The 113882-nt window shown below is 71.9% G+C and carries 101 protein-coding genes, 2 tRNA genes and 1 riboswitch (2 of these 104 running past the window's edge); of the genes, 45 read left to right on the top strand and 58 right to left on the bottom strand.

Annotated elements, in window-relative coordinates:
- Window positions 1-544, top strand: the 3' portion of a protein-coding gene (locus B082_RS0101185; RefSeq protein WP_018549987.1) for a polysaccharide deacetylase family protein. Its footprint begins 137 nt before the window's first position; the window shows 544 of its 681 coding nt (coding positions 138-681); its start codon lies beyond the left edge, outside the window; its stop codon occupies window positions 542-544.
- Window positions 545-664: 120 nt separating this feature from the next.
- Here B082_RS0101185 and lon read toward each other — a convergent pair whose 3' ends face one another.
- Window positions 665-3085, bottom strand: a complete 2421-nt coding sequence (gene lon, locus B082_RS0101180; RefSeq protein WP_026249300.1) for an endopeptidase La — start codon at window positions 3083-3085, stop codon at window positions 665-667.
- A gap of 219 nt (window positions 3086-3304) precedes the next feature.
- Between lon and B082_RS35370 the strand changes: the two genes are divergently transcribed.
- The 5 genes from B082_RS35370 to B082_RS0101155 all read left to right on the top strand — a co-directional run bounded on the left by B082_RS35370 (window position 3305) and on the right by B082_RS0101155 (window position 10812).
- Window positions 3305-3922 carry a cysteine hydrolase family protein gene (locus tag B082_RS35370; protein ID WP_018549985.1) on the top strand — a complete coding sequence of 206 codons (618 nt, stop codon included), beginning with the start codon at window positions 3305-3307 and terminating at the stop codon, window positions 3920-3922.
- A 37-nt stretch (window positions 3923-3959) separates the two neighbouring features.
- Complete coding sequence (locus tag B082_RS0101170; protein ID WP_018549984.1) at window positions 3960-4652, top strand: spermidine synthase; 693 nt, start codon at window positions 3960-3962, stop codon at window positions 4650-4652.
- Between the two features lie 234 nt (window positions 4653-4886).
- Window positions 4887-5624, top strand: coding sequence for a response regulator transcription factor (locus B082_RS0101165; protein WP_014154105.1), 738 nt, complete (start codon window positions 4887-4889; stop codon window positions 5622-5624).
- The gene (locus tag B082_RS0101160; RefSeq protein ID WP_018549983.1) at window positions 5621-6697 is read left to right on the top strand and encodes a HAMP domain-containing sensor histidine kinase; all 1077 of its coding nucleotides are present in this window, start codon (window positions 5621-5623) and stop codon (window positions 6695-6697) included. Before B082_RS0101165 ends, B082_RS0101160 begins: the two co-directional genes overlap by 4 nt.
- A 257-nt stretch (window positions 6698-6954) precedes the next feature.
- Complete coding sequence (locus tag B082_RS0101155) at window positions 6955-10812, top strand: multifunctional oxoglutarate decarboxylase/oxoglutarate dehydrogenase thiamine pyrophosphate-binding subunit/dihydrolipoyllysine-residue succinyltransferase subunit (RefSeq protein ID WP_018549982.1); 3858 nt, start codon at window positions 6955-6957, stop codon at window positions 10810-10812.
- Between the two features lie 68 nt (window positions 10813-10880).
- On the opposite strand, the gene fxsT (B082_RS0101150) is transcribed toward B082_RS0101155, so the two are convergent.
- From fxsT (B082_RS0101150) to B082_RS0101090, 13 genes are all read right to left on the bottom strand, one after another.
- Window positions 10881-14198: an FxSxx-COOH system tetratricopeptide repeat protein gene (gene fxsT / locus B082_RS0101150; protein WP_018549981.1), complete on the bottom strand. Its 3318-nt coding sequence runs from the start codon at window positions 14196-14198 to the stop codon at window positions 10881-10883.
- On the bottom strand, window positions 14195-15496 hold the full coding sequence (locus B082_RS0101145; protein WP_018549980.1) for a CHAT domain-containing protein: 1302 nt from the start codon (window positions 15494-15496) through the stop codon (window positions 14195-14197). The genes fxsT (B082_RS0101150) and B082_RS0101145 overlap by 4 nt, the downstream gene beginning before the upstream one ends.
- Window positions 15489-17429, bottom strand: a complete 1941-nt coding sequence (locus tag B082_RS0101140) for a hypothetical protein (RefSeq protein WP_018549979.1) — start codon at window positions 17427-17429, stop codon at window positions 15489-15491. Before B082_RS0101140 ends, B082_RS0101145 begins: the two co-directional genes overlap by 8 nt.
- 7 nt (window positions 17430-17436) lie before the next feature.
- The gene (locus B082_RS0101135) at window positions 17437-18384 is read right to left on the bottom strand and encodes an AAA family ATPase (RefSeq protein WP_018549978.1); all 948 of its coding nucleotides are present in this window, start codon (window positions 18382-18384) and stop codon (window positions 17437-17439) included.
- A complete protein-coding gene (locus tag B082_RS0101130; protein ID WP_202453318.1) occupies window positions 18381-18794 on the bottom strand; it encodes a CU044_2847 family protein in 414 nt (137 codons plus the stop codon). Before B082_RS0101130 ends, B082_RS0101135 begins: the two co-directional genes overlap by 4 nt.
- Before the next feature lie 72 nt (window positions 18795-18866).
- Window positions 18867-21857 carry an FxSxx-COOH system tetratricopeptide repeat protein gene (gene fxsT / locus B082_RS0101125; RefSeq protein WP_026249299.1) on the bottom strand — a complete coding sequence of 997 codons (2991 nt, stop codon included), beginning with the start codon at window positions 21855-21857 and terminating at the stop codon, window positions 18867-18869.
- A gap of 81 nt (window positions 21858-21938) precedes the next feature.
- Window positions 21939-23330 carry an aKG-HExxH-type peptide beta-hydroxylase gene (locus B082_RS0101120; RefSeq protein ID WP_018549975.1) on the bottom strand — a complete coding sequence of 464 codons (1392 nt, stop codon included), beginning with the start codon at window positions 23328-23330 and terminating at the stop codon, window positions 21939-21941.
- On the bottom strand, window positions 23327-24466 hold the full coding sequence (locus B082_RS0101115; protein ID WP_234018102.1) for an FxsB family cyclophane-forming radical SAM/SPASM peptide maturase: 1140 nt from the start codon (window positions 24464-24466) through the stop codon (window positions 23327-23329). Before B082_RS0101115 ends, B082_RS0101120 begins: the two co-directional genes overlap by 4 nt.
- A 373-nt stretch (window positions 24467-24839) precedes the next feature.
- On the bottom strand, window positions 24840-25031 hold the full coding sequence (gene fxsA / locus B082_RS0101110; protein ID WP_018549973.1) for an FxSxx-COOH cyclophane-containing RiPP peptide: 192 nt from the start codon (window positions 25029-25031) through the stop codon (window positions 24840-24842).
- Window positions 25032-25192: 161 nt separating this feature from the next.
- The gene (locus tag B082_RS0101105; RefSeq protein ID WP_420707653.1) at window positions 25193-28723 is read right to left on the bottom strand and encodes an SAV_2336 N-terminal domain-related protein; all 3531 of its coding nucleotides are present in this window, start codon (window positions 28721-28723) and stop codon (window positions 25193-25195) included.
- 157 nt (window positions 28724-28880) lie between these two features.
- A complete protein-coding gene (locus tag B082_RS0101100) occupies window positions 28881-29909 on the bottom strand; it encodes an AAA family ATPase (protein ID WP_018549972.1) in 1029 nt (342 codons plus the stop codon).
- A 130-nt stretch (window positions 29910-30039) separates the two neighbouring features.
- On the bottom strand, window positions 30040-32046 hold the full coding sequence (locus B082_RS0101095) for a trypsin-like peptidase domain-containing protein (RefSeq protein ID WP_051094560.1): 2007 nt from the start codon (window positions 32044-32046) through the stop codon (window positions 30040-30042).
- A 56-nt stretch (window positions 32047-32102) separates the two neighbouring features.
- A complete protein-coding gene (locus B082_RS0101090; protein WP_018549971.1) occupies window positions 32103-32672 on the bottom strand; it encodes a CU044_2847 family protein in 570 nt (189 codons plus the stop codon).
- 111 nt (window positions 32673-32783) lie between these two features.
- On the opposite strand from B082_RS0101090, the gene B082_RS0101085 reads away from it, so the two are divergent.
- Window positions 32784-32969: a DUF6104 family protein gene (locus B082_RS0101085; protein WP_010061466.1), complete on the top strand. Its 186-nt coding sequence runs from the start codon at window positions 32784-32786 to the stop codon at window positions 32967-32969.
- 9 nt (window positions 32970-32978) lie between these two features.
- Here the strand turns inward: B082_RS0101085 and B082_RS0101080 are convergent, their stop codons facing one another.
- Window positions 32979-33839, bottom strand: a complete 861-nt coding sequence (locus tag B082_RS0101080; RefSeq protein ID WP_026249295.1) for a hypothetical protein — start codon at window positions 33837-33839, stop codon at window positions 32979-32981.
- A 182-nt stretch (window positions 33840-34021) separates the two neighbouring features.
- On the opposite strand from B082_RS0101080, the gene B082_RS0101075 reads away from it, so the two are divergent.
- A complete protein-coding gene (locus B082_RS0101075; protein WP_018549969.1) occupies window positions 34022-34882 on the top strand; it encodes a DUF4097 family beta strand repeat-containing protein in 861 nt (286 codons plus the stop codon).
- A 1-nt stretch (window position 34883) separates the two neighbouring features.
- Complete coding sequence (locus tag B082_RS0101070; RefSeq protein WP_018549968.1) at window positions 34884-35903, top strand: PadR family transcriptional regulator; 1020 nt, start codon at window positions 34884-34886, stop codon at window positions 35901-35903.
- A gap of 520 nt (window positions 35904-36423) precedes the next feature.
- Here the strand turns inward: B082_RS0101070 and B082_RS0101065 are convergent.
- From B082_RS0101065 to B082_RS0101050, 4 genes are all read right to left on the bottom strand, one after another.
- Window positions 36424-36999: a Clp protease N-terminal domain-containing protein gene (locus B082_RS0101065; protein WP_018549967.1), complete on the bottom strand. Its 576-nt coding sequence runs from the start codon at window positions 36997-36999 to the stop codon at window positions 36424-36426.
- Window positions 36999-37208 carry a helix-turn-helix domain-containing protein gene (locus B082_RS0101060; RefSeq protein WP_018549966.1) on the bottom strand — a complete coding sequence of 70 codons (210 nt, stop codon included), beginning with the start codon at window positions 37206-37208 and terminating at the stop codon, window positions 36999-37001. The genes B082_RS0101065 and B082_RS0101060 overlap by 1 nt, the downstream gene beginning before the upstream one ends.
- A 31-nt stretch (window positions 37209-37239) precedes the next feature.
- Complete coding sequence (locus B082_RS0101055) at window positions 37240-38211, bottom strand: zinc-binding dehydrogenase (RefSeq protein ID WP_018549965.1); 972 nt, start codon at window positions 38209-38211, stop codon at window positions 37240-37242.
- Between the two features lie 444 nt (window positions 38212-38655).
- The gene (locus B082_RS0101050) at window positions 38656-39879 is read right to left on the bottom strand and encodes an NAD(P)-dependent malic enzyme (RefSeq protein ID WP_018549964.1); all 1224 of its coding nucleotides are present in this window, start codon (window positions 39877-39879) and stop codon (window positions 38656-38658) included.
- Window positions 39880-40401: 522 nt separating this feature from the next.
- Between B082_RS0101050 and B082_RS0101045 the strand changes: the two genes are divergently transcribed.
- The 3 genes from B082_RS0101045 to B082_RS0101035 are packed head-to-tail and all read left to right on the top strand — an operon-like array spanning window position 40402 to window position 43123.
- Window positions 40402-41379 (top strand): ABC transporter substrate-binding protein, encoded by a 978-nt coding sequence (locus B082_RS0101045; RefSeq protein WP_018549963.1) that lies wholly within the window; start codon window positions 40402-40404, stop codon window positions 41377-41379.
- A 29-nt stretch (window positions 41380-41408) separates the two neighbouring features.
- Entirely contained in the window at window positions 41409-42365 is a 957-nt protein-coding gene (locus B082_RS0101040) for an amino acid ABC transporter permease (protein ID WP_018549962.1), read from the top strand.
- The gene (locus B082_RS0101035; RefSeq protein WP_018549961.1) at window positions 42362-43123 is read left to right on the top strand and encodes an amino acid ABC transporter ATP-binding protein; all 762 of its coding nucleotides are present in this window, start codon (window positions 42362-42364) and stop codon (window positions 43121-43123) included. The genes B082_RS0101040 and B082_RS0101035 overlap by 4 nt, the downstream gene beginning before the upstream one ends.
- A gap of 120 nt (window positions 43124-43243) precedes the next feature.
- On the opposite strand, the gene B082_RS0101030 is transcribed toward B082_RS0101035, so the two are convergent.
- Window positions 43244-44020, bottom strand: a complete 777-nt coding sequence (locus tag B082_RS0101030; RefSeq protein ID WP_018549960.1) for a hypothetical protein — start codon at window positions 44018-44020, stop codon at window positions 43244-43246.
- Complete coding sequence (locus B082_RS0101025; protein WP_018549959.1) at window positions 44017-44505, bottom strand: SigE family RNA polymerase sigma factor; 489 nt, start codon at window positions 44503-44505, stop codon at window positions 44017-44019. The genes B082_RS0101030 and B082_RS0101025 overlap by 4 nt, the downstream gene beginning before the upstream one ends.
- A 211-nt stretch (window positions 44506-44716) precedes the next feature.
- On the opposite strand from B082_RS0101025, the gene B082_RS0101020 reads away from it, so the two are divergent.
- Complete coding sequence (locus B082_RS0101020) at window positions 44717-45346, top strand: CGNR zinc finger domain-containing protein (protein WP_018549958.1); 630 nt, start codon at window positions 44717-44719, stop codon at window positions 45344-45346.
- Here B082_RS0101020 and sodX read toward each other — a convergent pair.
- The gene (gene sodX, locus B082_RS0101015) at window positions 45250-45708 is read right to left on the bottom strand and encodes a nickel-type superoxide dismutase maturation protease (protein WP_199783736.1); all 459 of its coding nucleotides are present in this window, start codon (window positions 45706-45708) and stop codon (window positions 45250-45252) included. The two genes, B082_RS0101020 and sodX, sit on opposite strands and share 97 nt — an antisense overlap.
- A 181-nt stretch (window positions 45709-45889) precedes the next feature.
- On the opposite strand from sodX, the gene sodN reads away from it, so the two are divergent.
- Window positions 45890-46285, top strand: coding sequence for a superoxide dismutase, Ni (gene sodN / locus B082_RS0101010; RefSeq protein WP_018549956.1), 396 nt, complete (start codon window positions 45890-45892; stop codon window positions 46283-46285).
- A gap of 812 nt (window positions 46286-47097) precedes the next feature.
- On the opposite strand, the gene B082_RS0101000 is transcribed toward sodN, so the two are convergent.
- Window positions 47098-47994, bottom strand: coding sequence for a helix-turn-helix transcriptional regulator (locus B082_RS0101000; RefSeq protein WP_018549954.1), 897 nt, complete (start codon window positions 47992-47994; stop codon window positions 47098-47100).
- Window positions 47995-48212: 218 nt separating this feature from the next.
- Here B082_RS0101000 and B082_RS0100995 point away from each other — a divergent pair, with 218 nt between their 5' ends.
- The 5 genes from B082_RS0100995 (at window position 48213) to B082_RS0100975 (ending at window position 52894) form a co-directional block, all read left to right on the top strand.
- Entirely contained in the window at window positions 48213-49190 is a 978-nt protein-coding gene (locus B082_RS0100995) for an aldo/keto reductase (protein WP_018549953.1), read from the top strand.
- A gap of 47 nt (window positions 49191-49237) precedes the next feature.
- Window positions 49238-50266 (top strand): zinc-binding dehydrogenase, encoded by a 1029-nt coding sequence (locus B082_RS0100990; protein ID WP_026249294.1) that lies wholly within the window; start codon window positions 49238-49240, stop codon window positions 50264-50266.
- Window positions 50267-50301: 35 nt separating this feature from the next.
- Window positions 50302-51153 (top strand): aldo/keto reductase, encoded by an 852-nt coding sequence (locus tag B082_RS0100985; protein WP_018549951.1) that lies wholly within the window; start codon window positions 50302-50304, stop codon window positions 51151-51153.
- 303 nt (window positions 51154-51456) lie between these two features.
- Window positions 51457-51951 carry a flavodoxin gene (locus B082_RS35365; protein WP_199783743.1) on the top strand — a complete coding sequence of 165 codons (495 nt, stop codon included), beginning with the start codon at window positions 51457-51459 and terminating at the stop codon, window positions 51949-51951.
- A gap of 400 nt (window positions 51952-52351) precedes the next feature.
- Complete coding sequence (locus B082_RS0100975) at window positions 52352-52894, top strand: GNAT family N-acetyltransferase (RefSeq protein ID WP_018549949.1); 543 nt, start codon at window positions 52352-52354, stop codon at window positions 52892-52894.
- Between the two features lie 72 nt (window positions 52895-52966).
- On the opposite strand, the gene B082_RS0100970 is transcribed toward B082_RS0100975, so the two are convergent.
- Window positions 52967-54427 carry an MFS transporter gene (locus B082_RS0100970; protein ID WP_018549948.1) on the bottom strand — a complete coding sequence of 487 codons (1461 nt, stop codon included), beginning with the start codon at window positions 54425-54427 and terminating at the stop codon, window positions 52967-52969.
- 100 nt (window positions 54428-54527) lie between these two features.
- Between B082_RS0100970 and B082_RS0100965 the strand changes: the two genes are divergently transcribed.
- The gene (locus tag B082_RS0100965; protein ID WP_018549947.1) at window positions 54528-55139 is read left to right on the top strand and encodes a TetR/AcrR family transcriptional regulator; all 612 of its coding nucleotides are present in this window, start codon (window positions 54528-54530) and stop codon (window positions 55137-55139) included.
- Window positions 55140-55205: 66 nt separating this feature from the next.
- Here B082_RS0100965 and B082_RS0100960 read toward each other — a convergent pair whose 3' ends face one another.
- From B082_RS0100960 to B082_RS0100935, 6 genes are all read right to left on the bottom strand, one after another.
- On the bottom strand, window positions 55206-55829 hold the full coding sequence (locus B082_RS0100960) for a nucleotidyltransferase domain-containing protein (protein ID WP_018549946.1): 624 nt from the start codon (window positions 55827-55829) through the stop codon (window positions 55206-55208).
- Between the two features lie 4 nt (window positions 55830-55833).
- Window positions 55834-56772, bottom strand: coding sequence for an SDR family oxidoreductase (locus tag B082_RS0100955; RefSeq protein ID WP_018549945.1), 939 nt, complete (start codon window positions 56770-56772; stop codon window positions 55834-55836).
- Window positions 56769-57125 (bottom strand): DUF952 domain-containing protein, encoded by a 357-nt coding sequence (locus tag B082_RS0100950; protein ID WP_018549944.1) that lies wholly within the window; start codon window positions 57123-57125, stop codon window positions 56769-56771. Before B082_RS0100950 ends, B082_RS0100955 begins: the two co-directional genes overlap by 4 nt.
- A 28-nt stretch (window positions 57126-57153) precedes the next feature.
- Window positions 57154-58569: a choice-of-anchor A family protein gene (locus B082_RS0100945; protein ID WP_051094559.1), complete on the bottom strand. Its 1416-nt coding sequence runs from the start codon at window positions 58567-58569 to the stop codon at window positions 57154-57156.
- 94 nt (window positions 58570-58663) lie between these two features.
- Complete coding sequence (locus tag B082_RS0100940; RefSeq protein ID WP_018549942.1) at window positions 58664-59665, bottom strand: NAD-dependent epimerase/dehydratase family protein; 1002 nt, start codon at window positions 59663-59665, stop codon at window positions 58664-58666.
- 8 nt (window positions 59666-59673) lie between these two features.
- Complete coding sequence (locus B082_RS0100935; RefSeq protein WP_202453317.1) at window positions 59674-60714, bottom strand: LysR family transcriptional regulator; 1041 nt, start codon at window positions 60712-60714, stop codon at window positions 59674-59676.
- A 433-nt stretch (window positions 60715-61147) separates the two neighbouring features.
- Between B082_RS0100935 and snpA the strand changes: the two genes are divergently transcribed.
- Window positions 61148-61807 (top strand): snapalysin, encoded by a 660-nt coding sequence (gene snpA / locus B082_RS0100930; RefSeq protein ID WP_199783735.1) that lies wholly within the window; start codon window positions 61148-61150, stop codon window positions 61805-61807.
- 76 nt (window positions 61808-61883) lie between these two features.
- On the opposite strand, the gene B082_RS0100925 is transcribed toward snpA, so the two are convergent.
- From B082_RS0100925 to B082_RS0100905, 5 genes are all read right to left on the bottom strand, one after another.
- Entirely contained in the window at window positions 61884-62243 is a 360-nt protein-coding gene (locus B082_RS0100925; RefSeq protein ID WP_026249293.1) for a GntR family transcriptional regulator, read from the bottom strand.
- Window positions 62244-62245: 2 nt separating this feature from the next.
- A complete protein-coding gene (locus B082_RS0100920; protein ID WP_018549938.1) occupies window positions 62246-63229 on the bottom strand; it encodes a hypothetical protein in 984 nt (327 codons plus the stop codon).
- 306 nt (window positions 63230-63535) lie between these two features.
- Window positions 63536-64216, bottom strand: coding sequence for a DUF6304 family protein (locus B082_RS0100915; RefSeq protein WP_018549937.1), 681 nt, complete (start codon window positions 64214-64216; stop codon window positions 63536-63538).
- Window positions 64217-64335: 119 nt separating this feature from the next.
- Window positions 64336-65379, bottom strand: a complete 1044-nt coding sequence (locus B082_RS0100910) for a family 2 encapsulin nanocompartment cargo protein polyprenyl transferase (RefSeq protein ID WP_018549936.1) — start codon at window positions 65377-65379, stop codon at window positions 64336-64338.
- A gap of 133 nt (window positions 65380-65512) precedes the next feature.
- On the bottom strand, window positions 65513-66919 hold the full coding sequence (locus B082_RS0100905) for a family 2B encapsulin nanocompartment shell protein (RefSeq protein WP_018549935.1): 1407 nt from the start codon (window positions 66917-66919) through the stop codon (window positions 65513-65515).
- Between the two features lie 180 nt (window positions 66920-67099).
- On the opposite strand from B082_RS0100905, the gene B082_RS0100900 reads away from it, so the two are divergent.
- The 4 genes from B082_RS0100900 to B082_RS0100885 all read left to right on the top strand — a co-directional run bounded on the left by B082_RS0100900 (window position 67100) and on the right by B082_RS0100885 (window position 70584).
- On the top strand, window positions 67100-67546 hold the full coding sequence (locus B082_RS0100900; protein WP_018549934.1) for an RrF2 family transcriptional regulator: 447 nt from the start codon (window positions 67100-67102) through the stop codon (window positions 67544-67546).
- A gap of 108 nt (window positions 67547-67654) precedes the next feature.
- Window positions 67655-68848: a globin domain-containing protein gene (locus B082_RS0100895; protein WP_018549933.1), complete on the top strand. Its 1194-nt coding sequence runs from the start codon at window positions 67655-67657 to the stop codon at window positions 68846-68848.
- Window positions 68849-68997: 149 nt separating this feature from the next.
- Window positions 68998-69591: an N-acetylmuramoyl-L-alanine amidase gene (locus B082_RS0100890; RefSeq protein ID WP_018549932.1), complete on the top strand. Its 594-nt coding sequence runs from the start codon at window positions 68998-69000 to the stop codon at window positions 69589-69591.
- Between the two features lie 45 nt (window positions 69592-69636).
- Window positions 69637-70584 carry a 1-aminocyclopropane-1-carboxylate deaminase/D-cysteine desulfhydrase gene (locus tag B082_RS0100885; protein ID WP_018549931.1) on the top strand — a complete coding sequence of 316 codons (948 nt, stop codon included), beginning with the start codon at window positions 69637-69639 and terminating at the stop codon, window positions 70582-70584.
- Here B082_RS0100885 and B082_RS0100880 read toward each other — a convergent pair.
- A complete protein-coding gene (locus B082_RS0100880) occupies window positions 70563-72161 on the bottom strand; it encodes a Na+/H+ antiporter (RefSeq protein ID WP_018549930.1) in 1599 nt (532 codons plus the stop codon). The genes B082_RS0100885 and B082_RS0100880 overlap by 22 nt on opposite strands.
- Window positions 72162-72196: 35 nt before the next feature.
- Here B082_RS0100880 and B082_RS0100875 point away from each other — a divergent pair, with 35 nt between their 5' ends.
- The 3 genes from B082_RS0100875 (at window position 72197) to B082_RS0100865 (ending at window position 74079) form a co-directional block, all read left to right on the top strand.
- Window positions 72197-72457, top strand: coding sequence for a UBP-type zinc finger domain-containing protein (locus tag B082_RS0100875; protein WP_026249290.1), 261 nt, complete (start codon window positions 72197-72199; stop codon window positions 72455-72457).
- Window positions 72458-72688: 231 nt separating this feature from the next.
- Complete coding sequence (locus B082_RS0100870; protein ID WP_018105584.1) at window positions 72689-73102, top strand: anti-sigma regulatory factor; 414 nt, start codon at window positions 72689-72691, stop codon at window positions 73100-73102.
- On the top strand, window positions 73099-74079 hold the full coding sequence (locus B082_RS0100865; protein ID WP_371933711.1) for an RNA polymerase sigma factor SigF: 981 nt from the start codon (window positions 73099-73101) through the stop codon (window positions 74077-74079). The genes B082_RS0100870 and B082_RS0100865 overlap by 4 nt, the downstream gene beginning before the upstream one ends.
- Before the next feature lie 61 nt (window positions 74080-74140).
- Here the strand turns inward: B082_RS0100865 and B082_RS0100860 are convergent, their stop codons facing one another.
- The gene (locus B082_RS0100860) at window positions 74141-74533 is read right to left on the bottom strand and encodes a hypothetical protein (RefSeq protein WP_018549928.1); all 393 of its coding nucleotides are present in this window, start codon (window positions 74531-74533) and stop codon (window positions 74141-74143) included.
- Between the two features lie 235 nt (window positions 74534-74768).
- Here B082_RS0100860 and B082_RS0100855 point away from each other — a divergent pair, with 235 nt between their 5' ends.
- Both B082_RS0100855 and B082_RS0100850 read left to right on the top strand, forming a co-directional pair.
- Window positions 74769-75737: a diacylglycerol/lipid kinase family protein gene (locus B082_RS0100855; protein WP_026249288.1), complete on the top strand. Its 969-nt coding sequence runs from the start codon at window positions 74769-74771 to the stop codon at window positions 75735-75737.
- 319 nt (window positions 75738-76056) lie between these two features.
- Entirely contained in the window at window positions 76057-76314 is a 258-nt protein-coding gene (locus tag B082_RS0100850; RefSeq protein ID WP_003953983.1) for a WhiB family transcriptional regulator, read from the top strand.
- Between the two features lie 161 nt (window positions 76315-76475).
- Here the strand turns inward: B082_RS0100850 and B082_RS0100845 are convergent, their stop codons facing one another.
- A complete protein-coding gene (locus B082_RS0100845; RefSeq protein WP_026249287.1) occupies window positions 76476-77942 on the bottom strand; it encodes a sensor histidine kinase in 1467 nt (488 codons plus the stop codon).
- Window positions 77943-78307: 365 nt separating this feature from the next.
- The gene (locus B082_RS0100840; protein WP_018549925.1) at window positions 78308-79381 is read right to left on the bottom strand and encodes an SIS domain-containing protein; all 1074 of its coding nucleotides are present in this window, start codon (window positions 79379-79381) and stop codon (window positions 78308-78310) included.
- A 222-nt stretch (window positions 79382-79603) separates the two neighbouring features.
- Between B082_RS0100840 and nagB the strand changes: the two genes are divergently transcribed.
- Window positions 79604-80389 carry a glucosamine-6-phosphate deaminase gene (gene nagB, locus B082_RS0100835; protein WP_018549924.1) on the top strand — a complete coding sequence of 262 codons (786 nt, stop codon included), beginning with the start codon at window positions 79604-79606 and terminating at the stop codon, window positions 80387-80389.
- Window positions 80390-80453: 64 nt separating this feature from the next.
- Here nagB and B082_RS0100830 read toward each other — a convergent pair whose 3' ends face one another.
- The 4 genes from B082_RS0100830 to B082_RS0100815 form a co-directional block, all read right to left on the bottom strand.
- Complete coding sequence (locus tag B082_RS0100830; protein ID WP_018549923.1) at window positions 80454-81989, bottom strand: glycoside hydrolase family 3 protein; 1536 nt, start codon at window positions 81987-81989, stop codon at window positions 80454-80456.
- A gap of 9 nt (window positions 81990-81998) precedes the next feature.
- The gene (locus B082_RS0100825) at window positions 81999-82862 is read right to left on the bottom strand and encodes a carbohydrate ABC transporter permease (RefSeq protein WP_018549922.1); all 864 of its coding nucleotides are present in this window, start codon (window positions 82860-82862) and stop codon (window positions 81999-82001) included.
- The gene (locus B082_RS0100820) at window positions 82859-83872 is read right to left on the bottom strand and encodes a carbohydrate ABC transporter permease (protein ID WP_026249286.1); all 1014 of its coding nucleotides are present in this window, start codon (window positions 83870-83872) and stop codon (window positions 82859-82861) included. Before B082_RS0100820 ends, B082_RS0100825 begins: the two co-directional genes overlap by 4 nt.
- A 111-nt stretch (window positions 83873-83983) precedes the next feature.
- On the bottom strand, window positions 83984-85285 hold the full coding sequence (locus tag B082_RS0100815; protein WP_018549920.1) for a sugar ABC transporter substrate-binding protein: 1302 nt from the start codon (window positions 85283-85285) through the stop codon (window positions 83984-83986).
- Between the two features lie 283 nt (window positions 85286-85568).
- Here B082_RS0100815 and B082_RS0100810 point away from each other — a divergent pair, with 283 nt between their 5' ends.
- From B082_RS0100810 to B082_RS0100790, 5 genes are all read left to right on the top strand, one after another.
- Window positions 85569-86339: a GntR family transcriptional regulator gene (locus B082_RS0100810; protein WP_018549919.1), complete on the top strand. Its 771-nt coding sequence runs from the start codon at window positions 85569-85571 to the stop codon at window positions 86337-86339.
- 285 nt (window positions 86340-86624) lie between these two features.
- Entirely contained in the window at window positions 86625-86837 is a 213-nt protein-coding gene (locus tag B082_RS0100805; RefSeq protein ID WP_018549918.1) for a DUF3311 domain-containing protein, read from the top strand.
- Window positions 86834-88462: a monocarboxylate uptake permease MctP gene (gene mctP / locus B082_RS0100800; protein WP_018549917.1), complete on the top strand. Its 1629-nt coding sequence runs from the start codon at window positions 86834-86836 to the stop codon at window positions 88460-88462. Before B082_RS0100805 ends, mctP begins: the two co-directional genes overlap by 4 nt.
- Before the next feature lie 58 nt (window positions 88463-88520).
- Window positions 88521-88652, top strand: a riboswitch (cobalamin riboswitch).
- A gap of 138 nt (window positions 88653-88790) precedes the next feature.
- Window positions 88791-91187: a ribonucleoside-diphosphate reductase subunit alpha gene (locus B082_RS0100795; RefSeq protein WP_026249284.1), complete on the top strand. Its 2397-nt coding sequence runs from the start codon at window positions 88791-88793 to the stop codon at window positions 91185-91187.
- A complete protein-coding gene (locus tag B082_RS0100790) occupies window positions 91187-92203 on the top strand; it encodes a ribonucleotide-diphosphate reductase subunit beta (protein WP_018549915.1) in 1017 nt (338 codons plus the stop codon). The genes B082_RS0100795 and B082_RS0100790 overlap by 1 nt, the downstream gene beginning before the upstream one ends.
- Here B082_RS0100790 and B082_RS0100785 read toward each other — a convergent pair.
- On the bottom strand, window positions 92200-92412 hold the full coding sequence (locus B082_RS0100785) for a hypothetical protein (RefSeq protein WP_018549914.1): 213 nt from the start codon (window positions 92410-92412) through the stop codon (window positions 92200-92202). The genes B082_RS0100790 and B082_RS0100785 overlap by 4 nt on opposite strands.
- A gap of 81 nt (window positions 92413-92493) precedes the next feature.
- Here B082_RS0100785 and B082_RS0100780 point away from each other — a divergent pair, with 81 nt between their 5' ends.
- Entirely contained in the window at window positions 92494-93468 is a 975-nt protein-coding gene (locus tag B082_RS0100780; RefSeq protein ID WP_018549913.1) for a helix-turn-helix domain-containing protein, read from the top strand.
- 81 nt (window positions 93469-93549) lie between these two features.
- The gene (locus tag B082_RS0100775) at window positions 93550-95463 is read left to right on the top strand and encodes a family 20 glycosylhydrolase (RefSeq protein WP_234018097.1); all 1914 of its coding nucleotides are present in this window, start codon (window positions 93550-93552) and stop codon (window positions 95461-95463) included.
- Between the two features lie 52 nt (window positions 95464-95515).
- Here the strand turns inward: B082_RS0100775 and B082_RS0100770 are convergent, their stop codons facing one another.
- From B082_RS0100770 to B082_RS0100730, 9 genes are all read right to left on the bottom strand, one after another.
- Window positions 95516-96247, bottom strand: a complete 732-nt coding sequence (locus tag B082_RS0100770) for a D-Ala-D-Ala carboxypeptidase family metallohydrolase (protein ID WP_026249283.1) — start codon at window positions 96245-96247, stop codon at window positions 95516-95518.
- 163 nt (window positions 96248-96410) lie between these two features.
- Window positions 96411-97049 carry a peptide deformylase gene (gene def / locus B082_RS0100765; protein WP_018549910.1) on the bottom strand — a complete coding sequence of 213 codons (639 nt, stop codon included), beginning with the start codon at window positions 97047-97049 and terminating at the stop codon, window positions 96411-96413.
- Between the two features lie 97 nt (window positions 97050-97146).
- Window positions 97147-98139, bottom strand: a complete 993-nt coding sequence (locus B082_RS0100760; protein WP_018549909.1) for a tetratricopeptide repeat protein — start codon at window positions 98137-98139, stop codon at window positions 97147-97149.
- A gap of 91 nt (window positions 98140-98230) precedes the next feature.
- Complete coding sequence (locus B082_RS0100755; RefSeq protein ID WP_018549908.1) at window positions 98231-99514, bottom strand: HD-GYP domain-containing protein; 1284 nt, start codon at window positions 99512-99514, stop codon at window positions 98231-98233.
- Window positions 99511-100890 carry an HD-GYP domain-containing protein gene (locus B082_RS0100750; RefSeq protein ID WP_018549907.1) on the bottom strand — a complete coding sequence of 460 codons (1380 nt, stop codon included), beginning with the start codon at window positions 100888-100890 and terminating at the stop codon, window positions 99511-99513. The genes B082_RS0100755 and B082_RS0100750 overlap by 4 nt, the downstream gene beginning before the upstream one ends.
- A 102-nt stretch (window positions 100891-100992) precedes the next feature.
- The gene (gene rsrA, locus B082_RS0100745) at window positions 100993-101313 is read right to left on the bottom strand and encodes a mycothiol system anti-sigma-R factor (RefSeq protein ID WP_018549906.1); all 321 of its coding nucleotides are present in this window, start codon (window positions 101311-101313) and stop codon (window positions 100993-100995) included.
- A complete protein-coding gene (locus B082_RS0100740; protein WP_018549905.1) occupies window positions 101310-101966 on the bottom strand; it encodes a sigma-70 family RNA polymerase sigma factor in 657 nt (218 codons plus the stop codon). The genes rsrA and B082_RS0100740 overlap by 4 nt, the downstream gene beginning before the upstream one ends.
- Window positions 101967-102250: 284 nt before the next feature.
- Window positions 102251-102901: an alpha/beta family hydrolase gene (locus B082_RS0100735; RefSeq protein WP_018549904.1), complete on the bottom strand. Its 651-nt coding sequence runs from the start codon at window positions 102899-102901 to the stop codon at window positions 102251-102253.
- 50 nt (window positions 102902-102951) lie between these two features.
- Complete coding sequence (locus tag B082_RS0100730; RefSeq protein ID WP_026249282.1) at window positions 102952-103767, bottom strand: SOS response-associated peptidase; 816 nt, start codon at window positions 103765-103767, stop codon at window positions 102952-102954.
- Between the two features lie 65 nt (window positions 103768-103832).
- Here B082_RS0100730 and B082_RS0100725 point away from each other — a divergent pair, with 65 nt between their 5' ends.
- The 6 genes from B082_RS0100725 (at window position 103833) to B082_RS0100700 (ending at window position 109063) form a co-directional block, all read left to right on the top strand.
- Window positions 103833-104546, top strand: a complete 714-nt coding sequence (locus tag B082_RS0100725) for a M50 family metallopeptidase (protein ID WP_018549902.1) — start codon at window positions 103833-103835, stop codon at window positions 104544-104546.
- Window positions 104547-104747: 201 nt separating this feature from the next.
- Window positions 104748-106097 carry a 3-phosphoshikimate 1-carboxyvinyltransferase gene (gene aroA, locus B082_RS0100720; RefSeq protein WP_026249281.1) on the top strand — a complete coding sequence of 450 codons (1350 nt, stop codon included), beginning with the start codon at window positions 104748-104750 and terminating at the stop codon, window positions 106095-106097.
- 3 nt (window positions 106098-106100) lie between these two features.
- Entirely contained in the window at window positions 106101-107117 is a 1017-nt protein-coding gene (gene rsgA / locus B082_RS0100715) for a ribosome small subunit-dependent GTPase A (RefSeq protein ID WP_018549900.1), read from the top strand.
- A gap of 180 nt (window positions 107118-107297) precedes the next feature.
- Window positions 107298-107621: a DMT family transporter gene (locus B082_RS0100710; protein WP_018549899.1), complete on the top strand. Its 324-nt coding sequence runs from the start codon at window positions 107298-107300 to the stop codon at window positions 107619-107621.
- 54 nt (window positions 107622-107675) lie between these two features.
- Window positions 107676-108476 carry a histidinol-phosphatase gene (gene hisN, locus B082_RS0100705; protein ID WP_018549898.1) on the top strand — a complete coding sequence of 267 codons (801 nt, stop codon included), beginning with the start codon at window positions 107676-107678 and terminating at the stop codon, window positions 108474-108476.
- A gap of 185 nt (window positions 108477-108661) precedes the next feature.
- Window positions 108662-109063, top strand: coding sequence for a cyclic nucleotide-binding/CBS domain-containing protein (locus B082_RS0100700; RefSeq protein ID WP_018549897.1), 402 nt, complete (start codon window positions 108662-108664; stop codon window positions 109061-109063).
- Between the two features lie 68 nt (window positions 109064-109131).
- On the opposite strand, the gene B082_RS0100695 is transcribed toward B082_RS0100700, so the two are convergent.
- Complete coding sequence (locus tag B082_RS0100695) at window positions 109132-110583, bottom strand: catalase (protein WP_018549896.1); 1452 nt, start codon at window positions 110581-110583, stop codon at window positions 109132-109134.
- 178 nt (window positions 110584-110761) lie between these two features.
- On the opposite strand from B082_RS0100695, the gene B082_RS0100690 reads away from it, so the two are divergent.
- Window positions 110762-111181, top strand: coding sequence for a Fur family transcriptional regulator (locus B082_RS0100690; RefSeq protein WP_026249280.1), 420 nt, complete (start codon window positions 110762-110764; stop codon window positions 111179-111181).
- A 102-nt stretch (window positions 111182-111283) separates the two neighbouring features.
- Here the strand turns inward: B082_RS0100690 and B082_RS0100685 are convergent.
- From B082_RS0100685 to B082_RS0100670, 4 genes are all read right to left on the bottom strand, one after another.
- A tRNA-Met gene (locus B082_RS0100685) sits at window positions 111284-111357 on the bottom strand.
- Window positions 111358-111424: 67 nt separating this feature from the next.
- Complete coding sequence (locus B082_RS0100680; RefSeq protein WP_018549894.1) at window positions 111425-113404, bottom strand: tetratricopeptide repeat protein; 1980 nt, start codon at window positions 113402-113404, stop codon at window positions 111425-111427.
- Between the two features lie 290 nt (window positions 113405-113694).
- A tRNA-Met gene (locus B082_RS0100675) sits at window positions 113695-113768 on the bottom strand.
- 52 nt (window positions 113769-113820) lie between these two features.
- A protein-coding gene (locus B082_RS0100670) for a UPF0182 family protein (RefSeq protein ID WP_026249278.1) crosses the window boundary here: on the bottom strand, window positions 113821-113882 show its 3' portion. The gene runs 2950 nt beyond the window's last position; only the last 62 of its 3012 coding nucleotides appear in the window; its start codon lies beyond the right edge, outside the window; its stop codon occupies window positions 113821-113823.

The raw sequence follows: 113882 nt of genomic DNA, 5'->3' as shown, positions 1-113882 counted from the left end.
TCTGCTGGACATCCTCAAGGAGAAGAAGGTCCACGCGACCTTCTTCCTGCTGGGCAAGAACCACGTCAAGAAGCACCCCGAGACCGTCCGCCGCATCGAGGCCGAGGGCCACGAGGTCGCCAACCACACGTGGTCGCACGAGATCCTCACGGACAAGAAGCCCGCCGAGATACGGGCCGAGCTAGAGAAGACGCAGGACGCGATCGAGGCGATCACCGGCAAGAAGCCGCGGCTGATGCGCCCGCCGCAGGGCCGCACCGACGACACCGTCTCCGGGATCAGCAAGGACCTCGGCCTCTCCCAGATCCTGTGGAGCGCCACCGCCAAGGACTACTCGACGAACGACTCCGCGCTGATCAAGAAGCGGATACTCGACCAGGCGAGCAAGGACGGCATCATCCTGCTGCACGACATCTACAAGGGCACCGTGCCCGCCGTGCCCGGCATCATCGACGCGCTGAAGAAGCAGGGCTACACCTTTGTGACGGTGCCCCAGCTGATGGCGCCCGCCGAGCCCGTCCCGGGCACGATCTACCGCCCCTAGGACCTGGAACGGCCGGGGTTCCGCCTCGCGTACGCGGAACGGCCCGCCTTCCCCGCGAGGGGAGGGCGGGCCGCCCGTACCGGCCGTGTCCGTGCTGCCACGCCCGTCACGCCGTGGCACCTACGCCGCGGCCGGAACCCTCAGCTCCGCCGCGGCCGAGGCCGGGGCGAGGGCGATCTCCAGCACCTGGCGGACGTCGGTGACCGGGTGGACCTCCAGGGTCTCCAGCACCTCGGCCGGGACGTCGTCCAGGTCGGCCTCGTTCCGCTTGGGGATCACCACGGTGGTGATGCCCGCGCGGTGCGCGGCCAGCAGCTTCTGCTTCAGCCCGCCGATCGGCAGCACCCGCCCGGTAAGCGAGACCTCACCGGTCATCGCCACATCCGTGCGGACCAGCCGGCCGGAGAGCAGCGAGGCCAGCGCGGTCGTCATGGTGATGCCCGCGCTCGGGCCGTCCTTGGGGACCGCGCCCGCCGGGAAGTGGATGTGCGCCCCGCGGTCCTTGAGGTCCGCGACCGGCAGCTCCAGTTCCGCGCCGTGCGACCGCAGGAAGCTCAGAGCGATCTGCGCGGACTCCTTCATGACGTCGCCGAGCTGACCGGTCAGGGTCAGTCCGGACGCCCCGGTCTCCGGATCGGCGAGCGACGCCTCCACGAACAGGACGTCACCACCGGCCCCGGTCACCGCGAGCCCGGTGGCCACACCCGGCACCGCGGTGCGGCGCTCGGCCGGGTCCTGGGCGGACTCGGGGACGTGGTGCGGGCGCCCGATCAGACCGCGCAGGTCGTCCTCGGTCACCGTGAACGGCAGCTCGCGGTCGCCCAGTTCGTGCTGGGCCGCGACCTTCCGCAGCAGCCGGGCGACGGACCGCTCCAGGTTCCGCACACCGGCCTCCCGGGTGTACTCGCCGGCCAGCTTGCGCAGCGCCGGCTCGTCGAGGGCGACCTCGTCCTTCTCCAGGCCGGCCCGCTCCAGCTGGCGCGGGAGCAGGTGGTCGCGGGCGATGACGACCTTCTCGTCCTCGGTGTAGCCGTCGAGCCTGACCAGCTCCATCCGGTCGAGCAGCGCCTCCGGGATGGCCTCCAGGACGTTGGCGGTGGCCAGGAAGACGACGTCGCTGAGGTCGAGCTCGACCTCCAGGTAGTGGTCGCGGAAGGTGTGGTTCTGCGCGGGGTCGAGCACTTCGAGGAGGGCCGCGGCCGGGTCGCCCCGGAAGTCGGAGCCGACCTTGTCGATCTCGTCCAGCAGGACGACCGGGTTCATCGAACCGGCCTCCTTGATGGCCCGGACGATGCGTCCGGGCAGCGCGCCCACGTACGTACGCCGGTGGCCGCGGATCTCCGCCTCGTCCCGGACACCGCCGAGCGCGACGCGGACGAACTCGCGGCCCATGGCGTGCGCCACGGACTCCCCGAGCGAGGTCTTGCCGACGCCGGGCGGGCCGACGAGGGCCAGCACGGCGCCGCCGCGCCGCCCGCCGACCACACCCAGCCCCCGGTCGGCACGGCGCTTGCGCACCGCGAGGTACTCGGTGATGCGCTCCTTCACGTCCTGGAGTCCGGCGTGCTCGGCGTCCAGGATCTCCTGGGCGCCCCTGATGTCGTAGGTGTCCTCGGTGCGCTCGGTCCAGGGCAGTTCGAGGACGGTGTCGAGCCAGGTCCTGATCCAGGAGCCCTCGGGGCTCTGGTCGGAGGACCGCTCCAGCTTGTCGACCTCCTTGAGCGCGGCCTCGCGGACGTGCTCGGGCAGGTCGGCGGCCTCGACGCGGGCCCGGTAGTCGTCGGACTCGTCCTCCGGGTCGCCGTTGAGCTGGGAGAGCTCCTTGCGTACGGCGTCGAGCTGGCGCCGCAGCAGGAATTCGCGCTGCTGCTTGTCGACGCCCTCCTGGACGTCCTTGGCGATGGACTCGGCGACATCCTGCTCGGCGAGGTGTTCGCCGAGCCACTGGATGGCGAGCCTCAGCCGGGCGACCGGGTCGGTGGTCTCCAGCAGCCGGACCTTCTGGGCGGTCGTGAGGAAGGGCGAGTACCCGGAGTTGTCGGCGAGCGCGGAGACGTCCTCGATCTGCTGGACCCGGTCCACGACCTGCCAGGCGCCGCGCTTCTTCAGCCAGCTGGTGGCGAGCGCCTTGTACTCCTTGACCAGCTCGGCGGCGGCCCCGGGCAGGGGGTCGGGGACGGACGCGTCGGCCCGGACCCCTTCCACCCACAGCGCGGCGCCCGGCCCGCTGGTGCCCGCGCCGACCCTGATCCGGTCGCGGCCCCGGATGAGGGCGCCCGGATCGCCGTCGGAGAGCCGTCCGACCTGCTCGACGATCCCGAGGACACCGATGCCGGTGTAGGTCCCGTCGATACGCGGGACGAGCAGCACCTCGGGCTTGCCCCCGTCCTCCCGGGCAGCGGCCTGCGCGGCCTCCACGGCGGCGCGCACCTCGGTGTCGGACAGGTCGAGAGGCACCACCATCCCCGGCAGCACGACCTCGTCATCGAGCGGCAGCACGGGCAGGGTGAGCGGTGTGACGGCATTGGACTCAGTAGCCATGATCTCCCCTTCGGCAGTCAAGTTGAGCTATGAAGACTCAATGCTTGTGAGCCCCTCAATGTTCCCCCCGGTGTGTTCGCTCTGAGCGATCAGGGGTGAACGCCGACCGCGCCGCATCCCGTGCAACACCGGGAGGCCGTCGCCGATTTCCGGCGCCACTCACTCGCCCGCCCCCGAAACCCCGTGGAACGCGCGCGCCGCGGCGGACAGGATGGCGCCATGACCTCCCACCCGCTCCCCTCGCAGGCCCTGCTCGTCGTGGACGTACAGAAGGCCGGGGTGAGCGGTGAGCGTGCCGTGCCCGGGGCCGGTGTGCTGCTGGACCGTACGGCCGGGCTGCTGGCGCGGGCGCGGCGTGCGGGCGCGGTCGTCGTCCACCTCCAGAACGACGGCGGTCCCGGCACGGGCGACGAACCGCACACGCCCGGCTGGGCGCTGCACCTGCCCGTCGAGGCGGGCCCCACGGAGTTCGTGATCCGCAAGACCGAGGACGACGGCTTCGCGGGTACGCCCCTGGGCGCCGTGCTGGCCGAGGCGGGCGTCGAGGCGCTGGCCGTCTGCGGGGTCATGTCGGAGATGTGCGTCCAGGCGACGGCCCGCACCGCCCTGGAGCTGGGCTACCGGGTCGTCCTCCCCCACGACGCCCACGCCACGCACGACATCCCGGCGGCCCCCGGAATCAGTGGTGCGGTGCCCGCCGCCGTGGTGTCCCGGGTCGCCGCCTGGGCGATCAGCGCGGACGCCGACGTCACCACGCCCGCCGTGGCCGTGGAGTTCGCGGCGCCGTCCGGCTCCGGCAACCCGCTGGCCCCCGCCCCGCCCGGCGCGACAGGATGACCGTGACACCGCCCCACGCCCACCGGAGACCAGCGCCATGTCCCACACGTTCGGCCCCGACACCGACGCCCCCGTCACCCTGGACCGCCGCGAGGGTCCGTACGGGGAGGTCGTCCTGCGCAGGCGGGGCGAGGACTTCGAGATCATCGCCAACGGGTGCTTCCTCATGGACACCTCCGACGGACGCTCCGAGCGGCTGCTGATCGACGCCGCGCTCGCCGCGCTCCCGGCCGGCCGCACCGGCCCCGCCGTCCTCATCGGCGGGCTGGGTGTCGGTTTCTCGCTCGCCCGCGCGGCCGCCGAGCCGCGCTGGGGCAGGATCGCGGTCGCCGAGCGGGAGCAGGCGATCGTGGACTGGCACCTGGCCGGGCCGCTGGCCGGGATCTCGGGGCCCGCGCTCGCCGATCCCCGTACCGAAGTGCTGACGACCGACCTCGTCGCATACCTGCGCACGACTACGGACCGTTACGACGCCTTGTGTCTGGACATCGACAACGGGCCGGACTGGACCGTCACCGAGGACAACGGGAACCTCTACTCCCCCGCCGGTCTCGCGGACTGCCACGCGCGGCTCACCCCGGGCGGTGTGCTCGCGGTGTGGTCCGCACAACCTTCCGCCGCCTTCGAGCAGGCCCTACGGAATGCCGGGTTCCAAGGGGTAAGGACGGAAGAAGTAGGCGTTGCCCGAGGTGTTCCGGACGTGGTCCATCTCGCCATTCGCGCACGCTGACATCCCCCCGGCGGGTATCGCGGCCCCCGGGCGCCCGGGGGCCAAGCCCGACAAGCGCGACACTCCGCGTTTCACGTACACCCGTTCCGTCCGCACAGACTTGCACCCTGCGTAGCCGGAAGCCCTCCGCTGCCTCTACGCTGCTGACCGGTAGCGGGATCACCCACGAAATTCACGAGCGAAAACCGTTCGTCCGGGGGAATGGCCTCCGTGAGAACGGGCAGGGGCGGGGCGATGGAACAGACACACACCACCCACAACGGTGTCGCGGCCACCCCGGGCGCGCAGCGCCGCGTGCTGGTGGTCGAGGACGACGCCACGATCGTCGATGCCATTTCCGCCCGGCTGCGGGCGGAGGGCTTCCTGGTGCAGACCGCTCTCGACGGCCCGGCGGCCGTGGACGCGGCCGAGGCCTGGCAGCCGGATCTGATGGTGCTCGACATCATGCTTCCCGGCTTCGACGGCCTGGAGGTCTGCCGCCGGGTGCAGGCCCAGCGGCCGGTGCCGGTGCTGATGCTGACCGCCCGGGACGACGAGACCGACATGCTCGTCGGGCTCGGGGTCGGCGCCGACGACTACATGACCAAGCCGTTCTCCATGCGGGAGCTGGCCGCGCGGGTCCACGTCCTGCTGCGCAGGGTGGAGCGGGCGGCGCTGGCGGCCGTGACACCGCGCAGCGGGATACTCCGCCTCGGCGAGCTGGAGATCGACCACGCGCAGCGCCGGGTGCGGGTCCGGGCCGACGACGTCCACCTGACACCGACCGAGTTCGACCTGCTGGTGTGCCTGGCGAACACCCCGCGCGCGGTCCTCTCCCGGGAGCAGCTGCTGGCCGAGGTCTGGGACTGGGCGGACGCCTCGGGCACCCGGACCGTCGACAGCCACATCAAGGCGCTGCGCCGGAAGATCGGCGCGGAGCGCATCCGTACCGTGCACGGCGTCGGCTACGCGCTGGAGACCCCGGCTCCATGACCGCGCCCGGACCGGGACTGCGGCCGTTCTCCATCAAGGCCAAGCTGGGCACCCTGGTCGTGGTGTCGGTCTTCATCACGACGGGGCTGCTCATGGTCGCCCTGCGTACGCGGACCGAGCTGCGGTTCATCACCGTGTTCTCGGTCATCGCGACCCTGCTCATCACCCAGTTCGTGGCGCACGGTCTGACCGCACCGCTGGACGAGATGCGTGCCGTGGCCCGCTCCATCTCGCACGGCGACTACACGCGCAGGGTGAACGGCGCGGGCCGGCGCGACGAGTTGGGCGACCTGGCCCAGACGATCAATCTGATGGCCGACGACCTGGCGGCGGTGGACCGGCACCGCAAGGAGCTGGTGGCGAATGTCTCGCACGAGCTGCGCACCCCCATCGCGGCGCTGAGAGCCGTCCTGGAGAACGTCGTGGACGGGGTCTCGTCCGCCGATCCGGAGACGATGCGCACGGCGCTCAAACAGACGGAGCGCCTCGGCCGGCTGGTGGAAACGCTGCTGGACCTGTCCCGGCTGGACAACGGCGTGGTCACGCTGAGGGCCGGCCGCTTCGAGGTGTGGCCGTATCTGTCGGGGGTGCTGAAGGAGGCGAACCTCGCCGCCGCGCACCGCCGGCTGTCCTCGGGCTCCGGCAACCACTCGCGCACCGACGTCCATCTGCACCTGGACGTCTCGCCGCCCGAGCTGACCGCGCACGCGGACGCGGAGCGGCTGCACCAGGTGGTGGCCAACCTGATCGACAACGCGGTCAAGCACAGTCCGCCGCACGGCCGGGTCACGGTGCTCGCCCGGCGCGGCCCGCAGCCGGAGTCCCTGCTCCTGGAGGTGGTGGACGAGGGCCCCGGCATCCCGGAGCCCGAGCGCCACCGCGTCTTCGAGCGTTTCAACCGGGGCGAGGTGGCCTCCCCGCACGGTCCGGGCAGCGACGGCGGTACGGGGCTGGGGCTCGCGATCGCCCGCTGGGCGGTGGATCTGCACGGCGGCCGTATCGGGGTGGCCGAATCTGCTCGCGGCTGCCGCATCCGCGTCACTCTTCCGGGGATACCTCAACAGCGAGGTTGACGTAGGGTTCGAACCGGAAGGGCACGTTCTGCGTGTTCTGTTCAGGGGGTACGGTCCAAGGGGCCGTAGTTGCGGCCTCGCGTACCCGGAGTGAAGCGGAACCATGCTTGTTTCCCGCCATTTCCTGCGCCGAAACCCGACTTTCGATGTGACTTGCACGACGAAGACCGGCCCGGCCTGCAGGGAACGGCCGGGGAGGCGTAGCCTTGATTCCCGCTGTCCATCACCTTGTGAAGCGGAAGAGGGCGGTTGCCGCCGTGTCGTCTCAGTCCCCCAGTAACTCGAGCATCTCGACCGACCAGGCCGGCCCGGGTACCAACCCGGCCGCGGCTTTCGGCGCCAATGAGTGGCTCGTCGACGAGATCTACCAGCAGTACCTCCAGGACCCCAATTCGGTCGATCGCGCCTGGTGGGACTTCTTCGCCGACTACAAGCCGGGCAAGACCGGCACGGCGGACAAGCCCGTTCCCGGCGCCGCAGCCGCGGGGGCTGCGACGCCCGCGGCCCCGGCCGCCGCCACCAACAACACCGCACCGGCAGCGCCGGCGCAGCCCGCGGCCCAGGCACCGGCGGCTCCCGCCGCGCCGGCCGCTCCCGCCGCGCCCAAGGCTCCGGCCCCGGCCGCACCCGCCCCGGCGAAGGCGGCACCGGCTCCGGCCGCGAAGGCCCCCGCCGCCAAGGCCGCGGCCCCCGCCGCCAAGGCCGCGGCCCCGGCCGCCAAGGCCGACGCGGACACGGAGGCTCCGGCCGGTCCGGAGTACGTGACGCTGCGCGGTCCGTCCGCCGCGGTCGCGAAGAACATGAACGCCTCGCTGGAGCTGCCGACGGCCACGTCCGTGCGCGCCGTCCCGGTGAAGCTGCTCTTCGACAACCGCATCGTCATCAACAACCACCTCAAGCGCGCCCGGGGCGGGAAGATCTCCTTCACGCACCTCATCGGGTACGCGATGGTGCAGGCCCTCAAGGCCATGCCGGCGATGAACCACTCCTTCGCGGTGAAGGACGGCAAGCCGACCCTGGTCAAGCCGGAGCACGTCAACCTCGGCCTGGCCATCGACCTGGTGAAGCCGAACGGCGACCGCCAGCTGGTCGTCGCGGCCATCAAGAAGGCCGAGACGCTCAACTTCTTCGAGTTCTGGCAGGCCTACGAGGACATCGTCCGCCGCGCCCGCAACGGCAAGCTCGGCATGGACGACTTCACCGGCGTCACCGCCTCGCTGACCAACCCCGGCGGCATCGGCACCGTCCACTCGGTGCCCCGCCTGATGCCCGGACAGGGCCTCATCATGGGCGTCGGCGCGATGGACTACCCGGCCGAGTTCCAGGGCACCTCGCAGGACACCCTGAACAAGCTGGGCATCTCCAAGGTCATGACCCTGACCTCCACGTACGACCACCGGGTCATCCAGGGTGCCGCCTCCGGCGAGTTCCTGCGCATCCTGGCCCAGCTGCTGCTCGGCGAGAACGAGTTCTACGACGAGATCTTCAAGGCGCTGCGCATCCCCTACGAGCCGGTCCGCTGGCTCAAGGACATCGACGCCTCGCACGACGACGACGTCACCAAGGCCGCGCGGGTCTTCGAGCTGATCCACTCCTACCGGGTCCGCGGCCACGTCATGGCCGACACCGACCCGCTGGAGTACCACCAGCGCAAGCACCCCGACCTGGACATCACCGAGCACGGCCTCACCCTGTGGGACCTGGAGCGGGACTTCGCGGTCGGCGGGTTCGCCGGCAAGTCGATGATGAAGCTCCGCGACATCCTCGGCGTGCTGCGCGAGTCGTACTGCCGCACCACCGGCATCGAGTTCATGCACATCCAGGACCCGAAGCAGCGCAAGTGGCTCCAGGACCGGGTGGAGCGTCCGCGCCCCAAGCCCGAGCGCGAGGAGCAGCTGCGCATCCTGCGCCGGCTCAACGCCGCCGAGGCGTTCGAGACGTTCCTGCAGACCAAGTACGTCGGCCAGAAGCGGTTCTCGCTGGAGGGCGGCGAGTCCGTCATCCCGCTGCTCGACGCGGTCATCGACTCCGCCGCCGAGGCCCGCCTCGACGAGGTCGTCATCGGCATGGCCCACCGCGGCCGGCTCAACGTGCTCGCCAACATCGTGGGCAAGTCGTACGCCCAGATCTTCCGCGAGTTCGAGGGCAATCTCGACCCGCGCTCGATGCACGGCTCCGGCGACGTGAAGTACCACCTGGGCGCCGAGGGCACCTTCACCGGTCTGGACGGCGAGCAGATCAAGGTCTCGCTGGCCGCCAACCCCTCGCACCTGGAGGCGGTCGACCCGGTCCTGGAGGGCATCGCCCGCGCCAAGCAGGACATCATCAACAAGGGCGGCACGGACTTCACCGTCCTGCCCGTCGCCCTCCACGGCGACGCGGCCTTCGCGGGCCAGGGCGTCGTCGCCGAGACGCTCAACATGTCGCAGCTGCGCGGCTACCGCACCGGCGGCACCGTGCACGTGGTGATCAACAACCAGGTCGGCTTCACCGCCGCCCCGGAGTCCTCGCGCTCCTCGATGTACGCCACCGACGTGGCGCGCATGATCGAGGCGCCGATCATCCACGTCAACGGCGACGACCCCGAGGCCGTCGTCCGGGTCGCCCGTCTCGCCTTCGAGTTCCGCCAGGCGTTCAACAAGGACGTCGTGATCGACCTCATCTGCTACCGCCGCCGCGGTCACAACGAGGGCGACAACCCGGAGTTCACCAACCCGCAGATGTACACCCTGATCGACAAGAAGCGCTCGGTGCGCAAGCTCTACACCGAGTCCCTCATCGGTCGCGGCGACATCACCCTGGAAGAGGCGGAGCAGGCGCTCCAGGACTTCCAGGGCCAGCTGGAGAAGGTCTTCGCCGAGGTCCGCGAGGCCACCTCGCAGCCGGCGCAGCCGCACGTCTCCGACCCGCAGGCCGAGTTCCCGGTGGCCGTGTCGACCGCGGTCTCCGCCGAGGTCGTCAAGCGGATCGCCGAGTCCCAGGTCAACATCCCCGAGTCGATCACCGTGCACCCGCGTCTGATGCCGCAGATGCAGCGCCGCGCCGCCTCGGTGGAGAACGGCACGATCGACTGGGGCATGGGCGAGACCCTGGCCATCGGTTCGCTGCTGATGGAGGGCACCCCGGTCCGGCTCGCCGGCCAGGACACCCGCCGCGGCACGTTCGGCCAGCGCCACGCGGTCCTCGTCGACCAGGTGACCGGCGAGGACTACACCCCGCTGCTCTACCTCACCGACGACCAGGCCCGCTACAACGTCTACGACTCGCTCCTCAGCGAGTACGCGGCGATGGGCTTCGAGTACGGCTACTCGCTGGCCCGCCCGGAGTCGCTGGTCGTCTGGGAGGCCCAGTTCGGCGACTTCGTCAACGGCGCGCAGACCGTCGTGGACGAGTTCATCTCCTCGGCCGAGCAGAAGTGGGGCCAGACCTCCGGCGTCACGCTGCTCCTGCCGCACGGCTACGAGGGCCAGGGCCCGGACCACTCGTCCGCCCGCCCCGAGCGCTTCCTCCAGATGTGCGCGCAGGACAACATGACGGTCGCGATGCCGACCCTGCCGTCGAACTACTTCCACCTCCTGCGGTGGCAGGTGCACAACCCGCACCACAAGCCGCTGATCGTCTTCACCCCGAAGTCGATGCTCCGCCTCAAGGCGGCCGCGTCGAAGGTGGAGGAGTTCACCACCGGCGGCTTCCGCCCGGTCATCGGTGACGAGTCGGTCAAGGCCGAGGCCGTCCGCAAGGTCGTCTTCGTCTCCGGCAAGCTCTACTACGACCTGGACGCCGAGCGCGAGAAGCGCGGTGACACGGAGACGGCGATCATCCGTCTGGAGCGCCTGTACCCGCTGCCGGGTGCGGAGATCCAGGCCGAGATCGCCAAGTACCCGAACGCCGAGAAGTACCTCTGGGCCCAGGAGGAGCCGGCGAACCAGGGTGCGTGGCCGTTCATCGCGCTCAACCTGATCGACCACCTGGACCTGGCGGTCGGCGCCGACGTCCCGCACGGCGAGCGCCTGCGCCGCATCTCGCGTCCGCGCGGCTCGTCCCCGGCGGTCGGCTCGGCCAAGCGCCACCAGGCCGAGCAGGCCCAGCTGGTCGCGGAGGTCTTCGAGGCCTGACCGGCAGCGCACACACCAAGGGGCCTGCCCCGCGATCTTTTCGCGGGGCAGGCCCCTTGGTGTGTGTCTCAGATGACGAGCGGCTCGAAGGACCAGAACCCGGGCCCGGTATCCGCCGACGCCGCCGTGAGCGCCTGCCGGCAGGCCGCTGCCAGCGGGTGGCGGGGCCCCAGCACGGCATCGGCCCGCGCGCTGTTCTCCCGCCCCAGCAGCGGCACGTCCGGCAGCCCTTCGGTCCCGGCCCGGACCAGGACCGTGTTCAGCGCGCACCCGATGGTCCAGGGATGGTCATCCCCGACCGCCTCCGCCATTGCGACGCGGGCCAGTTCGACCTCCTCGGCTCCCCGGCCCCGGTCCCCCGCCGTCCAAAGCATCAGCCCCAGGTTTCCCTCGGCGCCGATGGTGTACGGGTGATCGGCACCCAGCATGCCCCGATAGCCGGCCACGACCTGTTCGTGGAGCCGCAGCGCCGGGCCTGGGGCACCCGCCTCCCGCTGCGCGCCCGCGACCCCTGCGGTGATCAGAAGGGTGAGGGGGGCGTGCTCTCCCAGCATCCGCAGCGCGTCCTCCCTGACCCCGACGAGGTCCATGAGCGCGGTCCCTGCCCCCTCCAGCGCGTACCGGCACAGCGCCAGCTGGTACTGCCCACGCAGCGTCTGCGGGTTGTTGTCGCCCATCACCCGCAGATGGTGCTCGACCGTTTCCCGCAGGGCGTGCCCCGCTTCGCGGTGCCGGCCCAGGAGCCTGAGGTCCGTGGCGAGGTTGATCTCCGAGTACAGGGCCGGTGGCGCGTCCGCGGACAGCACGGCCCGGCGCAGTTCCAGCGTGCGTTCGTCCTGTTCCAGCGCTTGGGCGTACCGGCCGAGCAGTCGCAGCGAGACGGCGAGGTTGTTCTCCGCGTTGAGGGTGCGGGGGTCCTCCGGTCCGAGCAGCCTTCGATCGCGTTCCAGGATGGACGCGGAGAGCTCCAGGGCCTCCTGGTAACGGCCGAGGCCGCGCAGATCGGCGGCCAGCCCGCCGGCGGCCCGCAGGTGGTCCAGGTCCAGTTCGCCGCGCTCGGTGGCCAGGAAGTCGGCGGTGGCGCGCTCGACCCTCTCGCTGCTCCGGTAGTCGCCGAGGGCCCGCAGCAGATTGGCGTAGTGGTGACGCAGGTCCCAGATCCGGGGGTCGGCGGCGCCCAGCAGCCTCTCCCAGGACTCCATCGCGGGCGTGGCGAACCGGATGCCGCTGCCGTACTCCCCGGAGAGGTACATGTAGCGGAGGCAGTTGAGGACCAGTTGGTGCACCTGTTGGTCCGTGCTGTCCAGGACCCCGGCCCATTCGAGGTGGGTGGTGAGGGCGGCGTACGCCGGCCAGTGACGGATGTCCGAGGGATCGCCCGGATCGACGGCGGCCAGCGCGCGGCGGGCTCCGGTGGCGAGAGCCCGCCGGTCGTGCTCCGGCACGTCCTTGCGGATGATCCGGTGGACCAGGCGGTGCAGGTGGACGGACTCACCGCCCTCGGCCCCGTGCGGCTCCACGCGGATCACGGAGTATTCGCGCAACCGGCGGATCGTCGTGCTCCACAGCGCCGGATCGCGGATCACGCCCGCGAGCCGCTCGGGCAGTCCGTCCGGCGAAACCGCCTTGAGCAGCCGTACGGAAACGGAGCCCGGCGCGAAGAAGCCGCACAGGCGCAGCAGGTCGACGGCTTCCGGGGCGGCGTCCTGGAGCCTGTTCAGCAGGATCGCCCATGCGGTCCGGAAGGTGAGCGGGAAGTCGGCCGACACCTTGACGACGTCCTGGTCGGCGCCGTGGCCGAGCAGCCCGATGTACTCCTCGACGGACATGACCGATTCGTTCAGCCAGCCCGCCGTCTGGTCGAGCAGCAGCGGGAGGTCCTCCAGCGCCCCTGCCAGCCGGGCGGCTTCGGTGGGGGTGAGGCGCGGGGCCCGGCGGCGGACGAACGCGACCGACTCCTGGTGCGTGTAGGCAGGTACGTCGAGGGCCCGGACGTCGTACTCCCCCCACTCCGGGTTGCGGGAGGTGATCAGGACGTGCCCGGGTCCGAGGGGTACCAGGTCCCGCAACTGTTCGGGTTCGTCCGCCCCGTCCAGGATCAGCAGCCACTGGGCGTACGGCTCGCCCCTGCCCAGCGCCTCGCGTACGGCCCGCAGCCGCTCGCCGTACTCGACACCGGTGGACAGGCCCAGCACCGGGGCGAGTTCGGCGAGCTTCTGCCGGTAGCCCGAGCGCCGGTCGGCCGGCACCCACCACACGACGTCGTACTCGGAGCCGAAACGGTAGACGTACTCCGCCGCCAGCTGTGTCTTGCCGATGCCGGGCATGCCGTGCAGGACCACTCGGTGCCGCCCCGGCTCGGCCGTGTGGAACATCTCGTGCATGGCCGGCAGCAGTTCTTCGCGGCCGGTGAAGCGCGGGTTGCGGCGAGGCACCCCGCCCCACACGGCGGGCGGGTCCGCGGGGAAGCGCGGGCCGGGCAGTGCGGCCGGTTCCCCGGGCAGTGGCCGCGTGGGCAGACCCAGGAGCACCAGCAGCCGTCGCTCCGCCTCGTCGGCGTGTACGCGGATGAAGTCCACCGCGCTCAGCGCCGAGGCGGCGCCGGGCAGCGCCGACTCCGTGAGGCGCACCGCCGCGAACCGGTCGGGGTCGGGTACGACGACCTCGCGCAGGGCGCGGTTCCACTCCTCGTGGCTGCGGAGTTCCGGCTGGACGTAGTACTCGCTGAGCAGGAGCAGGACCCGGCCGGGGGCGCGAGCGAGGTCCCGAAGGGCCTCTTCGAGTGGCAGATCGGGCGGTGGGGACCAGGTCCGGTGGAACACGCGCACTCCGCGCAGCTCCAGCCGGTGGCCGATCCACCCCGCCCAGGCCCGATTGGATCCGGCGGCGCTGATGGTGATGCTCCGGTCGGGGCGGTCGGCTTCGACCGGCGGTCCGGGGTGCGCGGGGGACGTCTCCGGCCCGCGGACGAGGGTGCCGGGCCGCGCCCCGCCGGAGTGCGCCGACTCCGTGATGACACAGGCCAGTTCTTCCTTGCGCACCGAAGCGCCCCACTGGTTGAAGACGGTCAGCCGCAGCACGCCGGGGCCGCTGGAGGGCCCCGCGGTGACGAGGAACGTCGCCGGGCCGTACGTACCGCCGAAGCGGTGCAGGACGACACCGGGGTCGTCGAGTGCCTCGCAGACGAAGTACGGCGCCCCCTCCAGGGCCACGCTGAACGCCAGTTCCTCCTCGTCGTCGTACGGCCAGGCATCGATGTCCGTCCGGCCCCGGGCGTCGAGCGGACCGCGCAGGTCGACGCTGACGCACTGGACGAGTCCGGGTCGCACCTCGGGCAGCCAGCCCACGACGGGTTCGATCAGCAGGGGACGTTCGTCGCGGGTCACAGCCCGCCCCCTTCCGTCGGAGCCGGGGTGCCCTGGTGGCGTCCGGTGAGGCGCAGCGTGCTGAGCGGGTGTCCGTAGTACTGGAACATCAGGCTGTACAGCAGCCGCAGCACGTTCCGCTGCCGCCTTGTGTCGAAGGTGCCGTCGTCCCTGACCATCATCGGTACGCCGCCGCCGATCAGGAACGTGTCGTGGACCCCGGCGCGAAACGCCCGCAGCGCGCCGGCCACCGGCCGGTCGGGGTCCTCGGTCACGGTGTCGACGATCCGGCGGATCATCACCCGGGCCTCGGAGTCACCGACCTCGCCGGCCGAGACGATGCAGCCGCCGGCGCCGTTGCGCAGGAATATCTGTGTGAAGCCACGCAGATACTGTCTGCCGTCCCCGCCGTAGTCGAGGAACCGCCCGGAGTGGCATGCGTTCAGGCAGACCAGCGTGTCGTCCCGGCTCAGCAGGCGCATGTCGAGGTCGTCGTAGTCCGCCCAGGTCCCGCCGGCCAGGGTGAGTCTGCTGAGCTCGTGGTCGAAGGTGCCGTGGCAGCCCATGTAGACGAGGCCGGTCCGCTGTTCGGTGACGTCGTCGAGGTTGTTCAGGAAGCTCTCGATGCCGAAGTGCGTCCGGTGTTCGTACTGTTCGAAGAACTCCTGGTCACGGCTCATGTCGGGGTGGAAGAAGCCCAGCACCGCGCCGTTGGGCGCGACCGCCCTGTCGGGGAAGTCGTCCAGCCAGCGCGCCACGTCCACGAGCGCGCCCAAGGGGCCTCCGCGCAGCCCGGCCTCCGGTACGGCGGGCAGGTCGAGTGCTTCCCACGGCAGGTCGAAGCCCGTCTGGTCGAGGACGACGATCTGCAGCCCGTCGCCGTGGGCGAGCCGGCACCGGTTGATCCAACTGGTGAGCCCCTGCTGGTACTTCGACCAGCGCCGAATGGACCGGAAGAGTTCGGAGGGCGGCGTGCCACTCCGGCGTGCGTGGCCGAGGCCGATGTCCCGGGGTCGTAGTTGGCCGCTTCCCGTGGTGTACGGGAAGTGGTCCACCCCGTCGCACCACGCCTCGACTCCGAATGCCTCCGCGGCACCCGCACCCGTGTGGTGGCGCGCGACGCGGATGCGGGCGTACGTCGTGTCGGGTGCCCGCGCGGCGTCGACGGGCGCGGCGCCCAGACCGCGCGGCTGCGCCGTCCGTGCCCCTTCCGGTGCCGGAGTCCGTGCCCCTTCCGGTGCCGGAGTCCGCCGGACGGGCGGGGCCTGCGCGGCCGACACGGCCGGGCCGCGGATCGGGCGGGCCCTGCCCTCAGCCATGACGCGCCTCCGGGGCCACGGCCTCGGGCTCCTGCGGGCCGTTGGCGTCCCCGGCCTCCCACCGTCCGACGACACCGCCGCCGAGTGCCTCGGCCAGGGCGGTCGCAAGGCGGCTGTACGGGTGCCGGCCCGGGTCGACGACCACGCTGCGCAGCCGGCTGCGGCCCAGGGCACGGATGTGGCCGGCCACCGCCACCGCGTCGTCGACGCCGGCCCGTTGGACCGGGCCCGGCCCCGGCCGTCCGCTGCGGCTCGCGGTGAGCGGCACATTGCCGCGGCCGTCGGTGACGACGACCAGCAGCGCTTCGATCAGTCCGGCGCTGTGGTGCCGGAACGCGCGCCGCAGGGCCTGTCCCGCCAGGTCGAGTCCGTGCGCGAGCGGGGTGGCTCGTCCTGGCCGCCGGGCCAGCGCGGCGGCGATCCTGGGGTCGCGGGTGGACCGGGCGGTGAACGAGCGGGAGCGGAGTTCGTTCGGCTCCCCCTCGCCCCCGACCTCCACGATCTGGACGGAGGCCCGGGTGACGTAGGCCCAGTGCAGGAACGGTTCGAGCGTCGCGTACCAGTCCCAGTCGCCGCGGCACGTGTGGTCGAGCACCAGGGTCAGGGTCCGCACCGGTTCCGGCGCCCGTATGTAGCCCCGCAGATCGGGCGGGGCGATCACCAGCGAATCGCCGGCACCGCCCCGTACCGCCCGGTACTTGGCGGCTTCCATCGCGGTGCGGACCGGAGCCAGGTCCCACAGGTCGCGGGCGCGCCGCACCCCGACGACCGGTCCGCGGGAGGCGCGCCCACCCGTGGTGCGGCGGGCGGGTGTCCGCAGTGTGGCCTCCCCCGGCCCCGGGCCCGCCCTGTCCTCCGGGTACGGGACATCCGCGTGCGGCACTTCCCCGGCGGCCGGTGCGAGGCCGAGCGGCACTGCGGAGTCCGGGCCGTGCACCGGGGTGCCCGTTTCCGCGTCCCGGTCCGGACTCCGCGGCGGCTCGGGGCTGTGGTGGCGGCTGCCGGGCCGGGGAGGTCCGGGCAGCTCGTGCTCCGGGGGCGGTTGCGGCGGCGTTCCGGGGCGGTGGACGGTGCGGAGGCGGATCAGCCGTGCCGCCCGGTCCACGTGGCCGGCCGTGACCGGGAGCGGTCCGCCGTCGGACGGGCGCCTCTCGGCCGCGGTGGGCCCTGCCTCGTCCAGCCGGGCCAGGCCCCGGGCGATGCGGGCGAGGGCGAGTTCGCGGCGGTGACCACCGCTCTCCCGCTCGTCCAGGTGTTCCAACACGGTCGACGCGGCCTCGTCCGTGAGCGTGAGGCAGGGCCGGGGAGTCTCGGGGTCGAGGGCGCGCGCCCAGTCTGCGGGGAGTGTGCCGAGCGGGTCCGGGCCGGGGTGCGGCCGCAGCCCCGGGACGGCGAGGCGCACGGAGAAGCGGTCCAGCAGGTGGGGTGAGACCAGCTCGGTGTCCTCGGCGCGGCAGCACGCCAGCCATCGTGTGCGGGGCCGGCCGTCGTGCCGGGTGCCCGTGTGCGCGACGGTGTCCGCGCCGAGCAGTCGTACGGCGGCGCGCATGCCCGGGACGCTCAACCGGGCCAGGTCGGGTACGACGACCAGCCGGGGGCCGTTCCCCGTCTCGGCCAGCGGGCCGGGCCCGAGGGTGAACTCGATGCCCGCGGGGCCCCGATGGACCCGGGGCCGTATCCACAGGTCCTCGTCGAGCGTGGCGGAGTCCAGGAAGGTCCGGGGCACGGTACGGCCCGAGGGGTGTCCGCAGGACCGGCCGAGCACGTCCGCGAACACCCCGGCGACGGGGGAGAGGTATTCGGGCGGGAGATCGAACAGGAGCACGCCCGTGAGGGACGGCTCCAGGGCGGAGCAGACGAGCGCGGTCAGCAACCGGCCGGGGAGGTCGTCCGGCTCCCCCGGGCCCTGGTTCGGTGTCGGCCGTTCGGGCATCGGCGCGTCAGCCGAAGAGCTCGTCGATTGCGGCTTCCTCGTCCTGCCCCCAGGCCGGCTCCGGACCGTGCACGGACTCGGGCCTGCGGTGGCGCAGGGCGAGCGGCAGGACGCGGCGCACATGGCGGGCATTCACCCGCTCCGTGTCCTCCCGTGCGGCGAGGGCACGGGCGGCCTTGGCCACCAGCAGATCACCACGCTGCCCGACGGCACCTGTCCGGGCAGCCGCTTCGGCGCAGAGCCGGCTGACGTCCGCCTCCAGCCGTACCGCTGTCAGCCGGGCGCGCGCGGCGAGCAGGCCGTCACGCAGGCGCCGGTTGTCCTCCTCGGCGGCCCGTAGCCAGCCGGAGTTCGCGCGGAGGCGCTCCTCCTCGAAGGCGAGCACGGTGGTGATCATCCGGTGCCGCTCCTCGATGTCCAGCTCCGCGGCCGTCACCATCAGCCCGAACCGGTCCAGGAGCTGGGCCCGCAGACTGCCTTCCTCGGGGTTCATCGTGCCGACGAGCCCGAACGAGACATGGGTCTCGGTGTCGATTCCCTCCCGCTGGACGGAGAGGACGCCGGTGGACACCACGTCGAGGATGATGTTGACGATGTGGTCGTCGAGGAGGTTGACCTCGTCGACGTACAACAGCCCCTTGTCGTGGGCCTCTTCGAGGAGCCCTCGTTGCCGTCTGGCTTCCCCGTGCATCAGCGCGTCCAGCTCCCAGCCGCCGAGCACCCGGTCGTCGGTCGCGTTGATCGGCAGGGTCACGGGCATGCACCCGCCGGTCATCAGCGCGAAGGCCCGCACCACGGTGGACTTGGCCGTGCCGCGCTGCCCCGCGATGAGCACGCCGCCGATGGCCGGGTCGATGAAGTTCAGCTCCAGGGCCAGCTTCAGCTCGCCCTGCCCGACGATACGGCTGTACGGGAGGATCGGCGCCGGCGACGCCTCCCGCGCCGTGTCCCTCACGAGGGCGCCACCACCGCGACCGCCTGCTCCTCGCGCCCCGGCTGCCAGCGGAAGGTGACCTGGATCTGCGCCTCCGCACCGGCCTTGACCACGGCGGCCATCCCCGCCTCGAAGGTGATGCCGACCTGGAGCTCGACCTCGTCGGGCCGCAGCCCGTCCCCGAGGTCGCCCAGCCTGCGCATGGCCTGGGAGGCGCAGCGGCGGGCGAGGTCGAGGCCGTCCCCGTACAGATCACCCGCCGCCCCGAGCGCACGGCGGGCGGCACCCGCACCGTCCCGCGTCTCCTCGCTCCCGTACAGCGAGTCCGCGTCGGTGACGGGTGCCCCGGTGGCGGTGAACGCCTCGACGTCCACCACGACCGGTATGGGACCGTCCTCGCCGGGTGCCGGTGAACCCACAACGACAGCCATCGTTGCCCCCCATGAGCGCTCAAGTAGCCTTTTGCACAAGGTTACTGATGCAATATCAGCTGCACCAGATCATCAAATGGTCAGCGGTTCGAAGTCCCAGTACGGGCGGTTGCGGGAGCGGGCCGAGACCGTGTGGACGTGCTGGGCTCCGAGGGTCGATGCCAGATCGTCCAAGGCCTCGCTCTCGATCTTCTCGGCCTTCTGCCGGTCGCGGAGGCCGCGCAGGTCCGCGGCGTGGGCGATCCGGGCGGACAGCGTCAGCGGGTGGGTGCGGCCGAGCACCTCGACGGCCCGGGTGATGACCGAGTCCGTCAGCGCTGCGGCTGCCTCCGGATCGCCCACGAGGTTGCGCAGCGCCGAGGCGTTGATGGCACAGCCAAGAGTCCACGGATGGTTCTCGCCGACGGCCCGGGTCATGGTGGCGAGCGCTTCCTCCAGGAGCACGTGGGCGTGGTCCCGCTCCCCCACGTTGCGCAGGATCAGGGCGTGGTTGCCCCGGGAGCCGGCCGCGTACGGGTGTTCCTCGCCGAGCATGTCCGCGTACCCGCTCACGACCTTCTCGCTTATGGCGCGGGCCTGGTCGATATTGCCGTGCTCACGGGCGAAGCAGCTCTGGCCGGCAGCGAACATCATCGTCAGCGGGTCGCTGTCGCCGAGGACACGTTCGCAGCGCTCCAGGACCCGGGTGAACAGGTTGGCCGCCTTGGCACGGTCCCCGTTGCGGTAGTGGCACAGTGCGAGGTTGTGCTCGGCGCGCAGGGTCTGCGGATTGTCGGAGCCAAGGACCCGCCGGTGGACCTGGACGCTCTGGTTCTGGAGCGACAGCGCTTCGTTGTAGCGGCCGAGCAGGCGCAGATCCGTGGAGTAGTGGATCTCGGAGAAGAGGGTCCAGGTGTGCCGTTGGCGGAGCAGCTGGCGGCGGGCATCCAGGGTGCGCCCGTTGAGCTCCAGGGACTCCGCGTACCTGCCCAGCAGCCGCAGCGTCATGGCGAGGTTGTTCTGCGCGTTGAGCGTGCGGGAGTCCTGGTCGCCGAGCAGATCGTGGTAGCCGGCCAGGACCCAGCTGGAGATCTCCAGCGCCTCGTCGTAGCGGCCGAGGCCGCGCAGGTCGGCGGCGAGTCCGGTGGCGGCGCGCAGGTGCTCCAGGTCCTCGGTGCCACGTTCGGCGCGCAGGTGCTCCACCGCCGCCCGTTCGATGGCCTCCGTGCCGGCGTAGTCTCCGACGGCCCTGAGGACGTTCGCGTAGTGGTAACTGAGGTCCCAGATCCTGGAGTGGTTCTCGCCGAACATCTCCCGCCAGGCGGCCAGCGCGCGTTCGCCCAGCTTGATGCCGGCCCGGTACTCCCCGGACAGGTACATGTAGCGCAGGCAGTTGAGGACCAGGGTCTGCACGGCCGGGTCGGTGCTCTTGAGTACGTCGGCCCACTTCAGGTGCGGGGTGATCTCGGCGTACGCGGGCCACAGGCGGGTGTCGGTGGGGCGGCCGGGGTCCGCCGCCGCGAGGGCGCGGCGGACGACGTCGATGAACTCCTGGCGGTTCTCCTCCGACATGTCGTGGCCGACGATCTGGTGGACCATGCGGTGCATGTAGATGGATTCCCCGGAGGACGCCGCGTCCTCGACCGATTCGTGCGACTCCAGGCGGACCACCGAGTACTGGCGGAGCTGGCCGATCGCCTTGTTCCACAGCAGGGGGTCGTTCATCAGGCCGGCGACCTGTTCCGGCAGGTCCCCGGGCGGCATGTCCTTCAGGAGCCGTACGGGGATGGAGCCGGGCGCGAAGAAGCTGCACAGGCGCAGCAGGTCGACGGACTCGGGGACGGTGTCCCTGAGCTTGTTCAGCAGTATCGACCAGGCGGTCTGGAAGGCGAGGGGGAAGTCCGCCGAGACCTTGACGACGTCCTGGTCGATCCCGCCTTCGAGGAGTTCGATGTACTCCTCCACCGACAGGTCGGAGTCGTTGAGCCAGCCGGCCGTCTGGTCGAGGAGCAGCGGCAGGTCTTCGAGGGCCTCGGCCAGTTGGTCGGCCTCGGCGGGCGTCAGGCGCGGAGCACGACGGCGGATGAAGGCGACGGACTCGTCGCGCCGGTATACGGGCACCTCGACGAGGTTGCTGTTGTGCTCGCTCCACTCCGGGTTGCGGGAGGTGATCAGCACGTGCCCGGGGCCGGTGGGCACCAGGTCCCAGATCTGGTCGGGCTCGTCGGCGCCGTCCAGGACGAGCAGCCAGTGGGCGTGCGGGTCGCCGCGGCGCAGCGAGTCGCGGACGGCACGCAGCCGTTCGCCGTACTCGGCGCCGGTGGCCAGTCCCAGTTCGGGGGCGAGTTCGGCCAGCTTCTGCCGGTAGAGCGCGCGCCGGTCCGCGGGCACCCACCAGACCACGTCGTACTCGGAGCCGAAGCGGTAGACGTATTCGGCGGCCAGCTGCGTCTTGCCGACGCCGGACATGCCGTGCAGGGTCACGACCCCGGCGCCCGGCCCCGACTCCTGAAGCTCCCGGTAGGCGTCGGTGAGCAGTTGCTCGCGCCCGGTGAAGCGGATGTTGCGGCGCGGCACCCCGCCCCACACCTGCGGGGTGTCGGAGGGGAATCGCGGACCCGGTGAGGTGTCGGCGTCGGGCAGCGGGCCGGTGGGCAGGCCCAGCCGGACGAGGAGCCGCCGCTCGGCCTCCTCGGCGCCGACGTTGGTGAGGTCGGCCGCGCCGAAGGCGGAGGTGGCCCCGGGCAGCGCCGACGTGGTGACGCACACCGCGGCGAACCGGTCCGGGTTGGGGGCGATTTCCGAGCGCAGCGCCCTGTTCCACTCGTCGTGGCTCCGGGGCCCGAGCTGGAAGTACCAGTCACTGAGGACGACCAGGACGCGTCCGCGCGCGAGGGTCAGATCACGCAGCGACTCCTCCAGCGGAATCTCCACCGGGGGGTTCCACCGCTGCTGGACGACCGTCACACCACGTCGCTCCAGGCGGTTCGCGATCCACGCCGCCCAGGCGCGGTTGAAACCGGCGAAACTGATGGTGACGGTTTGCGCCCCGGTTGCTCCAACTTGCTTACGCGATACGGGCATTCAACCGTCTCCCCTGCCTCGATGCGAGCCTTCTCAACATACCCCGGAGCATGCACGCTCCGACCGGGATCCGGGCGATGTTCACTGCCTTCGCGAGCCGTTCCTCTGCTGCCATATCACGCTCGCGGTACTCACGTACGCCTGCGCACGAGCGAGGTACTCCGCAGGAGGCGGGGAATCGTCCAGACGGTGGTAGACCGTGATCATCTCGTTGACCACCGTCCTGCCCTCGGGGGTCAGCGCCGCCGATCCGGCGAGCACGGGCAGTACGGCGCCGACCTGTTCGCGGCAGCGGGCGTGCTCGGACCAGGCCAGGTCGCGGTGGGTGACCCGGCGTGCGCGCAGCGCGAACCGCTGCCAGTAGTCGGCGAGGGCGAGGTGCGAGTAGGCGCCCTGCAGGAGCCCGTCGAAGGGCCGGGGGTCGGGGCGCCAGGGGGCGAAGTAGCGCGGTGTCGCGTCCTCTCGGTGGAGCGGAACCACAGCGGTGAGCGCGGCCAGTTTTGTGTGCTGGAGTTCATGGACGAGCGTGGCGGCGAAGTAGGCCGAACTAGTCGGTTTGCTGCTCAGGACGGCCCCGAACGCCTCGCTCCGCGTTCCGCTGCAATGCGCCGCCCCCTCGCCCGTGGGTCCGTGGCCGGTCGGCGGCCCGAGCGGCACCACGCAGCGCAGCAGCACACCGGCCTCGGTGAGGCGGTGCTCGCCGCCGATCCGGAGCAGGGGCTCCACCCCGGACCAGGAAGCGGCCCACTCCTTGCGCTCGTGGTCACCGATGCGCGTGGCCCCGCTCAGCCCGTACCGCGGAAGACCGCCGCCGTCGTCGATGCCGTACGGGTCGGCGTCGTCGAGGGACACGGGGCTGCCGCCTGGCGGTATCGCCCGGAGCATGAGCACCGGGAGCCAGCGGGGATCGCCCGAGCTCATCGTCCCGTCCGGGTGGCACCTGACCGTGAGCTCGGGCCCTCCCTCCGGCCGCAGTGTCAGCTCATCGTCGCGATAGCCGAGTTCGACGGGTCCGGCGCCGGTTCGGACGGCACCCAGGGTGGGCAGGCAGACCAGCCCGCCGCGTGGGAGGAGCCGGCTCTCGAACGCCACTCCCGCCCGGATCGCCGCCGCGGCCGCGAGTGCGGTCAGGTGGGCCAGGTCCGCGAGGAGGTCCGGGCCCGCGGCCGGGGCGGTGAGGCCGCCCAGCAGGCGCTGCGCCCAGGGGCCGGCCAGGGGGTGGAACAGGACGGTGCGCACCGCGGCCCGGTCGGTGCGTTCGGCGGCTTCGAGCAGGGCCCAGTCCTCGCGGAGCCGGTCCAGCAGTGGGGGTGGGCACACGGTCGCCGGCGCGGCCGACGCCGCGTCGAGCACCGCCCTCAGCAGGAGGAGGCGGCGGGTGTCCTGGTCGCGGACGAGCAGGCCGAGGGACGCGGCGTCGCCCTCGGTGCGGCCGAGTTCGCGCAGGACGTGGTCGGGGATCGCGGTGCTCATGGGGGGTCTCCAGCGGTTGCTTCGGCGAGCCTGGCGGCCACGTGGCGGACCAGCCGTTCGAGGTCGGCGCAGTAGACGGAGGGGTTGGCGAAGCCGTTGTCCGCGCGATAGCGGTGCGCGTAGTGGCCGCCACCGCACACGGTCAGCAGCGGGCAGGCGCGGCAGGCGGCGGCGAGCGCGCCGGCTCCCGCCTGGCGGGCGGCGACGCCGGGGTGGCGCAGGGCGTCGTCGAAGGTGTGGCGGAAGACGTCGAGGCCGGTGGCGGCCGCGCCGTCGTACGCGGACTTGAGGGAGTCGACCTGCTCGATGGAGCCGTCCGTCTCGACCACGACCGCGTTCACCGGGTCGAGACCGAGGGACTCGGTGGCGGCGGGCAGTCCGAGGAGCAGGGCGACGCACTCCTCGAAGAGCCGGATGCGGGTCTCCCGCCCGGGGGCCGGCCACCAGCGGTCGAAGACGGCGCACAGCCAGTCGCCGTACGGGGTGGCGCGGCCCGATCCCGGGCCCATGGCCGTGTCCGTGGGGCCGGGCAGTCCGGGCGGCGGGCTGGACCAGTTGCCGTGCGGCAGGAGGAGGTCCAGGGCCGGGGGGCGCAGGGTGAGCAGCGACTCGTACATCTCCACGGGGTCCGTGCGCGGGTCGACGACGGTGAGGATGCCCGCGTACGCGTCGGGATGGTGGTCGGCCAGGAGCCGGGCGCCGCGTGAGGCGGCGGGCCAGGAGGGGCGGCCGGCGTGGTCGGTGCGCAGGGTGTTGTGGGCGGCCAGGCCGCCGTCGAGGCTGATGCCGACGCGGATGCCGTGCCGGGCGAGGGTGGTGATCCCGGCGTCGGTGAGCAGGGTGGCGTTCGTCTGCACGGTGGTGTGGACGGCGCATCCCGCCGGCACCCGCGCGCGCACCGCGTCGGCGAGGGCCGCCAGCCGGCCGGGTCCGGCGAGGAGGGGTTCACCGCCGTGCAGGACGAGGGCGACGCTACGGAGCCCGTGGGCCGTCGCGTGCTCGGCGATGCGGCCGGCGGTGCGGTCCAGGACGGCGGGGGACGCGGCGGCGGGGCGGTCGCGCCAGGTCCGGTCGGGGCCCTCGTACAGGTAGCAGTAGCGGCAGGCGAGGTTGCACCGGCCGTGCACCTTCACGATGAACTGGCCGAAGGGGACCGGCGTCGCGCCCGGTCCGTCCGCCGGTGCCTGGCCCGCGCGGAGGTGCGCACGGGCATCGCGCCGCGGCGCCCGTTCCGCGGACCGCTCCTCCCGGGGCGTCGTCCGTCCAGCCACTCAAGCACCCCCGTGCTGTACGCCGGCCGGGGTGGCCCCCGATACCGGCCCGGAGGGAGTGTCCCCGGCGTACGGCATGCGCAGCCCCGTCGTGGGCCACGATGTCTTGATCGGGCACACCCAGGGCCGAAACCGTGCGGTGCCCGGGACGCGGGACGGCGCCACCGGACCGCGGCCATCCGCCCGGGACAGCCGTCGGTGGACCCTCCTGTGCGGACCGTGCCGGTGGACGTCCTCCTCAGAAGGCGTTGGTGAACCCCCAGAGCATTTCCCTCGGCTGCTCCACCCGCCCCCGCAGATCCGCCACCACCTCGGTCAGCACCGGGTGGTCCAGGGTCCGCAGGGTCGCCAGGTCCAGGCCCAGCAGGTCGGGCAGTTCCCCCGTGCCCGTCGTGGCCGTTGCGTCGTTCCGTGCCGACTCGCTGCTCATCACGCCTCCCCGTACCGCACTGCCGGGCCGGCCGGCCCACCGCTCGTCGTCGAGCGCGCGCCGCCGGTCCCGTGTCCTGGGTCTGATCTGCCTGTCTCCGCTGCCCGGACCTTCGCGCGGGCGGCGGCCGCGGGGCCGTCGCCGTGCTCGTCGTTGAGCACTCAGCGCTCCAGTTCGGCGAGCCGCCCGGTGGTGGACTCACCCGCCGCGCCGCCGCCGTCGGGCAGTTTGCGCCACTCCTGCCGGGCCGCCCGGTACGCGTCCCGCGCGGCCCGGGGGCGGCCCGCTCTCTCATACGTCATACCCCGCCAGTGGTTGGCTGTAGCAGCCAACTCCACCGCTTCCCGCAGATGTTGTGGACTGTCCGGCTCCGTTTGTGCCTCGGCCGCGGACTCGGCGGCCGATCTGAAGGCCTCCGCCGCCTCGTCGCGCCGGGCCGGGCGGCCGAGGACTCCGGCGGCCTGGAGGAGGGCCCGGCCCAGCTCCAGCCAGCAGTGCGCGGCGGTGAGCGGGGCCGTGGCCTCCTCGGCGGCGAGCTTGAAGAGGTACTCCGCCTCGCGCAGGTCGACCCGGTCCGCGGTGGCGCGGTGCCTCAGCATCAGAGCGCGGCCGAGCATCAGCAGGCGCTCCGACTGGTGCGCTCCCCCGGCCGGCATCTCGGAGCGGCAGTCCCGCAGCACCCGTACCGCGGCCCCGATGTGCCGCGTGCCGTCCGGGAGTTCGGCGCGGCGCAGCAGGGTGGCGCCCCACTCGGCGAGGAGGTCGGTGTAGGCGCGGGAGTCGCGCGGGATGCCGCGGGCCGCGCGGGCGAACCACTCGGTGGCGTTGACGAGTTCGGCGGGGTCGCCGGTGTGCTCGTAGCGGGCGACCCGGACCCTGCCCGCCCTGGTCTGGAGCTGGGCGCGCCGGCGCTGGTCGCGTACGGTCTCCAGCGCGTGGGCGGTGAGGGTGGCGGCCTCCTCGGGCTCGGCGCCCGAGGCGAGCAGTGCGTCGACCAGGTCCAGGACGATGCGCGTCTCGGTGCCCAGGGTCTGCCGGCCGCCCTGTGCGAAGGCGGTGCGCAGGGAACGGGCCGACTGGCGGGCGTACTCCCGGGACTGTTCCTCGTCCTGGGTGGCGCGGGCCAGCTTCAGCAGGGTCCGGCCGTGCTGGAGCGGCAGGACGGCGGGCCGGTTCTCCTGGTCGGGCCAGGCGTCGGCGAAGGCCTCCAGCATGCCGCAGGCGCTCTGGAGCAGGGCGGTGTCGCCGTCGAGCCGCCACTGCGCCTCCAGGGCCCGCACCCGCTCCAGGGTGAGCCGCAGCGCCTCGCCGGGCTCAAGGCCGGGGGCCGCGCAGGCCGCGGTGTACTCGCGGTCGGCGCGCCGCAGGAGTTCCAGGGCGCCCCGGCGGTCACCGCGCCTGCGCCGGTCGTCCGCCGCCGCGTGCAGCACCTTGGCGAGCACCGCCCGCTCCCGTACGGCACCGGGGCGGGCGGCCCGCTCGGCGGCGCGTTCGGCCTCTTCGAGGAGGTCGGCGCCGCCCTGCACCTCCCACAGCCGCAGCACGCAGCGCGCGTACTCCGACCAGAGCTCGGGATCGGCGGCCGGCGTCCGGCTGTTCTCGGCGGCGCCTCTGAGCAGCTGTACGGCGTCGATCAGGCGCTGCACCATCTTGTCGGCCTCGAAGTGCCGCACGAGTTCACGCGCGCGCCGCACGGCGAGGCCGCCCGCGGGGGGCGAAGGGGTCCCGGGGGTCTTCGGCTCCCGGGTCACGAATCTGGGGGGCACAGGCATGAATCGCTCCAGTACGCGGGCTGCGACCTCGGCAAAGGCGTGGGGGACGCGCGGACCGCCGCGCCTCTCGTTCCCCTCGGCCCCCTCGTTCTCCTCACTCTCGTCGGCGTCTTCCCCGTCCCCGTCCGTGTCCGTGTGCCCGTCGTTGGGCTGTACGTCCTCGGCCCCGCGCGGCCGGCCGGTACCCGGCCCGGGGCCGTGTCCGGCGTCGCGTACCGTGCCGTCGCCGAGCTGGGCGTAGGCCAGGGCCGGGAAGTTGGGCCCGCCCTTGCCGAACCGCTGCTCTATGTATTGCGAACAGTGCTTGAGTACGAGTAGAGCCTCGTCCCGGCCGAGCGGCCCGAGCAGCGCCTCCTGCACGTCGGGTTCGAACGCGTACCACTGTCCGCGCCCGGTGCCGCCGTCGACCCTTCTGAGGAGGCCGCTCAGCAGCACCTCGGCCAGCTCGGCGGGGCCCGAGTGGGGCAGCATCGTGCGCTGCACCAGCTGCATGACCGGCAGGTAGAGGGGGGCCGCCGCGAGGTAGACGGCGAGCTGGCCGGCGACCGGGGAGGCCGTCGAACGGAACCGGCTGACCAGTTGGAGCGAGGACAGCGTGCCGCCCCTGCGGCGGGCGGCCGCTTCGGGCTGGTCGGCCCTGACCCAGCCGACCGCACCGGGGACGGACGCGGCGCCGGTACCGGAGAGCAGCTTCGCCCAGGCCGCGAGCGCGTCCGGCACCGGGGGCAGGACCGGCACGGCCAGGGCCCCCGGGTGGATGTCGGGGCCCGTTCCGGCGTCGCCCGTGACCTTCAGCAGGGCCGCGCCACCCGGGCCCTCGCCCCGGGTCAGCGAGCCGAAGGTGACGGGCAGCCTCGTCCGGTTCCACATGCGCTGCGGCAGCGGCTGCAGTACGGCCACGGGGGCCAGGCGGGCGAGCTGGTGCAGCAGCCGGTGGGCGTGGCCGCTGCGCCAGAGGGGGCCCGCGCAGTCGCTGACCACGACCGTGACGCGGCGCCCGGTCGGGTCGCTGAGCCGGTCCGCCGAGTGAAGTGGGGCCGCGGCCGGGTCGGGGCTGCGGCTGACCGCGCATCCGCCGTCCGGGCCCTGGTGCAGATAGCGCACCTGTACGTCCCTGAACGCCCCCAACTGCGCGAAGATCTGCTGGAGTTCCCCGAAGAGCCGGTCCCAGACCAGCATCGAGGACGAGGCGTCCATCACGCACTGGACGATGGCGTCTCCCCGCCGGACCCCCCGGAAGACCGGCATGATCACGCCGCCCGCGCGGGCACTGCGTTCCGCGGTCGCGGTCTCGTCCAGGACACGGCGCAGCGGGGCGGAGACCGGGTGGTAGCGCTGCAACGGGCGCAGCGCGCGGGAGAGTTCGAGGGGGGCGGGCAGGACGGGGGCGGCCGGTACGCCGAGGGGCAGCACGGTGGCGCGGGCGTGCGCGCCGGAGCGCGCGCCGCCGGTCCGGGGCGCGTCCCGGTCCTCCGTGTCCGTGGCGTCGCCGGTCCGGGCACGCCCGGGGACGGGGTGCAGGGAGATCCGCTCGCCGTCCCCCGGCTCCCGCTCCGCGCCCCGGCGGTCGTCCCGGGCGGCTTCCGAAGTGCGTACGTCCGGTGCGGTGAGCGTGCCGACACGGCCCCGGGCGGCGGCCCCGCCGGAGGACCGGGCGCCCGAGAGCAGCGCGCCGGCCCCGCCGTCGCCGGCGTCGGGCGCGCCGGGGCCGCGGGTCCACTGGGCCAGCCAGAGCGCGTCGCAGAGCTGCTCGACGTCGGGTTCGAGCCCGGCCGCGCGCAGCCGGGCGACGAGTTCGGGCAGCAGCCCGTCCTCGTACGGCTCCGAGACACCGGGTGCGCCGGGCGCCTCGGGTGCGCCGGGCGCCTCGGGTGCACCAGGCGCCCCAGCCGCACCGGGCGTCCCAGCCGCCTCAGGCACACCACGCACGCCAGCCGCCCCATGCACCTCAGCAGCACCGGACACCTCAGCCGCCCCACCAACCCCAGCAGCCCCACCAATCCCAGCAGCCCCAGCCGCCCCGCCAGCCCCCCGATCCCCCCGCGTCCCGTCCTCGTCCGACCCGGGCATCAGTACCTCACCTCGGCCGGTCGAGTCGCTGGATGAGCAGGTCGGCCAGCCGGTCGCGGCCGGCCGGTGACGCGGCGTGCGTGAGGTATATCGCGTTCAACAGCTGGTCCGTGGCCAGGAGTTCGGTACGGGAACGCTCCAGGAAGTGGGCGATGAGGTCGTCGCTGGAGCGGGCCGCCTCCTCGCCCAGGTGGGCCTTCACGAAGGAGGCCAGCCGTTTGTGGTCGGGGCGCCCCAGCTCCAGGTGGATGCAGCGGCGCATCAGCGGGGCCGGGAAGTCCCGCTCGCCGTTGCTCGTGAGCACGACGAAGGGGAAGGACCTGCACTGCACCCGGCCGCCCTTGATCCGCACCTTGTTGCCGTCGTGGTCCAGCACGTCCGCCTCGCCGTCGGGCAGCCGGTCGACGATCCGCTCCAGTTCGGGGATGGCGAACTCGCCCTCCTCCAACACGTTCAGCAGGTCGTTCGGCAGATCGATGTCGCTCTTGTCCAGCTCGTCGATGAGCAGCACGCGCGGCCGGTCCGAGGGGAGCAGGGCAGTGCCGAGCGGCCCGAGCCGGATGTAACTGCCCACGCTCTGCGCCGCGTCGGCCCCGGCCGCACCGCCCGCCGCCGCCGCGTGCGAGGCGATCTGCACGTCCTGGAGCCGGGCGATGGCGTCGTAGTGGTAGAGGCCGTCGAGCAGGGTGGTGCGGCTGACGACGGGCCAGCGCAGGACCTTGCCGAGCTCCAGCTCCCGCGCCACGGAATGGGCCAGTGTGCTCTTGCCCGCGCCCGGGTCCCCCGTGACCAGCAGCGGGCGCCGCAGATACAGCGCCGCGTTGATCATTTCCAGCTCCTCGGCGCCCGGCCGGTGCTCCTCGGCGACGCGTCCGGGGATGCCGAGCCGGCGGTCGGCGGACTCGGTGCCGCCCGCCTCGCCGTCCGCCCGGCCGCCGGTGAAGTCACGCCAGGGCGGCGGGGGCGGCAGCTGCGCCACTTCGTCGTGCGGTTCGCCGACGCCTCGGTAGATGAGCCACTCGCTGCGTTCACTCATAGCGTGTTCCTCGTTGTCACTCGTCCGCCACCGGCGGCCGCCGCCGAACGTGCCTTACCGTAGCGATCCGACCCAACCCCCGTAAGAGAAAGGTCAGTTCGCCTCTGCGGGTGATGCGGTACACGGTGACTCAAGGCGCCTCCAGGAAGTCGGAGCCCGGCAGCGGACGGTGCGGATCGTCGTAGTAGAGGGCGGCGCCGGCGGACCAGTACATCTCCGTGCGCCCGGCGCTCACGCCTCTCCTCAGTTCATGGATCTTCCACGGCAGCCGGTCGTGGGTACGGGTGTCCGACACGGCCTCGGCCACGCGCCGGTGGAACTCCCGGCAGACCGTGTCGCCCTCCGTGGTGCGCCGCTGCAACAGGGCGACGCCGAAGCCGCTGTCGAGCAGCCGCACCACCCCGGCCGTGACGTCCGAGTCCGGCCGGCTCCCGTAGCGGCACAGGACGGGCACGGTCTCGTGGGCCAGGGCGCGCAGCCGCGCCGACTCCGGTACTCGTACCCTCAATTCGTCCTCGCAGTCGACGACTTCGGCCCGCAGCGGGGTCGCCAGACCGGCGTTCCAGCGGGCCGGGCGCTCCTCGGGACGACCCTGGTACGGGCTGCGCAGCACCACCGGGCGTACGGCTCCGAGGCGCTGCCCGGACGGGGGCAGCACCCAGTCGTCCACCGGGAGGCCGAAGAGCGCGGGCGCCACGACGACCTGGAGCATGGCGGGGCTGCCCGGTTCGTCGCACCGGCGGAACGCCTCGGTCAGCGCGGCGGCGAGCCGGTCGGGCACGGTGCCGAGCGGGGCGCCGCGGCTGTCCTCGTCCACCGGCTCCGCCTCCGATGCCCGGCGGTCCACGGCGACCCGCCAGTCGTACTGGTCGCGGGACCAGCCCTGGAGGTCGACGTGGAGCACGACGCAGTCGCGGTCGCCGTACAGGACGGGCGCGCTCGCCCGGGTGCGATCGGCGGGCTGGCGGTTCTGCTCCAGGCGCAGCCGGATCTCGGCCCACTCCACGTCGAGCTGCCGGCGCAGGTCCCTGGGCAGCTCGACGTCCGCGATCCGCTTCACCCAGCCCCACAGCGCCTTGGCGTTGCGCACGGAGAGCTGTCCGCAGGGCCGGTCGGCCGCCAGGACGCCCATGCAGAAGCGCACGATCAGTTCGAACTGGGCCTCGCTGTCGCGGGCGCGGGCGTCGTACAGCGCGCCCAGTCCGTCGCGCCAGCCGCGCGGGGCCGGGCGGTGGTCGCGGGAGTGCACCCCGGGCAGGCGGTCGAGCAGCATCAGCAGGGCGCGGGTGCTGGCGGGCGGCGGCAGTTCGGCGAGCCGGCCCAGCAGGTCCACCCGGCGTTTGGGGCCGAGGATGCCGCCGGGCGGGACGGGCAGTTCGCTCTGCGCGTCGGTCCAGGTCCGCTCGGTCCCGGCCGAACTGGTGTGCTGGTCGGCGTGGTAGCGGTCGTGGGCGTGGAAGACGGCCTGGTATATGTCGTCGGTCTCGGTCTCGACGGGGGTCGCCGGCACCTCAAGGGTGCGCAGCCGCTCGATGCCCACGGCGGTGCCGCCCTGGTGGCCGTCGAGCCGTGACTTGATCACGCCGACCACCTCGCCCCGGACGAGGTCGACCAGCGGGCCGCCGGACATGCCCAGCTCCACCCAGTCCCCGTCGAGCCTGACGACCTGCTCGGCGTCGCCGGACCCCCCGTAGGAGCCCTTCACCGCGCAGACGCCGCTGCGGTTCTGGAGTCCGCCGCCCTGTCCGGGCGCCCAGCCCACGCAGCGCACCTCCCGGCTGCGGAGCATCGCCTCGGACCGCTCGGTGACGTACACGCAGGTGTGCTCGACGGGGCGCTGGAGCTGGATGAGCGCGAGGTCGGGGGCCGGCCAGCCGCCGCCCCCGGGCGGCCGGGCGCCGGGCATCGCGGCGACGACCTTGCCCGGCACCTCGGTCAGTTCCGCGCGGTAGCGGTCCTCCTTGAACCACACGCCCACCATGCCCCCCTCCCCCCGCATCGCCACGTGTGCGCAGGTGAGGACCCAGCTGGGGGCGACGAAGAAGCCGCTGCCCAGGAAGTCCCCTTCCGGCCCGTCCTGGGCATACCCGGACGGCGGGCGATGGATGCGTACGGTGGCGTCCTGCACGAGGTCCATGAGGGCAGCCTGAGCGGGTCCCAGCACCCCCTCTGCGCCCCCCTGGCCATCGAAGGTCATGCCCCGCCGCCGTCGGTGTCGTCCGCACCGCCGGGTTGTGCCGGTGCGCCGGGGGATGCCCCGGCGGGCGGGAAACCGGGGTGTGCGCCCGCGTGCGGCGGTGGTGCGGGGGGCGCGGGCGGAAGGGGCGGCGCCGGGGCCGGGCTCCCGGGCGGCGCGGAGGTCTGCGCGGGCACCGGGGCGGGCGGGGGCGGGTCGACCGGTGGTCCACCGCCGCTCCAGGTGAGCGTGACCGTGATCGCGCCCTTGGCCTCGCCGTCCGCGAGCAGTCCGACGATCTTGCCGGCCTTGGCGGTGAGCTCGATGCCGAACTCGACGCTCACCTCGTCCGGCCGCACCGCGCGCAGCGGCACGGCGAGCGAGCGCGCCACCCCCGTCACCACCGAGTGCAGGCTCTCGACCCGCGCCTGCACCTGGTCCGCGAGGTCCCCGAACCCGGTGTCCGTGTATGTCGGACCGCCCCCGGGAGCCGGACCGGCCAGCTCCTCGGCACCGGAGATCCTGGCCCAGACCGGCGTGCCGTCCGGAAGCTCAATGCGCGTAATACGGGACCCACTGTCACCCATGACACCCCCCGTTCGCCAACTACCCGCAGATTAACGGCCGTAGTCGGCCGATGCGGGGTACATCGACGAGGACGCGGCGGAAGGTGTCCGGGGGCCTCTAAACTTCGTGCCATGTACTTCACCGACCGCGGTATCGAGGAGCTGGAGAAGCGGCGAGGCGAGGAAGAGGTCACTTTCGAGTGGCTCGCCGAGCAGCTGCGTACGTTCGTCGACCTGAATCCCGACTTCGAGGTGCCGGTCGAGCGCCTCGCGACCTGGCTGGCCCGTCTGGACGACGAGGACGACGAGGACGAGTAACCGGCCCCGTCAGCCTGTCGCGTCCGGGCCGCCAGGGCCTGTCCGGCGGCGGTCGTACGCGAGGCCCAGCGCCCCGTGCGCCATCAGCAGCACCCCGGCGAAGGCCCAGCCGCCGCTGCGCCGGGCCGCTCCCCAGAGGGCGAGCGGGAGACCGGCGGCCAGCTGGGCACCGGCCAGGGCGCGGGCCCTGGGGCCCCGCATCCAGGGCCCCAGGCGGCTGTGCTCCGCCGCGTCGAGGTCGACGTGGACCGCGTCGCGCCAGCCGGTCCACTCGATGCGCTCGGCGTCCGGCCATCCCTCGCTCCCCGGGTCCGGCCGCGCGCCGGGCTCCCCCGGTTCGAGACCGGCCGGGAGCGCGAGGCCGGTGCGGGTGAGCACGGCGAGCAGTCCACGCAGCCGGACCCGGGCGTCGGCGTCCGGGTCGGGCCGGGTCAGCGCTTCGAGCGCCTGCACGTCCGGTACGGGGTCGAGCCCGAGCCGCTCGGCGAACGTACGCATCGCCTCGTCCTCGCCGGCCGGGGTCCCGTCCGCCAGCCAGACGTAGCCCACGGGGCGGCGGAATCCGGCGGCGAGGGTGTAGCCGGCCCGGTCACCGTCCCACCACAGCGCGAGCACCGGCCAGGTCGAGCCGACCGCGAGCGCGGTGGCCCAGCCGCCCATCACCCGGTCGACGGGCTCGGCGGCCTCGCCCGTGGCGGACTCCGCCCGCCGGCCGCCCCGCCAGGGCTCGCCCTCGGGTACGAGGAGGCTCCACCCGTCACCGGCGGGCGCGAGCAGCAGCGGCTCGCGGAGCAGCCGGGCGACCGGGCGCACGGCTTCCGGCGAGGTCCGGCACAGCAACAGTGCACCCACGGGTGCGGTCGCGTCCATGCCCACACCGTAGGACACATTGTCCCGTTCCGATGGGTTTTGCTCACCCTCCTCGCCACCCGGAGCCCCCACCCCTCTCTCGACTTCCCCGCCCTTTCTTGACTTCCCACACCCGCGATATATCGTGTTCCTCAAGAGACGCGATATGTTGCGTCGTCCGCGCTACCCGGGAGGTCAGATCCATGCCTGTCTCGACATGGGCCGTCGCCGAGCCTCGGAAGCTGGCCTTCGACGAGCCGGTGACCGCGCTGAAGGTGCGCGTCGTCAACGGCACGGTCAACGTCGTCGGCACCGACGAGCCGACCGCACGCCTTGAGGTCTCCGCCATCGAGGGCCCGCCACTGGTCGTGACGCACGAGGACGGCGTCCTGACCGTGGCGTACGAGGACCTGGCCTGGCAGAACCTGCTGAAGTGGCTCGACCGCAAGGAGTGGCGCCGGCACGCGGTCGTCTCGCTGGCGGTCCCGGCCGGCTCGACGGTGGAGGTGGGCGTGGTCGGCGCCGGCGCCTTCGTCTCCGGGGTCCGCGGCCGTACGGAGGTACGGGGCGTCACGGGTGACACCACGCTGGTCAAGCTCGCCGGACCGGTGGGCGCGGAGACCGTGTCCGGCAGCGTGGAGGCCCAGTCCGTCACCGGCGATCTGCGCTTCCACTCGGTCTCCGGCGATCTGACGGTCGTCGAGGGCGGGGGCGCCTCGGTGAAGGCCGAGTCGGTCAGCGGCGGCATGGTGCTCGACGTGGACCCGACCGGCAAGCCCACCGACATCCGGCTGACCACGGTCTCCGGCGAGATCGCGATCCGGCTGCCGCACCCCGCCGACGCGACGGTCGAGGCGAACACCGCGAGCGGCTCCGTCTCCAACGGCTTCGAGGACCTGCGGGTCAGCGGCCAGTGGGGCGCGAAGAAGATCACCGGCACGCTGGGCGCCGGCACCGGGACCCTGCGGGCGACGACCGTATCGGGGTCGATCGCACTCCTGCGCCGCCCGCCGGCGGCCGAGGAGGATTCGTACGACGGCGAGCCGACCGGAAAGGTGCTCTGACATGCCCCCCGTATTCGCTCACGGCCGTCTGCGGCTGTACCTGTTGAAGCTGCTCGACGAGGCCCCCCGGCACGGATACGAGGTGATCCGGCTGCTGGAGGAGCGCTTCCAGGGGCTGTACGCCCCTTCGGCCGGCACCGTCTACCCCCGGCTGGCCAAGCTGGAGGCCGAGGGCCTGGTCACGCATGCCACCGAGGGCGGCCGCAAGGTCTACTCGATCACCGAGGCCGGCCGCGCCGAACTGGCCGACCGCACGGGTGAGCTGGCGGATCTGGAGCTGGAGATCCGGGAGTCCGTCTCCGAACTGGCCGCCGAGATGCGCGACGACGTGCGCGGGGCCGCGGGCAAGCTGCGCAGCGAGATGCGGGCGGCGGCCGACGAGTCGCGCCACACCTCGGGCGGCGGCAAGGGCGCCCACTCGGGCGGCAAGGAGTCCCCCTTCGGCGGCTTCGGGGACCTCGGGGACCTGGGCGACCTCGGCGATCTGCGCGACAAGGAGGCGTGGCGCTCCGCGAAGGAGGAACTACGCAAGGCCAAGCAGGAGTGGAAGGAGCAGGCCCGCCGCGCGAAGGACGAGTCCCGGCGCGCGCGCCAGGACGCGCAGCAGGCCCGCCGCCAGGCCAAGGAGGCCCAGGACCGGGCGCGCGAGCAGATGCAGAACGCCGCCCGTCAGGTCCAGGAGCACTTCGCCCGGGGCGACTGGCCGGCCGGGGTCCGCGAGGGCCTGGCCGAGATCACCGGCCAGCTGGGCGGCTTCGCCCGCACCGGTGGCTGGGCGCCGTACGTCAAGCCGGACGCCGCGGACACCGACCCCGACTGGGGCAAGGAGACCGGCGGCACCGGCGACCCGGCCCGCGACCTGGACCGGCTGCTCGACCGCTTCCGCGACGAGATCCGCGACGCGGCCCGGGACCACGGCGTGACGGAGGACCAGCTCACGGAGGCCCGCCGCCATCTGTCGACAGCGGCGGCCCACATCGCGGCGGTGCTGCGCGGCAGCGACGACGACGGCGTGAAGTAGGGACGGGGGGCAGGGGCGCGCGGGGGTGCGAGGCGGGGGTGCGTTCGAGGTGCCGGGCGTCAGTGCGGGGCACGGGGGCGCGAGGCGGGGTGCGTTCCAGGCGCCGGTCAGTGCGGGGCACGGGCGCGCGGCGGGGGCCGGTGCGCCCGGGGAGCGACACCCCGGGCGCGCGGGGCGCGAGGCGAGGGACCGAGGCGGGGCCGGCCGGTCCGGGGAGTGACACCCCGGACCGGCCGGCCCCCGTTATGCTCCCCGACGCGCGTCCGGCAGGCGGGCCGCGTGGTCCCGGCCGGCGGGCCGCTGGTCCCGGTCCGCGCCCGGCCAACCCACCTCGCGACCCCTCCCCCGGCCCGGTCAGCCCACCTCGCAGCCCCGGCCCACGCCCGGCCAACCCACCTCGCGACCCCTGCCCCGGCCCGGTCAGCCCGCCTTGCGCGCCCCTCCCCCCGCCCAGTCAACCCACCTCGCAGCCCCGGCCCCCGCCCGGTCAGCCCACCTCGCAGCCCCAGCCCCCGCCCGGTCAGCCCGCCTTGCGGTCCTGGTCCGCGCCGCCGTCCCCGTACAGCGCGCGCTCGGCCGTCGCGTACGTGGTGCCGTGCTTGGCGAGTACGTCGGCGGCGATTCCGGGGGTGGCGGTGAGGGCCAGCAGCAGGTGTTCCTCACCGATGAACCGGTCCCCGCGGCCGAGCGCGATCCGCAGCGACCTCTCCAGGACCTTCTTCGCCTCCCGGGCGAACGAGGGGCTGCCCGACCACCGCCGCCGGCCCCCGCCGCCGCCCCGCAGGGCACCTTCACCGTGCGCCTCCTCGATGCGTGAGACGACCGCGGTGAGGTCGATGCCGATGCCCGCGAGCGCCTCGGCGTCGGCCCTGGTCATGCCGCCGCGCCGGCGCGCCTCGGCGAGGCCGGCCTCCACCGAGGCCCTGCGGTCCGTGAGACCGAGTGCGGTGACGGCGAATGACACCCGGCCGGTCACCTGGTCCAGGAGGGCGAGCAGCAGGTGTTCCTCGGTGACCGCGCCGGCGCCGGCCCGCTCGGCATGCTCCACGGCTCCGGTCACCGTGGCGCGGGCCCCGTGGGTGAATCGCTCGAACATCAATGCCTCCCGTACTTCTTGTGCACGGCCTGCCTGCTGACGCCCAGTTCGGCGGCGATCTCCTGCCACGACCAGCCCTGGGCGCGGGCGCTTCCGACTTGTACGGCTTCCAGCTGCTCCAGCAGCCGCCGCAGCGCGGCGACCGACCGCAGCCCCACCCGGGGGTCGCGGTCGCCCGCCCGCTCGGCGAGATCCGTTGCTTCGGTCATGGCGTCAACTTACGTTGACGAGCGGACTGTGTCAACCATTGTTGACAGTCAGCACGATTTTGCCGAACTGGTCGCCCGCGGCGAGCCGTTCGAACCCCTCGCGGGCACGGTCCAGCGGCAGCACCTGGTCGATGACGGGGCGCACGCCGGTGGTGGCGCAGAAGGCGAGGAGGTCCTCCAGTTCGTCCTTGGACCCCATGGTGGAGCCGACGACCTTCAGCTCCAGGAAGAAGATCCGGGTCAGCTCGGCGTGCGAAGGGCGGTCGCCGCTGGTGGCGCCGGAGATGACCAGCGTGCCGCCGGGACGCAGTGACTTGACGGAGTGCGACCAGGTGGCGGCGCCGACCGTCTCGATGACGGCGTCGACCCGGTGGGGCAGCCTGGCCCCGGCCTCGAACGCCTCGACGGCTCCGAGTTCGACGGCCCGGCTGCGCCTGGCCTCGTCGCGGCTGGTGGCGTAGACCCGCAGCCCTGCGGCCCGGCCGAGCACGATGGCGGCGGTCGCGACCCCGCCGCCGGCGCCCTGGACCAGCACGGAGTCGCCGGGGCGCACCCCGGCGTTGGTGAAGAGCATGCGGTACGCGGTCAGCCAGGCGGTGGGCAGACAGGCGGCCTGCTCGAAGGTGAGCTCCTTCGGCTTGGGCAGCACGTTCCAGCTGGGGACGGTGACCTGCTCGGCGAAGGTGCCCTGGTGGCGCTCGGTGAGGATGGACCGGGGCTCGTCAGGTCCCACCCCGTGCCCGGTCTGGCCGATGACCGAGTGCAGGACGACCTCGTTGCCGTCCTGGTCGACCCCGGCGGCGTCGCAGCCGAGGATCATCGGCAGCTTGTCCTCCGCGAGGCCGACGCCGCGCAGGGACCAGAGGTCGTGGTGGTTGAGGGAAGCGGCCCGGACGTTCACGGTGGTCCACCCCGGCCGGACCTGCGGAGCGGGGCGTTCGCCCAGCTCAAGGCCGTTGAGGGGGTGATCGCGGTCGAGGCGGGATGCGTAGGCGGCGAACATGGGGCCGACGATAGGGGGCGGGCTACCGCGACGTAACCGGCTGCGGGTGTGACACGCACCGCGCGTAACGCCGGCTTTCCCCTACCCGCCGCTCCCCGGAACCGGGACCCTGCCCCGGCCCCCGCTCCTCAAGCGCCGGAGGGGCTGAATCCTGCCCCCCGGGCCCAGCACAAGTCACCCACCGACAAACACAAAACCAAGCCCCTCCCGCGACTGAGGAGCCGCGGCCCGACCCAGCTCAAACCACCCACCGACAGAGGCAGAACCAAGCCCCTCCGGCGATTGAGGAGCGGGGGGCCGGGGGGCAGCGCCCCCGAGAGCAGGGGCCCGGGGCCGACGCGCCCAAGCCGGGGGCCCCAAAGGCAGCGCCCCCGAAAGCAGAAGGCCCGACGGGCGGCGCCCGAAATCGCGCCGCCCACCGGGCCCCACCGGACCCCGGCCGGCTCAGCGCCGCGCCACGCCCTCCGCCCGCGCCGCCGCGGCCACCGCGGCCGTGACCGCCGGGGCGACCCGCTCGTCGAACGGGGACGGGATCACGTAATCCGCGGCCAGCTCGTCGCCCACGACATCCGCCAGCGCGTTCGCCGCGGCGATCTTCATGCCCTCGGTGATCCGCGAAGCCCGCACCTGGAGCGCGCCCGCGAAGATGCCGGGGAACGCGAGCACGTTGTTGATCTGGTTCGGGTAGTCCGACCGCCCGGTCGCCACGACGGCCGCGTACTTGTGCGCGATGTCGGGGTGGACCTCCGGGTTCGGGTTCGCCATGGCGAAGACGAACGCCCCGGGCGCCATCGACGCCACCGCCGCCTCCGGCACCGTACCGCCGGAGACGCCGATGAAGACGTCCGCGCCGGCCAGCGCGGTGTCCAGGGAGCCGGAGATGCCCGCCCTGTTGGTGAGCCCGGCCAGCTCCCGCTTGACGTCGGTCAGGTCCTCGCGGTCCCGGCTGACGATGCCCTTGCGGTCGGCGACGGCGACATCGCCGATCCCCGCCTCCAGCAGGAACTTGGCGATGGCCACTCCGGCCGCGCCCGCGCCCGAGATGACGCCGCGCAGGTCGCCGAGGCTGCGCCCGGACAGCTTCGCCGCGTTGCGCAACGCCGCGAGCGTGACCACGGCGGTGCCGTGCTGGTCGTCGTGGAAGACCGGAATGTCGAGCCGCTCCTGGAGCTTGCGCTCGATCTCGAAGCAGCGCGGCGCCGAGATGTCCTCCAGGTTCACCCCGCCGAAGGAGGGGGCGAGCCGGACGACGGTCTCCACGATCTCGTCCGCGTCGGTGGTCGCCAGCGCGATCGGCACCGCGTCGACGCCGCCGAACTGCTTGAACAGGATCGCCTTGCCCTCCATCACCGGGAGGGACGCCTCGGGGCCGATGTCGCCGAGGCCGAGCACCGCGGTGCCGTCCGTCACGACGGCGACGACCTGCGACTTCCAGGTGTAGTCGTGGACGAGCTCGGGCTGCTCGGCGATCGCGCTGCACACCTTCGCGACGCCGGGCGTGTACGCGAGGGACAAGTCGTCCTTGTCCCGGATCGGGACGGTGGCCTGCACGGCCATCTTCCCGCCCCGGTGGAGCGCGAAGGCCGGATCGAACGGCTCGTCGGTGCTGCTGTCGGTACTGCTGTCGGTCCTGCTGTCGCTGCGAGGATTGACGATCTCCGCTGCCATGGTGTTGACCCCTTAAGTCTTCATCGTTTGAGGGTGGCCACTCCTGGTTGAGGAGGGGTGGGCGGGCACCGCGTACGCGCCCTGCGCCAGGCGGTTGGCCCGCCCTGGCAGGGAGAGGTACATACGCGCGGGCGCGCCGCACACGCGCCCTGAGCCCCGGATGAGGGGTGTAAAGGTCTTTCTTACCGGACGGACCTGGTCACGGACGAGTCCATATCGACTCCGTGACGTGACTCATAGTCGGATATCTGAACAGGCCGGGCTTGTGCCCGGCCTGCGTCCGCCACGCGGGACCCACCGCAGATTCTCCGGCCGCCAGGAGGAAACCCCATAGAAGGTCCGGCCCTGGTGTACCGGCCTCAAGAGGTTCGGGGATCGCCCGTTACCCGATTTTGACATGCCGGGCCCCCTGTTCGGGCTAGTCCGAATGGCAACATGCCGTAATCACACAAGGCGGCGACACCCGACGCCGTGTGCCATTACCGCCCTGGCGACCACCTGACCTGCCGGAGGAACCCGATCATGACCGCACGCTCCACCCGTCGTACGGCCGCGAAGTCCCGCATCGCCGCGGTCGGCGCCATCGCGGTCGCCGGCACCATGCTGCTGACCGCCTGTGGCGACCAGACGAAGAACAACGACTCCAGCGGCCCGGACAAGGCCGGGACCAGCGCCGGTGCCTCCAGCGAGACCTCCTCGCCCGCGGACCTGCTGCCCGCGAAGATCAAGGCCAAGGGCGTCATCAAGGTCGGCTCGGACATCGCGTACCCGCCGGTCGAGTTCAAGGACAAGTCCGGCGAGACCGTGGGCATCGACCCCGATCTCGCCGACGCGCTCGGCAAGGAGCTGGGCGTGGAGTTCCAGTTCGAGAACGGCACGTTCGACACCCTGATCACCGGCCTGCGCTCCAAGCGCTACGACCTGGCGATGTCGGCGATGACCGACACGAAGGACCGCCAGGAGGGCATCGACCCGGAGACGAAGAAGAAGGTCGGCGAGGGCGTCGACTTCATCGACTACTTCACCGCCGGTGTCTCGATCTACACCAAGAAGGGCGACGACCAGGGCATCAAGACCTGGGCAGACCTCTGCGGCAAGAAGATCGCCCTCCAGCGCAACACGGTCTCGCACGACCTGGCCAAGGCCGAGTCGAAGAAGTGCACGGGCGGCAAGAAGATCGCCATCGAGGCGTACGACAACGACCTGGAGGCCCAGACCCGGCTGCGCTCGGGCGGCGCCGACGCCGGTTCCTCCGACTTCCCGGTCGCCGCGTACGCGGTGAAGACCTCGGGCGGCGGCAAGGACTTCCAGCTCGTCGGCGAGCAGGTCGAGGCGGCCCCGTACGGCATCGCCGTCGCCAAGGGCAACGACCAGCTCACCCAGGCCATCAAGGCGGCCATGGACGCCATCATCAAGAGCGGCGAGTACGACAAGGTCATCGCCAAGTGGGGCGTCGAGGCCGGTGCGGTCACCGAGGCCAAGGTGAACGGCGGGTCCTGACCGGATTCCGTCCCCGAAAGGCATGAGCCGTGACTGACATCGAGAAGAAGACGGGCCCGGCCGACGAGCCGCCCGCACCCCCCGCCGTGCCGGCGTCCGGGCCGGAGGCCATCAAGGCCATCCCGGTCCGGCACTACGGCCGGTACGTCTCGGCGCTCGTCGCCATCGCCGCGTTCGTCGCGATCGTCTACGCCTTCAGCCAGGGCAGGATCAACTGGGGCGCGGTCCCGGACTACTTCTTCGACGACCGCATCATCGAGGGCGTCGGGCAGACCCTGCTGCTGACCGCCCTGTCGATGGTCATCGGCGTGGTCGGCGGCATCCTGCTGGCCGTCATGCGCCTGTCGAAGAACCCGGTGACCTCGTCCATCGCGTGGTTCTACATCTGGTTCTTCCGCGGCACACCGGTCCTGGTCCAGCTGTTCGTGTGGTTCAACCTGGGTCTGGTCTTCGAGTACATCAACCTCGGGCCGGTCTACAAGGACTACTGGTCGAGCTTCATGACGCCGCTGCTGACGGCACTGCTCGGCCTCGGCCTCAACGAGGCCGCGTACATGGCGGAGATCTGCCGGGCCGGTCTGCTCTCGGTGGACGAGGGCCAGACGGAGGCCTCGCACGCGCTGGGCATGAGCCACGGCAAGACCCTGCGGCGCGTCGTGATCCCGCAGGCCATGCGGGTGATCGTGCCGCCCACGGGCAACGAGGTCATCAACATGCTCAAGACCACCTCCCTGGTGGCGGCCGTGCAGTTCTACGAACTCTTCAAATACGCCCAGGACATCGGGCAGAGTTCCGGGGCCCCGGTGGAGATGTACTTCCTCGCCGCGGCCTGGTATCTGATCATGACCTCGGTGCTGAGCATCGGGCAGTACTACCTGGAGCGGTACTACGCGCGCGGCTCCAGCCGGAGCCTGCCGCCGACCCCGCTGCAGAAGGTACGGGCCACGCTGCTGTCGTTCGGCCGCCCGAAGGGAGGCATGGCATGACCGCCATGGTGAAGGCCGAGGGCGTCCACAAGTCCTTCGGCGCCGCACACATCCTCAAGGGCATCGACCTGGAGGTCGCCCCGCGCGAGGTCTTCTGCCTGATCGGCCCGTCCGGTTCCGGCAAGTCGACGTTCCTGCGGTGCATCAACCACCTGGAGCAGCTCAGCGCCGGCCGGCTGTACGTGGACGGCGAGCTGGTGGGCTACCGCCAGAAGGGCGACAAGCTCTACGAGCTCAAGGACAGCGAGGTCGCCCTGAAGCGCCGGGACATCGGCATGGTCTTCCAGCGCTTCAACCTGTTCCCGCACATGACGGCGATCGAGAACGTCATGGAGGCTCCCGTCCAGGTGAAGCGCGAGTCCAAGGCGGTCGCGCGGGCCCGTGCCGAGAAGCTGCTCGACCGGGTCGGCCTCGGCGACAAGGCGAAGAACTACCCCTCGCAGCTCTCCGGCGGCCAGCAGCAGCGGGTGGCCATCGCCCGTGCCCTGGCCATGGAGCCGAAGCTGATGCTCTTCGACGAGCCCACGTCGGCGCTCGACCCGGAGCTGGTCGGTGATGTGCTCGACGTGATGCGCGGGCTCGCCGAGGACGGCATGACGATGATCGTCGTCACCCACGAGATGGGCTTCGCCCGCGAGGTCGGCGACGCGCTGGTCTTCATGGACGACGGGGTGGTGGTCGAGTCGGGCCACCCGCGCGATGTCCTGACCAACCCGCAGCACGACCGGACGAAGTCGTTCCTGTCCAAGGTGCTCTAGGACGCCGTTCCATGACGGCACGGGGGCGGGGAGGCGGTACGTACCGCCTCCCCGCTCCCGTTCCCGCCCACGCCCCCGTTCCCGCCCACGCCCCCGTTCCCGCCCACGCCCCCGCCCGCGTCACGTCTTCGGCAGCAGCTCCGGGCTGAGCACCAGCTCCCGCAGCTGCGCGCGGGTGAGCGGCGGGGACTTGAGGAGCGGCCCCTGCACGATGTCGGCCTCGAAGCCGGTGCTGTCGCGCACGTTCAGTTCGCCGCCGTCGGCGAGGACGAGCCGGGCGGCCAGCTCCGGACCCCAGTGCGGGGTGCCGTCGCCGTAGTCCATCGCGTCGCTCCAGACGGTGAGCACCCGCCCGTCCGAAAGCTCCTCGCGCACACAGTCCGTACGGGCCGGCTCCCCGTTCGCCACCTTGCACAGGTCCTTGACCCGCGGGCTGCCGCCCAGCTTCCGCTCCACCGCCTTGGCGTCCCTGACGTCGACGGTCAGATAGCCGACGCCGCCGTCCTTGCGGACCGCGTACTGCCCGTCCAGCGGCCCGGCCCTGGGCGGCTCGGGCGGCAGCGGCGACGCGTGCTTGATGATGTCGGCGAACGACACCTCCTCGACCGAGCCGACACCGCTGGGCAGCAGCTGGGTCAGCCGCGCCGCCCGTCCGGTGCCGCTGGGCTCGGCCGGCGCCGCGACGGACGAGGTCTGCGGCGCCCGAGCCTCCGGGGAGGCGAGCTGGGGCACGACGAACGCCCCCAGCGCCACCGTGCACACCGCCCCCGCCGACACCCCGGCCCTGCGCCGCCACCGCACCCGCGCGGCCTTGGCGTAGACCGCATCCGTACTGATCACCGGCCGCCCCGCGTCCTCGGCGGCCCTCCGCAGCAGTTCACGCACCTGGTCGCTCATACCAATGCCTCCGCCATCTCGGCGCGCAGCGCCGCCAATCCCCGAGCCGCGTGGCTCTTGACCGTGTTCTCCCGCATCCCGAGCATCTCGGCGGTGGCCTCGACGCTCAGGTCCTCCCAGTACCGCAGCACCAGCACCGCCCGCTGCCTGGGCGTGAGCCGGGCGAGCGCCGCCCGGACCGCCAGGCCCGTGTCCGTGTCGGGCGCCTGGGCGGCGCGGTCGGGCAGTTCCCCGTACGCCTGCTCGCGTCGCCAGAACCGGCGGCGGGCCGCGATGAAGGTGTTGACCAGGGTTTTGCGCGCGTACGCCTCGATGTTGTCGAGCCGCCCGTGCCGCCGCGCCCCGAGCACCACCTTGACCAGAGCCGTCTGGACCAGGTCCTCCGCCTCGTGCCGGTCACCGCAGAGCAGGAACGCGCTGCGGAACAGGGCGGTGCGGCGGCTCTCGACGAAGGCGTGCAGCGCGGCGTGCTCATCGCTCCGCATCCTCGGTGTCCTTCCCCCGGCCCGCGGGTGCGGACCGTCTCACCCTTCCAGTGCGGTGGGGTGCGGCGGAGGTTGCGGCAGCCGGGCAGGAAAAATGGAGGCCGCGCAGGCATACGGGCCACGGCCCCCCGGACCCGTAATACCCTGTACCCTTAACGACCCATTACGACCGCACCGCACAGCCCATGGACCGACGCCGTAAGGACTATTCGTGGAACTGGCCTATTACTCGGACTACGCCGTGCGCCTGGTCAACACCGAGGAACCGGCCCGCAACAAGGACGTCCTCACCTCGGTCGAAGCGGTCCGGGACCTGTTCGGCGTCAACGGCCAGGCGGCCCGGCGGGCGACCGACGCGGACGTCACCCGGTTCCGGTCCGTACGGGCCCGGCTGCGCACGGTGTTCGAGGCCGCCGACACCGGGGACGAGCGGCTCGCGGTCGACCTGCTGAACTCGCTGCTGCTGGAGTTCCCGGTCAGCCCGCAGGTCTCCGGCCACGACATCCGCGACGCGGACGGCAAGCCGGACTGGCACATGCACCTGGCCGACCACCCGTCCAACGCGACCGCGGGCTACGCCGCGATCGCCGCCATGGGCCTGGCGTTCCACCTCACCTCGTACGGCGTGGACCGGCTCGGCCTGTGCGAGGCCGCGCCCTGCCGCAACGCCTACCTGGACACCTCGACCAACCGCTCCCGCCGCTACTGCTCGGACCGCTGCGCGACCCGCGCCAACGTGGCCGCCTACCGGGCCCGCAAGCGCCTGGAGACCGAGCGCGCCGCCGAGACCGGCCGCAGCGCGGAGACCGCCCAGGCCACCACCCCGCGCACCGAGCGCTGATCCTTCGTCAGCGGCCGGTAGCGGGCCCGGACCCGGGCGAGCACCAGCTCCTCGGGCACCGTCCCGTAGTCCGTGCTGTCCCCGCCCGCGTAACTGTTGTCCCCCAGCACCCACCAGCCCCCGGCCCGCCGCTCCACGGCCCGCTTGACGACCAGCAGGTCCTGCTGGAACGGATGGCGCAGAATCACCACGTCCCCGGGGCGCACCGGCGCCCCGTACTGCACGAGAAGCCAGTCCCCGTGGTGGAGCGTGGGCACCATCGAGGGCCCCGTCACCTCCACCACCTGGAACGGCACCCGCGCCGCCAGCCCCCGCGCGGGCTGCTCATCGGCCAGCTCAGGCACCTCCGGTACCTCCCTCATCTCCTCCGGCACCTCCCCGGTCCGTCCAGTACACCGTCCCCCACAGCGTTTCGTACATTCGGCCACCGGACCCATCCCCATCCCGGACTTTTGGCCTAAGCCCCTGGGGGCACCCGCAAAAAGAGGCTTCTCACGGAGTAATGTCCCACCTGAGAAGACGATCACGAGGAAGGACAGCTCCATGCTTTCCCGCCTGTTTGCCCCCAAGGTGAAGGTCAGCGCTCACTGCGACCTGCCCTGCGGCGTGTACGACCCGGCCCAGGCCCGCATCGAGGCGGAGTCCGTCAAGGCCGTCCAGGAGAAGTACCAGGCCAACGATGACCCGCACTTCCGGGCCCGCGCGGTGGTCATCAAGGAACAGCGCGCCGAGCTCGCCAAGCACCACGTCTCGGTGCTCTGGAGCGACTACTTCAAGCCCCCGCACTTCGAGAAGTACCCGGAGCTGCACCAGCTGGTCAACGACGCCCTGAAGGCCCTCTCGGCCGCCAAGGGCTCGACCGACCCGGCCACGGGCCAGAAGGCGCTGGACCTGATCGCCGAGATCGACAAGATCTTCTGGGAGACCAAGAAGGCTTGATCGGCCGCCGGTTCGGCCGTCGGCCGGACCGCAGGTCAGAGCAGGAACGAGAGAGGCCCGGCCGCTTTTCGCGGCTGGGCCTCTCCCGTGTGAAATGGGAGGGCCAGTGGTCAGGGCCCCCACCAGGTCATGCGGTTCGAATGACATCGGCGCTCTTCTGGCTTGGGCGAGCCCGCCCGGCCGCGACCGTCAAGCAGCGGCCGGGCGGGAGATCGAGGGTCGGCCCGCGTCGGCGCGGGCCTCGGCCCGATCCGTCTGCCACAGGGAGGAGGGGCGGACAGAGCGAGCCGAGGGCCGACTACCGCCCCCGGGGAGAGCTTCCCTCCCCCCCGGGACGGAGCCTTGACTTCGGCGGGCAGGACGCATCACGTCGAAGGTGCTGGGGAGCTTCCAGACGCCCGGCAGGCCGTTGATCACGGCAGCCCTTCCGCCGCGCTCGGTGCGGCGGAGATCCCGGATCGTTCGCCACGACCCCTCGCAGCGGACGAGGTCGCCGGCGCGAACCTGCGCCGGGGTCACGGTGACGGTCGTAAGCGCATGAGTGCCGTTCATCGGCTTGCCCGGATTCCGGCGACGAGCAGAACCGTGAGGCCCGCCAGAACGCTGAGGTAGATCCACTCGGGCGCCTGTCGGCTCACAGGGGCCCCTCGGCGATGAGGACATTGATCCGCGTGGACAGCTCGATGTCCGCCCGAGCCAGCGGCATCCACGTCTGAGGGGCGCCCGGAGCGAAGCGGCAGAGGCCGGCATGCGTACGAAACAGATACCGGGCCGCGACCCGCATACGCTCGGCCCGTTTGCGCGAACAGCGATCAGGGCGATGCGTGCGGGACTTCCCGGTCGGGTGCGGCTGCGGGCGCGGTCATGTCGAGCAGGAGCATGGTGTCGTGGTCGGGGGTGCCGGGTTCGGCGGTGTAGACGCCGACGCGCTGGCCGGGGGTGCCTTCCAGCTGCATGGACTGGGAGGTGAGCGTGAGGGTGCCGACGCGGGGGTGGTGGAACGTCTTCTGTACGGGTTTACGGCCGGTGACCTCGTAGCGTTCCCACAGCCGGGCGAAGTCGGGGCTCTTGAGGAGGAGTTCGCCGACGAGGTTGGTCAGGTCCGGGGCGTCGGGAGCGGTCCCGGCGACGGCCCGCAGGCGGGCGACGCAGGCGGTGATCTGGCGGTCCCAGTCGGTGAACAGGGTGCGCGAGGCCGGGTGGAGGAAGAGGTAGCGGGCGAGGTTGCGGTGTTTGGCCGGCCAGTCCTCAAGGCCCGCGTACAGGGCGAGGCCGCCGGGGTTCCAGGCGAGCATGTCCATGCTGCGGCTGATGACGTAGGCGGGGTTCGGCCGCAGCGATTCCAGCAGCAGTTTCAGGTGGGGGCGCACGGTGCGGCTGGGGGCCGGGGGCGGTTCAGGGGCGTAGCGGGCGGCCCGCGCGGCGAGCTCGCGCAGGTGCTGATGCTCCTGGTCGTCCATGTGCAGGGCGCGGGCGAGGGAGTCGAGGACGGCGGGGCTGGGGCGGGTTTCCTTGCCGCGTTCCAGGCGTACGTAGTAGTCGATGCTGATGCCGGCGAGAGTGGCCAGCTCCTCGCGGCGCAGGCCGGGGGTGCGGCGGATGCCGGCGCCGACGGTGAGGCCGACGTGTTCGGGGCTGGTCCGGGTGCGGCGGGCGCGCAGGAAGCGGCCCAGCTCGGCGCCCTCGCTGTTCGCGCTCCGGGATGCCATGACTCCAGTCTCACCCGCCCGGCACCCGCCGCGCAGCCGGGAGGGGGGCCCTGCCATTACCCCCGAAGAGCTCGCCCTGCCACGCGCGAACGATCCGGGTGAAGGTGGATGAGGAAGACGCCGGCCTGTTCCCTCCCGCCCCGGCTTCGACGGGCACGGCCTGCCGGGCCGGGCCAGAGTGAAAGACCGGGTAAGACCCATGATCGGAAGAGGGCGAGATGCGGTACATCAAGCTGCGTGACCTGGAGGTTTCCCGGATCGGCCTGGGTGCGATGGGCATGTCCCACGGCTACACCGGCTCGGGCACCGATGACGCGGAGTCGATCCGGACCGTGCACCGGGCCCTGGAGCTGGGCGTCACGCTGATCGACACCGCCGAGATCTACGGTCCGTACACCAATGAGGAGCTGCTCGGGCGGGCGCTGAAGGGCCACCGGGAGAAGGTGGTGCTGGCCACCAAGTTCGGCCTGGTCTCCCACGCAGGGGAGGGCGCGTGGAACCTGGACTCCGGCCCGGCCAACATCCGCACCGCGGTCGAGGGCTCCCTGAGGCGGCTGGGCACCGACCACATCGACCTGTACTACCAGCACCGCGTCGACCCGAACACGCCGATCGAGGAGACCGCCGGCGCCGTGGGCGAGCTGATCGCCGAGGGCAAGGTCCGCGCCTTCGGCCTTTCCGAGGCAGGCCCGGACACCGTCCGCCGTGCCCACGCCGTCCAGCCCGTCACCGCGGTCCAGTCCGAGTACTCCCTGTTCACCCGGGGAATCGAGGACCGGGTGCTGCCCGTCCTGCGGGAGCTGAACATCGGCCTGGTCCCGTTCTCCCCGCTGGGCCGCGGGATGCTCACGGGCACGGTGCGCTCCACCGACCAGTTCGACGAGAACGACTTCCGCCGCGACAACCCCCGCTTCACGGGCGAGAACTTCCGGCGCAACCTGGCGCTGGCCGACGAGGTCAAAGCCCTGGCCGACGAAGCCGGCGCCACGCCCGGACAGGTGGCGCTGGCCTGGCTGCTCGCCCAGGGCGACGACATCGCCCCCATCCCCGGTACCAAGCGCGTGGCCCGGGTCGAGGAGAACGCGGCTGCCGACGCGGTCACGCTGACCGCCGATCAGTTGGAGCGGCTCTCCAGCCTGCCGGCCGCCGCCGGCGACACCCACACCGAAGCCCAGGCCCGGATGCTCGAACGCTGATTTCTCCGCGCCACCTCGTACGACCCCCGTTTGGAGCAGTACCCCTGATGCGTGCAGCAGTGATGCACGGAGCCGGTGACGTCCGCGTCGAGGACCGGCCCGACCCCGAGATCGTCCAGCCCACCGACGCCGTGGTGCGCGTCGTCGCGTCCTGTGTGTGCGGCAGCGACCTGTGGCCCTACGCCTCGATGCCCGCCACCGGCACCGGCCGCCCCATGGGCCACGAGTTCCTCGGCGTCGTCGAGGACACCGGTCCGGACGTGACCGGGCTGAAGACCGGTGATCTGGCCGTAACCCCGTTCACCTACAGTGACAACACCTGCGACTACTGTGCCAAGGGCCTGCACATCTCCTGCCGCAACGGCGGCCGGTACGGCCTCGACGGCGTCGACGGAGGCCAGGGCGAAGCCGTACGCGTCCCGCACGCGGAGGGCACCCTGGTGAAGCTGCCGGTGACCGCCGACTCCGCGCTGCTGCCCTCGCTGCTCGCCCTCTCCGACGTGATGACCACCGGCCACCACGGCGCCGTCACCGCCGGCATCGGCCGCGGCGATGCGGTGCTGGTCGTCGGAGACGGCGCGGTCGGCCTGTGCGCCGTGATCGCCGCGAAGCGGCTGGGCGCCGAGCGAATCGTGCTCGCCGGCCGCCACGAAACCCGCACCAGCCTGGGCCGTGAGTTCGGTGCCACCGACGTGGTCGCCGAGCGCGGCGAGGAGGGAATCGCCCGCATCCGCGAGCTGACCGGCGGCGTGGACAAGGTCATCGAGGCCGTGGGCACCCGCCCGGCCTTCGACACCGCGCTCGGGGCGGTCCTGGACGGCGGCACCATCAGCCGTCTGGGCGTCCCCCAGTACGAACAGGGACCGATCGGCCCGGCCGAGTTCATGCGCAACATCACCCTGACCGGCGGCGCCAGCCCTGCCCGCGCCTACATACCCGAGCTGCTGCCCTACGTCCTGGACGGCACCATCACCCCCGGCCGCGTCTTCGACCGGGCCTTCCCCCTCGACCGGACACCGGACGCCTACCGGGCCATGGCCGACCGCCAGGTCGTCAAGGCCCTCATCCGCCCCTGACCACCCGCCCCCACACCGTGAAGGACATCCCGCTCATGCAGACCGTCACCCTGAACAACGGCGTCGCGATGCCGCTCCTCGGCTTCGGCGTCTACCAGATCCCCGCCGAGGACACCGAGCGCGCCGTCTCCGAGGCCCTGGCCGCCGGCTACCGTCTGCTGGACACCGCCGCCGCCTACGGCAACGAAGAAGCCGTCGGCCGAGCCATCGCCTCCAGCGGCATCACGCGCGAGGAACTGTTCGTCACCACCAAGCTGTGGGTCCAGGACGCCCCCGCCCAGGACAACACCCGCCGCGCGTTCGAGACGTCCCTGACCAAGCTGGGCCTGGACCACCTCGACCTGTATCTGATGCACCAGCCCTTCGGCGACGTCTACGGCCAGTGGCGTGCCATGGAAGCGCTCAACCGCGAGGGCCTGGCGAGGGCGATCGGCGTCGCCAACTTCTACCCCGACCGGCTGATCGACCTGATCATCAACAACGAGATCACCCCGCAGGTCAACCAGATCGAGACCCACCCCTTCTTCCAGCGCGCCGACTACCAGGAACTCATGCGCGAGCACGGGGTACAGATCCAGTCCTGGGGCGGCTTCGCCGAAGGCAAGAACGACCTGTTCACCAACCCGCTCCTCGCCGAGATCGGCAAGGAGTACGACAAGTCCGTCGCCCAGGTCGTACTTCGCTGGCTCACCCAGCGCGGCGTCATCGCCATCCCCAAGTCCGTGCGCGCCGAGCGCATGGCCGAAAACCTCGACGTCTTCGACTTCGAGCTCACCGACGAGCAGCTGGCCCAGATCGCCACCCTCGACACCGGCAGCACCCTGTTCTTCGACCACCACGACCCCGAAATGGTCACCTGGCTCGCAGCGCGCCGCCTGGGGAGCTGAACGCCTCGACCTGCCCCTCGCCGGCCGCGGGTGTCCTCAAGGCGATTGCCTGGGGCACCCGCCCGGCTTCCACGGTTCACCGGGAGCAGCCCACCATGATCAAACCACCGCGCCACGGCGCCCTGCCCGGTCGGCGCGCCGTCCTGCGCGGGGCGCTGCTGACCACAACAGCCGCTGTGGGCGCGACCCCCCTGCCAGGTTGCTCACCATCCTCACCGCGGTCCAGCACCCCAGCCGCCTCCCAGTCCGCCACGACGAGCGGAAGCAACGTGAAACGAATCCTGCTGGCCTACTTCTCCCGCCCTGGGCGAGAACTACTACTACGGGGGCCGCACGGACCTGAAGGTCGGCAACACCGAGACGCTCGCCGAGAAGATCGGCAGCCGCATCGTCTGCGACACCTATCGCATCCAGGCCGCCGCCCGCTACCCGCACGACTACGACGACACCGTGAAGCGCAACGTCCGTGAGCAGGACACCGACGCCCGCCCAGCCGTCGAGGGCCGCTCGCCCTCCCTCGACGGCTACGACACCATCCTCCTGGCCGGCCCCATCTGGAACGTCCGGGCGCCCATGATCATGACGGCGTTCACCGAAGCCCTCGACTTCCGCGGCAGGACAGTCCACCCGGTCACCACCTACGCCATGAGCGGCCTGGGCACCACCGAACGCGACTACGCCGCCTCCTGCCCCGGCGCGACCATCGCCGAGGGCCTCGCGGTACGCGGCGAAGAGGTCAAGGACGCCGACACCGAAGTCGCAGCATGGCTGCGAGACATCGGGCTGCCCATCCGGTGACTCGTCCGGCCGGTGACCCGGTCCGGCCGGAGACGTCACGGCTGCTCGCCGTCCTCGTCACCGTCCTCGGACGCATCCGGGTCGCGGAAGGGCCACAGCCCCTGGCCAGAGCCGCAGGCCGGAGCACCGACGCACCCGGCAACAGCAAAAGGCCAGGTCAGCGTCCCGCAAGAAGATCCCCGCAGGTCACGACCTGGCCGATCACTAGACCAGGAAGGCTTGATCTCCGGTCGGGTGGTCTGTCCCGCGATTGCGCGGGCCCGGCCGCCCACCTGTCCGCACCCGGTCCGTCGCGGCCGCCGAACACGGCGGACGCGGGACCCGGGTGCGGTGTTTCGCGGCCTCTCGGCGGCCCGGAAATTCGGTTTCGGGCCGGTGTCGCCGTCACTAGAGTGCGGCCGTGGAGATCACCTACGAACGCTTCGAGCCGGCCGACGCCGAAGAGCTGGTCGGCTTCCTCTCGGGCGACACCTGGCCGTTTCACGGCTCGGACGTCGTCGACCCGGCAGATGCCCGGAAGTCGGTCGCGGGGGGCAGCTACGACGACCAGGACAACCGGACGTTCTGGATCACGGCCGGCGGTGAACGCGTCGGCTTCGTCCGGCTGATGGACCTGTCCGACCGCACGCCGATGTTCGATCTGCGGATCCGCTCCGAGCGCCGGGGCCAGGGCCTCGGGGAAGGGGCCCTGACCTGGCTCACGGAGTACGTGTTCGCCGAGTTCCCCCTGGTCCAGCGGATCGAGGGCAACACGCGTCAGGACAACGCGGTGATGCGCCGTACCTTCCAGAAGTGCGGTTACGTGAAGGAAGCGCACTACCGCGACGCGTGGCCGGCGTCCGACGGCACGCTGCATGACGCCGTCGGGTACGCGATGCTGCGACGCGACTGGGTCTCCGGCACCACGACGGTTCCCGACTGGAACGACGAGCGCATCGGCTAGGGGAGGCCGGCCCATCTGCCCATGACCGCGCGGTCATCCCCCGCGCCTGCCTCCGGACGCCGCGCGGCAGTGTCACGCCGGGTCATCCGTCGGCCGCCGGCCCAGGAACGTACCGGCGAGCAGCGCGCCCGCCAGGACCAGTGCGGAGTTGACCAGGATCGCGACCGAGACACCGGACAGGACGCCTTCCGGGCCCGGGTCGCCGAGGGCGGTGACGCGGGCGGTGACGATGGCGCTCATGACGGGGATGCCCAGGGTGATGCCGACCTGCTGGGTCATCGTCGCGAGGCCGGTGGCGAGGCCCTGTTCGTCGTCGGGGAGGCCGGAGGTCGCGGTGACCATGAAGCCGACGATCATCAGCATGTTGCCGATGCCCCCGATGAACGTGGCGGCCAGCAGGAGCTGGATCCAGGCTCCGGATGTGCCGAGCGCGACCAGGGAGAGCGTGGCGAGTGCCTGGACGACACCGCCGGAGACGATGGTCGCGCGGGTGCCGTAGCGGCCCACCACCCGGCCGCCGAGCGTGCCGCCGATCACGGTGCCGATGCCGAGGACGCCGAAGGCCAGGCCGGTGGCGAGGGGTGAGTAGCCGAGGACTTCCTGGAGGTAGAGCGTCAGCAGGAAGACGAGGGAGGTCTCGGTGACGAAGGCGATGAGGCCGGTGGTGTTGCCCCAGATGACGCTGCGGCGCTTGAGGATGCGTACGGGGACGAGCGGCGCGGCCGCCCGCTTCTCCACGAACCAGAAGCCGACGAGCAGCGCGAGGCCGGTCAGGAGTGCGGCCAGGGTGGTGGGGGTGGTCCAGCCGGTCGCTCCGGCCTGGGTGAGGCCGTAGACCAGGAGCAGCAGGCCGCCGGTGACGGTCACGGCTCCGGGGATGTCGAGCCGGGGCCGCTCGGTGGGGCGCGCGTCGGTGATGACGGCCGGGGCCAGGGCGACGACGAGGGCGGCGACGGGGACGTTGACGAGGAAGGCCCACCGCCAGGAGAGCAGGTCGGTGAGGAGGCCGCCGAGGATCGCGCCCGCGGTGAAGCCGGCGGACATCAGGGCCCCGTTGAGGCCGAGGGCGCGTTCGCGCAGCGGGCCCTCCTTGAACGCGGTGGTCATGAGGGCGAGCCCGGCCGGGGTGACGGCGGCGGTGGCCAGCCCCTGGAGAACGCGGGCGGTGAGCAGCACCTCCGGTGAGGTCGCGAGGCCGCCCAGCGCCGAGGAGAGGCCGAGGACGGCCATGCCCCCGATGAACAGGCGCTTGCGGCCCACGAGGTCGGCGACGCGGCCGAACAGGAGCGTGAACCCGGCGGCGGCCAGGGCGAACGCGGTGGCGATCCACTGGAGGTCCCGGAGGGCGAAGCCGAGCCCCTCACCGACGACGGGCAGCGCCACGTTCAGGATCGAGAAGTCCACGGCGATCATGAACTGGGCGCCGAGGAGCAGGGTCAGGACGAGCTTCTGGCGGCCGGTCATGCGGGCGGCCGGTGCGGGCCGGTCGGCGGTGGGTGCGGGATGCGACGGGGTACGGCTGGGCGCGGACATGATGGTCCCTCCTCAGACGGACACTAAATGGTTCTGCGGTTCCGTTAAGATGGGGCGACCGTAGCAGAGGAACGGTTACTAATGGAACTGGAGACCCGTTATGGCATCCGAGGGTGTGGAACCCGGCACCGTACGGCCCGGCGGGCGGACCGCGCGGGTCAGGGAGGCCGTCCTGCGGGCGGCGGGCGACGCGCTGGCCGAGCACGGCTTCGACCGGCTCGACCTCGCCGATGTCGCCCGCCGCGCCGAGGTGGGCAAGACGACCGTCTACCGGCGCTGGTCCTCCCCCACCGGCCTGATCGCGGACCTGCTGGACGACATGGCCGATCAGTCGTCACCCCGCGCGCGGACCGGCTCGCTGGCCGATGACCTCAGGGCCAACGCCCGGCTGGTGCTGAAGACGCTCACCGATCCGCGTCAGGGCGCGCTGTTCCGGTCCGTCATCGCGGCGGCGACCTGCGATCCGCGTACCGCACAGGCCCTGCACCGCTTCTACGCGGTCCGGGTCGGGGAGTGGTCGGGCTGTGTCACCGAAGCCGTCGAGCGCGGCGAACTCCCCGCGGGCACCGATGCCGACGAGGTCGTCCGCGCCGTCTCGGCGCCGCTCTACTACCGCCTCCTCGCCAGCGGCGACCCGCTGGACGAGGCCGCCGCCGACCGCGCGGCCGAAGCCGCCGTCCTGGCCGCTAAGGCGGGGGCGTACGTCAGCTGAGCAGCGGTGTGCGTGTGCGTGCGTCGCGCCCCGGGCGGTACGCGCGGACGCCCGCCCGGGACGCCCTCAGCGCGCCAGGAGTGTGCGCAGCCGGGCCGCCCACGGGTGGTCCGCGCCCTGCGCCAGCGTGATCGTCTCGGCCAGCCAGGCGCGCCCGTCGTCGTCGAGCACGGGCAGCGCCGCCTCGAAGTCCTGCTCGTCCTTGGGCCGCAGGGCCCTGGACTTGTAGAGGAGCTGGACCTCGGGCGCGAGGTACGGGATGCCGTCCCCGGAGGCCCTGCCCAGCCGGTCCAGCGGCAGGCGGACCCGGGAATCGCGGCGGAACACCCAGTCGTCGCCCTCCGCGTCGTCCAGCATGAACTGCAGGCGCCACGGCTCGTCCGGGCCCGGCCGGCACCAGATGTCGTGGACTCCGGGAGGCAGGGTCTCGCCGGGGCGCCAGGGGCGCAGCGTGCCGGGAGGATCGGCGGCCCACCACTCCCAGTCCGGCAGGATCCGCTGGATCTCCGACTGGTCCCGGCGCAGCAGGAGTACGTCGATGTCGCCGTGGTCCCGGAAGGCGCGGCCCACGGCCAGCTCGACCGCGTACCCGCCGGCGATCCACCACCGGGTGCGCAGCGGGGCGAGCAGACGCACACCCTCGGCGAGCGGGGGCGGATCCCAGGGGCCCCAGGGGGTTTCCGTGCGCATGCCGTCAGCCTTCGGTGAGGAGGTGGCGGTAGCTGTCGGGGTGGGTGCGCAGGTAGGTGGCCAGGTCCATGGCGGGGCGGCCGGTGAGCCTCGGCACCGCGTCCGAGACGGCGGCCATCTCCCCGGCCGCGATGGCCTCGTACGAGGTCACCCAGCCGGCCACCTCCCAGTCCGGGGCACCGTAGTGGGCCCGTGAGGCGTAGGCCTCCTCGCGGGTCTCCGGCTCGTAGGTGATGGTGCGTCCGGTGACCCGGCTCAGCTCATCGGCGGCCTCGGCCAGAGTGAACGCCACAGGCCCCGTCAGCTCGTACGTCCGCCCGTCGTGGGAGGGACCGGTGGCGTCGGTGTCCGCGAGCAGCACGGCGGTCGCCGCGTCGGCGATGTCCTCGTGGGCCACCGCAGCCACCCGGCCGTCGCCGCCGGGCCCGCGCAGCACGCCGTCGGCGCCGGTCATCGCCGGAAGCCCGGCGAGGTACCAGCTGTCGCGCAGGAAGGTGAAACGGACGTCCGCGGTCCGGATGTGCGCCTCGGTGTCCCAGTGGTCCCGGGCGAAGGTGAACGTGGCATCGGGTTCGGCGCCGAGGAAGGAGACGTAGACGATCCGTTCGACGCCGGCGGCGACCGCCGCGTTCACGGCGGTCGTGTGCTCGCGCACCCGGTCGGGGCTCTCGTGGGCCGAGACGAGGAACAACGTGTGCGCCCCGGCCAGGGCCCGGCGCATGGCCTCGCCGTCGCCGTACGTGGCGGGGGGTGCCGCGTCGGCGCCGGGGAGGTCGGGCAGCCGGGCCGGGTCGCGGCCCAGCAGCCGGACGGGGACTCCGGCGCGGGCCAGCCGGGCGGCGACCCGGCCGCCGAGCGCGCCGCTCGCCCCGGTGACGGCGGTGAGGGGGCCGGTGCTGAGGGCGTCGGGGGCGGGGGTGGGGGTGGGGTCGGGGGCGTTCATGCGGGGGTTCCTTCCTCGGGCTGCCAGGGGCGCACCTGGACGACCGCGTCGACCGGGAGCGGCCCGTAGATGTGCGGAAACTCCTCGCCGCCGGGCGATACGGCCTCGTACCGCACGGGGGCGGGCAGCCGGCCGGTGTCGATGACGAGGACCACGAGGTCCTGGTCAGCGGCTCCGGCCCGGCTTCCCGCGCCGTACAGCATCTCGGCCACACCGGGGAGCTGGTGGGGCAGCGAGCAGTGGATGAAGCCCTCTTCGTGCAGGGTGCGGCCGCGGGTGGACATCTCGTACGTCCCGGTCCCGCGGGCCGCTTCCCACAGCGGGCCTTCGGTGAGGTGCAGCAGTTCGGCCATGGGCCGAGGTTAGGCCGTGGGACAGGCCCTAACCGCGTCGGCGCGTCCTGCGGGCCATCACCATGGCGCCGGTACCGGCGGCCAGCAGCGCCGCCGCGATGCCGCCGATCACCCACTCACCGCCGCGCGAACCGGTGTGCGGGAGTTCGCCGCCGGGGTGGGGCGGGCGGTGCGGCCAGGTGTGGGTGGGCTCCGGTCCCGGCGCGGACGGCGACGGTACCGGCGCGGGGGTGGGCGACGCGTCGGTCGGGGACGGCGTCGGCGTCGGGGACTCGTCGGTCGGGGTCGGCGTCGGGGACTCGTCGGTCGGCGTGGGAGTCGGCGTCGGGGTCGGGGTCGGGGAGTCCGTGGGGGTCGGGGACGGTGACGGCTCGGCACCGCAGTCCGGCAGGTCACCGTCGAACGGATAGGAGTGCAGTTCCTGGCCGCCCGACTCGCCCGCCGAGGTGTGGGTGAGCGAACCCGCCGTGTAGAAGCGGCCGTTGACACCGCTCGCGCTGGCCGTGGCCCGGCTCGACGGCTGTCCGATCAGCACACTGCCCTGGAACTGGCCGGAACCCCTCAGTCCGACCTCGGTGGCGTCCGGGAAGTTCCACATCAGGTGCTCGCGCAGGCCCGTCTGCGGCAGCGAGCCCATGTACGTACTGATGGTGCGGGCGTCGCCGTAGACGTTGACGAGCACGGTCGCGCCGTCCGGGATGCCCGCGAAGACGATGCCCTGGTCGCCGCCCGAGCCGCTCACCACGTCGGCGTCGAGGGCGAAGACCTGGAGCGCGGAGGTGCCGTCACCGGTGAGGACGGTCTCGAAGCCGTCGTTCACGGTGGTGCCCGTCACCGGGCGCCGGTGGTCCGCGTTGTCGTCGTACGCGTAGCAGTGGCTCGCCGCGGTGAGTTCGTCGCGCAGCCCGGCGTACGGGGCCGTCGCGGCCGGGTCGTGGACGGGGGCGTCCACCGGGTCGACGGTGCCGGTCAGCGTCCCCGCGTAACGGACCCGGCCGGTGTTCCGCATCTCCACCGCGACGATCCGCTGCCCGCTCGCGACGGTGATGTCGCCGCCCACGGTCAGGTAGTCGCTGCCGTTGGGCGGGGGCACCCGCGAACCGACGCCCGCGACGCCCACGTTGTAGATCTGCGAGGCGCCGGGCCGCTTGTCCATGTCGAACGCGCCGAGCGTGACGATCCGGCCCTCGGCCTCGGCCGCCGCCTCCCTGACCAGGTAGTCGCCGCCGACGTAGATGTTGATGTTGCTGTCGTGGTTGCGGACCGGGTCGTTGCTCGGGTCGTTCCACGTGGTGGGGCAGTCGTCACCCAGGCACGGCCCGAGCCCGCCGGGCAGCGGGGCGGCGAAGGCGGCGGGCGCGGCAGCGCCCAGCACGACCGTCGCCGCGGCGACGACCACCGCCACGCGGCGCCTTTTATCACCTTTGATGAGTTTTGATCCCATGGGCGCACTATGCAGCGTCCCGGGCCCCGCGCCGGGGGTGCCACACCGCGCGGCCCGGCAAGGTCCGCCGCGCGGGCCCCGCCCGCGGGGCCGCTCAGCCCGCCAGGAGCGCGGCCTCGGCCTCCGGGGTGAGCCCCGGGCCGGGCCGGTCGGGGCGCTGCGGCGCCGTCCCGCCCAGCTCGCACAGCCACGCCCAGGTGTCGGCGACCGTCTCCTCGACCGGCCGGCAGCGCAGCCCCGCCGCGTACGCGCGGCTGACATCGCCCTGGTGCAGGGTGTCGTACACCTCCCCCGGCGGCAGCCAGACCGGCAGGTCGGTCCACGGCTCCACGCCCGCCGCGAGGATCTTGTCCGCGTCCGTCCAGCGCAGCTCCGCGTCCGAACCGGTGGCCCGCACACAGGCGTCGAGCAGCTCACCCATGGTGGTGTGCCCCGGCCGGCTGACCAGGTTGTACGGGCCGTGCAGCCCGCGCTCCGCCGCGTCGAGCAGCCAGCCGGCGAGGTCGCGGGCGTCGATGTACTGGAGATCCAGGTCCGGGGTGCCCGGCGCCACCACCGGGCCGCCTCGGGCGATCCTGTTGAGCCACCAGGGCAGCCTGCCAATGTTCTCCCAGGGGCCGATGATCAGACCGGCGCGGGCCAGGAGCGCCCGGTCACCGAAGGCGTCCAGCACGGCCAGTTCACCGCCGCGCTTGGCATGGGCGTACGACTCGCCGTCCTCGGAGTCCGGCGAGGCACCCTCCACCACGGGACCGTCCTCGGGCAGACCGGCCGGCGCCGGAAACGCGTACACGGAACGGCTGGATACGTACGTGTACCGGGCGGCCCGGCCGGTCAGCAGGCGGGCCGCGTCGCGCACCGCCGACGGCGCGCCGCTCCACGTGTCGACGACCAGGTCCCAGGTGTGGCCTTCGGTATCCGGCGCGTCGGCCGCGGCGAGCGCGGCCAGTCCGCCGTCGGCGGTGCGGTCACCGATCAGTTCGGCCACTCCGGCCCGGGGCGCGTGGTGGCCCCGGTGGAAGACGGTGACCTCCCAGCCGCGCGCGAGCGCCGCCTCGGTGACGGCCCGTCCGACGAACTGTGTTCCGCCCAGCATCAGAAGCCTCATGAAGGTGACTCTGCCCTGTGGCGCGGCGATCCGGAACGGTCCACGCTTGCGGCTGAATCGGCCGGGACCGGGAACTCCGCGGCGGCGGTGGGCGTCAGGAGCGGGCTGCGGTGGCGCAGCAGCCACTGGTGGTATCCGGCCACTCGCCGGGCCGCCTCGCGGTAGGCGGCCTCCAGTTCCCCGTAGACCGCGGCCATGTCGGCGCCCGGCCGGGAGACGAGGAGCAGCCGGACGCCGAGCGGGTCGTCGCGCAGGGGGCGGATCGCCATGTCGTCGCGGGGGCCCGAGGTCGGCTGGCAGGGGGCGACCGCCTCGCCGAGCACGACGAGGGAGGCGGCGGTGAGGTAGTCGCCGTGCAGCACGGCGGGCGCCACCCCGGCCGCGCTGAACACCCGGCGCAGCCCGTCCCATTCGCCGTCCACCGTGGGGTCGACCATCCACCGGTCGGCGGCCAGGTCGGTGAGGTCGACGACGGGCAGCGCGGCGGCCGGGTGGTCGCGGGCCATGGAGACGAACTGGGGTTCGCGGTCCACGAGCACCCGCTGTTCCAGGCCCTCCGGGACGGCGAGCGGGCAGCCCTCCACCTCGTGCACGAAGGCGACGTCGAGCCGGCCCGTGTCGACCGCGCGCAGCAGGGCGTGGGCGGACACGTCGACCCGCAGCGAGATGTCGGTGCCGGGCAGCCGAAGCCTCAGCCGGCGCAGCCAGCCGCCGATGACCCGGCTCGCGGTGCAGCCGATGCGCAGCCGGGGCCCCTCGGCCCGCGCGGCGTCGGCCTCCGCCCTGGCGTCGCTGACCAGGGCGCTCATGCCCTCGACCAGGGGGCGGGCGCGGCTGAGGACGGCGCGGCCGAGGAGGGTGGGGCGGCAGCCGGTGCGTCCGCGGCTGAAGAGTTCGGCGCCCAGGGCGTTCTCGATCCGGCGCAGTTGGGTGGTGAGCGCGGGCTGGCTCACGCCGAGTGTGCGGGCCGCCCGGTGCAGGCTGCCGGTGTCGGCGATGGCGCACAGCGCCCTGAGGTGCCTCACCTCAAGCTCCATGCTGCCGAGGGTAGGGCGGCCCGACCGGGTGCACCACGGGCTGTAACTCTGCCAAAGACCCATAATCCGGCATTGGTTCAGGCCGTGGACCCGAAGCGTGCATCAGGCATGCACCCGGCGTGCACCTGCGGCGTGTACGGGGCGTGCACCCGCGGCGCGTACCGGGCGGGCATCTGCGGCGCACACCGGGCGCGCACCTGCCGCGCGTACCAGGCACGCACCCGCGGCGCGTACCGGGCGGGCCCCAAGCGGTGTGGACCGGCTCCGTGAACCGGCGCGGGTCCGTCGCTCACAGGGGGATAAGGCCGCGTTATCACCGGCTGACATCATCCGCCCCGGCTCCGCTTCCCCGACACTCTCTGCGTACCGACCCCGTCCGAGTCCGAACATCGGACGGGTTCCTCTGGCAGGTAACTGGTAGGAGACCCCCCACATGAGACACCCCAGGACCGTCATGTCGGCCGTGCTCGGCCTCGGCCTCGGCATCGCCGCCGCGCTGGGCACCACCCCCGCGCTCGCCGCCCCCGCGCCCGCCGCCCCCACCGCGCACGTGGCGTACACCGCACATTCCGGTTCGCACGAGAGCGCCGCGGCGAACAAGGCGTTCTTCGAGGCGGTCGTGAAGTCGGTGGCCGAGAAGCGGGCCGCCAACCCGGGCGCCCAGTCCGTCACCATCGTCTACAGCGCCGCCAACGCCCCGAGCTTCCGCACCCAGATAGCCAACAGCGCACAGATCTGGAACAGCTCGGTCTCCAACGTCCGGCTCCAGGAGGGCTCGAACGCGGACTTCGCCTACTACGAGGGCAACGACCCGATGGGCTCCTACGCGAGCACCGACGGGCACGGCAACGGCTACGTCTTCCTGGACTACGCGCAGAACCAGCAGTACGACTCGACCCGGGTCACCACCCACGAGACCGGGCACGTGCTCGGCCTGCCGGACCACTACACGGGCCCGTGCAGCGAGCTGATGTCGGGCGGCGGCCCCGGCCCGTCCTGCACCAACCCGTACCCGGACGCCAACGAGCGCAACCAGGTGAACTACCTGTGGCAGTACGGCTTCGCGGCCGCACTCACAGCCGGCGGTTCCTGACCGGACCGGACCGGTTCCTGACCGAACCGGTCCGACCGGTGGGCCGCCTCGCAGGACGAGGCGGCCCAGCGGCCGTTCAGGCGGCACCGAATTCGGTACGCACGAGGGTCAGGAGTTCGTCCGGCGTGAGCCCCAGGCCGCGGGCCTCCTCGACCGTCTCGCGCACCCGTTCCAGCAGGCGGGCGCGGTGCGGGGACGCCCCGTCGGCGATGGCGGCGCCCCGGCCCCTGCGCAGTTCGATCAGGCCCTCCTCGCGCAGCCGCTGGTAGCCGCGCAGGACCGTGTGCACGTTGACCCCGAGCGATTCGGCCAGGACCCGGGCGGCGGGCAGCCGTTCGCCGGGGGCCGCCGCGCCGTCGGCCACGGCGCGGCGGACACAGGCCGCGATCTGGTCGCCGAGCGGCACGGTGGAGGTGGGATCGACCCGGAAGAGCATGGTCACTGTTCCGTTCGGTGCTGGTCGATCAGGGTGTTGAGCAGCGCGGCGCCGGTCGCCGAGTCGTCCACGGTCACCGCGAAGTCCCGGCCGTTCGCCAGCCGTGCCACGATGCCCTCCCCCGAGCGGATCATGACGCCGGTACGTCCGGGCCGGATGCGGTAGCCCCAGCCGCCGTACTCGGTGAGCGGGCTGATGTCGCGGCTGGTCGCCCCCTCTATCCGGTCCAGCGAAACCCGCACGCGCGGCCAGGGCAGCAGCCCGGAGACGGTGATCCCGCGCCGGTCCACGGTCACGTACGGACGGGCGAAGCTCGCGACGAGCACGCCGAGGACGAGGGCCGGCAGGGCGACGGGCCAGGTCGCGGTGAACAGCAGGGCGACGCCCGTGCCGAAGGTCAGGAGCGCGATGAGCGACAGCCACCAGGACCCGGCGCCGCGCGCCCATCCGGCGACCTCGCCGGGTCGCAGCGCGATCCGCTTCCGCTCCCCCTCGGCCCCACCGCCCCCGTCCGGCTCGGTTGCGGGGACCAGTGCGGCCACCAGGAATCCCAGCCCGAAGCCGACAGCGGCCACCCCGAAGGCCGCGGCCAGATGCCACAGCGGGAACGAGACGTCCTGCCCTTGGCCCTGCGCGTCCTCGACCGCGTCCACGTTGATGAGCATGACGGCGGCCATCAGGTAGCCGAGGAACCCGGCGAGCGCGTAGCCGCAGCCGATCATTGCGCGGGAAGCCGAGCCGTAGAACTTTCCCAGCCCCGCCATCAGCGCCAGCAGAATGCCGCAGCCGACCAGCACCAACGTGGTGACGACGACGTACGAGGTCTGGCTCGCGTAGTCGTCCACCCGGCCGTTGCCCACGAAATGGCTGGCCAGCCGGGCGGGAAGCCGGTCGCGGCGGGTGGCGAAGAGGATCAGGTCGGTGGCGAGCGCGAGCAGGAACGGCAGGGCGGTGAGGACCACGCGGCCGATGTTTTTCCGGTTCATGAAAACCTCCATTGTTCGCATGCTAGTAGAACAATGGAGGCCATGGCAACGAGAAACGAGAGAGGGCGGTACGCCCATGTGCGACACGGTGCCGCGGTGCGGGTGCGGCGCCGCATCGCCCGAGAGGCCGAAACGCCGAACCGCCCGGCGGCGCAAGGCCGTCGGGCGGTTCGAGGTCGAGCGGTTGAGTGTCGAGCGGTTCGGGGTCGAGCGGTTGAGTGTCGGGGGGCGGGGCGGTTCGGAGGGAGCTGATCGGGGGGAGCTGATCAGCGGGAGCTGATCGGGGGCGGCCGGGAGGCCGGCCGGTCAGGCCGTTTCGAGTGGGAACGCGCCGCGGTGGCCGGTGCCCGCGCCCGCTGTCGGCCGGGGCTCGAACTCCCGGCAGCTCCAGACCTCCTGGACGAAGCCGGTGCGCCGGTCCCACAGGCCGAGCACGTCCTGCTCACCGGCCGTGCCCCGGTACTCCTCCTTCGCGCCCCGGAAGCAGGCGAGCCCGCCGGAGAGGCCGCGGACCGGTACCGGGTCCTGGGCCGGGAAGTAGTCCGAGAACGCGCAGGCTATGCAGGTCCTGAGCATCACTCCGGGCGGCAGCTTCCGCTGGATGGTGGCCAGCGCGGACCCGAAGTCGCTCTCGGCCCGGTGCGACCGGAAGGCCGCCCCGCCGAACTGCAGCTCCAGATACAGATACGGGTCGGGCCTGCGCAGCGACAACAGACAGCTGAGCGTCGCCTGCCGCTCCACCCCCTCCGCGGTGACGGGGAACGGCAGGTCCCACTCCAGGACGCAGTCGTTCAGCGCCCCGTCCGTCAGGGCGAACACATCGCTCTCCACCGGCGCGCCGGCCACCGGGCGCAGGCCGTCGAAGCTCGTGCCCTCGAAGTCCACGCCCCTGATGCGGAGCCGGAGTTGCTGTCCGTCGGTGGTGAGGATGACGGCGTCGGATCCCTGCCGGTCCCGGTACCACCCTGCCCACGACTCATCTGTCATGAGCAGGGACTGTAGCCCCTGCCTCCGACACCGTCCCTGCCGCCCTCCGGTTGCCCCCGCAGCCCTCGTGATCTTGCTCTGGTTCCTCCCTTCCGCCCCTCATATGTGCCTGGGTGATCTCAGTGCGAGCGGCGGGTGACGAACTCTGCCAGGGCCAGCAGATCGCCCGCCGCCGACAGGTCCGGGACCGCCCGGGACAGGTGGTGCACCGCGCGCGCCATCCGGTCCCCGGCGCAGCCCTGCGCCCAGTCACGGCCACCGGCTCTGTCGACGGCTTCCGAGGCCCGGCTCACCTCGGCGCGCGTGTTCATCGCGCCCCGGTAGAGGGCGGCGAGCTCCGCAGCGGCTGGGCCGCCCGCGGTGAGCGCCGCCACCACGGGCAGCGACTTCTTGTGGGCGCTGAGATCCGCCCCGACCGGCTTGCCGGTCTGCGCCGGGTCCCCCCAGATGCCGATCAGATCGTCGATCAGCTGGAAGGCGAGTCCGGCCTCCCGGCCGAAGCCGTCCATGGCCCCGACGGCCCGTTCGTCGGCACCCGCGTAGAGCGCCCCCAGCGCACAGGCGCAGCCGAGCAGCGCGCCCGTCTTCGCCGTGGCCATGGTGAGGCACTCGTCCAGCGACACCTGGTCCGGATCGCGCTCCTCGAAGGCGCAGTCGGCCTGCTGGCCCGCGCACAGCTCGATGACACACGTCGAGAGTCTGGCCGAGGCGTCGGCCGAGACCGCTCTGTCGTCCTCGGCCAGCAGCCGCTGGGCGAGAGCCAGCATCGCGTCGCCGGCGATGACGGCGTCGGCGACCCCGAACACCGTCCAGGCGGTGGGCCGGTGGCGGCGGGTGTGGTCCTCGTCGATGACGTCGTCGTGCAGCAGGGTGAAGTTGTGGACCAGCTCCACGGCGACGGCCGCCCGGACCGCCTGTTCGGGATCACCGCCCAGCGCGCGGGCGGCCGCCAGGACGAGCGCCGGTCTGATCGCCTTGCCCGCGCCACCCGCGGCCGGGGTGCCGTCGGCGTGCTCCCAGCCGAAGTGGTACATCGCGACCCGCCGGAGCGATCCGGGCAGGGAGGCGACCGCGGCCCGCAGAGGGGGGTCGACGAGGGTGCGGGTGTACTCCAGCAGCGCCGCGGCCTCGTTGCCCTCGGTCGCGGCGTCGGTTCGGGTCATGGTCAATCGGTCACCCCTGTCGTTGCCGTCCCGCCTCGGCCGCTGTCGCGCCGGGGGCCGGGGACGTGGGTGGTTGCTGTGGTCGCACGCTGCGGGCCGGGGCCCGGACCCCGCGGGGTCCGGGCCCCCTGGCTCACCGCCAGCGGCTGACCTCGACGTTCTCCAGGACACCGAGGGCGTCCGGGACGAGGATCGCCGCGGAGTAGTAGGCGGTCACGAGGTAGGAGATGATCGCCTGCTCGTCGATGCCCATGAAGCGGACCGAGAGGCTGGGCTCGATCTCGTCCGGGATGCCCGTCTGCTGGAGGCCGATGACGCCCTGCTCGGCCTCACCGGTCCTCATGCAGATGATCGAGGTGGTGCGGGCGTCGCTGACCGGGATCTTGTTGGACGGGAAGATCGGCACCCCGCGCCAGGCCGGCACATGGTGTCCGCCGATGTCGACGCTCTCCGGCACCAGTCCGCGCTTGTTGCACTCGCGGCCGAAGGCGGCGATGGCGCGCGGGTGGGCGAGGAAGAGCTTGGAGCCGCGGCGGCGCGAGAGCAGTTCGTCCATGTCGTCGGGGCTGGGCACCCCGTCGTGCGGCTGGAGCCGCTGGCCGTAGTCGCAGTTGTTGAGCAGGCCGAACTCGCGGTTGTTGATCAGCTCGTGCTCCTGGCGCTCGCGCAGCGCCTCGACCGTGAGCCGCAACTGCTGCTCGGTCTGGTTCATCGGCTGGTTGTAGAGGTCCGCGACGCGGCTGTGGACCTTCAGGACGGTCTGGGCGACGCTCAGTTCGTACTCGCGGGGCGCGGCGTCGTAGTCCACGTACGTGTGCGGGACGACGGCCTCACCGACGTGGCCCGCGGAGAGGTCGATCTCCGCCTCGCCGTATTTGTTGGTGCGCTGGTGCGGGACGGCCAGCAGCCGGGCGAGGTGGTCGCGCAGCGGCTCGGCCCGCTCGGCGAGGTTGAGCACATCGGCGCGCGAGAGCGTCAGCACCGTGCACGCGGTGACGGCGCGGGCCGTGTACTCCCAGACGGCGTCGCCCTCGATGAGGGAGTGGTCCCCGAAGTAGGCCCCGTCCGCGTGGACGCCGAGCACCGTCTCGTCCCCGTAGGGGCCGGTGCCGATCTTCTCGACCTTGCCGTGCGCCAGCAGGTAGACCCGGTCCGCCGTCTCGCCCTCCGTCGCCAGGAGCTGCCCGGCGGGGATGTCGCGCTGCTCACACCTCCTGGCCAGTTCGGCGAGGACCGCCTCGTCCCCGAAGTCCCTCAGGGCAGGGAGCTCGCCGAGCTCGGCCGGGATGACCGCCACCTGGTCCCCGGTCTGTACGAACGTCACACGGCCGTCCCCGACCGAGTAGCTCAGCCGGCGGTTCACCCGGTACGTGCCACCCTGCACCTGGACCCACGGAAGCATCTTCAGCAGCCACCGCGAGGTGATCTCCTGCATCTGCGGAGCGGACTTGGTGGTCGTCGCGAGGTTCCGCGCGGCCGCCGTGCCGAGACTCTGCTGCGGCGGCACCTGCACGTTCTGAACCTCTTCACCAACGGACATCTGTCGTCCTCTCGATTTGTCGGCTGACCTGCGAGAAGAAGACTTCCAGCACGATGAGGCCCCGCGCCATTACACAAAAGAGTGTGACTAATCGGCCTTTGGGCTGGGCACAACGCTGCGCGATACCCCGACCGCCCTCTAATTTGTATCTCGAATGCCAATTAACCTACTCTCGCCGCCATGCGGCTGACGAGATTCACGGACGTGGCACTGCGCGTACTGATGCGCCTGGCCGTCGTGAAGCACGAGGACCCGACCACCCGCGAGGTGGCGGCCACGATGCAGGTGCCGTACTCGCACGCCGCCAAGGTGGTGGCCCGCCTCCAGCACCTCGGCCTGGTCGAGGCGCGGCGCGGGCGCGGCGGCGGCCTCGCCCTCACCGAGGCCGGCCGGTCGGCGTCGGTGGGCGGCCTCGTGCGCGAGCTGGAGGGGCCCGGCGACGTCGTCGACTGCGAGGGGGGCACCCCGTGCCCGCTGCGGTCGGCCTGCCGGCTGCGCAGCGCCCTGCGCCTGGCGGAGGAGGCCTTCTACACCTCCCTCGACCCGCTCACCGTCGCCGATCTGGTCACCGGCCCGACCGGCCCGCTCCTGATCGGCATCAGCAGCGGCCCCCCACCCGGGGACTGAGCCGCAAGCCCCCTGAACCCACCCCGCCGCACCGGGTCCCGAACCCGGTTTCTACACTGAGCTTAAATGCGCATCTCAGATGCCAATTCAACATCCGAGGAGTCACCCATGCTCTCCGAGCCGTCCACCGCCACCGTCCGTGCCACCCTTCCCGCCGTCGGCGCGGCCATCGGAGACATCGCCGATCTCTTCTACCGGAAGCTGTTCGACGCCCACCCGGAGCTGCTGCGCGACCTGTTCAACCGCGGCAACCAGGCCTCCGGCGCCCAGCGCCAGGCGCTCGCCGGCTCCATCGCCGCCTTCGCGACCCAGCTGGTCGAGCACCCCGACACGCGACCGGACGTGATGCTCAGCCGCATCGCCCACAAGCACGCCTCACTGGGCATCACCCCCGCCCAGTACGACGTCGTCCACACCCATCTCTTCGCCGCCATAGCCGAGGTCCTGGGCGACGCGGTCACCCCCGAGGTCGCCGCCGCCTGGGACGAGGTCTACTGGCTGATGGCCAACGCCCTGATCGCCATCGAGGAACGGCTGTACGCGCAGCAGGGCGTCGTCGCCGGTGACGTCTGGCGCGACTGGGAGGTCGTCTCGCGCACCGAGGAGACCGAGGACGTCGCCACCTTCCGCCTCCGCCCGGCCGACGGCTCGCCGGCCCCCGCCTTCCGACCCGGCCAGTACGTCTCCGTACAGGTCGAGCTTCCCGACGGCGCCCACCAGATACGTCAGTACAGCCTCTCCCGCGCCCCCGGCTCGGCGGTCCGCTCGATCACGGTCAAGCGGGTGCGCGGCGGCGGCGCCCCGGACGGCGAGGTCTCGCGGCAGCTGCACGAGCAGGTCCGTGCGGGTGACAGGCTCCGGGTCTCGGCCCCGTACGGCGACCTCGTCCTGAAGTCCGCCGAGGCGCCCCTCCTGCTGGCCTCCGCGGGCATCGGCTGCACGCCGATCCTCTCGATGCTGGAGCACCTCGCCGAGTCCGGGCACGGCACCCCGGTCACCGTCGTGCACGGCGACCGCTCCCCCGCCGACCACGCGATGCGCACCGACCACGCCGCCCTCGCCGGCAAGCTCCCCGACTCGGCGGCCCACTTCTGGTACGAGGACCCGACGGACGGCCACCCCGCCGACCGGACCGGTCTGGTCGACCTGAGCGGCCTGGCGATCGCCTCCGGCACGCACGCCTACCTCTGCGGTCCGCTGCCCTTCATGCGCTCGGTGCGCACCCAGCTGCTCGCCAAGGGCGTCGCCGCGTCCGACATCCACTACGAGGTGTTCGGCCCCGACCTGTGGCTCGCCTCCTGAGCACCCCACGACCCGCGCCGAATTGACCGAATCGGCTCGCACAGCATCCGAACAGGGCCCCGCGGTCGCGCCGTGACCGGTCCGGGGCCCTGTCCGGCGGGTACAAGCGCGGTACGGACGCACTCCCCCACGCACCAAAGGAGTCGGTCATGTCCACACCCATGTCCGCGAGCGCTTTCCTCGCCGCCCTGAAGAACGAAGGGCTCACCGTCGTCCAGGTCGGCGACTGGCGCAGCCACAACCGCAACCACAAGGGCGCCTGGGGCCCGGTCAACGGCGTGATGATCCATCACTCCGTCACCAGGGGAACGGACGCCACCGTACGGATGTGCCGCGACGGCCACCCCGACCTGCCGGGGCCGCTGTGCCACGGCGTCATCGCCAAGGACGGCCGGGTCCACCTGGTCGGGTACGGCCGGACCAACCACGCGGGCCTGGGCGACGACGACGTCCTGCGCGCCGTCATCGCCGAGAAGAAGAAGCTCCCCGGCGTCAACGAGAGCAACACCGACGGGAACCGGCACTTCTACGGCTTCGAGTGCGAGAACCTCGGCGACGGCAAGGACCCCTGGCCCGACGCCCAGCTCGAAGCCATCGAGAAGGCCGCGGCCGCCCTCTGCCGGCACCATGGCTGGAACTCCCGCTCGGTCATCGGGCACCTGGAGTGGCAGCCCGGCAAGGTGGACCCGCGCGGCTTCACGATGGCGGACATGCGGGACCGCGTCCACGACCGCCTCAAGTAGCCGCCCGGGGGCCGTCCGGCGGGGGCGTACGCCCACAATGGGGGCATGCCCGACGCGTCCGCCCCGCCCCCCGGCCTGCCCGGCCTCTCCCGGCTGCGGCCGGTGCTCCCGTCGCCCGTGCGGCAGGTCGAGGACGAGCGCTTCGCCCGGCACGGCGTGACGCTGCTGCTCAAACGCGACGATCTGATCCACCCGGACCTGCCGGGCAACAAATGGCGCAAACTCGCTCCCAACCTGCTCGCCGCCACCGGGCGCCCCGTGCTGACCTTCGGCGGCGCCTACTCCAACCACCTGCGGGCCACGGCCGCCGCGGGCCGGCTGCTGGGCTTCCGCACGATCGGCGTCGTCCGGGGCGACGAGCTGGCGCACCGGCCCCTGAACCCCTCGCTCGCACGGTGCGCGGCGGACGGCATGCGGCTGCACTTCGTGGACCGGCGCACGTACCGCGCCAAGACCGATCCGGCGGTCCTCGCCGGGCTGCTGGACGTCCACGGGGAGTGCGAGATCATCCCGGAGGGCGGCAGCAACGCCCTCGCGGCCCGGGGCTGCGCCGCGCTCGGGCGCGAGCTGCGGGGCGTGGCCGACGTGGCGGCGGTGGCCTGCGGCACCGGCGGCACCCTCGCCGGGCTGGCCGCCGGGCTCGGGCCGGGGCAGCGCGCCCTCGGCGTCCCGGTCCTGCGCGGGAGCTTCCTCGGCGACGCGGTGCGGGAGCTGCAACGGGAGGCGTTCGGCGGGCCGGCCGGCGAGTGGTGGCTGGACGAACGCTTCCACTTCGGCGGCTACGCCCGTACGACACCCGCCCTGCATGCCTTCGCACAGGATTTCGAGGACCGCCACGGGCTGCCGGTCGAGCGACTGTATGTGGCCAAAATGCTGTACGCGCTCACCGTGCTGGCCGACGAGGGCGTGTTCCCCGCCGGGAGCACCGTCGCGGCCGTGGTCACCGGCCGTCCCGACACCGCCGCCGACGGTCAGTCCGCGTCCTCCCGGTAGGCCGCCGCCTCCTCCAGGTCCAGGCGGCGCAGCAGGGTCCGCATCATCTCGTCGTCGATCCTGCGCTCGTCCCGCAGCCGTACGAAGACCTCGCGCTCGGCCTCGATCATCTCGCCGGCCAGCCGCCGGTAGGTGTCGTCCGCCGATTCGCCGGTCACCGGGTCGGCCGCGCCCAGCCGCTCCCACACGGCGTTGCGGCGGCGTTCCAGGACGGTGCGAAGCCGGTCGGTGAGCGGCTGGGGCAGTCGGTTGTGCTCCTCGGTGAGCAGCTCCTCCAGGCGGGACTCGGCGGCGGTGGACGCCTCGCTCTGGGCCTGCGCCTCGGCGAGCGTCTCGGCCTGCCGGTCGCGGCCCGGGAGCTTCAGCACGCGCACCAGGAGGGGCAGCGTGAGCCCCTGGATGACGAGCGTGCCGATGACGGTGGTGAACGTCAGGAACAGGACGAGGTTGCGGGCCGGGAAGGCCGCGCCGTCGGACGTGACCGGCGGGATGGAGAAGGCGACGGCCAGCGAGACGACCCCGCGCATCCCGGCCCAGCCCACGATCAGCGGGGAGGTCCAGTCCGTATTGGACTCCCGTTCCCTGATCCGCCACGACAGCCACCGGGGCAGGTAGGTCGCCGGGTAGACCCAGACGAAGCGGACCAGGACGACGACGAGGAAGACCACCACCGCGTACCCGAAGGCCTCCGCCACGGCGTACGTGCCGAGCCCCTTCAGGACGAACGGCAGCTGGAGGCCGATCAGGGCGAAGACGACGGACTCCAGGACGAAGGCGACCATCTTCCAGACGGCGGCCTCCTGGAGCCGGGTGGCGAAGTCGACCTGCCAGGAGCGGTGGCCCAGATACAGCGCGACGACGACCACGGCGAGCACCCCGGAGGCGTGCACGCGTTCGGCCGCCGCGTACGCCACGAACGGGATCAGGAGCGAGAGCGTGTTCTGGAGCAGCGGCTCCCTGAGGTGGGTGCGCAGCCAGTGCAGCGGCACCATGAGCAGGAGGCCGACCCCGACGCCGCCGACAGAGGCGAGGAGGAATTCGGTCGCTCCGGCGCCCCAGCTCATGCCCTCGCCCACGGCGGCGGCGAGCGCCACCTTGAAGGCGGTGATGGCCGTGGCGTCGTTCACGAGCGACTCGCCCTGAAGGATCGTCGTGACACGCGCGGGCAGCCCGACCCGGCGGGCGATGGCCGCGGCCGTGACGGCGTCCGGCGGGGCGATCACGGCGCCGAGCACCAGGGCGGCGGTGAGCGGCAGGTCGGGCACCAGCCGGTGGACCAGATAGCCCACCGCGACGGTCGCGAACAGCACGTAGCCGACCGAGAGCAGGGCGACGGGCCGCAGATTGGCCCGCAGGTCGAGGTAGGAGCTGTCCACGGCGGCGGTGTAGAGCAGGGGCGGCAGCAGCAGCGGGAGCACGACGTGCGCGTCCAGGGTGTACGTCGGCACCCCCGGCACGTACGAGCCGATCAGCCCCACGGCCACCAGAAGAAGAGGGGGCGGCACCGGCGTGCGACGGGCCAGGCCCGCCGTCGCCGCGCTGGCCGCGACCAGTGCCACCAGGGGCAATGCGTCCATCTCACGGTCCTCGCATCCGTCGTAACCTGGCCATCATGAGTGTGTGCCCGCATGTACCGGACCTGCCGCGCCCCGAGCCCGCGCCCCTGAGTGAGACGTGTCTCGAATGCCGGGCCGCCGGCACCCACCCCGTGCAGCTGCGACTCTGTCTGAGCTGCGGCCATGTCGGCTGCTGCGATTCGTCGCCCGGACGGCACGCCACGGGGCACTACCAGGAGACCGGTCACCCGGTGATGCGGAGCTTCGAGGCCGGCGAGAACTGGCGTTGGTGCTTCGCGGACGGTTCGATCGTCTGACGTCTGGGTACGTCAAACCGGCGCCCGTCGTTCGCAATTGACCGGCGCAGCCCCCTAGCCACTGTGCGTACCCATGGGCCTACCATGAGTGACAGCCGCAGGGGGAGGTTCCGGCGACACGGCATCATGGATGCCGATAGCGTCGCCGGGACTGGAACCGAAGACGTACCGCATGGCTCCGGGCGCTCTTCCCGGAACCTCGAATGAGTTTGTGCCACCTTGGAGGTGAGGGTGTCCCAGATCGCAGGCGAGCCCGGGAATCAGGACTTCGTAGAGGTCCGGCTGCCCGCTGCGGGTGCCTACCTGTCGGTGCTGCGCACGGCCACGGCCGGTCTCGCAGCACGCTTGGACTTCACGCTCGACGAGATCGAGGACCTTCGCATCGCGGTCGACGAGGCCTGCGCGATCCTGCTCCAGCAGGCCGTGCCCGGCTCCGTCCTCAGCTGCGTGTTCCGGCTCATCGACGATTCACTTGAGGTGACGGTCGCGGCCCCGACCACCGACGGCCGCGCCCCGGAGCGCGACACCTTCGCCTGGACGGTGCTCTCCGCCCTGGCCGGAAAGGTCGACTCCTCGGTCGCCGACGACCGTACGGTCAGCATCAGCCTGTACAAACAGCGCGGCGCGGGACCCGGGCCGGCGTGAGCAACGGGAACGGGGACGGTCCTGTGCGGGACGAGACGATCCGACCAGGGGTGGTGCGTGCGGCAGGCATCCCGGACCAGCAGGCCCTGCCTCATCCGGTGGACGGGGCGGACCTGCCCCGTGCGGTGGACGGGGCGGACGGGCCCGCCGGCATTACGGTCGCGGTGGAGCAGGCGCAGGCGGAGCAGGCGGGCCAGATGAGCGAGCACGGGCACCACGATCCAAACGACCGCAGCGGGGCGCGGGCCTTGTTCATCGAGCTGGGCAAGCTCCCCGACGGTTCGCCGGAGAAGGCGGAGCTGCGCAACCGGCTGGTGCGGATGCATCTGCCGCTGGTGGAGCACCTGGCCCGGCGCTTCCGCAATCGTGGGGAGCCGCTGGACGACCTGACCCAGGTCGCCACGATCGGGCTGATCAAGTCCGTCGACCGGTTCGACCCGGAGCGGGGCGTCGAGTTCTCCACGTATGCGACGCCGACGGTCGTCGGGGAGATCAAGCGCCACTTCCGTGACAAGGGCTGGGCGGTGCGGGTGCCGCGCCGCCTCCAGGAGCTGCGGCTGTCGCTGACCACGGCCACCGCCGAGCTCTCCCAGCAGCACGGCCGCTCGCCCACGGTGCACGAGCTGGCGGAGCGGCTCGGGATCTCCGAGGAGGAGGTCCTGGAGGGGCTGGAATCGGCCAACGCCTACAGCACGCTCTCGCTGGACGTGCCGGACACGGACGACGAGTCGCCCGCCGTAGCGGACACGCTCGGCTCCGAGGACGAGGCGCTGGAGGGCGTCGAGTACCGGGAGTCGCTGAAGCCGCTGCTGGAGGACCTGCCACCACGAGAAAAACGGATTCTGCTGCTTCGGTTCTTCGGCAACATGACCCAGTCGCAGATCGCGCAGGAGGTCGGCATCTCGCAGATGCACGTCTCGCGGCTGCTCGCCCGCACGCTGGCGCAGCTGCGCGAGCGGCTGCTCGTCGAGGAGTAGGCGGCCGGGTGCACCGGAGGCCGCCGGGGCGTCCCCGGCGGCCTCGGGCACTCAGTGGATGTCAGGCGTCGGTGGTGTCCGCGTCGGGCGCCGTGCCCGGCCTGCGGATGCCGAGTGCCTCGATGGTGGCGGGCCTGACCAGCTGGTAGAGCGCGGTCAGCGCCACCGCCGCGAGCACGATCCCGGCCGGGATCAGGACACCGTGGGACCGCAGCAGCGTCCAGGCGACCGGCAGCGCGATGATCTGCGTGATGAGCGCGGGCCCCCGGCTCCAGCTGCGCCGCAGCAGCAGTCCGCGGGCGGCGAAGAGCGGGATCAGCCCCAGCGCGATCACGGTGAGCCCGCCCATCACGGCCTGCTCCGGGCTGTCGGGGCGGCCGAGCAGCCCCATCACCAGCATGTAGATCCCGCCGATGACGAGGGCGGCGCCTTCGAGGGCGTTGAGTCCGGCCACCAGCGTGATCCTGGCCGGCCTCACCGGCTCGGCCGAGGGGGTCGGCGAGGGCGCGTTCTGCTGAGTACTCACCCTTGCAGGTTGGCATCCCCGCCCGGGGAAAGGAAAGCCGGGGGTGGCCGTGCCACCCGCACGGGAGAGGCGCGCCGCCGCCCCGTTCCCGTACCGTCACCGAGCGTGAGGGTCACCGGGCAGGACTTCAGGGCGATACCCCGCGGTAGGTAGGCTGGCAGTCATGCGCGCACTTCTTGTGGTCAATCCAGCTGCCACCACCACCAGTGCGCGGACCCGTGACGTGCTGATCCACGCGCTGGCCAGCGAGATGAAGCTGGAGGCCGTCACCACGGAGTACCGCGGGCACGCCCGCGACCTGGGGCGGCGGGCCGCCGACAGCGACGACATCGATCTCGTGGTGGCGCTCGGCGGCGACGGCACGGTCAACGAGGTCGTGAACGGCCTGCTGCACCGGGGCCCGGACCTCGACAGCCTGCCGAAGCTGGCCGTGGTGCCCGGCGGCTCGACCAATGTCTTCGCGCGCGCCCTCGGACTGCCCAACGACGCGGTGGAGGCGACCGGCGCCATTCTGGACGCGCTGGCGAACCGGACGGAGCGCACGGTCGGCCTCGGCCTCGCGGCGGGCACACCGGGCACGGACGACGAATCGGTACCGGAACGCTGGTTCACCTTCTGCGCCGGCCTCGGATTCGACGCCGGGGTGATCGGCCGGGTCGAGCAGCACCGCGAGCGCGGCAAGCGTTCGACCCATGCGCTGTACGTGCGCCAGGTGGTCCGGCAATTCCTCGACGAGCCGCACCGGCGGCAGGGCGTGATAACGCTCGATGTGCCCGGCCAGGACCCGGTCACCGATCTCGCGCTTTCCATAATCTGCAACACGGCGCCCTGGACGTACCTGGGGAACCGGCCGATCTACGCGGCCCCGAAGGCCACCTTCGACACCGCGCTGGACGTGCTTGGCCTGCGGAAACTGTCCACGGCCGCGGTCAGCCGCTACGCCACCCAGCTGCTCACGTCGAGCCCGGAGAAGGGCCCTCGCGGCAAGCACGCGGTTTCACGGCACGACCTCACGGACTTCACCTTGCATTCAAAGGTTCCACTGCCCTTCCAGATGGATGGTGACCACCTCGGAGTGCGTACAAGTGTGACGTTCACAGGCGTACGCCGTGCACTGCGTGTGATTGTGTGAGTGGAAGGGACCAAAGTCCTTTAACTCGAACGTTTGGACTGGCTTCCACCCTCTAGAAGTACGGCTGTGACCTAGTCGACACCGAGGAATCAAAAAAAACTTTCCTGAAGGGGTTGTATCCGCAGCCGAGGTTTGCGAATCTCTACATGGCGATCGGGACGGCCCGCAACAACGGCCTCCACTGAGAGCCAGAACCCCTCCTCACTTCACAGGACCGCAACCAGTTCATCTGGGCGTCGGCCCCACACCTGCGGGGGGATTCGTGAAAGCGTTCACATTCACAAGCCACAGTACGTAATACCAAGGAGAGGTAGCAGCCATGGACTGGCGTCACAACGCCGTTTGTCGTGAGGAAGACCCGGAGCTGTTCTTCCCCATCGGCAACACCGGTCCTGCGCTGCTGCAGATCGAGGAAGCCAAGGCCGTCTGCCGTCGCTGCCCCGTCATGGAGCAGTGCCTGCAGTGGGCGCTCGAGTCCGGCCAGGACTCGGGCGTCTGGGGTGGCCTCAGCGAGGACGAGCGCCGCGCAATGAAGCGCCGCGCCGCTCGCAACCGGGCGCGCAACGCCAGCGCCTGACCGACGCCACCGCTACGAACCTCAGCCAGGCGGCGCGTACAGCGCGTACGCACCACCCCGCCCCCCGAGTCGCAGCGCGCAGTACCCCCGAAGCGCATGCTTGACCAGAGAGCCCGGACCGTTCATCGACGGTCCGGGCTCTCTGTTGTGCGCGGGCGGGGCTACTTGTCGGCGCGGACCGGGATGTCGAGGACGACCTGTGTGCCGCGCTCCGGCGCCGGGACCATGCCGAACGATCCGCTCAGCTCTCCCTCGACCAGCGTCCGCACGATCTGGAGGCCCAGATTGCCGGCCCGCTTCGGATCGAAACCCTCCGGCAGACCGCAGCCGTCGTCCTGGACGGTGATGAGCAGCCGCCCCTCGGTGGGCGAGCCGCCCCGGACGGCGGAGACCTCGACCGTGCCGGACTCGGCCACGCCGAACGCGTGCTCCAGGGCGTTCTGCAGGACTTCGGTGAGGACCATCGCCAGCGGGGTGGCCACCTCGGCGTCGAGCACGCCGAAGCGTCCGGTACGGCGGCAGGTGACCTTGCCCGGCGAGATCTCGGCGACCATGGCGATCACCCGGTCCGCGATGTCGTCGAACTCCACCCGCTCGTCCAGATTCTGGGACAGCGTCTCATGCACGATGGCGATCGAACCGACGCGCCGCACCGCCTCGTTGAGCGCCTCGCGGCCCTGCGGGGAGTCCATCCGGCGGGCCTGGAGCCGCAACAGGGCGGCAACCGTCTGGAGGTTGTTCTTCACCCGGTGGTGGATCTCCCGGATGGTGGCGTCCTTGGTGATCAACTCACGCTCTCGGCGGCGCAGTTCGGTCACGTCTCGCAGGAGGACCAGGGAGCCGATGCGGACCCCCTTGGGCTTGAGCGGGATCGCGCGGAGCTGGATCACCCCTCCGGCGCACTCCACCTCGAACTCACGGGGCGCGTAACCGCTGGCGAGTTTGACCAGGGCCTCGTCCACCGGGCCCCGGGAGGGAGCGAGTTCGGCCGTGATCTGGCCGAGGTGATGGCCCACCAGGTCGGAGGCGAGGCCGAGCCGGTGGTAGGCGGAGAGGCCGTTGGGGCTGGCGTACTGGACGACCCCGTCGGCGTCGAGCCGGACGAGGCCGTCGCCGACGCGGGGGGACGCGTCCATGTCGACCTGCTGGCCGGGGAAGGGGAAGGACCCGGCGGCGATCATCTGGGCCAGGTCGGAGGCGGACTGGAGGTAGGTGAGCTCCAGCCGGGACGGGGTGCGCACGGTCAGGAGGTTGGTGTTGCGGGCGATGACGCCGAGGACCCGGCCCTCCCGGCGTACGGGGATCGACTCCACCCGTACCGGGACCTCCTCGCGCCACTCCGGGTCGCCCTCGCGCACGATCCGGCCCTCGTCCAGGGCCGCGTCCAGCAGCGGGCGGCGGCCGCGCGGCACCAGGTGGCCGACCATGTCGTCCTGGTAGGAGGTGGGCCCGGTGTTGGGCCGCATCTGGGCGACGGACACATAGCGGGTGCCGTCGCGGGTGGGGACCCACAGGACGAGGTCGGCGAAGGAGAGGTCGGAGAGCAGCTGCCACTCCGAGACCAGCAGGTGGAGCCACTCGAGGTCGGTGTCACTGAGGGCGGTGTGCTGGCGTACGAGGTCGTTCATGGAGGGCACGTGTGGAGCGTACCTGTGGATGCGCGCCGGGTCCGAACCGGAAGCCGCGCCCGTACGTGCAGGACGGTGGGCGCCGACATCGGCGGCGCCCATGGATGGACAGGGACTAATGGTCTAGTCCACAATGCTTGATGTAAGAGCCTCCGCTCTCCCCGCACAGGAGGGCGGATCGAGGTACCGCGCTCTCTGCCCTGACTGCGCCGGTGCCTCTCCCCGGCCGGGGCACCGCACACCGCCGGCCGAGCCGCCGCCCGCGAGGGCGGCTCTACTCCGGGCTGCGGTGCTGGTCGGGCTGAGGGTCCCGGCCCGGCGCCGCGGCCCGCGGGTGTTTCCGGGGTCTCTTCGCGCCGGCGGACTCAGCGGGTCTCGGTGACCTTCGCGAGCGCGCGCGGCGCGTCCGGGTCCTGGCCCCGGGCGATCGTCACCTCGTAGGCCAGCAGCTGGAGCGGCAGGATCTCCAGGACCGGCTGCACCTCCTCCGCCACCCCGGCCGTCGGCAGCACGAAGCCCGCGGACGCCGCCGCCACCGGGGCCGCGGGACCGACGACGAAGAGGTCGGCGCCCCGGCCGCGCAGCCGGTCCAGGACGGGCTGGAGGGCCTCGCCGCCCCGGCCGTCGGTCACCACGGCGATCACCGGCGAGATGTTGTCGACCATGGCGAGCGGGCCGTGCAGCAGATCGGCGCCGGAGTAGGACAGGGCGGGGATGTAGCTCGTCTCCATGAGCTTGAGGGCCGCCTCCTTGGCCGTGGGATAGCCGTAGCCGCGCGAGGTGATGACCATGCGCTCGGCGAACCGGTAGCGGGAGGCCAGGGACTTCACCTCCTCCTGGCGGGCGAGCACCTCGCCGGCGAGGTCGGGCAGGACGCCGGCAGCCGCGCCGTCGCCGCCGCGCAGCCCCTCCACGAACAGGTACAGCGCGAGCAGGGACGCGGTGTACGTCTTGGTGGCCGGCAGCGCCTTCTCCGGCCCGGCCAGGATGTCGATGTGGTACTCGGACACGGCCGCGAGGGGCGAGTCGGGGTTGTTGGTCACGGCCAGCGTCACCGCGCCCGCCTCACGGGCCGCGCGGGTCGACGCCACCAGGTCGGGCGAGCCGCCGGACTGGCTGACGGTGACGACGAGGACGTCCCGCAGGTCCGGCTTCGCGCCGTAGGCCGTGGTGGTGGACATCGAGGCCAGTCCGCAGGGCAGCCCGAGCGTGATCTCCAGCAGGTACTTGGCGTAGAGCGCGGCGTTGTCGGAGCTGCCGCGCGCGGTGAGCAGGACGAAGCGCGGCTTGCGGGCCGCGATCCGCTCGGCGGTCTCCCGGACGGCGGGGGCGCCGCGCCGAAGGATGCGCCGGAGCATCGCGGGCTGTTCGGCCATCTCGCCGGACATGATGCGGCCGGGCCGTTCGCCGTCCTCGCCGGCCGGGTACGTGGCGGACATGTCTGGTGCCTCCCGGGGTGGTCACGGTGCGTCGGACAAGTCGAGCACGGTGCACCGAGGGCCCGCCAGCGGGCTGCGGCCGGTGGGGCGGCCCCGGGGGACCGGGCCGTACGTCCGAAGGGCGGTACGGGCCGTGTCCCGGTGGGCCGGGTCTGCTAGATTAGGCTGTTGATTGGTCTATACCACATATCGTCAGTCTTCAATCGGATCGGCAGGCCCCGCGTGGAAGTTGTCATCGTCCCGGACGCCAAGGCAGGCGGCGAATTGATCGCGGGGGCCATCGGCGCCCTGCTGAGCCGCAAGCCCGACGCCCTTCTCGGCGTTGCCACCGGCTCTACCCCGCTGCCCATCTACCAGGCCCTCGCGGAAAAGGTCCGCTCCGGCTCCGTGGACGCCTCGCGCGCCCGCATCTGCCAGCTGGACGAGTACGTGGGGCTGCCCGCGGGCCACCCGGAGTCGTACCGCTCCGTGGTGCTGCGCGAGGTGGTCGAGCCGCTCGGTCTCTCCGAGGCCTCGTTCATGGGCCCCGACGGCTCCGCCGAGGACGTCCAGGCGGCGTGCGAGGCGTACGACAAGGCGCTCGCCGAGGCCGGCGGGGTGGACCTCCAGCTGCTCGGCATCGGCACCGACGGGCACATCGGCTTCAACGAGCCGTGCTCCTCGCTCGCCTCCCGTACCCGGATCAAGACGCTCACCGAGCAGACCCGGGTCGACAACGCGCGCTTCTTCGACAACGCCATCGACCAGGTGCCGCACCACGTCATCACCCAGGGCATCGGCACGATCCTGGAGGCCCGCCACCCGATCCTGCTCGCGACGGGCGAGGGCAAGGCGGACGCGGTGGCCGCGACGGTCGAGGGGCCGGTCGCCTCGGTCGTGCCCGCCTCCGCGCTCCAGCTGCACCCGCACGCGACGGTGGTGGTCGACGAGGCCGCCGCGTCGAAGCTGAAGCTGGCGGACTACTTCCGTGCCACGTTCGCGGCGAAGCCGGCCTGGCAGGGGCTGTAGCTTCCCGCGGTACGCGAGAGGGCCGGGACACCTTGGTGGTGTCCCGGCCCTCTCTCCGGTTCGGCTACCGCGCGGCGATGATCTCCGCCGCCGCCTGGCCGCAGACCCTGGCGGCCCCGTGGGTGACGATGTGCAGGGCCCCCCGGGGCTCGGCCTGGGGGACGCCCATCTCGACCACGACCGTGTCCGGGCGCGCCGCGACCAGCGCGTCCAGCGCCTCGGTCATCCACGCGTGGCGGTGCGCGTCGCGGACCACCGCGACGATGCGCCGCTCCCCCGCCGCCCGCAGCGCCGCCTCGGCCGGGGCCTGGGACTCGCTGTCGTAGGTGTCGGTCCCGGTGCCCGGCACCAGCCGGGTCAGCTCGGCCGCGAGGCCCCACGGGGTCTCGTCGCCGACCGCGATGTTCGCGACCGGGGTGAAGGCGGCCACGTAGGCCGGACCGGTGAGCGGCTCGGCCGTACCGGTCACGCGCACCGCCCGGCGGGCGGCGACCAGGCCGATGTCCGATGCGACGCCCTTGCTCTGCGCGGTGCCGGGCGCGGTCCCCTCCTGCACTGCCGCGCCCGGCTCCCGGACAGCCCCCCTGGCCTCCCGCGTCCAGGACGCGAGGGCCCGTACCCGGGCAGCGGCGTCGGCGAGCCGCTCCTCGGGAAGTTCGCCGGCGCGCACCGCCGCGACCAGCGCGTCCCGCAGCCGCAGCACGGTGCTGTCGTCGTCGAGCCCGCCGCCGACGCACAGCGCGTCGGCACCGGCCGCGACGGCGAGCACCGAGCCGCGCTCGATCCCGTACGTCGAGGCGATGGCCTGCATCTCCACGGCGTCGGTGACGATGAGTCCCTCGTATCCCAGCTCCTCGCGCAGCAGACCGGTCAGGATCTGCGGGCTGAGCGTCGCCGGGCGGTGCGGGTCGAGTGCGGGCAGCAGGATGTGCGCGCTCATCACCGACTTGGAGCCGGCCGCGATGGCCGCCCGGAACGGCACCAGTTCCCTGGCGTGCAGGGTCTGAAGGTCGACGTCGATGCGCGGCAGCGCGTGGTGCGAGTCGACCGCGGTGTCGCCGTGCCCCGGGAAGTGCTTGGTGCAGGCGGCGACGCCGGCGGCCTGGAGGCCCTCGACGTACGCGGCGGTGTGCCGGGCGACGAGCTGGGGGTCGGCGCCGAAGGAGCGGACGCCGATGACCGGGTTGCCCGGGTTGGAGTTGACGTCCGCGGACGGGGCCCAGTTGAGGTTGACCCCGCACTCGGCGAGCCGGCGGCCCAGCTCGTGGGCGACGGCCCGGGTCAGCTCGGTGTCGTCCACGGCGCCGAGCGCCAGGTTGCCGGGGAAGGACGAGCCCTGCCGTACCTCCAGACGGGTGACGTCGCCGCCCTCCTCGTCGATCGCGACGAGCACGTCGTCACGCTCGGCCCTGAGCTGGGCGGTGAGCGCGGCGAGCTGCTCGGGCGTCTCGATGTTGCGGCCGAACAGGCCGACGGAGGACAGGCCTTCGCCGACCCGGCGCAGCAGCCACTCCGGCGCGGTGGTGCCGGTGAAGCCGGGCTGCAGGACGGCCAGCGCGTCGCGGGTGACGGTGTCCGTGGTGGATATGAGGGTGGTCATGGGGCGGCGTTATCCCTTCACGGCGCCGGAGGTGAGGCCCGCGGCCATCTTCTTCTGCACGAACATGAAGAAGATGACGACCGGAAGGGCGATCATGGTCGACGCCGCCATGAGGGCACCGTAGTCCGTACCGCGCTCACTGGTGAACGTCATCAGCCACACGTTGAGCGTGTACTTGGAGTTGTCGTTGATCAGGATGTAGGCGAAGAGGTACTCGTTCCACGCGTTGACCAGCGCGAAGATCGACGCGGCCGCGAGGCCCGGGGCGAGCAGCGGCAGGATCACGCGGCGGAAGGCGCCGAAGCGGGTGCAGCCGTCCACCATGGCGGACTCCTCCAGCTCCACCGGGATGTTCACCACGAAGCCGCGGATCATGATCGTCGCGAACGGCAGCGTGGAGACCAGGTAGACGACGATCAGGCTCCAGTACTCGTCGATGCCGCCCATGGCGTTGAGCTGGGCGTAGATCGGGATGAGCATCGCCGTCGGCGGGAGCATCTGGACCAGGATCATGATGAGGAGCAGGGGCTTGCGGCCGAAGAAGCGGAACCGGCCGATGGCCAGGGCCGCCAGGGTGGCGATGATCATGCCGCCGACCACGGCGGTGATGGAGACGATCAGGCTGGACTGGACGGCGGTGCCGAAGTTCGGCTGCTGCGTGGCCTTGACGAAGTTGTCGAAGGTGATCGACGAGGGCCACAGGGTCTGGTCGTACGAGCGGATCTCGCGGCTGGGCCGCAGGGCGCTGATCACCAGCCAGTAGACCGGGAAGACCATGACCAGGGCGATGCCGAGGCCGAGGATGTTCAGGCCGACCCGGGAATTCTTGCGGTCCGGGCGCAGGACCTGTGGTGTGTCGGTCGTGGTGCTCATTCGACCTCTCCCGTCTTCATGAGCTGGCGCAGGTAGTACACGGCCACGGCGGACAGCAGGATCACCGTGATCAGGGCGATGGCGGTGCCCTGGCTGAAGGAGGTGGACTCGAAGGCCTTGGAGTAGGAGTAGAGGCCGAGGGTCTCGTACTCGGGCTCGGGCTTGCTGCCGCGCAGCAGCCAGATCTGGCCGAAGACGTTGAAGTCCCAGATCACCGACAGCGTGGCGACCATGCTGAACACCGGCTTGATGACCGGCCAGGTCACGTAGCGGAAGATGCCGAAGCTGCTGGCGCCGTCGAGGGAGGCGGCCTCCTCCAGTTCCTGGGGGACCTGGGTGAGGGCGGCGTACAGGGTGACGACGACGAAGGGGATGGCGCCCCAGACCACCAGCAGGGTGATGATCGCGAAGCCCTGGATCGGGTCCAGGTACCAGTTGTGGCCGAGCCAGTCCTCGCCGACGACCTTCGCGATGAGGGTGTTGATGAGGCCGTAGTCGGAGTCGGCCATGAACCGGAAGATCGAGGCGGCGACCATCAGCGGCATCGCCCAGGCGGCGATGAGGCAGAAGGTCAGGATGAGCCGCACCCAGTTGGACAGCCGGCGCATCAGCAGGGAGATCAGCAGGCCGATGCCCATGGTGAGCGTCACGCAGACGGCCATGAAGACGACGGTGCGGAAGGTCACCCACCAGAACTCGGAGTCCCCGAGGATGTTGGTGAACTGGTCGAAACCGACCCATGGTGCGGGGTCGCCGCTCCACAGCTCGCGCCGGCCCATGTCCTGGAAGGACATGATGACGGTCTTGGCGAGCGGGTAGAGGTAGACGGCGGCGATCGCCACGATCGCCGGGAGGATCAGGAGGTAGGGGAGGAGTTCACCCTTCTTCCGCTTCCTCTTCTGCTTGAGGGGACCGTTGCCGCCCTGATCGGACACTGGGCTCCCGTCCGCCTCGGGATCACGTGGTACGGGGACCGGTGGCCCGGCGGCCTTGGTATCGGCGGCAGTCACGTGGCTGACCTTCCATCGCGGGTCCGAGGCAGCCCCCGGAAAACACGGCGTTGCTGGTAAAGGAGCGGGGGCCCGGCGCAGTGCCGGGCCCCCGCCTGGCGATCAGAAGGCTCAGGCCTTCTTGTTGATCAGTGCGTCGATCTCGCTGTCGGCCTTCTTGGCCGCGTCGGCGACGGAGGTGCCCTTGAGGATCTTCAGGAGCATGTTCTCCAGAATCTCCTCCTTCTCGATCGAGGCCCAGCCCGGCGCGATCGGCGTGAACCAGGCGTCCGGCACCGCGTTGGCGATGGCGGCCGTCTCGGGCTTGGCCTTCAGCGGCTCAAGCTGCTTCTCGTTGTTCGGGAGGATGTTCTTCGACGCGAGGACGTCCATGGACTTCGCGTTGGTGAAGAGGGAGATCCACTCCTGGCCGAGGTCCTGGACCTTCGACTTGGAGATGGTGGCGAGGTCCGAGCCGCCGATGAAGGACGGGAGCGCCTTGCCGTTCGGGCCCGGCATACCGGCCGTGGCGATCTTGCCCTCAAGCTTCGGGTTGCCGTTGTCACCGCCGGTGACGCTGCCGGCCTCCCAGGCCTGGCCGTAGATGACCGCGGCCTTCTCGTTGGCCATGACGTTGGCGTGGTCCTGCTCGTCCTTCGTCTGGTCGGCCTTGTTGTACTTCTTGACCAGGTCGACGAAGTCCTGAATGCCCTTCTGCGCCTCGGGGGTGGAGAGGGTGGCCTTCCACTCCTTCGCGCCCTCGTCGTACTTGGCGATCTGGCCGCCCTCGGCCGCGACGTAGGACATGGCGGCGTACCAGTAACGGCCCGGGTAGTACAGGGACGAGGCGCGCTTGTCCTTCTTGGCGAGCTCGGCCTGGACCTTGTCCATGGCCTTGAGGAAGGACGCCTCGTCCTGCGGGAGGGTGTCGCTGCCGGTGCCGGCCTTCAGCATGTCCTTGTTGTAGACCGCCAGACGGGCACTGGCGTAGTACGGGACACAGTAGATCTTGCCCTCGTAGGAGCAGGTGTCCTTCAGACCCTTGATCCAGGTGTCCGAGTTCTCGTACTTGGCGGTGTCGATCTCGCCGAGCGCGCCGTTGAGGATGTACTGCATGGTCTCGGTGTTGCCGAGTTCGACAACGTCCGGGAACTTGTCGCCACCGAGGGAGGTGTCGAGCTTCTTGACCTTGTCCGCCCAGCCCTGGTACTGGACCTTGACCTTGACGTTCGGGTACTTCTTCTTGAACTCGGCATTGACGTCCTTGACCAGTTCCGGCCAGGTCGACTGGGCCTCGCCCATGAGCCAGACAGTCAGGTCTTCCTTGCGGTCCTTCGGGTCCTTCGAGGACGAAGACTTGTCGTCCGAACCACACGCCGCAATGGAAACCAACATGCCCGCGACGCCGATCGCCGCGATGAGCTTGCGCTTCACGCCACCCTCCTCAGGGATGCTGCAACCCCCTCCCCCCACCGCGCGAAAACGTCGACGAGTACTGCTGGGGCTGGGACCTGGTCTTTAATGGTTTAGACCAGTACCGGGAGCTTGGCCTAGACCTTTAGGGGTGTCAAGGGTGTATAAGAAGTGCACTCGCGTCCGTTATAGGACCGACACCTGAGGGAGGGCGACGAGCCGTGACCGGACCGTGCCACCATGTGAGCCGCGACAGACGGAGGAGCCGGTGACGGCAGCAACGCAGCAGTCGGGAAGGCGGGCCATGGGCGCCGACGGGGGAAGTCCGGAGAACGAGACGGGCGCGGGCGCGGGTGCGCGTACCGCGCGCGTCCCTAAGTACTACCGGCTCAAGCGACATCTCCTCGACATGACGGACACCATGCCGCCGGGCACCCCCGTGCCCCCGGAGCGGACCCTGGCCGCCGAATTCGACACCTCGCGCACCACCGTGCGCCAGGCGCTCCAGGAGCTGGTCGTCGAGGGCCGGCTGGAACGCATCCAGGGCAAGGGCACCTTCGTCGCCAAGCCGAAGGTCTCCCAGGCCCTGCAACTCACCTCGTACACCGAGGACATGCGGGCCCAGGGACTCGAACCGACCTCGCAGCTCCTGGACATCGGCTATGTCACCGCCGACGACACCCTCGCCGGGCTGCTCGACATCAGCGCGGGCGGCCGGGTCCTGCGGATCGAGCGCCTGCGCCTGGCGAGCGGCGAGCCGATGGCCATCGAGACCACGCACCTTTCGGCCAAGCGCTTCCCGGCGCTGCGCCGTTCGCTGGTGAAGTACACCTCGCTCTACACGGCGCTGTCCGAGGTGTACGACGTCCGGCTGGCCGAGGCCGAGGAGACCATCGAGACCTCGCTCGCCACCCCGCGCGAGGCCGGACTGCTCGGCACGGACGTGGGCCTGCCGATGCTGATGCTGTCCCGGCACTCGCTGGACGAACAGGGCGAACCGGTCGAGTGGGTGCGCTCGGTCTACCGCGGCGACCGCTACAAGTTCGTGGCCCGCCTCAAGCGGCCACTGGACTGACCCTCCGCACGAATGTGCGCGCCCAACAGCCCCTCGGACCCGCCGCCGAGGGGCTGTTGGGCGTTCCACACCCCTCAGCTGCGCACCGGCGCCGGGACGTTCGGCGCAATCGTGATCATCCGGCCGGTCCGGCGCCGATTTTGCCGGACCGCAATGCGGACAGGGGGTGACGCTGGCCAGAACCCTCCCTTAGATTTCGTGCGCGTTGCACCAGGTGATCAGCGAGGGGACGGAGTCGCCGCCATGCCGGAAGAACCAGAAGAAAAGCCACCCACGGTCACACCGATGAGGGTGGTCATCGCGCTCTGTCTCATCGCCCCGTTCGTGGCGATGCTCTGGGTGAGTTCGTACGCGAAGATCGACCCGACCTTCATCGGCATTCCGTTCTTCTACTGGTACCAGATGCTGTGGGTGCTGATCTCGACCGCCCTCACCATGATCGCGTACAAGCTGTGGCAGCGTGACCAGCGCGCCCGCAAGGGGGGTGCGTCGGCATGAAGGACGGCGTGAACGGCGTCGCGCTCGGCGTCTTCATCTTCTTCTTCCTGGCCGTCACGGTCATCGGCTTCATGGCCGCCCGCTGGCGCAAGGCCGAGAACGAGGCAAGTCTCGACGAATGGGGCCTGGGCGGACGGTCGTTCGGCACCTGGGTCACCTGGTTCCTGCTCGGCGGCGACCTCTACACCGCGTACACCTTCGTCGCCGTCCCGGCGGCGATCTACGCGGCGGGCGCGGCCGGCTTCTTCGCGGTCCCCTACACCATCCTGGTGTACCCGCTGATCTTCACCTTCCTGCCGCGCCTGTGGTCGGTCTCGCACAAGCACGGCTACGTCACCACCTCGGACTTCGTCCGCGGCCGCTTCGGCTCGAAGGGGCTCTCGCTGGCGGTCGCCGTCACCGGCATCCTCGCCACGATGCCCTACATCGCGCTCCAGCTCGTCGGCATCCAGGCGGTGCTGGACGTGATGGGCGTCGGCGGCGGCGAGAACACCAACTGGTTCGTCAAGGACCTGCCGCTGCTCATCGCGTTCGCGGTCCTGGCCGCGTACACGTACTCCTCCGGGCTGCGCGCGCCGGCGCTGATCGCGTTCGTCAAGGACGGGCTGATCTACCTGGTCATCGCCGTGGCGATCATCTACATCCCGATCAAGCTCGGCGGCTTCGACGACATCTTCGCCGCCGCCCAGGACAAGTTCGCCGGGCCGCCCGGCGGGAAGCCGACCGGCGCGCTCGCCCCGGGCGCGGCGGGCCACTGGGGTTACGCCACCCTGGCGCTCGGCTCCGCGCTGGCGCTCTTCATGTACCCGCACTCCATCACGGCGACGCTCTCCAGCCGCAGCCGTGAGGTGATCCGCCGCAACACCACGATCCTGCCGCTGTACTCGCTGATGCTGGGGCTGCTCGCACTGCTCGGCTTCATGGCGATCGCCGCCGGCGTCAAGGTGGACAACGGACAGCTGGCCATCCCGCAGCTGTTCGAGAACATGTTCCCCGACTGGTTCGCGGGCGTGGCGTTCGCCGCCATCGGCATCGGCGCGCTGGTGCCGGCCGCGATCATGTCGATCGCGGCGGCGAATCTCTTCACCCGCAACATCTACAAGGACTTCCTGAAGCCCGACGCGACGCCCGAGCAGGAGACCAAGGTCTCCAAGGTGGTCTCGCTGCTGGTCAAGGTCGGCGCGCTCGCCTTCGTCCTGACCATGGACAAAACCGTCGCGATCAACTTCCAGCTGCTCGGCGGGATCTGGATCCTCCAGACGATGCCGGCCCTGGTCGGCGGTCTGTTCACCCGCTGGTTCCACCGCTGGGCGCTGCTCGCCGGCTGGGCGGTCGGCATGATCTACGGAACGGCCGCCGCCTACGGGGTCGCGAGCCCCACCCAGAAGCACTTCGGCGGGTCCTCCAAGGAGATCCCGGGTCTCGGTGAGATCGGCTACATCGGCCTCACGGCCTTCGTGCTGAACGTCGTCGTCACCGTGGTGCTGACCTTCGTCCTGAACGCCGTGAAGGCGCCAGCCGGGGAGGACGAGACCGCTCCGGGCGACTACACCGCGGACGCGGGCGACCCGGGCGTGAAGGCGGAGCTCCCGCCGGCCACGGCCGGGGCGCCGGGCGGTCACTGACCGCACAGTTTTACGTCACGCGACACAACATGTGGGGGCCGCCTCATCGGGCGGCCCCCACATGTATGCTCATGCTCGCTGTCGCCGCAGGGGAATCCGGTGCGAATCCGGAACTGTCCCGCAACGGTGTGTTCGGTGTGCTTTTGCACACCCGTAAGTCCGAGGACCTGCCGACAGCGCATCCGGCTCGACCGAACCGGGTGCCCAGACGTCCGGGCCTCGTGGATGGGCCGGTGGACGCCGCACGGAGCGCTGCCCCGACCGGGCCCGCGCCCGCCCGGCTGCCCCGCCCTCCGCCGGCCCAGAGCCGAGCGAGGGAGAGCACCACGTGACCATCGCGCCAGCCGATCCGGTCTCAGCGGCCGAATCAACGGGGACCATGAGCGACGGGCCCGGCACCGCACTGCTGCGGACCCTGACCGACCTCACCGCCGACCTGCCCGACACCGACCCCGGGCGCGTCGCCGCCGCGGCCCTGCGCGGCCGCAACGCCCGGTCGGACGAGGCGGAGCTGCGCTCGCTGGCCACCGAGGCCGCCGCGGGCCTCATCTCCGAGGACCCCGCCTACTCCCGGCTCGCCGCCCGCCTCCTCACCCGCTCCATCGCGGACGAGGCCGCCGGGCAGGGCTCGACGTCGTTCTCCGCCTCGGTCGCCGTGGGGCACCGCGAGGGCCTGATCGCGGACCGCACCGCCGAGTTCGTGACGCTGCACGCCGCGGCCCTGGACGCGCTGGTGGAGCGGTCCCTCACCGACGGCGCCGACGACCGCTTCGGCTACTTCGGGCTGCGCACCCTGCACAGCCGCTACCTGCTGCGCCACCCGCACACCCGCCAGGTCATCGAGACGCCGCAGCACTTCATGCTCCGGGTCGCCGCCGGGCTCGCCGAGGACAACTCCGGGCGCGCGCTCGACGAGGTCGCCGCGCTGTACGGGCTGATGAGCCGGCTGGACTACCTGCCCTCCTCCCCCACGCTCTTCAACTCCGGCACCCGCCACCCGCAGATGTCCTCCTGCTATCTGCTGGACTCGCCGCTGGACGAGCTGGACTCGATCTACGACCGCTACCACCAGGTGGCGCGCCTGTCGAAGCACGCGGGCGGCATCGGCCTCTCCTACTCCCGCATCCGCGCCCGCGGTTCGCTGATCCGCGGCACCAACGGGCACTCCAACGGCATCGTGCCGTTCCTGAAGACGCTCGACGCCTCCGTCGCCGCCGTCAACCAGGGCGGCCGGCGCAAGGGCGCGGCCGCCGTCTACCTGGAGACCTGGCACGCGGACATCGAGGAGTTCCTCGAACTGCGCGACAACACGGGCGAGGACCAGCGGCGTACGCACAACCTGAACCTGGCGCACTGGATCCCGGACGAGTTCATGCGCCGGGTCGACGCGGACTCCACCTGGTCGCTGTTCTCCCCGGCGGACGTGCCCGAGCTGACCGACCTGTGGGGCGACGGCTTCGACGCCGCCTACCGGGCGGCCGAGGCGAAGGGCCTGGCCCGCAAGACCATGCCGGCCCGTGAGCTGTACGGCCGGATGATGCGGACCCTCGCGCAGACCGGCCAGGGCTGGATGACGTTCAAGGACGCCTCCAACCGGACCGCGAACCAGACCGCCGAGCCGGGCCGCGTCGTGCACTCCTCGAACCTGTGCACCGAGATCCTGGAGGTCACCGACGACGGCGAGACGGCCGTCTGCAACCTCGGCTCGGTCAATCTCGGCGCGTTCGTCACCGAGGGCACGATCGACTGGGAACGCCTGGACGCCACCGTGCGCACCGCCGTGACCTTCCTCGACCGGGTCGTGGACATCAACTTCTACCCGACCGAGCAGGCCGGTCGTTCCAACGCCCGCTGGCGGCCCGTGGGCCTGGGCGCGATGGGCCTCCAGGACGTCTTCTTCCAGCTGCGGCTGCCGTTCGACTCCCCCGAGGCCCGCGCGCTCTCCACGAAGATCGCCGAGCGCATCATGCTCGCCGCCTACGAGGCGTCCTGCGACCTCGCCGAGAGGTCGGGCCCCCTCCCCGCCTGGTCCGAGACCCGGGCCGCGCGCGGGGTGCTGCACCCGGACCACTACGACACCGAGCTGAACTGGCCGGAGCGCTGGGACGCCCTGCGCGCCCGGATCGCGAAGACCGGCATGCGCAACTCGCTGCTCCTGGCCATCGCCCCGACCGCGACGATCGCCTCGATCGCGGGGGTCTACGAGTGCATCGAGCCCCAGGTCTCCAACCTCTTCAAGCGCGAGACGCTGAGCGGTGAGTTCCTCCAGGTCAACGGCTATCTGGTGGACGAGCTGAAGCGGCTCGGCGTGTGGGACGCGCGGACCCGGGAGGCGCTGCGCGAGGCGAGCGGCTCGGTGCAGGGCTTCGCGTGGATCCCCGCGGACGTACGGGCGCTGTACCGCACCGCGTGGGAGATCCCGCAGCGCGGACTGATCGACATGGCGGCGGCCCGTACGCCGTTCCTCGACCAGAGCCAGTCGCTGAACCTGTTCCTGGAGACGCCGACGATCGGCAAGCTCTCCTCGATGTACGCGTACGCCTGGAAGCGGGGGCTGAAGACGACGTACTACCTGCGTTCGCGCCCGGCGACGCGCATCGCCCGCGCCGCGTCCGGCCAGGCCGCGGCCGCCGCCCCCATTCCCGTACAGCAGGCACCGGCGCCCGACGCGGACGCCATCGCCTGCTCCCTGGAAAACCCCGAGTCCTGCGAGGCCTGCCAGTAATGCGTCCGAACGACACGAAGAACCTGCTCGACCCGGGCTTCGAGCTGACCCTGCGGCCCATGCGCTACCCGGACTTCTACGAGCGCTACCGGGACGCGATCAAGAACACCTGGCACGTGGAGGAGGTCGACCTCCACTCCGACGTGGCGGACCTCGCCAAGATGTCGCCCGCCGAGCAGCACCTGATCGGCCGACTGGTGGCGTTCTTCGCGACCGGTGACTCGATCGTGGCCAACAACCTCGTGCTGACGCTGTACAAGCACATCAACTCCCCTGAGGCGCGGCTCTACCTGTCGCGCCAGCTGTTCGAGGAGGCCGTGCACGTCCAGTTCTATCTGACGCTGCTGGACACCTATCTGCCCGACCCGGACGACCGGGCGGCGGCGTTCGCGGCGGTCGAGAACATTCCCTCGATCCGCGAGAAGGCACAGTTCTGCTTCAAGTGGATGGACTCGGTCGAGTCGATCGACCGGCTGGAGACGAAGGCCGACCGCCGCCGCTTCCTGCTGAACCTGATCTGCTTCGCGGCGTGCATCGAGGGGCTGTTCTTCTACGGCGCCTTCGCGTACGTCTACTGGTTCCGCTCGCGCGGTCTGCTGCACGGCCTCGCCACGGGGACCAACTGGGTCTTCCGCGACGAGACCATGCACATGAACTTCGCGTTCGAGGTCGTGGACACGGTCCGCAAGGAGGAGCCCGAGCTCTTCGACGACGCCCTGGAGCAGCAGGTCACCGACATGCTGAAGGAGGCCGTCGAGGCGGAGTTGCAGTTCGGCCGCGACCTGTGCGGCGAGGGGCTGCCCGGCATGAACACCGAGTCGATGCGCGAGTACCTGGAGTGCGTCGCCGACCAGCGGCTCACCCGGCTGGGCTTCCCGGCGGTGTACGGCTCGCAGAACCCGTTCTCGTTCATGGAGCTCCAGGGTGTGCAGGAGCTGACGAACTTCTTCGAGCGGCGCCCGTCCGCCTACCAGGTGGCCGTCGAGGGCACGGTCGGCTTCGACGACGACTTCTAGATCCTCGCCCAGCTCCTGACGTACGGACGCCGTGCGGCCCTCGTCGGCCGCGCGGCGTCCGCCGTTCGCGGTGGACGCGTGCTCCGGTCCCGTTCCGCTTCGCGCAGCTCGCGGTCGATGCGGCGCTCGCGGGCGACGCCGAGCAGCGCCGGCAGCAGGACGAGAGCGAAAAGGACGGCTATGCCCAGGACGTTCTGGAATGTGTTCATGCCTCTACTGTCGTCGGTTCCGGCCGATCGCGGCAGTGGCAGGACTGTCATGGAGCATCGAATTACTGCCACACTGGGGGCATGCTGAAGAATGTGGCCGCCCTGCTGCTCGACGATGTGAACCCCTTCGAACTCGGCGTCCTGTGCGAGGTGTTCGGGCTCGACCGCAGCGAGGAGGGGCTGCCGGTGCACGATTTCGCCGTGGTCTCCGCCGAGGGCCCGGTGCTGGAGACCCACGCCGGGTTCACCATCAGCACCCCGCACGGCCTCGACCGCCTGGAGGAGGCCGACCTCATCGCTGTCCCGGCCGGTACCCACTTCATGGACCGGGAGTACCCCGAAGAGGTCCTGGACGCGCTGCGCCGGGCCGTGGCGCGGGGGGCCAGGGTGCTGAGCGTGTGCTCGGGGGCGTACGTGCTCGGCGCGGCCGGTCTGCTCGACGGCCGCCGCTGCACCACGCACTGGCGCCACACCGACGAGCTGGCCCGCCGCTTCCCGCGCGCCTGTGTGGAGCCGGACGTGCTGTACGTGGACGCGGGCCCCGTCATCACGTCGGCGGGGACGGCGGCGGGGATCGACGCCTGCCTGCACCTGGTCCGTCAGGCGTACGGTCCGGCCGCGGCCAACACCATCGCTCGCCGGATGGTGGTGCCGCCGCACCGGGACGGCGGGCAGGCGCAGTACATCGAGCGCCCGCTGCCGCGCACCCGCTGCGACACCGTGGGCGACACGCTCGCCTGGATGGAGCGCCACCTCGACCGGGAGATGACCGTCGAGCAGCTCGCCGCGCAGGCGCACATGTCGCCGCGCACCTTCGCCCGCCGCTTCCAGCAGGAGACCGGCACCACTCCGTACCGCTGGCTGCTGCGCCAGCGGGTCCTGCTGGCCCAGCACCTGCTGGAGACGTCCGACGAGACGATGGACACGATCGCCGGGCAGACCGGCTTCGGGAACGCCGCGGCCCTGCGCCACCAGTTCGTACGCTCCCTCGGCACCACGCCCCACGCCTACCGCCGCACGTTCCGGGGGCCGTCCGCGGTCACCGAGGTCGCCTGACCCGCCCCGCCGCGATTCGTCCAACCGATCGCGGCACCTGTCCATGGACCGGGCCCGCACGGCCGCGCCAGGGTCGGCCCCATGGACATGCGCAAGACAAGACGAAGGACCATCGGAGCCGTGGTGGCCGCGCTCGCCGCCACCCTGCTGCCCTGGCAGAGCGCCTCGGCCCGGGAGGCGACAACCGCGGCGCCACCGCCCGAGGTGCTGCCCTCGCTGCGGCAGTGGCAGCCGGGCAAGGGGGAGTTCGTCCTCACCGACCGGGCCAGGATCGTGCTGGACGGGGTGCGTGAGGGGCGTACGGCGGCCGACGCGGCCCGGTTCGCGGGTGAGCTGGCGGGGAAGGCGCCGGTGTCCCGGGGCAGGGCGCGCTCAGGCGACATCGTGCTGCGCCAGGACCCGTCGCTGAAGGGCTCGCTGGGGACGGAGGGCTACCGGCTCGACGTGGGCGACCGGCTCACGGTCACCGCGGCTTCCTCCACGGGCGTGTTCTACGGGTCGCGCACGGTGTTGCAGCTGCTGAACGACGACGGCCGGGCCGCGCGCGGTTCGGCGACCGACGTGCCCGCGTACCGCGAGCGCGGGGTCGGGGTGTGCGCCTGCTACATCAACGTCTCGCTCCCCTGGTTCGAGCGGCTGATGAAGGACATGGCGTCCCAGAAGCTCAACCAGCTCTGGATCGAGGCGAAGGTCCGGAGCGACACCGACCCGAAGTCGGCGTTCTGGGGGTACTACACCAAGCCGCAGATCCGCTCGCTGACCGCGATGGCGAAGAAGTACCACATCGAGCTGGTCCCGGAGATCAACTCCCCCGGCCACATGGACACCTACCTGGAGAACCACCCCGAACTCCAGCTCAAGGACGTCGACGGCGTCGCATCCCCGCCCCGGCTGGACATCTCACGGCCCGAGGCGCTGGCGTACTACACCTCGATGGTGGACGAGGCCCTGGAGGTGTGGGACACCCGCACCTGGCACATGGGCGCCGACGAGTACATGATCGGCTCCTCGTACCCCGACTACCCGCAGCTCCAGGCTGCCGCGGCGGAGAAGTTCGGTGCGACGGCCACCCCGGACGATCTGTTCGTGGACTTCATCAACCAGGTCAACGCCCATGTGAAGGCCCGGGGCCGCTCGCTGCGGATCTGGAACGACGGGCTGATGGGCCGCAACGCGCTCGTCCCGCTGGACCGTGACATCACCGTCGAGCACTGGCTCGGCGGCGGCGACATCCAGCAGCCGTCCGCCCTGCTCTCCGAGGGCCGCCCGGTGATGAACTCCGCGTACGCGCTGTACCTGGTGCGCGGCGGCTACACCACGCAGACCCAGCAGCTGTACGAGAGCGACTGGACACCCCTGCGCTTCGAGGGCCAGACGCTGCCCGCCACGGCGGCGAACCTGACCGGCGCGAAGATCAGCCTGTGGCCGGACACCGCGGCGGCCGAGACCGAGAACGAGGTCGAGGCGAAGGTCTTCATGCCGCTGCGTTTCATCGCCCAGGCCACCTGGGGCGGCCCGAAGCCCAGTGAAACGTACGCCGGTTTCGAGGCGCTGGCCCGCCGCATCGGCCACGCCCCCGGCTGGGAGAACACCGACCGCGCCCCGCTCGCCGACGGCGGCTACCGGCTGGCGTCCGGCGCGAAGGTGCTGGCGCCGGCCGCGAACTCCGGGGTCTCGCTGGTCCGGGGATCGAAGGCGGTCTGGACGCTCACCGCGACCGCCGACGGCTACTACACGGTCCGCTCGGCGGACGGCCTGTGCCTGGACGCGGTGCGCGGCAGGACGTATCTGGGCGCCCCGCTGGAGGTGGGGGCCGAGCTGTCGCTCGAAACCTGCTCGGCCGGCGCGCGTACGCAGCGCTGGCAGCTGGACACCGGGGCCGGGGCGCTGGTCCTGCGCAACGCCATCTCGCAGCTGCGGCTGACGGAGCGGCCGTCGGACGGCGCCGCGGTGCAGACGACGGACGGGACGCGCCTGCGGGCGAGGACCGCCTGACCGCGCGGGCACGGCTGTGGGGCCCACCGGATGCCGGCGGGCCCCACGCGTGTCAGATGCCGCAGTTGGGCGCCGACCAGAAGTGGCTGGGGCCCTGGTTCACGTGGACGTGGTCGTTGTGGTCCGGGTAACCCGGGCCGAGGATCCCGTTGAACCCGTGGTAGCGGGCCTCCTTGGCGAGGGTGCAGAAGGCGATCCCGCCGAGGTCGGCCGCGTCTCCGTACATGTGGCGGCTGTTCGACGCACCGCCGACCGAGCTGTTGCAGGACGCCGAGCGGAAACCGCTGTTGACGTTGATCGGACGGTCACCGAGCGCGTGGCGCAGCGCCTCCAGCTTCCACATCGTGCTCAGCGCGTTGGCTTTCGCCGTGCCCGCCGCGACGGCACCCCCCGCCCAGGTGCTGTTGCAGCGGTTCATCTCGGCGTACGCGAAGTGCGCCGGGGTGCAGTCGTTGTCCTGGAGGGCGTACAGCTTGGCCTGGGTGGCGGGGCCCGCGATGCCGTCGGCGGCCAGTCCGTAGGCGGCCTGGAAGCGCTTCACAGCGGCGGTGGTGGCGGGCCCGTACGAACCGTCGATGGCGAGGACGGAGTTGTACCCGGGGTATCCGGCGACCCGGATCTGGAGCTGGGTGACGTCGTTGCCGGTGGCGCCGGACTGCAGGGTGCGGGTCCAGGTGTAGCAGCCGTCGGCGTGCGCGGTCCCGGCGGTGACCACGGCACCACCCAACCCGAACGCCATGGCCATGACAAGGCTGAGCAGCAGTCGTGCAGAACGTCTGATCACGGGATCTCCCTACCGCTGTGAAGGTTGTGGGCCAAGAGCCTGGCGGAGGAGTCGACGCGCGTCAACTACGCGTGTAGAAACCACAGTTGACCGTCCGGTAACGACGCGCGGGCCCGGCCCGGCGTACCGGGACGGGCCCGCGCGGGCCGCGCGTGGAGCGGGGTCAGTCGTTCGGGACGACCTCGTAGCGCGGGGTGTTCTCCGCCATCTGCCGCAGCGCGTCCTTGCGGTCCCGCTTGGAGAGCCGGTCGATGTACAGGTAGCCGTACAGGTGGTCCGTCTCGTGCTGGAGGCAGCGCGCGAAGTAGCCGGTGCCGCGCACCCTGACCGGGTTGCCGTCGGCGTCCTGCCCGCGCACCACCGCGTAGTCCGGGCGGGCCAGCGAGGCGTACGCCGTCGGAACCGACAGGCAGCCCTCGTTGGAGTCGTCCAGCACCCGGCCCTCGGGCGGCAGCTCCTCCAGCACCGGGTTGCAGATGGCCCCGACGTGCCGCACCCCGTCGTCGTCCGGGCAGTCGTAGACGAAGACCTTGAGGTCCACACCGATCTGGTTGGCGGCCAGGCCCACGCCCTCCGCCGTCCGCTGGCTGGCGAACATGTCGTCGATCAGCCGGGCCAGCTCGCCGTCGAACGCGGTGACGTCCTTGCACTCCTTGTGCAGGACCGGATTGCCCACGACCGTGATGGGGCGGGAGGTGCCGCGCTCGCGGTGTGCCGTCTCACGCGCCTCACAGTCCTCGGTGTCGATGAGGAAGCCCTCCTCGTCGACGCTGATCTGCTCGTCCGTCTCCTGCTGCGCCATGTCCGCCGTACGCCTTCCTCAAAACCCGAATTCGATGCGCGTACAGCCTAGGCCCTGTCCAGCCGATCAGGACCGGATCGGACCCGGTGGGTGCCGGTCAGCAGACTTCTTCGAGATCCCGCCACTCGCGGCTGTCCGGGCTGTCCGCCACCCAGCCGTCCAGCAGCCCGCGCACCAGGCCGGCCGGCGCCGCGAGACCGCACTCGCGCTCCGGCACCCACAGCTCACCGGCCGTGCGGTGGCCGAGCGGTCCCGGGTGGCCCGGTTCGCTGTGATCGTGCGGGTCGAGGTGCTCGCCGTCGCCCTCGTCGCTCTCCATCCGACTCTCCGAACAGGAACGGCACAGCAGCCGTACGGAGGAGGACCAGTCCTCCGCGGCGAATCCCGCGTCGGACGCCAGCTGCTCCAGCGCGTCCCGGTCCGCCTCGGTGGCCGCCTCCAGGAGCACCACCCAGGTGGGCACGGGCGACGGGGCCCACAGCTCGATCTCGTCGAACACCGGGTAGGACGGGCCCGCCGCGGTGATCCGCTCGCCGTTCGGTACGCCGTCGTGCAGCACGACCTCGCCCCAGCGCCGCCCGGAGGACGGCAGCGGGATCGACAGCACCTCTATCCGCGCCGGGTCGAGCCTGCGGCCCCAGACGACCTCGGCCTCGCCCTCGGGCGACAGCCGCACGGCCGCGCTGCCCAGCTCCATGCCGACCGGCTCGCTGCCGGCGGCCGGGGTCTGCTGCCCGCCGCCGGGGACCTTGAGCCCGTAGGCCTGCCAGGCCCGGCGCGCGAGCGGCCAGTCCTGGAGCGCGGTCGCGGCGATCCCGACGTTCCACCAGTCCGGGGCGCCGGACTCCTTGTCGAGCAGGGCGACGGCCCGCAGTCCCGCGGCTCTCGCCTGTTCCCAGTCGTGCCGGAACTTGTGCAGCAGCGCCAGGTTGAACCACGACTCCGAGAGCCAGGGTTCCAGGTCCGCCGCACGTGTCAGCAGCGCCCCCGCGTCCTCGTACCGGCCGTCGCCGATCAGCGTGAACGCGCGGTCCGTGGCCTGCCGCCAAGAGGCGGACGGCCGATGCCGTACCTTCCCGAAGATCCTCACGATTCCCGCCTGTCCCGACTGGACACCCTCGTTCTACCGCTCTCTTCGCATCCAACCATGCCCGGCCGGACGCCCGCTCATTACCCATCGGTTACCCGGGCGGGACAAGGGCCGGAGCGCCCCTGGCCAGAACCCGGGCCAGTGATTCCACCACCTGCGGCTGGAAATCCCGGCCGGTCCCGAGCCTGAGGTGCTCCAGCGCGCCCAGTGGCCCGGAGAGACTTTCCCCGCACAGGTCGTCGTATGCGTTCACCGCCCGGACGATCCTGGCGGACAGCGGCTGCTCGCGGTAGGGGTCGGCCTGCTGTTCGACCACGACGGCGACCTTCGCGTCCACCCCGGTCTGGCGGACCACCGCCCCGCCGAGCAGTGCGATCCGGCGCTGCTCGGCGACCGGCAGCACCGCCGTCGCCCCGGCCGGCACCGGGTCGACCAGGGAGAGCTGGCCGATGTCGTGCATCAGCGCCGCGTACTCCAGGACGGTGAGCTCGGGCCCGGAGAGCCCCATCTCGCGCCCGACGGCCGTGCACAGCTCGGCGACCCTGCGGGCATGGCCGTGCGGGGTGTAGCCGGCGATCTCGGTGGACCGGGCGAGCGAGGCGATGGTCTGCCGGTAGGTGGTGCGCACGGCGGTGAAGCGGCGGAACGAGAGCTGGGTGAGCAGCAGCGGTACGCACAGCACGGGCAGCGCCCACAGGCCGGCCGCGGCCACCCCGAGCGCCATCACCGCGCCGGTCGCGCAGACCGCGGACCCGATGCCGGTCAGGGCCCGCAGCTCGTCGCGCAGGAGCGGGCCGTAGGGGGCGGGGGCGGCGCGCGAGCCGGGCGGCCGGGTGCGGGCGCGCAGCAGCAGGGCGGTGAGGACGGCGTCGCACAGGGCGGTCAGCCCGAGCAGCAGGAGCAGGAAGGCCGCGTAGCAGGGGCCGTCGCCGAACCAGTCCTCGCAGCGTCCCGAGTTGTACAGGGGCTGGAAGCAGACCGCGGCGAAGGTCACGGTGACCAGGCGCCGGGCCGCCTGGTCGGCGCCCGGCCCCGCGTCGCGCGCCACCTGCGGCACCGAGGCGACGAGCTGGGCGGCGCCCACCACCGCGGCCACCTGGAGCACCCCGTGGCCGGTGGGCTCCCCGCCGCTGCGCCCGAGCAGGGCGTACGCGAGTGCCCCGGCGGCGCCGAGCGGTGCCGGTTCGCGTTCCCCGGGCAGGGCGCCCCAGCGGGCCAGCTCGCCGATGGTGATGAGGGCGCCGAAGGCGAGGGCGTGCCCCGGTTCGTGGAGGCCGCGCCACAGGGTGTTCCCGAGCCCGGCGGCGGCGATCACCAGGGCGGCGCCGCGCACGCCCAGCGTCGCGGGGGCGGCACGGGCCCAGCGGCGGATCACCGGGGGCCCTTCCCCTCGGGGCCGTCCGGCACGCTCACGCCCCGGAGGGCTCCCCCGCCCCGCGGCTGCGGTACCCGCGCCTCGTCCGCCGTCACGGCCGCGGACCATCCGTACCGTTCCAGGCCGCGCGCCAGGGCCCGGACCATCCGGGGGTCGAACTGTGTTCCGGCGCACCGTTCCAGCTCCTCCACGGCGGCCGGGACCGGGCGGCCGGGCCGGTAGGAGCGGGTCGACGTCATCGCGTCGAAGGCGTCGGCGACGGCGACGACGCGGGCGCACTCGGGGATGGCGCGGCCGGCGAGCCCGTACGGGTATCCGCCGCCGTCGAGCCGTTCGTGGTGGTGCAGGATCGCGGCCCGTGCCTCGCCGAGGAAGCCGATGCCGCGCACGATCTCGTGACCGTACTCCGGGTGCAGCTCGATCGCCCGCCGCTCCTCGGGGGTCAGCGGGCCGTCCTTGCGCAGGACCCGGGTGGGCACGCCGAGCTTGCCCACGTCGTGCAGGATGCCGGCGAACCGGAGCACCTCGACGCGTTCCCGCGCCATGCCCAGCTCCCGGGCGATGAGGACGGAGGCGCGGCCGACCCGTTCGCTGTGGCCGCGGGTGTAGGTGTCCTTGAGGTCGACGGCCTGCACGAGGGCCCTGATCGTGGCGCGGTGCGCGGCGTGCTCGCGGTGGTACTGGGCGTAGACCCAGCAGGAGATGTACATGGGCAGGAGCACGAAGAGCGCGGCCGGCGGCCCGTACGTGCTGTTCCACAGGACCGCCATCATGAGGCCGGCGAGGCCGTGCACCAGGTGGGGGGCGAGCGAGCGCGGCAGCAGTCCCCGCCAGGCGCGGCGCGGCGGCAGCTGTTCGGCGGCGGCCAGGATCGAGCCGTCGAGGGCGGCGAGCACCGCGCTGAAGGAGAGGACGGCCGCGCAGACCGGCAGGAGGGCGTAGGGGAGGTCGGGCAGCCGTCCGGGGCCGGGGGCGCCGAGCGCGGCGGGGCCGCCGAGGAGGGCGTGGACGGTGGCGGCCGCCCAGACGGTGACGGCCAGCTGCGCGGCGCGCCAGATCCGGCGGGCGGCGGCCAAAGGCTCGTCCACCCGGCCCACCAGGGAACCGGGGACGGCGACCAACGCCGCGGCGGAGGGCGGAAGCAGGAGGGCGGCGGCGAGCAGCAGTGGGAAGAACGAGCCCGCGGCGAGCGGCACGGAGCCGCCGAAGAAAAGGCAGCGGCCGGGGAGTTCGCAGGCGAGGTAGAGCCCGGTGAGCAGTCCGAGGGTGGCCCACGGGGTGCCGGCTCCGGGGGTCAGCGCGGGCCGGACGCACAGGGCCGCGCCGAGGGCGACGGCTCCGATGTGGACCCGCGCCGCCCTGCGTGTGGCTCTCACCCTGCGCTCGCCCCCCAGCATCGCCCGTGGAGGGGCCACGCTAGCGAGCGCGGCGTTACGGGCGGCTGCCGATGGGGGTGATTAGCACGTTCGGGTGAAGCGTCATTCCTTGGCGGCGGTCGGGACCTCGGTGCCGGAGACCGTGATGTCCTGTTCCGGCACCGCCTGTCCCGAGCGGATGAGGTCGATGCGTCCCATCACCTTCGAGCGCAGGTCGGCCGGCACGTCGTCCTGGCCGCAGCAGCGCTTCACCAGCTTCTTGACGGCCTGCTCCAGGCCGTACTTCTCCAGGCAGGGGGAACACTCGACGAAATGCGCCTCGAACTTGGTGCAGTCGCTGTCGGGCATCTCCCGGTCGAGAAACTCATAGAGGTGATCGAGGACCTCTGCGCACTCCGTCTCGTGCGGCTCTCCGCAGCTCATGAGCCCGAGCCTTTCCGATCGTTCGACTCACCGGCGCCGGCGGGGACGAGCCCGCGGTCACGGGCGTAGTCCTCCAGCATGCCGCGCAGTTGACGGCGACCCCGGTGCAGTCGGGACATCACCGTACCGATGGGAGTCCCCATGATGTCCGCGATCTCCTTGTAGGCAAAGCCCTCGACATCGGCGAGATACACGGCGATGCGGAACTCCTCGGGGATCGCCTGCAGCGCGGACTTCACGTCCGAGTCGGGCAGGTGGTCGAGGGCCTGCGACTCGGCGGAGCGCAGCCCGGTCGACATGTGCGACTCGGCGCGGGCGAGCTGCCAGTCCTCGATCTCCTCGGCTGCGCTGCGCTGGGGTTCGCGCTGCTTCTTGCGGTACGAGTTGATGAAGGTGTTCGTCAGGATGCGGTACATCCAGGCCTTGAGGTTGGTGCCCTCACGGAACTGGTGGAAGGAGCCGTACGCCTTGGCATACGTCTCCTGGACCAGGTCCTCGGCGTCCGCGGGATTGCGCGTCATGCGCAGCGCGGCCGAGTACATCTGGTCGAGGAAACCGAGGGCGTCGCGCTCGAAGCGCGCGTTGCGCTCGGCCGTCGTCTCCTGCGGGCGGCCGTCGTCGGTCCCTGTGTCGGTCCCTGTGACCGGACCCACCTCCTCCAACGCTGGGGCGGAGCCGAAACCGGACCCGCTCGCATCGGAGAATAGTCGACCTTGGTCCGGCGCGGGCTGTCGTTCCGTCGCGCCGACGGACCGCTCAGGGGTGGTCTTGGCCGCGTGCAGGACCGTCCACTCCAGCTCAGCGGTGTTCGAGCGACGCGGGCAGATGGTCGAACCCATGCGACGGACTCCCTCTCCACATACGACGTTGGTGTACCGATGTCCGGAACAACAGCGGCCCCCCGTCCGGCATTCCCCGGCCCCGAACCCGTGCCGGTTCAGACGATTTCGGCCAGCCATCCGGTGACGGACGTGGTGAGGATCTCCATCGCCCGGTCCTCGGTGAGCCCGGACCTCTTGGGGACGGCGAAACCGTGGTCCCCGTACGGCACCTCGGTGATCCGGTAGTGGCCCGGGGGGAATTCGGCGGGCTTGCCGAACGGGTCGTTGCCGCCCTGGACGACGAGCGCGGGCAGCCCGCAGCCCAGCAGCTCGTCGGCGCGGGTCTTCTCGGGCCGGCCCGGCGGGTGCAGCGGGAAGCTGAGCGCGAGGACGGCGCGGGCGCCGAGTTCCGCCGCGGTGCGGCAGGCCACCCGGGCCCCGGCACTGCGTCCGCCGGCCACGACCGGGAGGCCGGGGGCGGCCAGGGCGGGCCACAGACCGCGCCAGCCGGTGTCCAGGGTCTTCGGGGCGGGCGCGAGCTTCTTCCCGGCGACCCGCCAGGGCTGCTCCACCAGGGCGACGCCCACCCCGTGCGCGGGCAGGGCGGCGCCCAGGGCCTTCAGGTCGCGGGCCTCGATGCCGCCGCCCGCGCCGTGGCCGAGCGCGAGCAGGAGACGGGGCGCGGGGGCCGGCAGCCAGGTGATCCGGGCTCTCCCGGCGTCGGTCTCGACCGTTTCGGTGCGGGGTTTCGTGGCGTCGGTGTTCACGCGTCCATCCAACCAACACCGGTGCGCGCGGCGGCGCTCCGGCGCGTGGCTCAGAACAGCGTGCCGACCTCGGGCTCGGCCAGCTCGTCCTTCAGCTCGGGTCCGTTGTTGCGGACGTTGCTGACGGCGGTCGCCACCGGGTAGGCGCGCATCAGGCCGGGGGGCGGCGGTGCGAGCAGGCCGCGCAGCTCCTCGATGTCGGTGCGCGAGGGGTCCAGCCAGTCGTCCCAGCGGTCCGGGGTGAGCATCAGCGGCATCCGGGGGTGGATGTCGGCGAGCGCGGCCGGTCCCTCGGCGGGGGCCACGGCGAGCGGGTCGGTCTCCGCCTCGGTGGTGATCACGGAGCAGGTGACCCACCAGGCCCGGGGGTGGTCGTCGGGCAGGGTCCGGTCGCGCCAGAACTCGTACAGACCGGCCATGGCGAAGACGGAGCCGTCGGCGGGGGTCACGAAGTAGGGCTGCTTACGGGGGCGCTTGCGGCGGCCCTTCTCCTCCAGCTGCCGCTCCTCGGCGCCGGTCACCCACTCGTAATAGCCGTCGGCGGGCAGGATGCAGCGCCGGGAGACGAAGGGGCGGCGGAACGACGGCTTCTCGTGGACGGTTTCGGCGCGGGCGTTGATCATCCGGGCGGCGCCCTCGGGGCTCTTGGCCCAGGACGGGACCAGCCCCCATTTCAGTGCGCGCATCTGGCGAACCGGACGCTGGTCGTCCGCGTCTTTCACAGGACGTTCCAGTACGGCGTAGACCTCCTTGGTCGGCGCCACGTTGTAATCGGGCTCCAGCGCCTCGGCCGGTTCCCACTTCTCCACCTGGAAGAGTCCGGTCAGGTCCTCGGGCCGCCGACTCGCTGCATACCGTCCGCACATAAGTGCCAGACTGCCACGACCGCCGCCCCGTCCGGACCCCACTCCCGCAAGGAGCCGCCCACCCCATGGACAGCACCGATCTCGGCAATCTGTGGGACCGCGTCGTCGGCACCCAGCCCGCTCCCGAGCAGTGGCTGGTGGTGGTCACCGCGACCGCGGCGCTCATCGCCGTCGTCCCGAACGCCCTGTGGCGGCTGTCCCGCAACGCGATCACCATCGCCCACGAGGGCGGCCACGGGCTGATCGCCCTGCTCTCCGGCCGGCAGCTCTCGGGCATCCGGCTGCACTCGGACACCAGCGGGCTGACGGTGAGCCGGGGCAAGCCGACCGGTATCGGCATGGTCCTGACCGCGGCGGCGGGCTACACCGCGCCCTCCCTGCTCGGGCTCGGCGGCGCCTGGCTGCTGGTGGACGGCCGGATCACGCTGCTGCTGTGGGTGGCCACGGCCCTGCTCGCGGTGATGCTGGTGATGATCCGCAATGTGTACGGGGCGCTGACGGTGATCCTCACCGGTTCGCTCTTCCTGCTCGTCTCCTGGCTGGCCTCACCTGACTGGCAGTCCGTGTTCGCCTACAGCGTGGTCTGGTTCCTGCTGCTGGGCGGGGTGCGTCCGGTGTTCGAGCTCCAGTCGAAGCGGCGGCACGGCGGGGCCCCGGACTCGGACGCGGACCAGCTCTCCCGCCTGACCGACGTCCCGGCGGCGCTGTGGCTGTTCCTCTTCCACGCGGTCTCGCTGTGCTCGCTGATCGGCGGAGGCCGCTGGCTGCTGGGGCTCTGACCCGGCCCACAGGGGCTCAAACCCTTACGGCCTCACCCGCGACAGCGAGTGGATCAGCGAGCGGCGTCATGCGGCTTCGCATCCAAGGCGGAGGAGGGAGGCGACGCGGAGCGTCGCCGACCGACGACAACGCCGGAGGCGGAGTCGCAGGGCGTCGGGAGCCCGCTCGCTGTCGCGGGTGAGGCCGTTAAAGTGAACCGCATGACCGATAGTGCCGTGCACCCCGCCCTCTGGCCCGCTCCGCATGCGAGCGGAGCCGTCGACGCGACCGTCACCGTGCCCGGTTCCAAGTCGGTCACCAACCGTGCGCTGGTCCTCGCCGCGCTCTCCTCGGAGCCGGGCTGGCTGCGCCGCCCGCTGCGTTCCCGTGACACCCTGCTGATGGCGGACGCGCTGCGCGCGATGGGCGTACGCATCGAGGAGACGGTGTCGTCCAGCTCCGCGGCGACGGACGGCGCCGGGGTCCCGGAGGCGGCGGGCGAGGCCTGGCGGGTCATCCCGGCCCCCCTGCACGGCCCGGTCACGGTGGACGTCGGCAACGCCGGTACGGTCATGCGCTTCCTGCCCCCGGTCGCCGCGCTCGCCGACGGCCCGGTCCGCTTCGACGGCGACCCCCGGTCCTACGAGCGCCCGCTGACCGGGGTGATCGACGCCCTGCGGGTGCTCGGCGCCCGGATCGACGACGACTCCCGGGGCTCGCTGCCGATGACCGTGCACGGCAGCGGGGCGCTGGACGGCGGCCGGGTGGCGATCGACGCGTCCTCGTCCTCCCAGTTCGTCTCGGCGCTGCTGCTGTCGGCGCCGCGTTTCAACCAGGGCGTGGAGGTCCGCCACACCGGCGACCGGCTGCCCTCGATGCCGCACATCCGGATGACCGTCGACATGCTCCGGGCGGTCGGCGCGCAGGTCGACGAGCCCGAGACGGGCGGCGAGCCGAACGTCTGGCGGGTCTCCCCCTCCGCCCTGCTCGGCCGCGACCTGACCATCGAGCCGGACCTCTCCAACGCCCAGCCGTTCCTGGCCGCGGCGCTGGTCACCGGCGGGCGGGTCACCATCCCGGACTGGCCGCTGCGCACCACGCAGCCCGGTGACGCGCTGCGCGAGATCTTCACCGCGATGGGCGGCAGTTGCGAGCTGACCGAGCACGGGCTCACCTTCACCGGCTCGGGCCGTATCCACGGCATCGACGTGGACCTCGGCGAGGTCGGCGAGCTGACCCCGGGCATCGCGGCCGTCGCCGCCCTGGCCGACTCCCCCTCGACACTCAGCGGCGTCGCCCACCTGCGCCTCCACGAGACGGACCGGCTGGCCGCGCTCACCAAGGAGATCAACGAGCTGGGCGGCGACGTCACCGAGACCGCGGACGGCCTCCGCATCCGGCCGCGACCGCTGCACGGCGGTACCTTCCATACGTACGACGACCACCGGATGGCCACCGCGGGGTCGGTCATCGGCCTTGCCGTCCCCGGAGTGGAGATCGAGAACGTGGCGACGACCGCCAAGACCCTGCCCGACTTCCCGCAGATGTGGACCGGAATGCTCGGGGCCTGAGACATGCGCCGCTACGGCAAGAACCCCGACGAGGACGACATCCGCGTCCGCCCCAACCGCAAGGGCAACCGCCCGCGCACCCACATCCGGCCCAAGCACGAGGACGCCGAGGAGGGCATGGTCCTCACCGTGGACCGGGGCCGCCTCACCTGCCTCGTGGACGGCCGCACCATCATCGCGATGAAGGCCCGCGAACTGGGCCGCAAGGCCGCGGTGGTCGGCGACACGGTCTCCCTGGTCGGCGATCTGTCCGGGGGCAAGGACACCCTCGCCCGGATCGTGCGCATCGGTGAGCGCCGCTCGGTGCTGCGCCGGACGGCGGACGACGACGACCCGTTCGAGCGGGTGGTGGTGGCCAACGCGGACCAGTTGGCGATCGTCACCGCCCTGGCCGATCCGGAACCCCGCCCGCGCATGATCGACCGCTGCCTGGTCGCCGCGTACGACGGCGGGCTCTCCCCGCTCCTGGTGCTGACCAAGTCCGACCTGGCGTCGCCCGACAAGCTGCTGAGCGCGTACACCCCGCTGGGCGTGCCGTTCGTCGTCACCAGCCGCGAGGAGCTGGAGAACGGGGACGCGGCCGACCGGGTCCGCGAACAGCTCAACGACCGGGTGACGGCCTTCGTCGGGCACTCCGGTGTCGGCAAGACCACCCTGGTCAACGCGCTCGTACCGAAGGAGAAGCGGCGCACCACCGGGGTCGTCAACGCGGTCACGGGCCGGGGCCGGCACACCACGACGTCGGCGCTGGCGCTGCCGCTGCCGGACTACCGGGGCTGGGTCATCGACACCCCGGGCGTCCGTTCGTTCGGGCTGCACCACGTCGACCCGTCCCGGGTGATCAACGCCTTCCCCGACCTCCAGCCCGGCACCGAGGAGTGCCCGCGCGGCTGCACCCACGACAGCCACGAACCGGAATGCGCCCTGGATGCCTGGGTGGCGGCGGGGCACGCGGACCCGGCACGGCTGGACTCGTTGCGGCGACTGCTGTCCACACGTAACCGGCGCGAGGGCGACTGAACACCGTCCGGTGCGGGTACGGCGCGCGGGCGGCCGGTCCCTGTGGGGCCGGATGCGACGAACAGATGACCGGGCCGGGTACGTTTGCGATCACTCGCCGCCGGTAAGTGCATAATCACGAATCATGCTCGGTGGTAGCGGGCGTTGCCGGGCGGTCACCGATGCGGGAGGGCACTGACGATGGCGTGGCTGCTGGTCGTGGTCGCGGGACTTCTGGAAACCGGCTTCGCGGTCTGTCTGAAGCTCTCGCACGGCTTCTCCCGGCTGTGGCCGACCATCGCGTTCTGCGTCTTCGCGCTCGGCAGCTTCGGCCTGCTGACCATGGCGCTGAAGAAGCTCGACGTCGGGCCCGCGTACGCGGTGTGGACCGGCATCGGCGCTGCGGGTACCGCGATCTACGGCATGGTCTTCCTCAACGACGTGGTCTCGGTGCTCAAGCTGGTGTCGATCTCGCTGGTGATCCTCGGCGTGATCGGCCTCCAGCTCTCGGGCTCCGCCCACTGACCGGGCTCCGGGGCCCTGTGGCCGGGGTCACCGGCGGGTCGATACTGTGACGGCATGCCCGATTACCACGATGATCTGCGCCTCGCCCATGTGCTGGCCGACGCCGCCGACGCGGTGACCATGGACCGGTTCAAGGCTCTGGACCTGAAGGTCGAGACCAAGCCGGACATGACGCCGGTGAGCGAGGCCGACAAGGCCGCCGAGGAGCTGATCCGGGGGCATCTGCACCGGGCGCGCCCGCGCGACGCGATCCTGGGCGAGGAGTTCGGGATCGAGGGCACGGGGCCGCGGCGCTGGGTGATCGACCCGATCGACGGCACCAAGAACTACGTACGGGGCGTGCCGGTCTGGGCGACGCTGATCTCGCTGATGGAGGCGGGTGAGGACGGGTTCCAGCCGGTCATGGGTGTGGTGTCGGCGCCGGCGCTGAACCGGCGCTGGTGGGCGGCGAAGGGCGCGGGGGCGTACACCGGCCGCAGCCTGACATCCGCGACCCGGCTGCACGTCTCCAAGGTGGAGCGGATCTCGGACGCCTCGTTCGCGTACTCCTCGCTGACCGGCTGGGAGGAGCTGGGCCGGCTCGACGGGTTCATGGACCTGACCCGGGCCTGCTGGCGGACCCGGGGCTACGGGGACTTCTGGCCGTACATGATGGTCGCCGAGGGGTCTGTGGACATCTGCGCGGAGCCGGAGCTCTCGCTGTGGGACATGGCGGCGAACGCGATCATCGTCCAGGAGGCGGGCGGCAGTTTCACCAGTCTGGACGGTGTCAGCGGTCCGGGCGGGGGGAACGCCGCGGCGTCGAACGGCGTCCTCCATCACGAGTTGCTGGGTTACCTGAACCAGCGTTACTGACCGCCGCTTCGCCCGCCGGGCGGCGTACTCGTCACCGGAGGGGTGTGCCGCACCCCTGCACGCCCCTCCGGTGATCTTCGCTCCCCCTTGTTGCCCTGACTCATCGGTGCAACTCTGAGAGCTCCCCCACTTGTGAACTTGTGAATCGGCCATGCGGTCGCTTCACCGAGGAGGTGGCTCTCTTCATGCTCGTCCGCGACGCCATGAGCACGGTGGTCCTCACCATCGGCCCGGCCCATACCCTGCGCCAAGCCGCCCGGCTGATGTCGGCCCGGCGGATCGGGGCGGCCGTCGTCCACGACCCCGATACCAGCGGGTTCGGCATCCTCACCGAGCGCGACATCCTCAACGCGGTCGGCTCGGGCCAGGACCCGGACGCCGAAACCGCCTCCGCGCACACCACCACCGACGTGGTCTTCGCCGCCCCCGCCTGGACCCTCGAAGAGGCCGCGGCGGCCATGACCCACGGCGGCTTCCGCCATCTGATCGTGCTGGACGACGACGGTCCGGTCGGGGTCGTCTCGGTGCGCGACATCATCCGCTGCTGGTCGCCGCTGCGCCACCACCCGGTGGAGCTGGTCGGCTGACCACCGCGCATGCGACCGGCCCGGCCCCCGGGTGCGGGGCCGGGCCGGTCGCGAACGGCCGAGGGGACTCAGGCGCGCAGCGCCTGCACGGCCGCCTCCAGCCGCTTGCCGAAGTTCTCGTCGGCCCGGCGGAAGTTACCGATCGCGCGCTCCGCGATGTCGTCGCGCGAGACCTTCGCGATGAACCCCGCGAGGTTGTCGATCAGCCGGCCCTTCTCGTCCTCGGACATGAGCCGGTAGAGGTTGCCGGCCTGCACGAAGTCGTCGTCCTCGGCGTGACGCGGGGTCTCGTGGTTGCCGGTGCCGCCCGTGACGGGGGTGGACTCCCACAGCGGCCGGTCCGTCTGGGCGGGGCCGCCGAAGCTGTTCGGCTCGTAGTTCTTGGTGCCCTTGTGGCGGCCGTCGTACAGGTAGCCGTCACGGCTGTTGGTACGCGCCTCGGTGGCGTGCGGGCGGTTCACCGGCAGGTGGTCGGCGTTGATGCCGACGCGGTAGCGGTGCGCGTCGCCGTACGCGAACAGGCGACCCTGGAGCATCTTGTCGGGCGAGGGACCGATGCCGGGCACGAAGTGCGCCGGGCTGAAGATGGACTGCTCGACCTCGGCGAAGATGTTCTCCGGGTTGCGGTTGAGTTCCAGCTTGCCGATCTCGACCGGCGGGTAGTCCGCGTGCGGCCACACCTTGGTCAGGTCGAACGGGTTGAAGCGGTACGTCGCCGCCTCGGCCGCCGGCATGATCTGCACCTGCACGGTCCAGGTCGGGAAGTCGCCGCGCTCGATGGACTCGCGCAGGTCCCGCTGGTGGCTGTCGGGGTCCACACCGGAGAGGCGGTTCGCCTCGTCGGTGGTGAGGTTCTTGATCCCCTGGTCGGTCTTGAAGTGGTACTTGACCCAGAAGACCTCGCCCGCCTCGTTGTTCCACTGGTAGGTGTGCGAGCCGAAGCCGTCCATGTGACGGTACGAGGCGGGGATGCCCCGGTCGCCGAAGAGCCAGGTCACCTGGTGGGTGGACTCGGGCGAGAGACCCCAGAAGTCCCAGACGTTGTCCGCCTCCTGGGAGCCGGTGTACGGGTCGCGCTTCTGGGTGTGGATGAAGTCGGGGAACTTGATGGCGTCCCGGACGAAGAAGACGGGGGTGTTGTTGCCGACGAGGTCGTAGTTGCCCTCCTCGGTGTAGAACTTCAGCGAGAAGCCGCGCGGGTCGCGTACCGCGTCGGCGGCGCCGAGGTTGCCCGCGACGGTGGAGAAGCGCAGGAACGTCTCGGTCTGCTTGCCGACCTCGGAGAGGAACTTCGCCCGCGTCCACTGCGACACGTCACGGGTCAGCGTGAACGTGCCGTACGCACCGGCGCCGCGTGCGTGCACCACGCGCTCCGGAATGCGCTCACGGTTGAAGTGCGCGAGCTTCTCCAGCAGCAACTGGTCCTGGACCAGGACCGGTCCACCGGCACCCGCGGTCTCACTCTGCTGGTTGTCGGCGACCGGCGCGCCGGCCTCCGTGGTGAGCGGTCCCTGCGTCACGTGCGCCTCCTGCGATCGTTTCCGCACGTCATGCCTTCATGCCGTGCGCGGCTTCGCGGCCTTCCTGTCCTCCGGCCGATGCCATAAGCGATCCTACAATGGACAAAGTCCAAGTCAAGCGAGCATCCAAAATCGCACCTATTCAAGAGACGGCCCCCGCGCTGCTAGACTGGCGCCCATGAGTGACCTGCTGGAACGACTTCGAGGACGCGGCTGGCGCATGACCGCACAGCGGCGCGTCGTGGCCGAGGTCCTCGACGGGGACCATGTGCACCTGACGGCCGACGAGGTCCACGCACGTGCGGTGGCCAGGCTGCCCGAGATCTCCCGCGCCACCGTCTACAACACGCTGGGCGAGATGGTGACCCTCGGCGAGGTCATCGAGGTCTCCACCGACCGCCGCGCCAAGCGCTACGACCCCAACGCGCACCGCGCCCACCACCACCTGGTGTGCGCGAAGTGCGGCGCCATCCGCGATGTGCACCCGTCCGGCGACCCGCTGGCGGATCTGCCCTCCGGCGAGCGCTTCGGCTTCACGATCTCCGGCGTCGAGATGACCTACCGGGGCATCTGCCCGGAGTGCGCCGCGGCCGCCTGAGCCACGCACCTCCCGCGCGGGACGGAGCGCACACACGCGTGCCCGCACATGCGCACACACAGAAGGCCGGATCTTCGAAAAGATCCGGCCTTCTGTCTTCAGTAGCGGGGACAGGATTTGAACCTGCGACCTCTGGGTTATGAGCCCAGCGAGCTACCGAGCTGCTCCACCCCGCGTCGTTGTGTTCATAACCCTACGGCACCCCTTGGACCAGTGCAAATTCATTGCCGGGGCCCCGCCGGTTCACGCGGTCAGCTCCTGGTGCAGCGCCTCGCGCAGCCGCGCGGCCCGCTCCGCGACCTCCGCGGGCCCCAGCTCGACCGCCCGCGCACACCACCGCTTCCCCTCGGCCAGCTCACCGCGGCGCGCGGCCAGCAGGGCGAGGCGCAGCGCGGCCCGCCCGTGCCCGTCGGCGGCGGCCCGGGTCCACCACAGGGCGGCCTCGCGCTCGCTGCCCTCGCGGGCGAGCAGCAGACCGAGGTTGAACGCCCCGTTGCGGCTGCCTGCCTCGGCCGCCTCCCGGTACCAGCGGCCGGCGCTCTCCACGTCGCCCCGGGAGGCGGCGAGCATGCCGACGCGGACCTGGGCGCGGCGGTGCCCCTGCTCGGCCGCCCGCTCGTACCACTCCTCGCACTCGGTCTTCTCCGGCAGCGGCTCGCCCAGCGCGGGCGGTCCGGGCGGCGGCTGCCGCGAGTCGAGCACCCCGGCCAGCCGGAAGGCCGCCTCCGCGCTGCCGCCGCCGGCGGCGCAGCGCAGGTGCCGCTCGGCCTCGCGCTCCTCGCCGTGGTGCAGCAGCGCCATGCCGACCTGGAGCGCCGCCTCGGTGTGACCGGCCGCCGCGGCCCGCTCGTACCAGAGCAGGGCCGTGCGGTCCTCGTCACGCCCGGCGTACAGGATGCCCAGGTTGAAGGCGGCGTCGACGCTGCCGGCCTCGGCCGCCTTGGAGAACCAGGGCTCGGCGCCGACCGGGTCGCCGGCCTGGAGCAGGAGCACGGCCAGCGCGTTGGCGGCCTCGCGGTGGCCCGCGTAGGCGGCGCGGCGGTACCACTGCTCGGCCTGCGCCGTGCGGTCCTGGGCGGCGCAGAGCAGTCCGAGGTTGTAGGCGCCGTTGACGTCACCCGCGTCCATCGCCGCGCGGTACCAGCGCTCGGCGGTCTGCTGCTCGCCCCTGGCCGCGTGCAGGGCCCCGAGGGCGTTCGCGGCGTTGCCGTCACCGTCCTGGGCGGCGCGCAGCCACCACACCGCGGCGCTCTCCCGGTCGCCCGCGTCGCGCAGCAGGAAGCCGAGCGCGCAGGCGGCCCGAGCCTCGCCGGCCTTGGCCGAGATGAGGTACCAGCGGCCGGCCTCCTTGAGCTCGCCGCGCTGTTCGAGGATGGCGCCGAGGTGCAGGGCGGCCCGCCGGTGACCGCGCGCGGCGGCCTGCCGGTACCACTGCTCGGCCTCGCCGGTGCGGGACGGCTCGGGGCCGGCGACCGGGCCGTCGTCCTTGCGGGCGGCGGGGCGCCGGGGCGCGGCCGGGTCAGGCGCGCGGCCGGCGTCGCGGGGACCGAGGCCGGCGCGGCCGAACGCGTCGTGGTCGGCGTCGGCGGCGTTGCGCTCCAGCGTGCGCGCGAGCCGGTAGGCCGCCTCGCGGTGGCCCTGCTCGGCCGCAGCGCGCAGCCAGCGCTCGGCGCCGACGTCACTGCGGTGTTCCAGCAGGTCGGCGAGGGCGTACGCGCCCAGCGCGTGGCCCTGCTCGGCGGACTGGCGCAGCCAGTACTCGGCGCCGGGCTCGTCCCCGCGCTCGCGCAGGTGCCGGCCCAGGGCGTGCGCGGCGGCCGCGGAGCCGGCGACCGCGGCGGTCCGCCACCAGCCCGCGGCCTCGTCGGGGTATCCGCGCTGGTGCAGCAGGACGCCCAGGTTGTTGGCCGCGGCACGGTCGCCGTCGGCGGTGGCGGCGCGCAGGTAGGGCTCGGCGCCCGCCAGATCACCCCGGCGCAGCAGCAGCGCGCCGAGCACACTCATCGAAGCGGTGTCACCGGCGTCGGCGGCCCTGCGGTGGCGCGCCTCGCTCTCGGCGTTGTCCGCGCTCGCCGCGGTCTCCGCTCCCTCGGCGTTCTCCACGCCGTCGGCGGTCTCAACGGACTCTGCACTCTCGACGCTCGCGGCACACTCCGCAGTCTCGGCGCTCTCGATGATGTCGTTGTACTGGGCGGTGGCAGCGACAAACGCCACATCCGCCATCTTTTCCTCCGGATGGACGTGACCCCGCGCAAACCGCCCTGTCTTCAACAGAGTTGCCCTGTCCCCCATAAATACCATCGTCGCACCACCTACAACCCGCGTACACCTGGTATATCGCGGCCAGTGAGGTCACTTCAGCGTTTTGTCGACATGCCCACAGAGAGACAAGTCAAACACGTCCGCGGCCAACTCGTGCCCCGCGAACCGCACTTCACGCCCATCACCTGGAAATGCCATCACGCATGACGAAGGCCCGGATCCCCTGGAGGATCCGGGCCTTCGTCTTTCAGTAGCGGGGACAGGATTTGAACCTGCGACCTCTGGGTTATGAGCCCAGCGAGCTACCGAGCTGCTCCACCCCGCGTCGTTGTGTTCAAACCGTACCACGACGCGGAGGTGGAGCTTTACCGGGTCACTCAGGCCCCACCGGCATCGTTCGCCGTATCACTGGCCTTGTCCGACTTGTCCGACGCCTTGT

The organism is Streptomyces sp. ATexAB-D23, from assembly GCF_000373645.1.
In the GTDB taxonomy this organism is placed as follows: domain Bacteria; phylum Actinomycetota; class Actinomycetes; order Streptomycetales; family Streptomycetaceae; genus Streptomyces; species Streptomyces castrisilvae.
Note: the sequence above shows the minus strand (reverse complement) of the source record. Positions and strands in the feature narration are given on the sequence as shown.

Coding starts and splice junctions, on each gene's coding strand:
- B082_RS0101055 (WP_018549965.1), bottom strand. CDS start 38,211: ATGTTCGCCGCCTACGCATCCCGCCTCGACCGCGATCACCCCCTCAAC.
- B082_RS0100890 (WP_018549932.1), top strand. CDS start 68,998: ATGTCCACACCCATGTCCGCGAGCGCTTTCCTCGCCGCCCTGAAGAAC.
- mctP (WP_018549917.1), top strand. CDS start 86,834: ATGAAGGACGGCGTGAACGGCGTCGCGCTCGGCGTCTTCATCTTCTTC.
- aroA (WP_026249281.1), top strand. CDS start 104,748: ATGACCGATAGTGCCGTGCACCCCGCCCTCTGGCCCGCTCCGCATGCG.
- B082_RS0101080 (WP_026249295.1), bottom strand. CDS start 33,839: ATGGACGCGACCGCACCCGTGGGTGCACTGTTGCTGTGCCGGACCTCG.
- B082_RS0100875 (WP_026249290.1), top strand. CDS start 72,197: ATGAGTGTGTGCCCGCATGTACCGGACCTGCCGCGCCCCGAGCCCGCG.
- B082_RS0100700 (WP_018549897.1), top strand. CDS start 108,662: ATGCTCGTCCGCGACGCCATGAGCACGGTGGTCCTCACCATCGGCCCG.
- B082_RS0100690 (WP_026249280.1), top strand. CDS start 110,762: ATGAGTGACCTGCTGGAACGACTTCGAGGACGCGGCTGGCGCATGACC.
- B082_RS0100985 (WP_018549951.1), top strand. CDS start 50,302: ATGCAGACCGTCACCCTGAACAACGGCGTCGCGATGCCGCTCCTCGGC.
- B082_RS0100965 (WP_018549947.1), top strand. CDS start 54,528: ATGGCATCCGAGGGTGTGGAACCCGGCACCGTACGGCCCGGCGGGCGG.
- B082_RS0100970 (WP_018549948.1), bottom strand. CDS start 54,427: ATGTCCGCGCCCAGCCGTACCCCGTCGCATCCCGCACCCACCGCCGAC.
- B082_RS0100935 (WP_202453317.1), bottom strand. CDS start 60,714: ATGGAGCTTGAGGTGAGGCACCTCAGGGCGCTGTGCGCCATCGCCGAC.
- B082_RS0101100 (WP_018549972.1), bottom strand. CDS start 29,909: ATGAGTGAACGCAGCGAGTGGCTCATCTACCGAGGCGTCGGCGAACCG.
- B082_RS0100845 (WP_026249287.1), bottom strand. CDS start 77,942: ATGAACGACCTCGTACGCCAGCACACCGCCCTCAGTGACACCGACCTC.
- B082_RS0100940 (WP_018549942.1), bottom strand. CDS start 59,665: ATGCTGGGCGGAACACAGTTCGTCGGACGGGCCGTCACCGAGGCGGCG.
- B082_RS0101060 (WP_018549966.1), bottom strand. CDS start 37,208: ATGACCGAAGCAACGGATCTCGCCGAGCGGGCGGGCGACCGCGACCCC.
- B082_RS0100990 (WP_026249294.1), top strand. CDS start 49,238: ATGCGTGCAGCAGTGATGCACGGAGCCGGTGACGTCCGCGTCGAGGAC.
- B082_RS0101065 (WP_018549967.1), bottom strand. CDS start 36,999: ATGTTCGAGCGATTCACCCACGGGGCCCGCGCCACGGTGACCGGAGCC.
- B082_RS0100805 (WP_018549918.1), top strand. CDS start 86,625: ATGAGGGTGGTCATCGCGCTCTGTCTCATCGCCCCGTTCGTGGCGATG.
- B082_RS0100885 (WP_018549931.1), top strand. CDS start 69,637: ATGCCCGACGCGTCCGCCCCGCCCCCCGGCCTGCCCGGCCTCTCCCGG.
- B082_RS0101090 (WP_018549971.1), bottom strand. CDS start 32,672: ATGGGTGACAGTGGGTCCCGTATTACGCGCATTGAGCTTCCGGACGGC.
- B082_RS0100910 (WP_018549936.1), bottom strand. CDS start 65,379: ATGACCCGAACCGACGCCGCGACCGAGGGCAACGAGGCCGCGGCGCTG.
- B082_RS0101120 (WP_018549975.1), bottom strand. CDS start 23,330: ATGAGCACCGCGATCCCCGACCACGTCCTGCGCGAACTCGGCCGCACC.
- B082_RS0101085 (WP_010061466.1), top strand. CDS start 32,784: ATGTACTTCACCGACCGCGGTATCGAGGAGCTGGAGAAGCGGCGAGGC.
- B082_RS0100900 (WP_018549934.1), top strand. CDS start 67,100: ATGCGGCTGACGAGATTCACGGACGTGGCACTGCGCGTACTGATGCGC.
- B082_RS0100955 (WP_018549945.1), bottom strand. CDS start 56,772: ATGAACGCCCCCGACCCCACCCCCACCCCCGCCCCCGACGCCCTCAGC.
- B082_RS0100730 (WP_026249282.1), bottom strand. CDS start 103,767: ATGTGCGGACGGTATGCAGCGAGTCGGCGGCCCGAGGACCTGACCGGA.
- B082_RS0101045 (WP_018549963.1), top strand. CDS start 40,402: ATGACCGCACGCTCCACCCGTCGTACGGCCGCGAAGTCCCGCATCGCC.
- B082_RS0100950 (WP_018549944.1), bottom strand. CDS start 57,125: ATGGCCGAACTGCTGCACCTCACCGAAGGCCCGCTGTGGGAAGCGGCC.
- B082_RS0101050 (WP_018549964.1), bottom strand. CDS start 39,879: ATGGCAGCGGAGATCGTCAATCCTCGCAGCGACAGCAGGACCGACAGC.
- snpA (WP_199783735.1), top strand. CDS start 61,148: ATGAGACACCCCAGGACCGTCATGTCGGCCGTGCTCGGCCTCGGCCTC.
- B082_RS0100840 (WP_018549925.1), bottom strand. CDS start 79,381: ATGTCCGCCACGTACCCGGCCGGCGAGGACGGCGAACGGCCCGGCCGC.
- B082_RS0101075 (WP_018549969.1), top strand. CDS start 34,022: ATGCCTGTCTCGACATGGGCCGTCGCCGAGCCTCGGAAGCTGGCCTTC.
- B082_RS0101165 (WP_014154105.1), top strand. CDS start 4,887: ATGGAACAGACACACACCACCCACAACGGTGTCGCGGCCACCCCGGGC.
- B082_RS0100960 (WP_018549946.1), bottom strand. CDS start 55,829: ATGCGCACGGAAACCCCCTGGGGCCCCTGGGATCCGCCCCCGCTCGCC.
- lon (WP_026249300.1), bottom strand. CDS start 3,085: ATGGCTACTGAGTCCAATGCCGTCACACCGCTCACCCTGCCCGTGCTG.
- B082_RS0101000 (WP_018549954.1), bottom strand. CDS start 47,994: ATGGCATCCCGGAGCGCGAACAGCGAGGGCGCCGAGCTGGGCCGCTTC.
- B082_RS0101130 (WP_202453318.1), bottom strand. CDS start 18,794: ATGGCTGTCGTTGTGGGTTCACCGGCACCCGGCGAGGACGGTCCCATA.
- rsgA (WP_018549900.1), top strand. CDS start 106,101: ATGCGCCGCTACGGCAAGAACCCCGACGAGGACGACATCCGCGTCCGC.
- B082_RS0100855 (WP_026249288.1), top strand. CDS start 74,769: ATGCGCGCACTTCTTGTGGTCAATCCAGCTGCCACCACCACCAGTGCG.
- B082_RS0100920 (WP_018549938.1), bottom strand. CDS start 63,229: ATGAACCGGAAAAACATCGGCCGCGTGGTCCTCACCGCCCTGCCGTTC.
- B082_RS0100825 (WP_018549922.1), bottom strand. CDS start 82,862: ATGAGCACCACGACCGACACACCACAGGTCCTGCGCCCGGACCGCAAG.
- hisN (WP_018549898.1), top strand. CDS start 107,676: ATGCCCGATTACCACGATGATCTGCGCCTCGCCCATGTGCTGGCCGAC.
- B082_RS0101030 (WP_018549960.1), bottom strand. CDS start 44,020: ATGAGCGACCAGGTGCGTGAACTGCTGCGGAGGGCCGCCGAGGACGCG.
- sodX (WP_199783736.1), bottom strand. CDS start 45,708: ATGAGGGAGGTACCGGAGGTGCCTGAGCTGGCCGATGAGCAGCCCGCG.
- B082_RS0101025 (WP_018549959.1), bottom strand. CDS start 44,505: ATGCGGAGCGATGAGCACGCCGCGCTGCACGCCTTCGTCGAGAGCCGC.
- B082_RS0100785 (WP_018549914.1), bottom strand. CDS start 92,412: ATGAACACATTCCAGAACGTCCTGGGCATAGCCGTCCTTTTCGCTCTC.
- B082_RS0100995 (WP_018549953.1), top strand. CDS start 48,213: ATGCGGTACATCAAGCTGCGTGACCTGGAGGTTTCCCGGATCGGCCTG.
- B082_RS35370 (WP_018549985.1), top strand. CDS start 3,305: ATGACCTCCCACCCGCTCCCCTCGCAGGCCCTGCTCGTCGTGGACGTA.
- B082_RS0100880 (WP_018549930.1), bottom strand. CDS start 72,161: ATGGACGCATTGCCCCTGGTGGCACTGGTCGCGGCCAGCGCGGCGACG.
- B082_RS0100710 (WP_018549899.1), top strand. CDS start 107,298: ATGGCGTGGCTGCTGGTCGTGGTCGCGGGACTTCTGGAAACCGGCTTC.
- fxsT (WP_026249299.1), bottom strand. CDS start 21,857: ATGCCCGTATCGCGTAAGCAAGTTGGAGCAACCGGGGCGCAAACCGTC.
- B082_RS0101035 (WP_018549961.1), top strand. CDS start 42,362: ATGACCGCCATGGTGAAGGCCGAGGGCGTCCACAAGTCCTTCGGCGCC.
- B082_RS0100895 (WP_018549933.1), top strand. CDS start 67,655: ATGCTCTCCGAGCCGTCCACCGCCACCGTCCGTGCCACCCTTCCCGCC.
- B082_RS0100725 (WP_018549902.1), top strand. CDS start 103,833: ATGGACAGCACCGATCTCGGCAATCTGTGGGACCGCGTCGTCGGCACC.
- sodN (WP_018549956.1), top strand. CDS start 45,890: ATGCTTTCCCGCCTGTTTGCCCCCAAGGTGAAGGTCAGCGCTCACTGC.
- B082_RS0100905 (WP_018549935.1), bottom strand. CDS start 66,919: ATGTCCGTTGGTGAAGAGGTTCAGAACGTGCAGGTGCCGCCGCAGCAG.
- B082_RS0101095 (WP_051094560.1), bottom strand. CDS start 32,046: ATGGACCTCGTGCAGGACGCCACCGTACGCATCCATCGCCCGCCGTCC.
- B082_RS0100790 (WP_018549915.1), top strand. CDS start 91,187: ATGCGTCCGAACGACACGAAGAACCTGCTCGACCCGGGCTTCGAGCTG.
- B082_RS0101140 (WP_018549979.1), bottom strand. CDS start 17,429: ATGCCCGAACGGCCGACACCGAACCAGGGCCCGGGGGAGCCGGACGAC.
- B082_RS0101160 (WP_018549983.1), top strand. CDS start 5,621: ATGACCGCGCCCGGACCGGGACTGCGGCCGTTCTCCATCAAGGCCAAG.
- B082_RS0100830 (WP_018549923.1), bottom strand. CDS start 81,989: ATGACCACCCTCATATCCACCACGGACACCGTCACCCGCGACGCGCTG.
- B082_RS0100780 (WP_018549913.1), top strand. CDS start 92,494: ATGCTGAAGAATGTGGCCGCCCTGCTGCTCGACGATGTGAACCCCTTC.
- fxsA (WP_018549973.1), bottom strand. CDS start 25,031: ATGAGCAGCGAGTCGGCACGGAACGACGCAACGGCCACGACGGGCACG.
- B082_RS0100810 (WP_018549919.1), top strand. CDS start 85,569: ATGGGCGCCGACGGGGGAAGTCCGGAGAACGAGACGGGCGCGGGCGCG.
- B082_RS0101070 (WP_018549968.1), top strand. CDS start 34,884: ATGCCCCCCGTATTCGCTCACGGCCGTCTGCGGCTGTACCTGTTGAAG.
- B082_RS0100775 (WP_234018097.1), top strand. CDS start 93,550: ATGGACATGCGCAAGACAAGACGAAGGACCATCGGAGCCGTGGTGGCC.
- B082_RS0100945 (WP_051094559.1), bottom strand. CDS start 58,569: ATGGGATCAAAACTCATCAAAGGTGATAAAAGGCGCCGCGTGGCGGTG.
- B082_RS0100925 (WP_026249293.1), bottom strand. CDS start 62,243: ATGCTCTTCCGGGTCGATCCCACCTCCACCGTGCCGCTCGGCGACCAG.
- B082_RS0101145 (WP_018549980.1), bottom strand. CDS start 15,496: ATGGCTGAGGGCAGGGCCCGCCCGATCCGCGGCCCGGCCGTGTCGGCC.
- rsrA (WP_018549906.1), bottom strand. CDS start 101,313: ATGAGCTGCGGAGAGCCGCACGAGACGGAGTGCGCAGAGGTCCTCGAT.
- B082_RS0100850 (WP_003953983.1), top strand. CDS start 76,057: ATGGACTGGCGTCACAACGCCGTTTGTCGTGAGGAAGACCCGGAGCTG.
- B082_RS0100915 (WP_018549937.1), bottom strand. CDS start 64,216: ATGACAGATGAGTCGTGGGCAGGGTGGTACCGGGACCGGCAGGGATCC.
- def (WP_018549910.1), bottom strand. CDS start 97,049: ATGGCGCAGCAGGAGACGGACGAGCAGATCAGCGTCGACGAGGAGGGC.
- B082_RS0100680 (WP_018549894.1), bottom strand. CDS start 113,404: ATGGCGGATGTGGCGTTTGTCGCTGCCACCGCCCAGTACAACGACATC.
- B082_RS0101170 (WP_018549984.1), top strand. CDS start 3,960: ATGTCCCACACGTTCGGCCCCGACACCGACGCCCCCGTCACCCTGGAC.